The organism is Pseudomonas sp. MAG002Y (assembly GCF_019400845.1).
GTDB lineage: Bacteria > Pseudomonadota > Gammaproteobacteria > Pseudomonadales > Pseudomonadaceae > Chryseomonas > Chryseomonas luteola.
The window spans coordinates 1-111,212 of the sequence record NZ_WOEJ01000016.1; the positions used below are offsets into that span (position 1 = coordinate 1).

Consider the following 111,212-nt stretch of genomic DNA (forward strand, 5'->3'; position numbering starts at 1 on the left):
TAGCGACCTGTCATGTCTGCCTCCGCTTGCCACAACGGCATTAGGCTAACAAACGCGACTTTTCAGACAAACCCTAGTAAATGCTGGTAACCTCAGGCACTTACTTAACGTTTATCCAGCCGTCCAGGTAAACCATTATCCGAGATTAAGCGTAAGCCTTGCACTACAGGCTTACCTGTTAATAAGGTTATTAATTAATACAACTACTTATTAAAGAGTTGTCGTCAATTTAATAAATGCTACTTCTTGCGCCTCGCCGATGGTTTGATGTGTTATGCGGGTTTTCCCTTTGGCATCTCTGTAAATCTCAACAAACTCGTTGGATACGGAAATAGGCCCCAAGATACGTATAGTCTGCTCAGGCTCCAAGATCTCATGGTCTTCACAGGTTGCTACGATAAAAAGATCAGGATTCAGTTTTTCAAGTTCTTTGATAAGTTCGCTTACAGTCATGTCTGAATCCTCTTAAAAGTGAATACATTGCCTTAGGTTTGTGCGCTCAATAGTTCAAAACCTGTGGCAATATAGGAACTACGAATAATGTCGAAGTAAAAGATGCAGTCATAGGAGTTATCATGAAAAGCTAGATTGGCAGTGTCGAGCCCTTGGAGCGCACCTCTTGCATAAATATGGATTGTATTCTGGTAAAGAGGTTTCTTTTCAGGATGACCATTCGGCAGGTACAGCTACAAAGGAGCACACTTTATTCAAGGCGATTTTTTCGAGACTGACCCGCTAGAAGGGCCGTTGCTTTTGCATTCATTGGCTGCCTAGGCACTAGGTCCATAGCGGTGGAGACCTGAATATAGACGACTGTAGGTTTTTGATAAACCTACATACAAACTGTACAGGTATTGGTATGTTGTACAAAAGCAAAGTAATCGGCCTTTAGCAACGGTTAACCTGGCTGCGAATAAGTTATACAAACGAGCCGGCGGCACTATAAGTTAGACCTGTATATTGTTTTTGTTGCTGTCCGTTCGTCTGTATTGTGAAACTATTACAACTTCTTAATATCAGAATAGTGTGAGGGATGTTCTTATAATGCCTTTCGAAAAAGGGATGATAATAGAGGTTATTCCGCTACGGTTACGCTTTCGGTGAGTCTATACAAGCTTTTGGTTTTCCTGCCGTAAATTTATATCTTTTCTCAGGTGCTGCTTTATTTACGCAGATCATGATTTAAGTGCATGGTAAAAAACCATAGCAGAGGAATGGCTTTGCCTGAGAAAGAGGAGGCGAGACATTAATAATGTTGCATTACTATATTAAAGTGTGAAGGTCATTGAAGTATATTTTATGAGGGTTATCAGTATTTAAGAATAGCTGCATCTTTATGTGGCTATTTAAATAGGTTCGCGTCTCGCCAATTATTTATCTATGGATTCCTGCTAGTAGCCATGGAGGGTTGGAACACGATCTTCATGTATAAGCGGAGTACAGAATAATCATGCTGCATATTCATTTTGGTACGGGCCGGCTTGGGCTGGGTCTGGTCGCTCCTTTTTTTCAGGCTCCAGGCTCAGAACTTTATCTCTTCAACCGTGCCGTTTCTGGGGGTAGCGCAACAGGCTCTACGGCTGTTAGTCCCGAGCGCCGTAATGAGCTCCTTCTCACCCACTCTCGAAAAGAATATGTCATCGCGACACCAGAAGGCGAGATGAAGCCAAGAGAGCGAGTAACCTACAACGATTTCTTCACTTATGAAGATAAGAGTATTGAGAGGCCGATTCGGGATATTCTCGATCGTTCCGAGGGAAAGTCCAAGGGCGTCATTGTCACAGCGTCCGTATTGGCAGCAGAAAACTATAGCCCGGTTATCGAAGCACTCAATCTGATCTGCAAGGCAAAAACTGATGAAGAGGGCTCGATAGGCAATATTTATCTTATTGCCTGTGAAAACACCGTAAGTGCTTGCGAAGTGCTAGATCATGAAAGTCTACAGGGGATGATTTCCGACGATATTCGCCAGTGTGTTCGCTGTGTACCCGCTTTAGTGGATCGCGTGTGTGTCGAGCTGGAGGAGGCCGTACTCGATAATGAACCTACGCTGGTGGTACGAGCGGAAGAGTACGGCGCATTAAAAGTTGAACTATGTCCCCGTACCGAGCAGTTGCCCCAGATTCTCGAGGGTAGCCGGATACAGTTCAGTCGTTATCTGGATATCGAAAAGGAAATCAAAAATTCACTGCTCAATGGCTCCCATTGGCTTATCGCACTAACAGCCTTTCAGGAAACAGGTGGCAGGCCGGAAATCAAGCTCAACGAGTTCATTCAAGAGACCGATAACCATCGGCTTTACGCCTCGGAGGTCATCAATGAGATGCGCGATGGGGTTGAAGCGTTGCTGCGCTCCAAACCCAAGTATGCCGACTTTGTCCGGGATGTTGACGTGACGGCATATCTGGATGGGGCCGCCAAATCCATCCTGAGCCGTTTCGAGGCAAACTCTGACACGATCAATCGGATTCTGGCCCGCTTTCGCGCCCCGTGCCCTGATGAGGTAACAACGGTACAGAAGTTCATCGATCGTTTTCTGCATCGTATCGAAGAGCCGTTACAGGCGTATCAGGAGCAAAAGGGGCTACCTGCTAAAAGTGCATCACAAGGGCTGTTCAACCTGTTTCGTCTGCAAGCCTCGGGTACTTATATCGATTCCCACCCTGTCGAGCAGGACAAAGCCAGCTAGTCGAAGTCCAACCTTTTACCTGGGGCGCTTTGAAGCCTCGAACCAAACATGAAGAGGAGACTTAGCGGAATGAAATTTGAGGCGTTGATTTTTGATTGTGATGGAGTGCTGATCGATAGCGAAATATTGGTGTGCCGCATTGCGGCGGAGGAGCTGACCAAACTTGGCTATTCCATTACAACGGAGCAAGTCATTCAACGCTTCGCGGGTCGGCCTGACCACGAAATGCGAGCTGAGATCGAGCACGAATGGGGCAGGCCTATTCCAGAGGGCTACCGCGAAAGTGTCAATGCGCGGACGGTTGAGTCGTATGCAACAGAGCTCAAGATCATGCCGCGGCTTATGGAGGCCCTGGATCAGATCGATCTGCCAGTCTGTGTCGCTTCGAGCAGTTTTCCTGAAAAGCTCCGTTTAGGGTTGGAGACGGTTGGGCTGTATGAGCGGTTCATGCCCAATGTAGTCAGTGCAACCTTAGTTGCACGCGGAAAGCCGGAGCCGGATGTTTTTCTGTTTGCCGCCGGGTGGATGAAGACCAGCCCGAAGAAGTGTCTGCTTCTGGAAGATAGCGTAGCGGGTGTAACCGCTGGAGTACGTGCTGGAATGCATGTGCTCGGTTTTGCAGGCGGCGCTCATTGTGACGCAGGGCATCGACAGCGGTTGCTGGACGCGGGCGCTTCCGCTGTCTTTTGCGATATGAGCGAAATGCCATCCTTGATCAAAAAGTTAAACGCCCCGGTTTAATGCATGGCCCATGTGGGTAGGTTTACTACTTGAGTTCTCTTTAAAGGAGCGCCGTCAAGATAGATCTCTTGTGTTCCTATAGAAGCCACTACTACACAATTTAGATAGACAAGAGAGGTAACAATGGAGAAGCACGTTGTCGCAAGCCTGACCGAGTCCCGCTCGGCATTAGACGCGTTCATGCGGGATGAGCTTGCGGTTTCGGCCATTGCCCAGGCCGGGCAGCTCCTGGTTGATACGTTTACTAAGGGCGGCCGCGTCTTTAGTTGTGGCAATGGTGGTTCTATGTGTGATGCCATGCATTTTGCCGAAGAATTGTCAGGCCGCTATCGTGAAGATAGAAGAGGTCTGCCGGCAGTTTCAATCAGTGATCCTAGCCACCTGAGCTGCGTTGCAAATGATATGGGCTACAGCCAGGTCTTTTCGCGCTATCTGGAGGCACATGGACGAGCCGGAGACTGTCTGCTGGCTTTTAGTACGAGCGGAACAAGTGCCAACGTGGTAGCTGCGGCGGAATACGCCAAAGCAAACGGCATATTGCTGGTGGCTCTGACGGGGCGGCAAGGCTCACCACTAGGAGCGCTAGCCGATATAGAAATCTGTGCGCCTGGGGGGAGGTATGCTGACCGTGTTCAAGAGCTGCACATCAAAGTTGTTCATATCTTGATTGAACTAGTGGAACGGGGGCTGTTTCCTGACAATTATGCGTGAAGCACTACGCAGCTCATGCTTAATGGCATGTTGAGCATGCTATGCCGTGAGGTGCAATCCTACTCAAAGGCTTCTCTATGGTTTAAGCACAGCATCCCTTGCCTTACGTCAATGTATCCGTTCGTAAAGGTCACGTAAACGTTGCTTAATAGCAAAGTGCTATGGTTAGAATCAGCGTGTCTTAATTCAGTGAAGTAGTGAAATTAAGGAGCGCAGATGCCTACGGACAACGCCAGCGGAGCGGTTGGTGATGTGTTGGAAAAGACGGGTGATATGGAGCGTGCGGACTATCTGGTCTTTGCACGAAAGCTCCATGATGCTGCCGTAGACGCTGCCAGAACGCAGCTATATCAACTCGATGATGCAGACGCCTGTACACGAGAGCTGCATGAGTTGTATGAGCGCTTTCGCAAGCAATATCTGTGATGTATGAACCTGACAGATGAGGCGTCCGGGTTAGAACTTCTGCATTGCAGCCAGAAGAGTATTTAACCCTATACGTGTATTTAAGAAGGTGATGCTAAGGCCGTAAAGAACTGTTTGGCTGGTGTCCGTCGCTAGGATGGAACGACAGAGCCTGAGTACATCAGGCTCAGCAGTCCTAGTTGTTTCTTTGGCCCATCGAGTTGCCATGCAGGGGAATGGGCTGCTTGGAAGCCTGGGGCGTGCTGTCTTGCCCGACCATCTCTTCGTAGACTGCAGGCTGAACCAGGAACAGCTGAACGTCTCCCTTCAGATTAACCAGTATTTTTCGGCCTTCTTCGACCGAGGCGATATGCAGCGTTTCACCGTGATCGTTCACAACGGGATGGGATTCATTATTCATTAACGCATGTATGACGAAAGAGCCGCCCTCCATGGAAACGAAATGGATTTCCTTAACATCTCCGTCCTTCACATGCTTGGTCAATTCTGCCACTTTCATGAAGGTTCTCCAGTACTGGGGTTGTTGTTCAAATAAGCGTTTCGCTATCGTTCTTTGAAACGTGGTGGGTGGGCGAGTTCAATAGAGGAACGTCCGTCTTGTGATATCTGCACGGCCTTGTGGTGCCCATCATCTACCTTGCTACGATGAAAACGATGCGCGGCAACGTGACGCGCTGAAGGGGCGACATAAAACGTCTGTTCAGTAGTATGCTAATGAAATGACGATCCGCTGAGTCCTTCGGCTCGACTTTCAGAATCCTTCCTATTGCCGTGGCCATCCCTCCGCTCGTCAGACGTCGAATCTGCTACAGATTTTGTTTATTGCGAGGTTTCAAGTGCCCAGTTCTTTCCCTCTTTCTCGCCCACGCCGTCTTCGTCGTTCCGATCAGCTTCGCTCGATGTTTCAGGAAACTGAGCTGAGCCTCAATGATCTGGTACTGCCGATCTTCGTCGAGGAAGAAATCGATGATTTCGTCCCGATCAAAGCCATGCCGGGTGTCATGCGTATCCCCGAATCCAGGCTGGCCAGCGAAATCGAGCGTTATGCTCGCGCCGGTATCAAGTCGGTCATGACCTTTGGCGTGTCTCATCACCTGTCCCATGACGGAAGCGATACATGGCATGAGGACGGCCTGGTTTCACGTATGGCGCGTATCTGCAAGGACGCGGTACCGGAAATGATCGTCATGTCCGATACCTGTTTCTGCGAGTACACCACCCATGGTCATTGTGGCATCGTTCATGATGACCACATCGATAACGATGCCACGCTGATCAATCTGGGCAAGCAAGCCGTTGCTGCGGCTCAGGCCGGTGCAGACTTCATTGCGCCGTCGGCAGCCATGGATGGACAGGTGCATGCGATTCGCAGCGCTTTGGATGAGGCAGGCTTTATCAATACCTCGATCATGTCCTACTCCACCAAATTTGCATCGGCAATGTATGGCCCGTTCCGCGAGGCTGGTGGTAGCGCGCTCAAGGGCAATCGCAATGCCTATCAGATGAATCCCATGAACCGCCGCGAAGCGATCCGTGAATCTCTGATGGATGAGCAGGAAGGCGCGGATGCGCTGATGGTGAAGCCTGCTGGCGCCTACCTGGATATCATTCGAGACATTCGTGAGGCCTCCAGGCTACCGCTGGGCGCCTATCAGGTCAGCGGTGAATACGCCATGATCAAGTTTGCGGCCGCCGCCGGGGCGATTGACGAACACCGTGTGGTACGGGAAAGCCTGGGTTCAATCAAGCGTGCCGGTGCCGATCTGATCTTTACCTATTTCGCCATGGATCTGGCCAAAGACGGTATCTAACACTGCGAATAGCGAGCCGGCACTCCTTTCGCCGGCTCCGCTCAAGGCTACAGGTAGATCACCAGCGGATGGCCATGCACTGGGTGCTCCTGAATCAGGACATCCAGATCAAACACTGCCTTGAGGCGCTCGGGACATAAGACTTCTTCAGGGCTGCCCAAGCCCTCCATTTGACCATGCTTGAGCAGAAGCAGCCTGTCGCAGTAGCGGGCCGCCAGGTTCATGTCGTGCAGCACGACGGCTACGGCTAACCCTTGATTGGCCATCTGCCTGATCACCTTCAGGATGCTGTGCTGATGATGGGGATCGAGGGCTGATGTCGGCTCATCCAGTAAGAGCACCTTGTCAGAGGTGGCAGGCCATAGCTGCGCGAGTATGCGGGCCAAATGGGTTCGCTGGCGCTCCCCGCCGGACAGGGTCGTATAGTGACGTTGCGCAAGCTCGGTCAGGTCGCAAAGATCAAGTACCGTATCGACGATTCGGGTATCGGTATGGAGGCCTGTTGCATGGGGTAGTCTGCCGAAACCTGCAACTTGTCTTACCGTAAACGCAAAACTTAACGTCGAGGTTTGAGGCAGTACAGCCAGATTAAGAGCCCTCGCCTCGGGCGACCATGCTGCCAGGGGCGTTGCTCCAAGTATGATATCGCCTGAGGTCGGTCGTATGTCTCCACATAACGCGCCAAAGAGTGTGCTTTTCCCTGCGCCGTTGGGACCGATGACTCCCAGGATTTCGCCGCTGCGCAGCTCCAGATCGATGTCACGAATACGCCACCCGGTGGCATGCTGAACGCTTAATTCTGTTGCCTTGAGCATTACATGGCCCGTCGCAACAGCAGGAACAAAAAGAAGGGCGCCCCGATAAAAGCGGTCACGATCCCTATTGGCAATTCGGCGGGCGCCAGCAACAGGCGTGCAATGATATCGGCCAGAATCAACAGGCTGGCGCCGCCAAACAGTGCGCTGGGTAAGAGTACCCGATGGTCGGGCCCTGCAATCAAGCGGAGCAGGTGTGGCACGACCAGTCCTACGAAGCCGATCAGGCCTGCTGCTGCGACTGCGGCACCTACACCCAAGGCAGTACACAGGATCAGTTCGCCCTTGAGTCGCTCTACATCGATACCCAAGTGTCGTGCCTCGGACTCTCCAAGAAGCAACGCATTCAGGGCGTCGGCACGTCGGGGCAACCATAACGCTACGGCCAGGCCAATCCCCACCAGCGGCCATAGCCGGGCATAGCTGGCACCGTTCAGGCTTCCTAGGTTCCAGGACGTCAACAGGCGCAGCGTGGTGTCATCAGCCAGATAGGTGAGCAGACCTATGGCAGCGCCTGCCATGGCCGTTAACGCAATACCTGCCAGGAGCATGGTGGCGACGTGTGCCTGACCGTGCCGGCAACCCAGCCGGTAAACGATGGCAGTGATCACCAGGCCGCCCATGAAGGCAAACAATGACAGCAGATAAGGCTGGAGCCCAATCGGCAGGCTGAAGAGGTACTCGCCGCCGACAATTGCCAGGGCTGCGCCCAACGCCGCTCCACTGGACACCCCAATCAGGCCAGGGTCTGCGAGGGGATTGCGGAAAAGCCCCTGCATGGCAACGCCCGTCAATGCCAGCACCGCACCAACCATCAGGCCCATCAGGGTGCGAGGCAAACGAATCTGCCCAACTACCAGTAGAGCCTGGTCACTGGCGGTAACAGGTAGACCGGAAAGATGAGCCAGCGCGCGTAACGTTTCGCCCAGGGGGAGGCGAAGCGGCCCCAGCGCCAGTGATAGCCACAGGCTGAGCAGGGTCAAGCCGATCAGCCCTATAAGCAATAACCGAGGCGCCGCGCGCAGGCTCATGGTTGTCCGGCTGCCGGCTCTGGAAGATCTTGCAGGTAAAACTGTCCGGCTAGGTGCTCTGCTACTTCCGGCAGACGAGGTCCCAGTCCGCCTACCAGTACGGTGGCATCAATAGGCAGTAGGTGTCCTTCACGCACGGCCTGACTTTGCTCTAGGGCAGGATTCTGCTTTAACAGCGCCTGCGCAGCAGCAGCGCCCTCAAGGCGGCGGTCGGCAATAATGATATACGCCGGGTCAAGCCCAGCCAGCACTTCGCTGGAGAGCGCCTTGTATCCTGGCTGCGTCGCCAGGTTGATACCTCCTGCCTGCTTGATCAGCCAATCGCCGAGTGTATCGGGCCCTGCGATCAACGGCCGATCTCCCGTGCCTCCAATTAGTAGTAGCACGCCAGGGCTGGCGTGATGCGCCTGAGCTGCATGAATGCGGGATTCCAGGCTGTGCAACGTATCACTGTAGCGGGTAAATTGCCTTTGGGCCTCTTCCGGTTTCCCCAGCCAGGTACCCAGTGCTTCCAGGGTACGGTGCAGGGTGTCCAGACTGGCGTCGGCCGACAAGGTCTCTACTCGCACTCCTGTTCTGCGCAGTTGATCAAGCACGGGAGGCGGCCCCATCTCTTCGCTGCCTACCAGTATGTCTGGCCGCAAAGTAAGAATGCCTTCAGCGCTGAGCTGGCGTTGATAACCTATCCTGGGCAGCGTTTGAAGCGACTCGGGGTGCTGGCTTGTAGTGTCTACGCCAACCAGTCGGGATTGACCGCCCAGTACGGCGATCCATTCAGTCAGCGAGCCGCCTGCACTGACCCAGCGTTGGGGCTGCTCGGCAGATAAAACGATCACGGCGGTAGCCCAGAGCAGAAGTCCCATGGCAAGACGAATCTTTTTCACTGAGCAGACTCCGCCAGGGCTGTCCATTGTGCACGTTCGGGTTGGCCAGGTTTACGTGCGCCAAACATCTGCATGATCAGTTCTCCGTTGTGGTCATACGCCTCAAGGCTGGTAATGATGCCGTCCACACTCGGTTTACGCACGCGCCAAAGTGTATGGATACCCGACGTTTGCAGGTGCAGATTGAAGGCACTGTCCAATACATTGAACCAGGTGTCTACCCACTTGAGTGTTGTGAGGGTTCCGGTATGGATCTGGATACAGTGTTGGTTGCCCACAAATATCATGATGGGTAATTGCTGTGCCGCGGCAGCGTTCATGACCTGGGGCAGCGCGTCCACATTCAATGATTCAGCCCACTCCTTGCCCGCCAGTCGTAAGGCCTGGGTTCTGGCGATGCCCAGTCGCTGCAGGAGCGCATGGAAGTGGTGGGTATCCTTTAGCTCCGCCCACCCTGAGCGCAGGGCCTCGATATCAACCTTCTGATCGGAACAGGGCGGTACGCGCGCTTTCAACGGTACCCGTGTCAGTTCGCAGCTTTGCTCAGTTTCCTTAAAGCGTGTCTTCAGCGCTTCCCAGGCATCCTTATGACTGTTCTCAGTCAGATAGACTTTATGAATCGCCATTCCTTGTGCATCAAAGACCTGAAGGCTATGTAACAGGCCGCGCGAAGTCACTTCGTCTACCGCAAACGCAAATGTCCAGCCTGAGAGAAACAGCCGTAAATCGATGTCGGGCGAGACGACCAGCCCCATACGACCATTTCCTGATATGGCCAGTTCGCGGTACGGCCCCTGGCGCTCATGGACGCAGTATTCATTGCGCGTAAGCGCCATGACAGGTCCCAAGTTGGTAAGCTCTCCCAGTAGCGCTTTCCATTCAGGACGCAGGCGGATCACATCGTTCCCAATCCGACTGGCTACAAGCTCCGCCTCGCTGACCTTCAGCTGTTGGGCGGCATCACGTGCACGTATAGAGGGTTTTTCCAGGCGCAGACGTTGCCACTCCTTGAAGAGATCGCACGCAACGGCAGGCTCTAACGTAGACAGGCTCATAGGGGATTTCCTTGAAGGTTAGGGTAGAGCGGCATGGCTAGACATCCGTCTAGCGAACCAGTGCGAGTATATTAAAACGATAATCATTTACAATAAAGATGATATTAATTCTCATCTTTGGCTTTACAGATATCGTTCGGATAGTAATGATTATCAAATGCATTAAAAAACACCGAGCCCTCTATGAATATGTCTCCGCCGTTTCCGCTTCGCCCATGGATTGTCCTGTTGTGCCTGACACCTGGCTTTACAGCCGCCGCCGAAAGCGCCAGCGCTCTTCCAGTCACTACCATTACTGCAACCTTTACCGAACAGCCGATCACCGCCGTTCCCACTACCGTCACGGTCAAGGAACAGACGGATATAGACCGGGAAAATATCAATACCATCAGGGATCTGGTGCGGCATGAGCCGGGTGTCAGTGTAGGAGGTACAGGGCACGCAGCTGGCATTAACGGTTTCAATATCCGGGGGATCGACGGCAACCGAGTCTTGACCCAGATTGATGGCGTGACGGTACCGGACGCGTATGCGTTTGGTCCTTATGCCAATACCCGGCGAAATTATGTTGATCCCGACCTTGTCAAGCGGGTAGAGATTCTGCGTGGCCCGGCTTCTGCTCTGTATGGAAGTGATGCCATCGGTGGTGCTGTCAGCTACTTCACGCTTGATCCAGAAGATCTGCTCAGAGAGGGTAGGAACTATGGTGCCCGGTTCAAGACAGGATACAGCTCCGCTGATCGTAGTTGGTTGACCTCCGGTACAGTGGCAGGCCGGACCGGCGATTTCGATGCGCTGGTGCATTATGGCAAGCGCAGTGGGCACGAAACGGAGTCGTATGGGGGCCATCATGGACTCGGTAGCAGCCGTACCGCAGCCAACCCGGAGGATCACGACAGCTACAACGTGCTGGCGAAACTAGGCTATCACTACGGTGACGACAGCCGTTTGCAATTGACCTATGAGCATTATCGCTCACGTTTGGACGGTGATATCAAAAGTGCACCGACCCGTATTTTCGGCGTACAGACGCGCAGTTATCTGGGACGTAATGTCGTTGATGTAGAGGAACGAGAGCGCTTCAGTCTGGAAAACGCACTGAGCCTGACTACCGGCTTCGCTGATCGTTGGACCACGTTGCTCAGTTACCAAAACGGTGGGACGGATCAGCGCACTTACCAGCCCAATAGCAGCGCCAGCTATTACCGTAAGACCACGTATGAAGAGCATACTTCGGCATTCGATAACAAACTCGACAAGCATTTCGCCATGGGCGAGAGCGAGCATCTGGTGACTTATGGACTGCGTTATGAGCACCAGGAGGTCAACGGCTTGCGGACAGGGACATCCAACCGTGGTGTCGCTAATCTTTATGCCAGCGATTTTCCATCGCCTGCGGTGGACACCTGGGGAACGTTTGTTCAGGACCAGATCGATATAGGGGCCTGGACCTTTCTGCCAGCGTTACGCTATGACCATACGACGCTGAAGCCGGATGCCAATACAGCCTATCTCGCCGGGTTGGCCAGCGGTACGGCTTTCGATGATAGCGAAAAGAGCTGGCACCACGTTTCACCAAAACTAGGCGTGACCTATCGCTTCAATGATCACTACAGTGCCTTCGGCCAGTACGCCGAGGGCTTCCGCACACCAACACCCAAAGCGTTATATGGCAACTTCACCAATGAAAGCGCAGGTTACCAGGTGGTGGGCAATGCCGACCTTGATCCGGAAACCAGCCGTGGCGTTGAGTTGGGGTTTAGAGGACACTTCGATCAGGGCAATTTCAGTGTCGCGGTGTTCTATAACAAATATCGCGATTTTATTGAAGAGGATGCCCTGGGCGGAGGGGGCAGTTATGCTGTTTTCCAGTCCAGCAATATCAGTCATGCCACGATCAAAGGCGCCGAAGCCAAAGGGCATCTGGAACTGGACACCGTTGGCCTGCCTGAGGGCGCCTACAGCGAAGGCACCATCGCCTACGCCTGGGGCCGCAACGATGATACTGGTCAGCCGCTCAATAGCGTGAGTCCGCTGACAGGGGTCTTCAGCCTCGGATACGACGACCGCACAGGTCAATATGGCGGTCGTCTCGACTGGACACTGGTACAACGCAAGAAGCGTGTCGATGACGCGCGCTATCACGCTGCCGACGGCAGTATGCAGTTTCGCACGCCGGGGTTTGGCATACTGGATCTTACGGCCTACTACAAGCTCACCCGCGATCTCACGGTCAACGCTGGACTCTACAACCTCACCGACAAGAAATACTGGCTGTGGGATGACCTACGAGGTTATGACACAACCGGAGAAGGAGGAATGCTGGCGCCTGCCAATATCGACCGCCTGAGTCAACCTGGCCGCAATGTATCGATGAATATTGTCTGGGAAATTTGAGCATTTGGGGTAAGGGGCGTCAGTAAAACAGGAGCTGACCGCCTCTACCTTCGAATTGGAGGCGGGTCTACAAATATCTTTGGACATAAGTCTCACTTTAGGGAAAAATCCGCTCGCCTTGTTGCTTATGGCCTCGAAGTCCACTTTGGTGAGGAAGTCATTATGCGTTACTACGTTATTATCTGGCTGGGTATCGCCGCCTGCTTTGCCTTTATGCAAGCGGATCATGCGCTTCCTGCCGTTCTAAGTCTCATGGCCAGCTGGTTGGTTGCCTTGTTCTTCAAGCCAGCGCCGACACGAATGCGTGGATTCTCTCCCGTGATTGATACGACGCCCCCTCGTGCGGTTGCTGATACGCCGGCAGGGCAAGTCTGAGCGCCTATGACAAGCCTGACAGTGTTATCGGCTGGTAGCCTGTTTACAGAATAAGCCGCTTATCCAAGGTTAGGGGCAAGGTTCGAATCCGCTGTCCCGTTGCATGGAAAATGGCGTTGGCGACAGCAGCGGCTACGCCAACGACGGCAATCTCGCCAAGACCCTTGATGCCAAGGGGATGGCCGCGGCGGTCATCTTCTTCAATCATGATGATATCCAGATCCGGCACATCTGCCTGAGTGGGAATCAAAGCCTCGGAGAGGTCTGCATTCATCCAGCGGCCGTTGTGCCGGTCAAGACGCGTCTCTTCCATCAATGCCTGTCCCAGCCCCCATACCATTCCGCCCAAGAGCTGACTATGGGCAAGGGTTGGATTCACGATGCGACCACAGCCAAAGGCGCCTACCAGACGCTCAACCCTGAGAGTACCCAGTTGCGGATCTACCAGCACTTTGACGAACTGTGCGCCAAACGCGGCGCGTCCTACCTCGGGTGGATTGATCTGATCTGCGGTACCGGCCTCGGCTTCAAGGTAATCCAGTTGGTGACGCGTCAGTAACGATACGAATGACTCCTGGCGACCTGTCTGTGAAACAAGGCCGCTTTCCTGGAGCTTCAGTTCTGCCGGGTTTGTCCTATGAAGCGGCGAGGCGGGATCTGTACTGGCCAGCGTACCCAGCTTCAGGCGCAACGCATCGGCTGCGGCGTGAAGCGCTGCGCCAAGACTCAGGGTTGTCGACGAGCTGGCCGTCAATGAGCTGTAGGGCAGTCGTGTGTCTCCCCATTCCAGTGTGACACTGCCCAACGGCAGCCCCAGCGCTTCGGCGGCAAGTTGTGACAGGGCCGTGGCGCTGCCCTGACCGATCTCATGGGTTGACGAGGAGGCGACCGCTGTTCCGTCTGCCCTTATCCGCATACGGGCGCAAGCGGCCATCTGCGCGACATGGTAAATGGACGTCGCCATGCCGTAGCCGACCTTGAATCGGCCCTCCTGCTGTGCGCCCGGACGAGGATCGCGTAATTGCCAGCCAATACGTTCAGCCGCTGCCTGATAGCAGTCCTTGAGAGATTTGCTTGACCACTCATGACCGCTCTGCGGTTCCTGGTCAGCATAATTACGTAGGCGGGCCTCCAGAGGGTCAATACCCTGCTGATAGGCCCATTCATCCATAGCGCTTTCGATCGCGAACTGGCTTACCGCCACGCCAGGTGCACGCATCCAGCTGGGTGCATTAACGTCGAGCCGCGCGGTTTTATGCTGCGTGCGCAGATGCTTAGAGGCGTAGAGCTTGGGCGTCATTTCGCCAACGGGTTCGATGAAGTTGGATGTGGTGGAGTTCTGGATCAAGGCGTCCTGCATCAGTACCTGTAATCGACCATCCTTCCCGCCGCCCAGACGGACCCGCTGCCGTGTGGCCCCGCGATAGGGCATCATGGAAAAGGTCTGGCGTCGTGTCAGAGCAAGCTTGACGGGTCGCCCGGTCCGCTTTGCCGCCATGGCCGCCAGGAGTGGGTGGACGTTACCCTTTTTGCCTCCAAAGGCACCACCCACGAAAGGCACGATTATCCGGACCTTGTCGCGTAATGCCTCTTCAGGTGAGCCGGTTTTCATGACCTCCATGAAATCCTTTTGCAGGCCCATGTCAAAGGCCTGAGCCAAGCCATATGCATCGCCATAGGAATATTGCGTGCCGAGGTACAGTGTCAGGCGCCCATGGCTATCCCACGCAGCGATTGCGGCGCCAGGCTCCAGGGCGTTGTGATGGTGAGAAGCCGTCTCGTAGACCTGCTCGAATGTCTGCTCGGCCATTGCAAAGGCGGTATCAGGATCGCCTCGCTCCGTCGTGCCAGGCTCACCGGCCCCCACCATTTGTGGCCGTTCGGCCTTTTGTTCGTCCAAAACCAGTAAGGGCGGCTGCTCGGGGGCTGCATAACGTATTGTTACACAGGCAGCGGCGCGCTGTGCCTGCTCAGCAGTGTCAGCGATCACCAGCGCAACAGGCTGCCCGTTGTAATGCAGCCGGCTATCCTGGAGCGGCTGAAAACGCGTCAGCTCTCCACCTGGCAGGGTATGAACGGGTTTGAGTTTTGGCGCGTCCAGGTGCGTCATCACACAGTGCACCCCTTCCAGTGCGAGCGCGGCGGCCGTATCGATAGCCTCAATGCGTCCTGTTGTTTGCGTACTTTGAACCACGGCTGCATGAGCCAGTGGTCCGTCTCCCGGCCCATGGGCAAGATCCGCCGTGTAGCAGGCCTTGCCGGTGACTTTGTCATACGCTTCGAGACGGTGGGGCGCTTTCATTGCAGAAACCTCATAACAGAAACCAGCCTCTCTCTAATGGGGACACCATGGTCAAAAAGGCGGTTCCAGTAGGTGCCTTGTTCCTTTGCCTGACGAGTGGGGCAGTAGAGGTGGGATACACATGGTCCATCGTAATAACCGTGAGGGTATGGCCCTCATACATCTCAACTCACTCATAAGGAGACGATATGAGCAAGCTGGCAGGTAAAATCGCGGTTATAACCGGTGCTGATTCGGGTATGGGAAAGGCCATGGCAGCCGTGTTCGCGCGGGAAGGTGCTCATGTGGCGATTACGTATCACTCCGATCAGCAGGGTGCTCAGGACACCCTCGAGCAAGTCCGCAACGCAGGGGGCCGCGGTCTGGTAAGGCAAGTGGATGTCAGAGACGAACACAGTGTGTCGGCGCTGTTCAAGGCAGTGGACGAGGAGCTGGGGACACCCGATATTCTGGTTAATAACGCCGGTACGGGCAAAAGCAAACCCCTTACCGAACTGACTACTGAAGAATTCGACTTGGTGATCAAAACCGATTTATACGGGCCGTTTTTCTGTGCCCGTGAGTTCATCCGGCGCCGTCAGCAGGCCGGCGGGCAGGGAAAGATCATCAACATCACGTCTGTTCATGACTCAATTCCCAGCCCCAACAATGTGCCTTACGGCGCTGCCAAAGGTGGGCTTCTTACCATGACGCGCAGCCTTGCGCTGGAACTTGCGCCGCTCAAGATCAATGTGAACGCCATTGCGCCAGGGCTTATCCGAACCCCGATGACAGAGGCTCGAGTCGACGATCCGCAAAAGCGCGAGGAAGAGCTGCCCAATATTCCCTGGAAGCGTCCCGGGTATCCTGAGGAGATTGCCGAGCTGGCGCTATATCTGGTCAGCCCTCAGTCCGACTACGTCACCGGTCAGAACTTTACGATTGATGGCGGGCTGGAAATGAATTGGGGGCAGGGCGCTTAGTGGCGTACTTGGTGTTGGAATACCTACGGATCTGGTTGGCGATGCTGTACCAACCAGATCTGGTGTTATCTTGAAGACGCAAACGCTAGCCTCATACCTATTAGCTAGCGGCTTTCGTCAGTTACAAGCATTACCTGCTGAATAATGCGTCAGTGTCCAGCTCAGCGATCGGTTGAACATCGCGCCATGGCCTAGCCCCTCAAACTCACGGTATTGACCGCTCACCCCGGGGGTCTGAACCAGCCGCATAGTAAGTGCTTCTGCTGTGGAAGTGGTTACCCGAGATGCCGATTCCGCCAGCAGTCTGGACGGATAGGCGGGTTCGTCTTTACCACGCAAGACAAAGAGGCATACAGAGGTATCTGCGAGGCGTTTGTCAAAGCCGGCTTCTTCTTGCAAGAGCTGGCCGTTACCCCACCATAGTGAAGGACTGGCCGCATAGTAGGACCGGAAGTTGCCGGGACGCGTTAACAGGGCATGCAGTACCAAGAGCCCACCATACGAATGGCCCCAGATCGCTTTATGGTTGGGGTCAAGCATGATCCGCTTTGCCAGTTCAGGCGCCAGCGTAAGGTCCAGCCAGTCTAGAAAATGGTCAGCTCCGCCAGTTGGCGAGCCGGTTAGGCTATCTCGGGTCGGTCCAGTCGCCTGGGTAGGCAGAGTAAAATCGTAGCTCCGCGTATCCGGGTCGAATCGCAGAGGCGTGTCGTGTCCAATAATCACCAGAACAGGCGAACTACCTTCTGCCAGTTGCTTCAAGTTATCCTCGCTCAATGCTCCAAGGGCAGCATTACCGTCCAGTACAAACAGGGACGGATAGCCGGACGCGGGAACAGGCCGATGCGGCGTAGCGATCCAGATATGGTAGCCGCGCTTTCCATCCTGACTTCGTAGGTGGAAGTCGCTGAATCCGTAGGGAAGATCAGGCTGCGACAGGATATGGCTGTCCATGGGTTCTTCAAGATTAGGCCGGGCCAGTGAGGGCAGGCTGACAAGGCATGCCAGCACCGCCGCCAGTATGATTGGGATACGCATAAGGTCAATCCTGGCCCCGCTGCGGAGCTATTACGCGGCGGGGCTGACGGTCAGAACGAAACGGTTACGCTGGAGAAGAAGGTGCGGCCTGGCTCGTTATAGGTAGCAGCCCCTGCACCTGCAATGTTATTGACGCCTTGGGCATTACCCTCACGGAACAAGCGCTTGTCGAACAGATTCTCTATACCTGCCGTCACGCTGACGTTCTTTGTTAGCGCATAGGTGCCATTGAGACCTGCAAGGGCATAGGGCGAGAGCTGGTTGTTGGACGAGCCTGTTACGCGATTACCCTGATAATCGTACTTCTTGGGTTTTTGTTTGCCATACCAGGTCACGTTGAGCTGAAGTGAAAGGTCTTCCTGCACCTGCCAGTCCAAGGTGGAGTTAAGGGTGTACTTGGGTGTCACTGACAGTACGTCCCCGGTCTCCTTGTTTTTGGATCTCAGCATATAGGTGAAGTTATTACGCCAGGTCACGTCCTCGGACAGCGGCAGCGTAAGCGTACCTTCAAGGCCTTCTACCAATGCCTTAGGGATGTTTTCCCACTGATAAATATTAGAGTTGGCGTAGCTGCCGGTACCACCGTTCGCACGCCCTGTAGGGTTCAGGCCGGACTCGATTTTGTTTTTGTAGTCGTTACGAAAGTAGGTCAAACCGGCGACAACGCCGTCATGCTGGTATTCAAGTCCCAGCTCCTTGTTGATGCTGGTCTCGGCCTTAAGGTCTTGATTACCTTGTAGATAGCAGCTTGCGCTCTGTCCATAGCAACCCTGACCACGGCTATAGAGCAGGTAGTTGGGATTGAGCTGGTAGAGGTTCGGCGCCTTGTAGGCGCGGGCGATACCTGCCTTGAGCGTGACGGTATCCGTCAGTGTTTGTGAGAGGTTGAGTGCGGGACTCCAGTTGTCGCCAACTACATCATGATGATCGAAGCGCAGTCCGGGTGTCAGAATCGTGCCTGGCCTGAGTTCAATATTGTCCTCGGCGAACAGTGAGAAGATTTCTGCCGATGCGGTACTGTTGCGGTTGCTACCCGAAAGGCCGGGGACACTGCCACCTTCACTAACGCTCTGACTGGTGGATGTGGCGTCGTCAAGCTCCTGGCGGATCCATTCGCTGCCCAGCGTTAGCACATGATCGACCTCCGACGTCTGCAATGGCATATTCACCTCGGCATGGGCGGTGATATCTCGCAGCACGGAAGTGTTTACATTATTTCCGGAAAAGATACCTTCTGTACCGCCGGCCAGACCTTCCTGAATGCGGCTGTTACGGGTCTTGGCATATTGCAGAAAGGCCAGGCTGCTTCCAAAGTCCCAGTTACCCTTATGGGTAACAGCGTAGGTCTCACGGTAGAGCCGGTTGGTTTCGTGGCCCATCAGGTTTTTTACGTAACTGTTGCTGTTGGTATTTTGCGTGTCGCCCGTATAGATATTGCCTTGACGGCTGAATCCCGCCTCGAATTCCAGCGTCTGATCAGGTGTAAGCTGCCAGCTGAGCAGCCCATTGATATCCCTGTTGCGTACACCCTCTCGGCCTGCCGGTAGTGTGCCAACCTGGTTACCGGTACGGGTAGACTCATGGCCCGAATTGATGTCCCAATCATCCGAGTCCGTCTTGGCGACGTTACCATAGACGCGATAGCTCAACGTCTCGGTAAGAGGGCCGCTAAGACCAAAGTCGGCCCGTTCGGTTGCGCCCTCATCGCTGTGCTGGGGAAAGCTGTGGTAAAGCGTGGCTGAACCATGAGTCTCCTGGGTCGTGCCCTTGGTGATGATATTGACCACACCGCCGGCCGCACCATTGCCGTACCGTGCGGCAGCCGGTCCGCGAATGACCTCGATGCGCTCGACCTGATCCGCAGGCACCCAATTGGTGTCACCCCGAGTATCACGTTCGCCTCGCCATCCATAACGCACGGCGTTGCGGCTGGCGACAGGCTTACCGTCTACCAGGATCAACGTGTTTTCCGGGCCCATGCCCCGAATATCGATCTGGCGGTTGTTACCGCGCTGGCCGCTGCTGGAATTGCCGGTTAGGTTGACGCCTGGCATGGTTCGAATGATCTGTGAGAGGTCGTTGACGGGAGGGCGCTTTTTGATGTCCTCAGCGGTTATGATCGAAACCCCTGGCGCTTGCTTGAGCTCCTGTTCGGCGGTACCGAGGACCACCTCATCGTTTAACTGCGTGATATTTTCCTCAGCGTGAAGAGCGGTAACATGAGCGTACAGACAGCTCAGAACGGCTAGACCAAGGCGGGTTCGGCGGGCGGGAATCGAGGGCATACGCAAACTCCTGTAGAAACGACTTCCGTATCACGCCAGCAGCAAAATGCCTGCCCATTGGGCGTTTGGCGCTGATGGGATAAGAACGCAGTCGGTGTGTTTGCGCAAATGATAGTCATTGCTATTTGACAGTAAAGCGCATTAACAATCTAAACACTTTGCCCAGCAGGAAGGCGCAACGTCATGCGCAGGCCATGACCTGTGTTTCGGGCCCAAAGGTCGCCGCCTTGAAGACGAACGTTTCGCTGCGCGATGGCCAGCCCCAGGCCAAAGCCGCTACGTGAGGAATGTTCTTCTGCGAGCCGGTAAAAGGGTTGAAAGATGTTTTCCAGTTCATGTTCAGGAACGCCAGGTCCCTGATCATCAAGATGAATCAACCAGTAAGCGCCTTCACGTGCTCCGGTCAGTTGCACGCGTCCGCTCGAAGGGGAGTGCCGGATAGCATTACGCAAAAGGTTTTCCAGCGCTTGCATGATGCCATTGATATGTACACGGACTACACAGGTCGGGTCCACCGTGTACATCAAACGGTCTGGTGCCCAGCCGCTTTCAAAGCAGGCGTTTTCAACCAGCGCCTCCCAGATCCCGAGAAGCGATACGTCCTCCTGATGAAAGCGGGGGCGCTCGGTATCCAGCCAAGCGAGGTCAAGTGTGTCATCTACGAGTTGCTGCATATCTTGCACATCACTTTCGAGGCGACGTTTGAGTTGAGGCAAGGCTAGATGACTGTCGCTGGCCACCCGCAGGCGAGCCAGCGGCGTACGTAACTCGTGGGAAAGGTCGCGAAGCAGTCGGCGCTGCTGTTCTATCTGATCCAGTAGCCGGTGCGTCAGGTGATCGAAGGCGCGGGCCAACTCGCCCAATTCATCGTGCCGTCTGCTCAGCGGCGCACCTAATGGGACCTCAAGGTCATCTGCTTCAAGGGCTGCAGCACGCTCGCGCAATCTTGAGAGCGGTACGATTAGATGCCAATACAGAAGCAGGCCAAGAGCGAGCGCCAACACTACCGGCATTACACCGTGAGTCACGACATGGGTCCAAGGGGTGAGCCCTGTGGGCAAGAAGCGCTGCGGTAGTTGAAGAACCAGGCGACCCTGCTCGGGATGGAGAGGGAACTCGATGCTGACGTAGGGGAGCTCATCCTGCAGCCGGCGACTCATGGGCCAGTCCAGCTTGCGCATAAAGGTAAGGCGAGCATATTCCTGGGGTGTCAGTGGTGTCTTACCAAGTACTCGGAGGTCCGGCCCTATCACCCGTGCCCAGGTGTTTTCCTGAGTTTCGAGCTGACGTTGCCAGGTTTCTATCGCCTCGGCATTCTGATCTCGCAGCCATAGTTGCTCTGCCTCGGCAGCATAACGGGATAGCAGTGCCCGAGCGGAAGTGTCGAGAAAATAACTGCTTCGCTCAACCTGCAATCCCCACGTCCACACCAGCCATACCAATAGCAGGCAGAAGGCGGCCAGCATTAGACCCAGTTTCCAGAAAAGCGAATGACGCAGGCGCATCAGGGCTGTATCCGTGCCACGTAACCTTTTCCCCAGACAGACTGGATCACCACGCGCTGGCAATGGATACGCTGGAGTTTGCGGCGCAGGTTACAAACATGCACATCAAGTCCGCGATCAAGTCGGGTATAGCTGCGACTGAAGACCTCTTGGTAAAGATAGGCCTTGCTGAGTGTTTCATCTTGATGCCTTAGCAGCGTTGTAAACAGTCGGTATTCGGAATGTGTAAGCTCAGCCCATTGGCCCGCCAGACGGATATCCTGTCGCTGATCATCGGTGTGCGGCAGCCCGGGAGCCGCCACGGGTGGGTTAGTATTTCGCTGCCGCTCCAGGGAGACTCGGCGCAAAAGCGCATCTACACGGGCATCCAGCTCGGCAAGGCTGAACGGCTTGGGGAGGTAATCATCCGCACCCCGTGTAAAACCAGTGATTCGATCTTGTTCAGCGCCCAGTGCGGACATAAGTATGACCGGAGCAGCACTTTGAGTTCTAAGTCTCTCTAGCGCTGTTAGACCATTGAGCCCTGGCAGCAGGATATCCAGCAGTACCAGATCGAAGCGCTGTGTACAGGCCATGTCCAGACCATTGTCGCCACGGCTTTCGTGGACAAGGGTAAAGCCACGGGTCAGCAAGTGCTGCTGGATGCCTTCGGCCAGAACCGGGTCATCTTCAACCAGTAAAACGTGAGGCTGTGCAGACATAAATGCAGATGAGAGTCATTAACGGATACCTAGTATCCGAACGTCGACATCCGAAAGCAAATGCCGATTACCTCTACAGGTCTTTTGACTGCGGAATCAGCACGGCCTGTCCCTGATAGCGCCCCTCCGCATCATGGAGCTGCCAGAGCGTTGCGTTCTGTATCAGAAAGCATTGGCCGCTCTTCATGACCCGAACACCGCTATAACCGCTGGAATAACCGTCGCGCTTCACCTGATCGATGAAGCGCTGCCGCTCCTCGCGATCCTGTGGACTGGCAGATAGGCGTGAGGGGAGTTGGGTAATTTCCTCCCAGCTATAGCCAAAGCGCTGTTGCGCCGCCTGGTTAGCGTACATGAACACAGGGTCATTTTCGGCGTTATGGGCCAGGACGCAGAAAGGGGCGGAGTAGTACAACCAATCGGCCGCAGCTTGCCCGGCGAGCGGCACTGGTACAAGACGTTTGCCCACGTGCTGCTCGTAGGACGTAGCCAGTAACGTAAACAGCAGGACATCAGTCTTCATAGGAGTTGCTTCTTTCATAAAGGCGCCGTGCATGAACCATGAAGGGAGTGCCAACGTACAAAAGCCGCCCTCATGTGAAAAGAGCTAGTCCTGTCAATCTGCTCAATACCAGAAGGCTGCCTCTTTTTTCCGGGACATGATCACCTCCCTTGGGCGAGCCATACCGTGTATCGATGTTTAAGTTTGCTTACCGCTACCCAGCAGTACCTAAAACAGCAAGGCAGATATGTTCGTTTATCGAACATAAACTAACCAGTGAGTACAAAATAATTTATAAAAGGGGCACTATGAAGGTGAAAGCTATCCAGAGTTGATACCTATTACCGCTGTAGGCGCAAAGAAAACCGATCCGGGCAGCCGAGCGGCCTGGGTCCTACAATATGCCTGCCAAGAGGGTCTGATTATGCAGCGCTCGATTGCCACGGTTTCCTTGAGTGGAACCCTGCCTGAAAAACTGGAAGCCATTGCTGCCGCAGGCTTCGACGGTGTAGAGATATTTGAAAACGATCTGCTCACTTACGGCGGAACGCCGCGAGAAATCCGTCGATTATGCGCTGACCTGGGAATTGCCATCACATTGTTCCAACCTTTCCGCGATTTCGAGGGGTGTCCGCGTGACCGTTTGCCCCGTAACCTGGACCGGGCCGAGCGCAAGTTTGACCTGATGCAGGAGCTCGGTACGGATCTGATGCTGGTGTGCAGCAATGTAGCGGTCGACTCGATAGGCGAGGAGGCTATTCTGGTGGATGACCTTCGCCTGCTGGGTGAGCGGGCGGGTGCACGCGGCATGCGCATAGGATACGAAGCCCTCGCATGGGGGCGGCACGTCAAGACCTGGCATCAGGTCTGGTCGATTGTGCAACAGATCGATCACCCCCGCGTGGGCGTATTGCTGGACAGTTTTCATACCCTGTCATTGAAGGATGATCCTGCCGGTATCGCCAGTATTCCGGGTGACAAGATCTTTTTTGTGCAAATGGCTGATGCGCCGATTCTCAATATGGATGTACTGGAGTGGAGCCGGCACTTCCGTTGCTTCCCGGGGCAAGGCGAATTTGATCTGGCCGGTTTCCTGGCGCCGATCCTGCGCTCGGGGTATACCGGTCCGCTCTCACTTGAAGTATTCAACGATGGTTTTCGCGCAGCACCTCCACGGGCCAATGCGGCTGATGGTTTCCGTTCCTTGCTTTACCTGGAGGAACAAACCCGCAACCGCCTGGCCAATGAACCGCCTGCCGATCCGGTTGCGCCGGAGCTGTTGTTCGATCCGGTGCCGCCGCTCGAGTTTGACGGTATCGAATTTCTGGAGTTTGCCGTAGACGAGCCACTTCGTGCAGAGCTTACGCAATGGCTAACCCGTCTGGGTTTTGCTCAGGCCGGGCAGCATCGCTCTAAGAACGTTACCTTGCTCAGGCAAGGCAGCACCAATCTCGTACTCAATGCCGAGCCTTATTCGTTTGCCCATAACTTTTTCGAAGTTCATGGACCTTCGCTGTGTGCCAAGGCCCTGCGGGTCAGTGATAGCGCAAAGGCCATGGAACGTGCCTGCCAGTATGGTGCGCAGCCATATCGCGGCCTGGTAGGCCCAAACGAGCGTGAGATTCCTGCGGTACGTGCACCGGATGGAGGCCTGATCTACTTTGTGGCCTCTGGCGCTGATGGGCGTTCGATCTATGAAACAGACTTCAACCTGAGCGCAGCCTCGTCCACGGACGATGTGCTCAATACCATTGACCATGTGGCCATGGCTCTACCCGCAGACAGCCTCGACACCTGGGTACTGTTCTACAAGAGCCTGCTTAATTTCAAGGCTGACGATGAAGTTGTGCTGCCGGATCCCTATGGTCTGGTGAAAAGCCGTGCGCTGCGCAGTCCCTGCGGGTCGATACGGATGGCGCTCAATATCTCGGAAAACCGTAATACGGCCATCTCCCGAGCCTTGTCGAGCTACCGTGGATCAGGCGTCCACCATATCGCATTCGAATGTGATGACATCTTTGCGGCCGCTGCCCAGGCCAAGGAGGCCGGAGTGCCGTTATTGGAGATTCCGTATAACTACTACGACGACCTCTCAGCGCGGTACGGCTTTGACGATGACTACCTGAGCCGGTTGGCCTATTACAATGTGCTCTATGATCGGGACGCACAGGGAGGCGAGCTGTTCCATGTTTATACGGAGCCGTTCGCGGATCGCTTCTTTTTCGAAGTTCTACAACGCAAAAACAGTTACAGTGGCTATGGTGCTGCCAATACGCCGGTCCGCCTGGCGGCCATGGCTCAGGCGCGCACCCGAAAGACGGCCGGACGTCTTTGAAGGTAGGGCTGTGCCCTACGTGGCATAGCCCTACCTTAATCCAATAACAACAACTACCATAAGGTTTTTGAACCTGCCAATGACACAACCAATAATGGCTGCCGAATCCCTTAGCCCCGATGCTGTAAAAACGCAGTCTGTTCCCCGACTGCCACGAAAGAACAACCCCGAAGAAACCAAGCAGGAAATCCTCCTGGCGGCGGTTGCCGAGTTTGCGGAAAACGGCCTGAGCGGGGCGAGAGTCGATGCCATTGCCGAGCGCACCCGAACATCGAAGCGCATGATCTATTACTACTTCGAGAGCAAGGATCAGCTCTACTCTGCGGTGCTGGAAAAGCTCTACGGGGAGATCCGCTCGACCGAGTCCCAGATGCATCTGGATGCGCTCGAACCGGTAGAAGCGATTCGGCGACTGGTCGAGTTCACGTTTGACTACCACGATCTGAATGTCGATTTCGTTCGGATCGTGTGTATCGAGAATATCCATCAGGGAAATTACATTCGCCAGTCACAGGCCATTACCTCAGTCAACTCGTCGATTGTTCAGACCATCTCTAGGATTCTGGTGCGTGGCGTAGAACAGGGCGTTTTTCGGGAGGGGCTGGATCCGCTTGAGTTGCACATGATGATGAGCTCGTTCTGCTTCTATCGGGTGTCCAACCGCTATACCTTTTCATCGATCCACCAGATCGACCTGACGGATGCAGATAACCGGGAGCGGCACAAGGAACTCATTTGCGATGTGGTGCTGCGCTATGTCTGCAAATGACTGATTGGAACGTAAATACCGCTGCATCAATTCATGCAGCGGTATCGAGAGACGGGCTTACCGTGACTTCCGCGCTTTTTGTATTTCGTCATCCAGCATCTTGACCAGAGCGGGGTCGACATCCTTCGCCAGTTTTTCGATGACCGGCTTCGTTTTCTCCCGGAATCGATCCATCTCTTCCGGCGTAATTTCATTGACGGCCATGTGGCCTTTCAAGGTTTGATAGGCACTGTCCTGAGCCTGCCCGGAGACCATGCGCTGATAGGCCTGAGCCTCAGCGGCGGCCTCGGTAATGACCTTGCGCTCGTCCTCGTTCAGCTTGTTCCATGACTTTTCGCCTATGATGAACGATTGCGGGTTGTACACGTGGCGTGTCACCGACAGGTATTTCTGCACCTCGTAGAACTTGCTGCCCAGAATCACGGTATTAGGGTTTTCCTGCCCATCAACGGTTCTTTGCTCAAGGCCGGTATACACCTCGGGGAAGGGCATCGGTACGGGGTTGGCCCCCAATGTGGAAAACGTTTCCAGATAGCTGGGCGACTGAATGACGCGAATCTTCAAGCCTTGCAGATCCTCCCAGCGGGCGATGGACTTCCTGCTGTTGGTTATGTTGCGAAAGCCCAGGTCCCAATACCCCAGGGTATGTAGGCCCTTGCCTTCCAAGCGTGAGGCCAATGCCTGGCCCACCGGACCATCCATGACCTGCTGAGCCTCCTGAGCATCATTGAAGAGGAAGGGGAAATCCAGAATCGCGAAGTCCTTTACCTGGGCCGCCAGAATACCGGCATTGAGGACGGTCAGGTCCAGTGTGCCGCCCTGAATGGCCGATACGGTTTGCAGATCACCGCCGAGCGTGCCGCCTGGAAAGAGCCGCACCTTGATCTTGCCCTCGCTCTTTTCCTTCACCAGATCTGCAAATTTCTGTGCGCCCTGACCCTGAGGATGTTCCTTCACATTCTGGAAGGCAAACCGTAAGGTCTGGTTACGTACCTCGGCAGCTACCGTGCTGGCATACAACACACCGATTGCGCAGGCGGTAGCCAAAGCTGTTTTGATCATCGTCATCTTGAAAGCTCCATCTTGTTTTTGTTGTTTGCGAAACGGGGTGCAGTGACTTAGCCCGCCAGGAATTTCATTGGACCTGTCACTAGCACCGGGAAAATGACCAGCAGGAGCAGTACCAGCAACTGCGCCAGGAGAAACGGCCAGACACCGCGGATGATTTCATTCATCTGGATCCCGGAGACGCCACATACGACGTTCAGGACGGTTCCGACCGGAGGTGTGATGAGTCCGATGGCGGTATTGATCAAAAAGAGCACGCCAAAATACACAGGGTCGATACCCGCTTGAACAACGGTTGGCATCAGCACAGGCGTCAGGATCAGGATGGTGGGCGTCATGTCCATGACGGTGCCGACAATAATAATCAGCAGCATGATCATCAGCAGCAGTACGGTGGGGTTGTCCATGAACGGATCGAGCAGGTCAACCAGCTGGCCGGGGAGGTCGGCTATGGTCACCAACCAGGACGAAACCATGGCAGCAGCGACCAATAGCATGACGACCGAGGTGGTTTTTGCCGCGCTCAGGATGAGTTCATACAGGTCGCTGAGCTTCAGTTCCTTGTAGATCACCGTTGCCACGAATAGCGCATAGACCGCAGCAACCACGGCGGCCTCGGTCGGTGTAAAGACGCCGAACTTCAAGCCAAACACGATGATCAGGGGCAGACCCAATGCCCAGCTGCCTTCGATGAGCGCCTGCGCAATTTCCCGGCCGGAACGCTTGGGTGAGGTTTCCACGCCGTCCTTGCGAGCGATCCACCACCAGGCAACTGCCAGAGCCGCACCGAGCATGAGCCCCGGCACAATACCGGCCAGAAACAGCTTGGAAATGGAGACACCGGAGGCGACACCGAAAATGATGAAACCAATGCTAGGAGGAATGATGGGTGCAATGATGCCCCCTGCAGCGATTAGACCTGCCGACTGTTCGCGGCTGTGTCCAGCCGAGACCATCATCGGTACCAGAAGGGCGGCAAGGGCGGCGGCATCGGCGACGGCAGAACCGGACAGCGAAGCCAGAAGGCACGAGGCGATAATCGCCACGTAGCCAAGTCCACCTCGCTTGTGCCCTACCATGGACATCGCAATGTTCACGATCCGGCGAGACAGGCCACCTGCATTCATGATCTCGCCTGCGAGCATGAAAAACGGTACCGCCATCAATGGAAAACTGTCGGCACCGTTAAGCAGGTTTTGCGCAATGATCTGAGCGTCAAACAGATCCAGGTAATACATCATGGCGGCGCTTGCGACGAGCAGCGCAAAGGCGATCGGCATGCCGATGACCATACTGCCGACCAGAGAGCCCAGGAAAACGGAAAGAATCATCAGCTGCGCTCCCCTGAGGCTGTCTTGGGCGGGGTTACGAACGGTGTCTGCTTGTCCTTGGAGGAGGGCGAGGATACAGACGGCAGGGGAAGGAACAGTGCGGCATAGAGTTCGTACACCATGATGCCGACCGAGGTGATCCCAAAGACGAGCCCAGCCGAATAGAACACTGCCATGGACAGGCCCGATGCTGGCGCCAGTACGTCTTTATTGATGACCGCCTGTTGCCAGCTGCCCTGGATTATCAGCCACAGCATGTACAGCACGATCAGGTGAGAAAGGGTGAGACACAGGCGCTTGCAGCGGGCTGGCAGGGCTGCGAGCAGGCTACCCATGCCGATATGCGAGCGCTCCTTGAGGCCGAGGATAGCCCCAAGGAACACCATGAATACAAACAGCCAGCGCGACAGTTCTTCCGATACGCTGATGCCGGAATTGAAGGCGTATCTCAAGACAACGTTGCCGAACACCAGAGCCACCATGCCAAGCATGCACAGCACCAGTAGAAGTTTGATGAAGCGAAAGTACAGGTCGATTATTGTTTTCATGACCATGCCTTTAGGTTTCTCTGCGTGTGTTGTGTTTGTTATGAATCACGAGAAACAACGACAGCCAGGCCCCACGCGTCCCTGCGCCGGGCCTTTTAAAGTTCTATACGCTTCACCTCTCCTAAAATGAAGATGTACGAAAACGCACCGATTAGGGCAAGAACACCGATAAACAGCAGTGCTCCCACAAACGAACCCGTGGTGGCTACGATAAAGCCGACCACCAGCGGCGTAATGATGCCGGCCAGATTGGCCGCCAGATTGAAGATGCCGCCGGTAAGGCCCATGAACTTCTTGGGCGCGATGTCAGAAATGACTGCCCACCCCAGGCCCACCATGCCTTGTCCAAAGAAGGCGATGGAAAGAATCGCGATGACTAGGGTGTCATTGTCGACATAGTTCGCCGCGATGATGGTAGAAGCCAGCAATAGCCCACTGATGATGGGTAGCTTGCGGCCTACGCTGGCGTTACCGGTGCGCTTGATGATCCAGTCGGACAACCAGCCACCAAACATCACACCTACGGCTGCGGCAATGAACGGCAGTACCGCAAAGAACCCCATCTTTACCCAACCCATATGGCGCTCGGTGGCCAGATAGGTGGGGAACCAGGTCAGAAAGAAAACCAGGGTGGCGTTACCGGCAAACTGACCGATGCACGCTCCCCAGATCTGCCGATACTTGAGCAACTGGCTGACATTGCTCCATGTAAAGGGAACGCGCTCCTGCGAGGGGGCTGACAAGCCACCGCCAGCCTGGATGTGCTCCCGCTCCGCCTGATTCATGGTAGGGTCTTCATGGGGCTCACGGTAGCGCTTCCACCAGAGCAGGCCGAAGGCGATGCCAATGCCTCCGATGATCATGAACAGCGCGCGCCAGCCAAAGTTCGCGAGAATCATGAACAGTACCGGACTGAGAAAGGCCAAGCCGATGTATTCACCCACGGTATAAATACTCGTGGCACGGGCACGCTCTTGCTGAGGGAACCAGGTACTGACCACTCGGCTGTTGGTGGGAAAGCACGGTGCTTCGGCAAACCCCAGCATCAGGCGCAATCCCAGCAGGGTATAGAAGCCTGAAGCAAATCCGTGCAGCAGCGTAGCGAACGACCAGGAGGTGATCGAGGCAAAATAGGTGAATTTCGATCCGAACCGATCGAGAAACACGCCACCGGGTACCTGAGCCAGCACATACGTCCAGGAAAAAGCAGAGAAGATCAGACCCATGACCGCCGCATCAATCCCAAGCTCTTGGGTCATGACCGGCGCCGAGATACCCAGAATGGTCCGGTCCAGGTAATTGATCATGGTTCCGACCGCTAGCAGGGCAAGAATCACGAAGCGTGCCCGGGTTGGCTTTTGGGATGTGGTTCCAGCGTGAGAAGGGGCCTGCACTATCTGGCCTAGTTTACTATCGGCATGCATTGTTATTGTCCTGTGTCGCTTGGCACGAAATAGAAGGCTTGTCAGTCACCCAGGCTGGCGAAATGCGCCTGCATTCTCTGGGAATCAGCGTGCTGCCCGGTAAAGAGCTCAAACGCCTTCGCAGCCTGGAAGACCGCCATGCGGCTACCGTCCAGCGTCTGGCAACCGATCTCGCGGGCGTGCTTGAGCAGTTCAGTTTCCAGTGGAAAATAAATGATCTCAGCTACCCACACCTCGGGCCTGAGCAGTTCGGCCGGTAGCGGCATGCCTGGCAGCTTGGCCATACCCACCGGTGTCGTGTTGACCAGCCCTTGAGTCGCCTGCATGGCGGCGGTCAGGTCTGTTCCCACGCATGCACGATCAAGACCGAAAATAGCCTTGAGGTTGTCGACGAGCGCGTGGGCTTTGTCCTTATCGACATCAAAGACCGTCAATTCAGCTACCCCCTCGCGGAGTAAGGCATGAGCAACGGCTGCCCCGGCACCGCCAGCGCCCATCTGCACAACGCGCTCGCGTGAGACGTTTGGCAGCCCACGGCGAAATCCTTCCGCAAACCCGAGACAATCGGTGTTATGACCTATCCGCTTGCCCGCTTTGAACACTACGGTATTGACGGCGCCAATACCCAAGGCCTCCTCTGAAAGCTCATCCAGCAGTGGGATAATGGCCTGCTTGCAGGGAAAGGTGACATTCAGACCTGTGAATCCCATGCGCTCGGCTGCTGTGAGTAGTTCAGGCAGAGCGGACGCCTCAAGGCCAAGCGCATCAAGGTCGATCAGCCGATAGAGGTAACGAATGCCTTGCGCATCACCCTCATGCTCATGCATGGAAGGCGTACGGGAGGATTGAATACCTGAGCCAATCAGACCGGCCAGGACAGAAGGAGAAAATAGAGTGGACATAATGGTCACTTCTTGTTCGTGAAGACGTGAGCGAAGTACTCGATGGCCATGCGATAGCCCGCCACACCAAAGCCGCATAGGACCCCTACGGCAATGGGTGAGACAAAGGAGTGATGCCTGAAGGCTTCGCGCTGATGAACGTTGGAGAGATGGACTTCCACCACGGGCAGCGCTACCGCTGTCAGGGCATCTCGGATCGCAACGGAGGTATGAGTCCAGGCCGCGGGATTGATGATGATTCCAGCATGGGCGGTTCGCGCCTGGTGAATCCAGTCGATCAGCTCACCTTCGTGGTTGGTTTGGCGGAAATCGATCTGTAGGCCGAGCGTGTCGGCTGCTTCATGACAAAGCTGAGCGACATCGTTGAGGGTCTCGTAACCATAGATCTGTGGTTCACGGGTTCCCAGCAGGTTAAGGTTTGGGCCGTTGAGGATGAGAAGAGAGCAGGTCATCCAGAGCACTCCGTGTTGTTCTTATGATGTTTGGACACGCTGAATAACAAAGTGTACTAACTGGTTAATACAGTCAATCCGCCTAGAAGGTGCTTTTTATCTATTGCCTGGGGGAGTCGACTTACCAATGACAGCATCATCAAAAGAGGTCGGAAAAAAACCTGGAAGATCAAAAGGTTATTGATGGAACGCGAATTTCTCTGTCGAGAAGGAGATAGTGTGCTGAGATACAAAAACGTGCGGTTATCGTCCATGATGAGGAAAGAGAGAAGCCTGCCCTAGGCGCTTACCCAACGAACAAGCATCCCTATAACTCTAGGGAAGGAGGAGCGGATGGCAGAAGGCATCACTCAAGACACCTCCTGCCAGTTTGTCAGGTACGCTCCTCCACGGGATCAGCCTGAGGCGAACATTCCTGTATCCGATTACTCTGGTAGATCAGCGCCAGAGCGCCAAACAGCAGTGCGATAGCAACCAGTCGAGACACATCCAAGGGTCGCTCGGCATTCCCCAGCCAAGCAAAGTGATCGATGAGAAGACTCATCAGCAGCTGACCAGTAATGACGGCTACCGTAGCGGCAGCGGTGCCAACGCGAGGGATGGAAAACACCATCGCGAGCATGTACACAACGCCAAACAGCGCACCGATCAGCTGCCATTTTGGAGCAGTGAAAAGTGTCATGGGATGAGGGGGTTCGAAGAAAAACACCAGCAAAAATGTAAGCAGGGCACCGCTGGTAAAAGTCAGCCAGGCGCTTTCCAGCACGCCTACCTGCGCGCCAAGCCGGCCGTTGATAGAGGACTGGGCACTGAGTACGGCGCCACTACCCAATACGGCAAAAAGAACCAGAAACTGGAGCATAGGATATACCTCAGTGAATCAGCCAGAGAGCGACCAAGATCAATAGGAACGCCATTACGCGATACCGGTCGACGGGACGGCGTGTGCTGCCTAGCAGACCAAAATGATCGATAACCAGACTGGCTCCTACCTGGCCGCACAGGATGCCCACCATGGTCATCCCGACACCAATCAGCGGCGTGGCAATGGTCAGTACGACGACATAGATAGGACCCAGAATGCCGCCCACCAGCAGCCAGCGTGGCTGACTGAATAATTGGGCCATTTTCGGGCGCGCAAAAATCAGCGCAAATGTGAGCAGTGCGGCGCCAACGAGAAAAATCGACAAGGTAGCGGAGAAGTGACCTATTTCCCCTCCCAGCGGCCCTAACAGGCCCGCCTCCATCGACAGACCCATGCCGGCAATCAGCACAACTAACAGAATCAGAGCGTGTTGCATGTTCATCCTCAAGAAAAAACAATGCGCTACGCTAGTAAGTTGTCATAATTGGAACAATCGGCTTTCAGACAAATAACTATTGTTTTATGAGCAACTCGCCTTCCATGCTGGCCTTGCGGCTGTTCGTCAGGGTCGCGTCGGTCAAGAGCTTTACGCAGGCAGGTGCAGAGTTCAATTTGCCTGCCTCATCCGTTTCGCGCCATATCTCTGCGTTGGAGGCGACGTTGGGGCAGCGGCTCTTGTATCGCCACACTCGGGCAGTCCGATTGACCGAGGCAGGGGAGCGCTATTACCAGCATGTTCGGGACGCCCTGCTTCAGCTGGATATGGCGGCGGAGCAGATTGGTGGAGACACTTCAGAGCCACAGGGAACACTTCGGCTCAATGCTGCCGTCGCGCTGGGGCGTCTGCATCTGGTTCCATTGCTGGTAGAGTTTCAAAAGCGATATCCAAAAATAGACGTCGAGCTGACATTAACGGATGCGTTTATTGATCCTGTGCAGGAAGGGGCTGACATTACTTTCCGAGTAGGACGCCTGGAAAATTCCAGCCTGGTGGCGCGCAGTTTAGGAGAGCAACGGTTCGTGGTGTGTGCTGCGCCGGTGTATCTGGAGCGGCAGGGTATACCGCAAAGTCCCGGGGCGCTTGAGCATCACAACTGCCTGGTCTACAAGGGAATGCGCGGTGTGCGTCAGTGGTATTTCCGCTCTACAAGCCAGACACCCTTTCAGGCCTATCAGGCCAAAGGTAGCTTTAGAAGCAATAATGCCGAATGCCTGCTTGAGGCGGCGGTGCTTGGGGAGGGGATCGTACTGTTCCCGACATGGCTCGTGCATCAGGCGCTAAGCAGCGGTGCACTGGTGGCAGTGTTGACGGACTGGGAAGCGTCAGAGGATCTCGAAACCTATGCGGTGCATGTGATCTATCCGGAGAACCGCATGCGCTCAGCCAAGGTGAAGGTTTTTCTGGATTTCCTGTTTCATCACGTCGGTCAGCCACCCTACTGGGACAATGGCTTGCCCGTTCAGCGTTGAGAGCGCTTAATCCTCGATGCCTGTACCCGCACGACTGACTTTGGGATGCGCGTGAAAAGCTGGGCAGACGTCGGCTATGTGGGAGAACGCGATACTGTTAATCTGCTTCACGACTATTTACCGCTTCAGTCGCGTTACAAGTATCTGATCCTGTACCAGTAGTCTGATATAGACGCTCTACAACGCCCTTTCAGCCTAAAAGCCCGTTCGCAGGCGAACTCATTCATCTTTCGTCTTACCAAGCTTGTATCTGCATCTCGTTAAAGGCTTCAAGTAAGGTTTTCAAGATGAGCGAAGACGATATCGAGTTCATTGCTTCCTGGCTGGGACTCATTCTTTTTGCGCGGATTGTACTATTCAGTCTGGGCTATGGTTGATGGCCCTAACGCTAGGCGGAATGCGCCATGAAGACGCTTGCAGACGGACATAAAAAACGGCACCCGAAGGTGCCGTCTTAACCAAGGTAAACGAGCTGTTTAAAGCGCAGCCGTTTTTGCCTCAGTCGGCTGATTTTCTTCAGCCTTGTTTTCAGACGCTGCCTGCTGGGTAGCGGTAGCATCTTTAAGCTGGAGTACACCAGCTGTGTAGCTGCGGACTTCCTTGATCAGCGGAGCATTGTTATCCAGCGACTGACCGTAGGATGGAATGATTTCCTTAAGCTTGCTCTGCCATTCTGGCGTCGCAACCTTATCCTTGAATACTTTTTCCATCAGATGAAGCATGATGGGCGCAGCAGTCGAAGCACCTGGCGAGGCACCCAGCAGCGCAGCAACGGAACCGTCCTGTGCGGAAACCACTTCGGTACCAAACTGCAATATGCCATTGCCGTTCGCATCTTTCTTGATGATCTGTACGCGCTGGCCGGCGGTCCAGAGCTTCCAGTCTTCCTTGCGAGCGTTCGGGTAGTAGTCCTTCAGCGCAGCGAAGCGGTCTTCATCAGACTGCATCAACTGACCAACCAGGTATTTGACCAGATCGAAGTTGTCCATTCCCACCTGCATCATGGGCCAGGTGTTGTTGCTGGTCATGGAATGCATGAGGTCCATCAGCGAGCCGTTCTTCAGAAACTTGGTCGAGAAGGTTGCGAACGGTCCGAACAGAATAACGCGCTTGCCATCCAGCGTACGGCTATCAATGTGCGGCACGGACATGGGCGGCGCGCCCACAGATGCCAGGCCGTAGGCTTTTACCCCGTGACGTTTGGCGATTTCCTGATTTTCAGTTACCAGGAACTGGCCTCCAACCGGGAAACCAGCATAGCCATTGGCTTCAGGAATACCTGTTTTCTGCAGCAGCATCAGAGAAGCGCCGCCTGCACCAATGAAGACGAAGCGGGTGTTCACTGAGGTTTCCTTGCCGCCATTGGCCAGGTCTGCAACGGTTACTTTCCAGGTGTTATCGGGGTTGCGCTTGATATCGCGCACTTCGCTGTTCACTGAAAGCTTGAACTGCGAATGATTTTCCAGCGAACCTACCAGCTGGCGAGTGATTTCACCAAAGTTTACGTCAGTCCCTGCCGGCATCCAGGTCGCTGCCACTTTCTGTGCAGGGTCACGACCTTCCATGATCAGCGGTGCCCACTGCTTGATCTGGCTGTGGTCTTCCGAGTACTGCATGCCCGCATACAGCGCGTTTTTCTGCATGGTTTCATAACGCTTGTGCAGGTAGTTGACGTTGTCGTCACCCCAGACAAAGCTCATGTGCGGCGTGGTATTGATGAACGATCTGGGGTTCTTCAATACACCGTTCTTGACCTGGAAAGACCAGAACTGACGGGAAATCTCAAAGCCTTCAGTAATCTTCGGAGGCTTGGTGACATCGATGGTGCCGTCCTTGAGTTCGGGCGTATAGTTCATTTCCGCGAAGGCAGAATGGCCCGTTCCGGCATTGTTCCAGCCGTTGGAACTTTCTTCGGCTACCTTGTCCAGACGCTCGTACATGTTGATCGTCCAGGTGGGCTCAAGCTCTTCCAGGTAGGTAGCCAGGGTAGCGCTCATGATACCGCCGCCGATCAGTACAACATCGACAGGGGCATTATCGTCGGCCCAGCTGTGTCCGGACATCGCGAACATGCTGGAGCACAGAGCAGCGAGAACACGCTTTTTCATGCAGATTTTCTCTAGTTAGGCATACAAGCAAATGAAATCAGATAGCGCTGTCTTATCGGCCATCTACACATTTGCTTGAGTAGGCAAGGCACACTTCTTTTTGAATCTGTAACGCATCAAGTCGAATGAAAGGTCGGGTCGATTCGACATGAAACACGCGTACAGCCAAAAAAATTCAAGGTCCGGATCAAGAGGTGGCAGGACATCCACTCGAAAATGTCACTACATTGCGTTGGGTGTAGCGGATACATCATGAGAGGTTTATCTGGGCGCTCAGTGAAACGTGTCCAGTAGAATATCGCGAAAAAGCCGCGACGGAAAGTCACACCTTAAAGTTCCGGTCAATAAGACTAAAGTTTAATGTCTGGCAGGAAGTCGGCAGGACATTATCATCGACACGTGCAGGTCGTCCGGTATTGCTCTGCTCGTTCTGTCCTCCCTCCTGTACCAGCCTGCAATCAACACCTAGGCTTTTTATCCTTGCGTGGTAAGACGACTATGTTGTCTTTTGCAGGAGACGCTGACCGGTCAGTCATCACCTTTTCAGATTTGAAAAAATAAATTACTTGATCTGCTTATAAGCTTGCTGAGGTTGCATCTCCGCCAGGATTCGCTTTTTAGAGCCTATTTGGCGTAATTTTTCAATTCTATTAAAGTCTCAAGCTGGAAGCTGTAGCCTCCTTGACAAAATAGCGCTCAAGAAAAATACTGTGTCACGTGGTATGACGACATACCGGAAATTGCTCCAAAAAAAACAATAGTCATGGACAGCCTTCCTCTTATGAATATCTCCCGTGTCAGTGTCGATGTGTTTTCCTATCCCACTCGCCGTGCTGTCGATAGCGCAGGGCATTCCCATCCGGGAGATGAAGTCCAGGCCCGTATGGCATTGTTGAAGATCACCACGGAGGACGGTTGCGAAGGTTATGCCTTTGGCGCTCCGGAACTGCTTCGCCCATACATCATTGACAATTTTGTACGCAAGGTACTGGTTGGACAGAACGCGCTTGATCGTGAACGACTCTGGCAGGATCTGGCGCATTGGCAGCGGGGAAGTGCAGGTCAACTTACCGACCGCAGCCTGGCCTTGGTGGAGCAAGCGCTCTGGGATTGGGCTGGCCGCAAGTTCCAGGTCCCAGTCTACAAGCTGTTGGGTGGCTACCGAGACAAGGTCTTGGCCTATGGTTCTACCATGTGTGGCGATGATTTGCCGGATGGCCTGTCAACACCTGACGAATATGCGCGTTTTGCCGAAAAGCTCGTAGCCCGTGGTTACAAGGGTATCAAGCTGCATACTTGGATGCCGCCCATCTCCTTCGCACCCGATGCCAAGATGGACGTAAGAGCCTGTGCCGCCGTACGTGAGGCAGTAGGCCCGGATATTGCCCTGATGCTTGATGGCTACCACTGGTACAACCGTACTGATGCCCTCTACATCGGACGCGAAATCGAAAAGCTGGGTTTTGCCTGGTTTGAAGAGCCTATGATGGAGGAGTCCGCAGAGTCCTATGCCTGGCTGGCTGAAAACCTCACCATTCCTGTATTGGGGCCTGAAAGCCTGGGCGGCAAGTATCACAGCCGCGCGGGATGGGTGAGTGGAAAGTCCTGTGACATTCTACGCGCCGGGGTAGCTGGCGTAGGCGGTATTGGCCCATGCGTCAAAGTCGCTCACCTGGCTGAGGCGTTCGGATTGGATTGTGAAGTTCATGGTAATGGTGCACCCAATCTGGCTGTCGTGGGTGGAATCAAGAACTGCTCCTGGTACGAGCGCGGGCTATTGCATCCGTTCTTGGAGTATGACGACGTACCTGCCTATCTCAACAGTATCGTCGACCCCATGGACAAGGACGGTTACGTCCACCTGCCTGACCGTCCTGGCCTGGGTGAGGACATCAACTTTGCCTATATCGAAGCCCATATCGTGAGCCAGCACTGATCCACGGTTGTGCCAGGGCTAATCATGCCCAGGCAGGTCTTGAACAATTATAAAAAAGGACTGAGCTATGAACCTGAACACCTTTCGCCTCTCGCATGTCTTCTTCGAGTGCCTGGCCCGTATCTCCAGGCGAGTACCGGAACTGTATAACCTGGGGCTGGCTGGTACAGCGCACATTCATGCTCAGTCCTCCTCGTGCATCGCCTCGATACCCTGCCGTATCAACCGGCTACAGGCTTTCCGCTCCTGTTCTCTTGTTGCTCTGCCATTACCTCTGGCGATGACCGGCCGATGTAATGGTCGGCGCGGCCGGGCCAAAAGTCCTGCCTAAGCGCCGCTGGCAGGCCTGGCTTGCCGTTCGCGTGTTAACCATCTGAACCAATCGTGCCGCCGAATAGATCGGGAGCCGTACACCCCTGAATGCCGGGCTGTTACCGCTTAAGCCTATTCAATCTCTCTGTACGTTATTAACAAGAATAAGATCATGAAGATAACAATAAAGACGCTAGCTGTTGCGACCTCTCTGGGAATCACCGTTTTGGCAGGCAATGCTCAGGCTGCCGATTCGGGTTATATCAACTATCGGCACCAGTATCTGGAAGACTCGAAGCTTCACTCTGATCGCGTTCTGATCGGTATACGTCTGGACAATGGACTCGGTTTCGAAGGGGAACTGAAGTACAAGACCGGAGGCAGCCGTAAGGACGTCGCGTTTGATAACACCGTAGGGGATGGTCACGAATTTACGGCTGATTATCGATACTCCCTTACTCCCCAATGGACGATTGCACCCTTTATCAGCCTGGTTGCAGTAGAAAACGCAACGACGTATCGAACCGGCGCGCGTCTGGGGTACAAGGTAAACAACCAGTGGACGATCAGCGGGCGCTATCGCTACGAGGCTCGCAAGCTGGATCGCAACCAGATCGACGAGTCCGTGCCTGATAGAGCCAAGCGTGACCAGCACGTTCACCGCTTCGATGGGTGGCTGGGCTACGCTCCGGGCGGGAAATTATCGTACGAATATAACCTGGTCTATTTCAAGGCGGACTATACCCGTTACGACGGCAAGAAAACCGACTACGAACAAAACCTTGCCTTTAAATACAAGTGGGACAAGCGCTGGCAGCCCTTTGTTGAGTTGGGTGATGTGAAAGTTAATTCCACCGACAGTGATCGCCAGCTACGTATGCGCGTGGGTGTGCATTACAGTTTTTAACATGCAGTAAATATCCTGCAATGAAGTACAGATGAAGTTATTGGAAAGTACTTTATAAACTTTAAAGATTCTCACTTCATCTGTCTTCATTCTTGTTTCTGAAACAACAAGAACATCATTTCAGAACAACGAAGTCATGTTCTCTTTTATTCGGTGAATAATATGAGAATCATCAAGGTAAACATAACAGAGAGCACGCTTCGCTCTATCCCTAATACCTCAAAGTTCATACCAGAGACTTTCCATAGTTCTTTCCGATGGGCGCGAAACAGGTTGCTTTAACATTTTCTATATCCCTCTGATTTGTTTTCGGCCAGTGGCGCCAATATTGTGAGAGAACGCTATGAACATAGATATGTTGGTGGTGGCAGGCTATTTTTTGCTGATGATCATCATTAGCCTTGCCTTCAAGAAAATGGCGAATAAGTCGGCAAGCGACTATTTCCGGGGCGGCGGTCGTATGCTGTGGTGGATGGTAGGCGCTACTGCATTCATGACACAGTTTTCGGCCTGGACCTTTACCGGGGCGGCGGGCAAGGCGTTTAACGACGGTCTGGCGGTAACGTTTGTTTTCTTGGGAAATATCTTTGCCTATGCCATTTCCTATTGGTGGTTCAGCCACCGCTTTCGCCAGATGCGTGTTGATACGCCTACCGAGGGTATCAAGATGCGTTTCGGCAAGACGAACGAGCAGTTCTTTACCTGGGCCATTATTCCTTTAAGCGTGCTCAACGGTGGTGTGTGGCTAAATGGTCTGGCGATCTTTGTCGGAGCCGTGTTTGGCTATGACATGGCGACCACTATTTGGATCACCGGTATCTCCGTACTGCTTATCTCGCTCTTGAGCGGAGCATGGGGGGTGGTCGCCAGCGACTTCGTTCAAACGTTGGTCGTTGCCGTCATCTCTGTGGCCAGTGCCATTGTCGCCTTGGTCGCCGTTGGTGGGCCTTCTGAAATGATTGCCCGGTTCCCGACCAATTTCGTGATGGGACCCGATATGAACTACGGCCTGCTGTTAATAGGCTCGTTCCTGTTCTTTCTGGTCAAGCAGCTGCAAAGCATCAACAACATGCAGGACTCCTATCGTTTTCTCAATGCGAAAGATTCTGACAACGCACGCAAGGCGTCCCTGCTTGCTCTGGCATTAATGGTCGGGGGAACGCTGATCTGGTTCATTCCACCCTGGGCCACAGCCGTCCTGTATCCAGATGCTCCGCTGGCACATGCTGAATTGGGAAATAAGGCCAGTGATGCAGTTTATCTGGTCTTTGCAGAACGCTTGATGCCGGTAGGAACGATAGGACTCCTAGTTGCCGGGCTATTTGCTGCCACCATGTCGTCGATGGACTCTGCCCTGTGCCGTAACGCCGGTATTTTTGTACGCAGTTTCTGGGCGCCTGTAGTGTGCCGTAACAAGCCTCTCAGCGAGAAAAAGCTGCTGCACGTCAGCCAGATCGCCACGATCGTAAACGGTATTCTGGTTATCCTTATTGCTCAACTCTTTGCTCAACTCAAAGGTCTGAGCCTATTCGAGCTGATGATGCGGGTTGCCACCCTGCTTCAATCTCCCATTCTGGTGCCACTGTTCTTCGGCATGTTTATTCGTAAAACGCCAAAATGGGCGGCCTGGGGTACCGTTGCCTTTGGCATGTTTGTGTCCTGGTTGGTCATGAATGTATTCACTGCTCAATGGTGTGCCGGCTTGTTTGGAGTGACCCTGACCGCACGTGAACTTTCTGAGCTGACGACTACTATTACCGTGGCAGCTCATCTGGTGCTGACGGGCGGTTTCTTCTGCGCCACTACCTTGTTCTACAAGGAAGAGACATTTACTGCAGAGGAAAAACAGCAAACGGCCCAGTTCTTTAAGGACATCGAAACGCCTGTAATTGCTGAAGGTGATCAGGACGTGTATGACCGCCTACAGCGCAGCAAGCTAGGGCAGATTACCTTGATGATGGGGGCTGGCTTGATGTTGATGGTACTGGTACCCAACCCGCTCTGGGGACGGCTCCTGTTTGCAGCATGTGCCATCTCCATCCTACTCTGTGGCTACCTGCTCAAGCGCAGCGCTCATGTAGAAAAAAGTATAGAGACACTCCAGGCTCGATTGACTACCGAGCGTGCGTCCTGAGAAAGCGCTGAAAGATGCCGGCATCCGAAAGGGTGCCGGCTTACGCATGACCTGGCGTTTTCCAGACTGTTTGTTTCAGTATGCCTCAGCCCGCCTGCTTCAGCGTCACGTTGGCATAAGGCTCAAAGAATGACCTCACTCGATCTGTTGGTGGTTGCGGTATACCTCGTTTTTATCATTGTGGCAGCCTGGTGCTTTCGTCGTTACGCACAGAGCAGCAGTCAGTTCATCAATGGCGGTGGTTCCATGCCCTGGTGGATGGCCGGGGCGACTGCCTTTATGACGCAGTTCAGCGCTTGGACGTTTACCGGCGCCGCAGGAAAGGCCTTTACCGATGGCTTTCCCGTTCTGGTCCTGTTCTGGGGCAATGCTCTGGGATTTTTCATCGCCTGTCTGTTCTTTGCGGCACGTTACCGCAAGCTTCGGGTTGAAACCTCGATGCAGGTGATTGCCCAGCGTTTTGGCAAGCCGACCGAGCAATTCTTTACCTGGCTGCAGTTCCCGCTCTCAACCCTTACGGCCGCCATCTGGCTTAATGGATTAGCCTACATCCTCGCCTCGATGACCGGCTTTGGCATGGTACCGACCCTGCTCATCACCGGTACGGTCATTACCTTCATTTCCGCCAGTGGCGGTGCCTGGACAGTCAACGCAACCAACGTCATCCAGCTGGTTCTGATCTTGGCAATTACCCTGGTAACCGGCTGCTTTGCGCTATACACAGGCGGTGGGCCAGGCAACATCGTCGAGCGCTTTCCCGTGGATTTTTGGCAGGGGCACGACATGAATCTGTGGCAGATCCTGTTGTTCTGGATTGCCATGATCCTGATGCAGCAGGTGCTGTCGACCAACAACGCGATTACCTGCTATCGCTTTCTGGTTACTCGAAACGAGCATGAGGCTCGGCGGGCAGCCTTTCTGGCCGGGGTTCTTTTTGTGATCGGCCCTGTCCTATGGTTTATTCCGCCGTGGGTAGCCGCCACGCAAGGTGCAGATCTTGTGGGGCAGTACCCTCAACTGGGCGAGCAGGCAGGAAACGCGGCCTATCTCTACTTTGTTCAACAGGCAATGCCAGCCGGTACGGTCGGGCTTACATTAGCCGCGATGGTGGCTGCGACCATTGCTCCCATGAGCACTGCGCTCAATCGCAATGCGGGGATCTTTATTCGTAACGTTTATCAGCGTCCTGCCCATGGGGAGGCCCACTTGCTTGCCATGGGCCGCTGGGTGACGCTGCTCAATGGCGCCCTGGCCACCCTGACAGCGTGGTGGATGGCCGAGCAGGAAGGCATAGGGTTCTTCGAGCTGGCAATGATGGTCAGCTCCCTGTTTCTTCTGCCCCTTTCCATTCCTGCTCTGTTGGCCGTGGTCGTACGACAGACCCCGGATTGGGCGGGTTGGAGTACGGTGCTGGTCGGCGCAGCGGTATCGCTGATCTTTTATATTGGCTTCAACCCCGTGGCGCTTCCTGCGTGGTTGGGTGCGTATACGCTCACCGAACGTGAGGCGAGCGATCTGAAGTTTGGGGTGACGGTTCTGGCGCATGTGGTTTTCACGGGTGGTTTTTTTATCGGGACCCGCGTCTGGTATAGCCCTACCCGTAACACCGAGAGGCGGCAACAGCTCACGCTATTCTTTCGCAATATGTATCGTCCCCTGCAGCCCGATGAGATTGCCTGCGTCGATCCTTCCCAAGCCAGGAGGCTAGGCGCCCTGGTAACAGGTATGGGGCTGCTTTTACTTCCACTTCTTCTATTGGCTGAGGCTCCCCAAGGGCGCTGGTTGCATGCCGCTATTGTAGGAACGGTACTGATATCAGGATTAGCACTGCGACATTGGGCAGGCAGTAGTAGAACATAAGCAGTTAACGCTCAGAATTAAGACTTCGTTATCAATAGCGAAGAGGGCGAATCCATATTGTTGAGCAACTCATAAACAGTCCAATAGAACATCATTGAAAACAACAGAGGTGTGTTATGGCAAAGGGTTCCCATATTGAACTGGATTACCATACGTATAGTGATGAAGGTACTGGTGCTGAAGTAACACGCCTTACACCCACCGATACAGTGTGTCACCGAAACTATTTTTATCAGAAATGTTTTACCAATGATGGTACCAAGCTGTTATTTGCAGCCGAGTTTGATAATAACCGTAATTATTATCTACTCGATATTCAGAAAAAACAGGCGGTACAGCTAACGGAAGGCGCTAGTGATAATACTTTTGGCGGCTTTTTATCTCAAGATGACCGTTATCTCTATTATGTGAAAAACGAGCGTCAGTTACGCCGTGTGGAGTTGGCAACGCTGGAGGAAACAACGGTCTATCAGGTAGCCGATGATTGGGTTGGGTATGGTACATGGGTAGCGAACAGTGCCTGCACAAGCTTGGTTGGAATCGAGATCGCCCGCTCGGACTGGACGCCGCTGACCGACTGGGAAGTGTTCCGGACATTCTTTACCAGTAACCCCCATTGCCGACTGATTCGCGTCGATTTGGGCACAGGAGAGGCTCGTGTCGTTCACGAAAACACGATCTGGCTCGGGCATCCCATTTATCGCCCCTATCACGATCATACTGTTGCGTTCTGCCATGAAGGTCCTCATGACATGGTGGATGCCCGGATGTGGCTGGTCGATGAGGACGGCTCCAATGTACGCAAGGTGCGGGAGCAGAAGCCGGGGGAAAGTTGTACCCACGAGTTCTGGGTGCCGGATGGCTCCGCCATGATCTATGTCATCTATCCAAAGGGCCAGCAGGCGCGGCAGATCTGGCGATTTGATCCCGACACCGAAACCAATGAGATGCTGATGGAGATGCCGGCCTGCTCGCACCTGATGAGCAATGAAGACGGCACGATGCTGGTAGGTGACGGTTCCGGTACGCCTGTCGATGTAAAGGACACTCAGGGGTATACAATCGAGAACGACCCCTGGCTTTATGTCTTCGACGTGAAACGCCAGCAAACTGCGTGCCTGGCTGCGCACAATAGCTCCTGGCGGGTACTGGATGGCGACAGACAGGTGACCCATCCACATCCATCGTTCACGCCGGATAATCGCAAGGTGTTATTCAGCTCCGATTTCGAAGGCAAGCCCGCCGTGTATCTGGCAACGCTGCCCGACACGTTGTTTACCTGATTGACATGTCATGCCCAGCCAGTGGCTGGGCATGAGCGCCCTTACTCGTAAAGTGTATGGCGAGCCTCGTGAGCCTGATAGAGGCGTACACGACTGTTGCTTAAATGCAGGTACATGGCCGCCCGTGCCGAATCAGGGCTCTGCAGCGCAATGGCGCTATAGATCTTTTCATGTTCGCGATACACCAGATCAAGATACGCGACGCGATCCTTCTGAGCGGCATAGGCCGAATTCATCTTGGTACGTGGAATGAGCTTTGTACCCAGATGCTTCATGATGTCGAACATATAGGCGTTGCCGGATGCCTTGGCAATGCGCAGATGAAACTGTGAGTCCGCATGGATGGCAATGCCTGTTTTCGGGCCACTGTCTTTCATGGAAAGCAGGGCCAGCTCGATCTCCTTGAGCTCCTGCGGGCTGCGATTCTGCGCTGCCAGCCCAGCCGCCTCGACTTCCAGGCTCATGCGTAGCTCCAGCAGGCTCAACACATCCTGCAGCGTGGAAATGGTTTCCGGTCCCAATTGCAGAGTAGGCGGGGGCGGCATATCAACAATAAAGGTGCCGACACTGCGGCGTGTTTCGACCAGACCCGCCGCTTGCAGTCGCAGCAGCGCCTCTCGCACCACGCTGCGACTGAATCCTTCGCTACTGGAAATTTCCAGTTCCGAAGGCAATTTTTCTCCCCGCTTGAAAACCCCATCGCGAATGTACTGCGACAAACGGGCAACCAGTTCTTCAGCTAGACGTTTTGGCTTTTGGGAAGGCCTGTCGATCATAAAGGGCTCATTTGTTTTTCTGGGCTCGATGACTTCCGCAGCAAGCATACACATTTCGGCTAATCCGCTCAGAAGAAAAGCATGGCAAACCGAACACCTTTGTGTGCCGTTGTGCAAGGAAGATGGCTTTCGATGACATTGAGCTTTGATGCCTGAAACATGCCTGAAGGCACGTTGGTATCAGAGCGATCTGCGTCACATGAAAATTGACGGTCTCGGTTACTGACTGATCAGTCAGGCTGTTCGGACCGTAAGGCAGAGCAGGGTATAAACCTACCGGGTTGTTTTGTTATGGTCAGGTGCAAGCCATAGCCATAAGCGAGACAACAAGAATGAAACGTTCCGCCCTTGCCACCCTGGCGGTACTTGGAAGTCTGGTGGCAGTTGCCCAGGCCCAGGAGCACTCGGATATTCCCGCGCGCCAGGAGTTTTATGCCTATGCCTCCCAGACCCTGAGTGATACCCAGTTCCTTACCGGGCAGTCAGGCAGGCCTGTCACCTTAACTGCCGGATTGAGCCTGCCAGCTGGGGAGGGACCGTTTCCGGCGGTCATTCTCCAACATGGCTCCGGTGGTATTGGCGATAACATTGCCTATTGGCAGCGCACCCTTAACCAGCAGGGAATCGCCACGTTTGTGCTCGATGGATTCACCGGCCGCGAGCTGATCAGTACCGGTAAGGACCAAGCTCAGCTGGGACGGCTCAATTTCATTCTGGATGAATACCGAGCCTTGGCGCTGTTGGCCAGTCAGCCTCGTATCGATGCCTCCCGTATCGTATTGATGGGCTTCTCTCGAGGCGGCCAAGCGTCGCTTTATGCCAGTCTTGCTCGCTTCCAGAAGGAATGGATGGCGGGAGACGCCCGCTTCGCGGCCTATATTGCCTTCTATCCTGACTGCTCCATTTCCTTCAAGGATGAAGACAAGGTGGTAAACAAACCCATTCGGGTCTTTCATGGCGAGGCAGATGACTACGATCCCTTGTCCCGGTGCACTCCTTACCTGGATCGCCTGGCCAAGGCAGGCGCCGATGTAAAGGTGTTTCGCTATCCTGAGGCCCACCATGGTTTCGACAGTCCTGCCTCGCAGCCTGTACGTGTAGCACAAGGCAGTCAGACGGTACGGGCATGCCAGATTGTCGAGGGTGAGCAGGGCGCGCTGATCAATCAGGAAACGGGGGAGCCGTTCCGCTATACCGACGCCTGCGTCGCGCATGATCCCCATGTAGGGCCCAATGCCGATGCCACACGGCAAGCCACAGAGGATGTATTGGCGTTTCTGAAAAACGTATTGGATAAACCGTAAAACGAATTACCCAGCCTCTTGCCAAGGCTGGGTGACAGGATCAGGCGTGGCGACGCCGACGGAAGAACCAGATTGCGGCAACGATAGCCAGTAAGGTGGCGGCTATTCCTGCCAGCCATAGTCCGGCATGTGGCTGGGTTGCAAAAAGCCGTTGCACGAACTCTCCCACACCGTAGCCAATACTGACCATGATGGTTGCCCAGAGAAAGGCGCCAACGATATTCAGTGGTACGAAGCGTCTGGCAGGGATGCCGCTGGTGCCGATGATGATTGGGCCAATGGTTCTGAAGCCATACGCAAACCGCGTCCCGATCACCCATAGCGATGGATAGCGCTGAATCAGTTGGCGTGCTCGCTCGATTCGGTGCTGATGACGATGAAACTTCTTCAGGACGGGATCGCCATATCGCCTTCCGATGAAGAAGAGGAACTGATCACTGATCATTGCGCCAATGGCCGTCATCAGGATGGTCAGAAAAAAATTCAGATAACCATGGCGGGCAGCCACACCTGCCAATATGGCCAAGCCGTCGCCTTCGATAAGCGGCCCGACCATGACGGCCAGGTAGCCGTAGTGGGTTATCCATTCGTTCGGTTCAAGCATGTTGCGGTCCTGATAATCCAGGTATTGTCTCAAAAACAATACCGTCCAGGCGTTGGTCGCGCGTACCAGGCCTCGTTAAGATAGCGATCCGGGAATTTTGGCATAACCGCCTTTCGAAAGGGCAAATGAACCCTCTGCGTATCGCTATACGAACGGATTTCGCAAACGGATCGCCATTTTGCCAAGCTAGCTAGAGAGTTACTGGCACCTGATCAAGGGAAGCACCGTTGATGATCACTTAGCGAGATCCTTGATGGCTTACAGGTATGATTCACCGATACTGCCGATAGCGCCAAAGCGGTTCATTGAATAAACCGCTCTGGCGCTACGCTGTTGAGTTAGACTGCCCGCAGCACCACGAAATTGCGTACGCTGAAGTAGCCATCGTCACGGCTCCACGGAAGCGCCTGCAGGTTCGAAGCACCTTCTTCCCAATGAATATTGTCACTGAGTGCCTCAAAGCGGTGCTCCTGGTTGTAGTTGCAGAAGAACGTACGAAACCAGTGGGTGTTGCCTTTCAACGGCATGTTTTGAATGGTGGTATGAATCGACGGCACCAGATTCTCCGGCAGCTCGCTGGTGCTTCCTTTGGCTGCGCGGATTCCGAGGTTGCCTACATAGGCCCGGTAGCGGCGCTCATTGATCAGCCAGTTTTCAACCGAAACGTGTTCGGCTGCATCGACTTCCCAGAACGCTGCCAACAAGACATGCAATGAGTTGGCGATAAAGTTTTCGAAGGCATTTGCCAGCCCCTCATCACCCTCACCGATACCTGCAAAAATCTCTTCGACCAGCACGCCCTCTTCGACCATCACATGAATATCCAGGCGCCCGCTGCCTTCGCCGGGATACCAGCGGGCACGTATGGCCGGGAGCTGATTGTTGGGCGCTACCCAGCCATCATATACAGCACCGGTCAGGCCGTGTTTTTCCAGAATCAGTTTGAGTGCGTCGGTTGGGTTCAAGGTCGTCATAGGAGTAGCCGTCAGTAAATAAGGAAGAGCATGCCGAGTTTGCCGGGGCTCAGAACTGACGAGAGTCAATAGGCCGGGCCGCAGAGTAAAACCTGCCGGCGATCACGCGTGGCTCACAAAGGCGCGGATCATAGGCAGCGCAGCGGCAATGAGCAATCCAAATGCCTTTACATTATTGGATCTGAGTTCTCGCTCATCTTTTGAAACTTTCAAGTTCACCACACGGTGTGCGTGGTGAACTTTTTTGCACAGCGGCGTTAGCGCAACAGATTGGTACGTGCCAGCTCCAGGACTTCATCGCCACGGCCATTCATAACCGCCCGCAACAGATAAAGGCTGAAGCCTTTGGCCTGCTCGAGCTTGATGGCGGGCGGCATGGCAAGCTCCTGTGTAGCCGTCACGACATCGACCAGTACCGGGCCGTCATGGGCCAGGGCCTCCCGTAAGGCAGGCTCCAGCTGTTCGGCACTGTCGACACGAATTCCCTTGACGCCCATCGCATTGGCCGTCGCAGCAAAATCCGGGTTCTGCAACTGGGTACCAGTATCCAGATAACCGCTGGCTTTCATTTCCATGGCGACAAAGCCCAATGTGGCATTGTCATAAACCACCACTTTGACCGGTAGACCCAGTTGGGCCAGCGAGATGAAATCACCCATGAGCATGGCGAAACCACCGTCGCCGGACAGCGAGATAACCTGGCGCGTGGGATAAGCTGCCTGAGCCCCTATCGCCTGAGGCATGGCATTGGCCATGGAGCCATGATTGAACGAGCCGATCAGGCGGCGTTTGCCGTTCATTTTCAGATATCGGGCAGCCCATACCGTTGGGGTTCCGACGTCTGCCGTGAAAATGGCATCCTCATCCGCCAGCTCACTCAGGATCCGGGTCAGGTACTGCGGATGAATAGGTCGACCGGGTTGGGAGGGTTTGGCCAGATCATCCAGTCCCTCACGAGCCTTGGCATAGTGCTTGAGCGAATCTTCGAGGAAGTGCCGATCGGTACGACGCTCCAGTCGTGGCAAAAGCTCACGAATGGTTTCGCCTACATCGGCGGCGATTCCCAAGTCTAGGGCGGTTCGGCGGCCTAATGCCTGAGGGTTGATGTCGACCTGTACAATCCTGGCATTGGTTGGGTAGAACTGACGATAGGGAAAATCAGTGCCGAGCAAAATCAGCGTGTCACAGTTGAGCATCGCATGGTAGCCGGAACTGAAGCCGATCAGGCCCGTCATGCCAACGTCGAACGGGTTATCCCATTCGACATGCTCTTTACCCCGTAACGCATGAACGACAGGTGCACCGAGCGTATCGGCCAGCGCAACGACTTCGTCGTGGTAGCCCGCACAGCCGCTACCGCACATCAGTGTCACGGCTTTGCTATCCGCGAGCAGGGTGGCGAGTCTGTTGATATCCTGCTCCGATGGCATCAGGCGAGGCGGATTGAGAACCGGCCAGGCGGTCTTCCCGGCGTCCACTTCCAGCAGCGCCACATCGCCGGGAATCACGATGACCGCAACGCCGCGCTGGAGGATGGCGGCCCGCATGGCACGATGCAGGACTTCGGGCATTTGTGCCGGGTTACTGACGAGCTCAACGAAATGACTGCATTCCTTGAAAAGCTCCTGAGGATGGGTTTCCTGAAAGTAGGAAAGACCAATTTCCGATGAGGGAATGTGCGCAGCAATTGCCAGGACCGGTACGTGGTTTCGGTGGCAATCATAAAGTCCGTTGATCAGGTGCAGGTTGCCTGGCCCACAACTGCCTGCACATACCGCCAGCTTGCCCGTAGCTGCTGCTTCCGCCCCGGCCGCAAAGGCTGCGGTTTCCTCGTGGCGTACATGCATCCAGTCGACGGTTTCCATCTTGCGCAAGGCATCGTTCAGGCCATTCAGACTGTCTCCGGTGACGCCCCAGATACGCTGTACGCCTGCCTGCTCCAGTGTGGTAGCCAACTGCTGGGCAATGGTGATCTTAGCCATAACGATTCGTCCTTTGACAAAGTAAATGATCGATGGCTCAAGGCAGCATAGGACGTGGCTGGGTTCGGTTGAACGCCAGGGATTGCAGCCATCCAGATGATGAGATAGCGATGCTGCAAACAAGTACGCTCTAGATCAGCCTGCCATCGAAGCTCTTTCGAAGCAGGCGTTCCAGGCTAAGTTCAATCGATTTCTGGAGGAAGATAGGGCAGGACTAACCCTTGGCGGATTGAATGGCGTCCAGCAGGGCTTGGTCAGACGTCTTGTCAATCCATGCTTCAGGCAAGCTCACGCGTACTGACTGCTCACCACCACTAGGCGTACATACCACGGTAACGTTGCCTTCGGCATCTTTGGTAAGACTCTTGGCCGCTTTGGCCGTTTTCTGGCTTCCTCCCGAGAAAGCCTCTACACAGGTCCACGTGGTATTGCCTTCGTCCTGAACGGTGCGTTGTTTCATGGTGTCACTCTATCGACTGCCTGCACGGCGTTACGCTATAGACGTAGCGCGCATGGTTAGAGTTCTTGACCTCAACGCCTTGCAGGCTTTCGGCAATCCAGAGTCATACCCGACCCTCACTCTTCAAGCAGCTCCAGCAAGTCATCCGAGGGTGCCGTGGCGTTTTCAGGCTGACCTGATGAAGTGGGCGTGTCAGCCGACGCTGGCGAAGCGGCGGGCTCGGTTGTGGGAGAGGCTGGAGCGGCGGCTGGCGCAGTAAATTGCTCGAAGGCTGACGTGTCGATAGGTGTAATGGGCGGCGCTTGGGGCGGTAATGGTACGGGTACAGAAGAAAACCCCGCATCAGGATCCGGGCGTGTCTCAGGAGCAGGTGCCGCCGAGGCTGGCTTCGGTGCCAGCGCCTGTGCAGGTTGGCTGGGCTGTGCAGAAGAGGGCGTGCTGGCGAGTGGGCTCGGCGCGGGCGCTGCTTTTGTTTGATGTATTCCTTTGTTGGCCTTTTGGGCCTGAGCCGGCAAGAAGCTTTCTACCAGGGAAAAATAGCGGCTATAGAACTTGCCTGACGTAACCGTCTCGCTGGCGACCTTGACCATGGAGTCGTTTGTCGAGCCGATAGGCATCGAGACCGAGCCGAGCACACCTACTCCCAGGCTCGCCGAGTTATTGAGCTTTTTCAGCGCATAACGGTCCTGAAGCGCGTTGGCAAAAATGGTTGAACCATGATCGTTGGGGGTATTGGCCGTGCAGACAACATTAAAGCTGATTTCGAGGTGGTTCTCTCCGGTCTGCTGAAAGCTCTTACGGCCACTGACGAGCTTTGGATCATTGCTGGTAATGATATAGCCCTGACTGAGCAGCGCACGTCGAGCTGCTTCGCAGGCAGCGGTATCGTTTACCGGATAGCTACGCGAAAACGTACCCGAGTCATCGAAATTTTCGTGTTCGTACACGGCAGGCTTGTTGTTCGAGCAGCCAGCCAGGCCGGTCAGCATAGTGGCCAGTGCCAGTGTGCCGATACCAATCGATTTTGACATTGCAGATCCTGAAAACAGCCAACGCCAGACAAGAAGCGCATGGCGTACAACGGGCATGAAGAGAACGCATTAAACGGAATGCAATGCTACTACGGAAGGGTGAGGCTAAAAAGATATCAATTAGGCGCTAGGTGACCGGATGTGTCCTCTTATCAAGCCGGACTGACAGGCTGGCGTGACCGCTTGCCATTACCTGGTGCCGTCTTGGTTGAGGCCTTGCGCGGGGCCGCCTTGCGCTTCTTCTTGAACGGCGTGGACTTACGCCCCGCTGGAATAGCCGGCCCGCTAAAGGTCAGGTTCAACCCCATGCAACGCTCGACCTGCTTGCTCATCCAGGCGGATTGCTTGGTCACGAACTCTTCAAGGCTCATCTCACCGGTTTGAACCATATCCAGCGCTTGCTCCCAGATAGCGGTCGTACCGGGGTCGGCAATAGCCCGAGGCACAGCGTCGATCAGACTAAAGGCAGCAGGCGTAGAGAGCAGAGCCTTACCCTGCTTGGTCAGATAACCGCGGTCCAGCAGCCCTTGAATGATCCCGGCGCGTGTCGCCTCCGTCCCAATACCTGTGGTGTCCTTCAGTTTTTGCTTGAGCTTGGGGTCGTCCACCAGTTTGGCTACATTCTTCATGGCCTTGATCAGGTCACCTTCTGTGAAGGGCTTGGGCGGTTGTGTCCAAAGGTCTTTGAGCTGAACATCCACCACAGCGCATAACTGGCCTTTGGAAAGCATGGGCAGTGGCTGTGGTGCTGGCGCTTCCTTTCCCTTTGCTGGCGTAAGTGCTTCCGGCAGGGCTCGCTTCCAGCCTGGCTCGACGATGCGCTTGCCTACAGCTCTGAGCAACTGTCCTGCGCAGTCAAAATCGGCTTGAGTACGGTCGTACTCATGGTTTGGGAGAAATTGCGCCAGGTAGCGGGCGCGGATCAAGGTATAGACTGCCTTGTGCTTGCCCGTCAGCCGATCCAGGCTGCTGATAGCTGCGGTTGGAATGATGCCGTGGTGTGCGCTGACCTTTGCATCATTCCAAGCCCGCGAGCGGCGCCTCAGGTCCAGGTGCGCCTTGAGAGGCAGAAGGGAGGAGTCGGAGCGCTCAAGCGCCGCCATGATGGCTGGGGCTTCGCCATGCTGGCTCAAGGGAAGATAGCCGCAATCGCTGCGCGGATAGGTAATGACCTTATGGGTTTCGTATAGCGCCTGGGCAATATTCAGCGTTTCCTGGGCGCCCAGACCAAGCTTTTTCGAGCACACCTCTTGCAGCGTGCCCAGATCAAACGGCAATGGAGCAAGCTCACGCATGCGTTCGGTCTGTACCTTCATCACCTGAGCAGTGTCTGTCTGGCGCATCGCCTCTGCTGCACTCTGGGCGATATCCTGGCGCAGGCAGCGGCCCTGATCGTCGCAGACATCCTCAGGAGCCTTCCATTGGGCCGTAAACTGATGGCCCTCGGCAGACAACAACACATCGATTGCCCAGAACGGTACAGGCACAAAGTTGGCAATGCTGCGATCACGGTCGACTACCAGTCGCAGGGTAGGGGTTTGCACACGTCCTACGGGCAGGACGCCCTGATACCCTGACCGTTGGCCCAGTAATGTAAACAGACGGCTCATGTTCATGCCGATCAGCCAGTCGGCACGCGAGCGACCCAACGCCGAATGATAGAGGCTGAAGGTATCAGCGCCGGGTTTTAGCGTAGCCAGCGCTTTACGAATGGAAGCATCATCCAGCGCCGACAACCACAGACGCTGGATAGGCCCCTTGTAGCGACAATGTTCGACCAGTTCGCGGGCAATCATCTCGCCTTCGCGATCAGCGTCCGTTGCAATGATCAATTCCCGGGCTTCGCCAAGCAGCCTTTTGACCGCCTTGAACTGGCTTGCGGTCTTGGGTTTGACGAGCATTTTCCACTTTTCCGGGATGATAGGCAGATCTTGCAGATTCCACCGCTTATACCGATCGTCATAGGCATCTGGCGGGGCTGTTTCAAGCAGGTGGCCAATGCACCAGGTTACAGTGGCCTGTGGGCCTGTCCAGCAGCCTTCGCCACGGCGAGTAGCGCCCAGGACCTTGGCAATGTCTTTGGCTTGGGAAGGTTTTTCGCACAGGAAGAGCCGCATAGCTATCGTCATTCAAATCAACAATAGCGTAAGCATGCTTAAACCGCAGCACAGAGGCAATCGAAATCTGTATATGCATACAGATAATGCACGCTGCCAGCTTTATTTGGCGAATCGATAAAATACGAAGTGGGCCGTCGATCATACTGTCATTCGGCCCAACCGGTTCTGCATTAGAACTTCAAGAGATCCACCATGTTAAGAATGGCAGTAGAGAACATCAGGGTAAAAAGGCATACCAGCGAGAGTTTAAGCTTTTTCAAGCCTGACTCCTGACGCTGGCGCTTGGCCTTTGTTAACGCCTTGATGGCTGCAGAGGGGCGAATACCGTTGTTCAGCATCCAACCCAGAATTTCATTTTCAGGCCGTCCTCTCATTACCGCTGAGGTAGCCAGTCGCGTTAGCCCTTCTGAGCACGCTTCGTCACGCATGAGTTAATCCAGTGATTTCGACCCTCTGAGCGTAATGCGATATGCATGACGATTCAATGATGGCCGTATTACAAAAACGCATATTTATCGCTTACTTCGTCGGAAGTTGAGCCAGGTCAACCCGGCAAGTCAGCAGTCCCTTGGATCTACCTTGAAGGTAATCGACTCATGTGACCAGAACTTGACGACTATGTTGCAAGGCAGGGTGATATTCCTGGCTGAATGTAAACGCTATATGCACCTTGACGATCCGACCCCTGGCAGTAGACTCTAAAATGAAACGTCGTTTCACAATGGCGAAACCTTTGATAATCACAACAATGAAAGGATCCCTATGAAAGCTCTCATGATCGAACAGGAGTTGCAGTGCTGCTTCCATGAGGTCGAGGCCATCGAGCCAGGGCCTGGAGAGGTTCAGGTAGCGGTTCGCCATATAGGACTCTGCGGTAGCGATCTCAACACCTATAAAGGGTTGAATCCGTTAGTGGCACTGCCTCGTATTCCTGGTCATGAGATCGGTGGAGAGATCATCAAGGCAGGACCGGGCGTACCGCTGGACTATCGTGCAGGGCGGCGCGTCATTGTGGTGCCCTACACTGCATGTGGTCACTGCACCTCGTGCCGTCAGGGACGCGTGAATGCCTGCAAGACGAACCGGACACTCGGCGTTCAGCAGAACGGCGGGTTGGCCGAGCAGATCGTACTGCCCTACGAGAAGCTCATCCTGAACGATACCTTGCCAGCACGGCACCTGGCGCTGGTTGAACCCCTATCGGTAGGTTTCCATGCCGCGAGACGCGGGCGGGTTGCCAAGGGGGACAGAGTGGTGGTCATTGGCTGTGGAATGATAGGCATGGGCGCCGTGGCCGGAGCTGTGTCACGGGGTGCAACAGTCATCGCGATGGATGTCTCCGAGACCAAGACCGAAATGGCGCGTAAATACGGTGCTTCACATACTATCGTGGCCTCGTCTGGTCATGTGGACAAGCAGATCGAAGCACTGACTGACGGTGACGGGGCTGATGTCGTCATCGAATGTGTGGGCCTGCCGGCCACGTTTACCCAGGCGATCGATATCGTGTCCTTTTCTGGACGTGTGGTGTACGTGGGGTACGCCAAGGAGCCGGTTTCCTACAAGACGCAACTGTTCAACCTGAAGGAGCTGGACATCATGGGCTCCCGTAATGCAACAGCCGAAGACTTTACAGCCGTCGTTCGCTATCTGGAGACCTTGGATCACTCTCCAGATGATCTGATTTCCAAGGTGTTTCCCTTCGAGGATGCCGAGCAGGCCCTGCCGTACTGGGATGCGGAGCGCGCTTCAACCTTGAAGATTTTGATCGAGCGATAACCTTTCCGATACCACGACGCCGTATCGCTTCTGCTTTACGGCCTCGCTTGCGCCTGCGTCAATTATTCATCCGGCGGTGGTATATGTTTCTAGAATTTAAATCGATTACACTAACGCACCAGCCATAGGCTGTTTTTGATTCATTTATCGTGCTGACAAGTAGGTCGGCTCAACATACGCTAGGGAAAGCATATGCGTCGTGTCTTATTCATAACGGGTCTTTCGTTTTCGCTTTTTCTTACGGGCTGCCAGGTAGTCAATACAACCAGTGGCGGAGCAGTAGGGGTCGAGCGTAAGCAATACATGTTCAGCATGCTGTCTGCCCAGCAGGTTGATCAGATGTACGCAGAGTCGTATTCCAGTTCAGTTAACAAGGCCAAATCATCCGGTGCGCTCGCCAACGAGACAGCAGAGGGCAAGCGTGTCCGTACGATTGCCAAGCGGCTGATCGATAGGGTTAGCTACTTCCGTCCCGATGCTGCTGCCTGGGATTGGCAGGTCAACCTGGTCAAAAATGATGAACTCAATGCCAACTGCGGTCCGGGCGGCAAGATCTTTGTTTATACCGGTCTGATCCAACAGCTAAAACTTACCGATGATGAGCTTGCAGCGGTAATGGGGCATGAAATTGCTCATGCGCTCCGTGAGCACAGCAGGGAAAAAATGTCTCGGGCGTATGCATTGCAACTAGGCCAAAGCCTTGGTGGCGCCTTGCTGGGCCTTAACCAATCGTCAATGCAAATTGCGAATAAGGTAACGGAAGTTGGTTTATCTCTCCCGTTCAGTCGATCAAATGAAAACGAAGCAGATCTGATTGGCCTGGAGTTGGCTGCCCGGGCGGGCTATAACCCCAATGCGGCGTTGAGCCTCTGGCAGAAATTTGCACAAGCCTCAGCCAGGATGGGCAATAAGACACCTGAGCTTCTGAGCACGCATCCCTCTGATGAGAGCCGCATGGCCTCGATTCAAGCAGCCGTCCCCAAGGTGATGCCCTTGTACCAAGCCAGCCGCAAGTCTTGAGTTCGATCTTTATCCATGGCTTATATGGATAAGGATATGCACTGCGATATCCTTATCCAGGCGATTTTAAGACATTAATTAAGATCCGCCCGGGTATCTTAACGAGCAGCAATACCCTTCTTCTGCTTTCGAGTTAACATCAGTGTTAACACCTGTCTACGTGAAAAAAGCCTCGGACGGGTACTTTTGAAACCCTTTGGCTGTTCCCCAAACGCTATGAATTCCTTTGTTTCCCTGCTCAATATTCTTGTCGTTGAAGACGATCCGGTGTTGGGTATGCACCTGCAGGCTCAGCTATCGGCGAGGGGATATGCGGTAGTGCTATGCAGTGATGCCTGTCGAGTCGCCACACTGTTGAAAGAGCAGGTGTTCGATCTGGTAGTACTGGATATTCTGTTACCCAATGGCAATGGGCTTCACCTACTGGAGCAGATTCGTTCGTATAGTGCCGTACCGGTTATCCTGGTCTCGGCGCTGGGTAGCGAGTCTGATCGTATCGTCGGCTTTCAAAAGGGAGCAGATGATTATCTACCCAAGCCCTTTAGCATGGCGGAGCTGGATGTGCGAATCGGAGCGCTGCTCCGGCGCATTGCGTTTGAGCGCTCGGCCATGGAGACAGCGCCAACCGTGCAGGGAGAGCTGTACTTCGATCTTATCCGGACCGATGTGGTTTATAAGGGGCAATGGGCGGAACTGACCACAACGGAATTTCGTATTCTCGAGCTATTGAACCGGCACGCTGGAGAGGTACTCAGCAAACCAGTGTTGTATCAGGAAGCTCTGCAACGTGCCTACTCACGCTACGATCGTAGTCTTGACATGCATGTCAGCCATATTCGCCGCAAGCTCCAGAGCATTGATTACTCGGCTTGCGAAGTTCGTACAGCCTGGGGGAAAGGCTACGTGCTGGTGTGTTCATCTTCATGATACGACTCCCGTATCGGCATTCCCTGTTCTGGAAGCTGTCTGGTCTTACCATCGCCGCCTGTCTGGTCATCGTCTGGCTGAGCTTAAGCTGGGGACGCAGCATGGAGCACAGTCATTACGAACTGGCACAAGCCGATAAAGAGGAACTGCTGAATTATGCTGCTTCCGTTGAGCAGGCATGGAGGACACAAGGCAAGGAGGGTGTTGAAACTGCATTACGACGTATCCGAGAGGGAGAACAGGTTTGGGCTGTAGCAGTTGATCGTCTTTATCAGCCGTTAGGTCAGCGCGCCCTGACGCCTGGTGATGCCGATCGGTTCAGCTTTATGCGCCGTCTGGATTGGCCGTTGAGTGGCCGTGCTACCGAATTGCCTGTAATGGATATTCCATTTCCTCAACATCCTGAAGCGGGCCGTTTGGCAATGGAATTGCCCGAGCGCATGTGGTCCGGCAAGCCTTCCGTTCTGGGCCGTCTGGTGATCCATGGGCTGTTTCCCATGGCTACCATGTTTCTGTTATGTATTCTGCTCTATCGTCAGCTCATGGTGCCTTTGAGATGGCTCCAAGAGCAGGCATCCTCTGCTTGTCGCTCAGGCAGAAAGCCTACAATCGGCGTAAGCGCTCGCAGCGATGAGCTGGGTGAGCTGGGACGCGCCTTTGATCACATGGCGGAGCGGCTGGAAGGTCATGTCGACTACCAGCAACGACTTCTGCGAGATATGTCCCATGAGCTGCGCACACCGCTGTCACGGCTGCGTGTGCTGTGCGAGTCCTCCGAGGATGCGAATACGTTGCGTGCCCGCCTTGAGCGTGAGTTAGCCGGTATGCAGGAGCTGGTCGAGACCACACTGGAGCTGGCCTGGCTGGATACGGATAGACCCTCGCTGCTATGCGAGCCGATCAGCATGCAGTCGCTCTGGAATATCCTCATTGAGGATGCCTGTTTCGAGACGGGTTGGTCACGAGACGCTTTTGTATATCGCTTACCAGACAATTGCTGTGTACAAGCTCATTTGAATAGTCTGGCCCGTGCCCTGGAAAACCTCTTGCGCAACGCGATTCGTTACTCACCGGAAGGAGGATATGTGATTCTGGGGGGGCATTATGAGGGCAGCGAGTGGTTGCTGTGGATACAAGACCAAGGTCCGGGGGTTGCAGAAGGTGCGCTCGACTACATCTTCGAGCCGTTTACCCGGCTCAATGGTGCCCGGCCTGGCGGTGACGGATTCGGCCTGGGTCTTTCCATCGCCCGATCGGCACTAATGATCCAGGGCGGCGCTATCTGGGCTGAAAACTGCAATCCAGGGCTTCGTGTGACCGTGCGCTTGCCTGCTGCTGAAATTGTATAGATTGTAAAAAAGCTTTCTTCTCAAATGGGAATGAATAGCATTTGCGCCAACTTTGGAGCGGTCTCGTTTCGAGATTTGTAAAACAGGAGTTGGTCATGCTGCGTATTCCTCATTCATCCACGCGACTGAGCATCGTACTGTGTGGGGCTCTTGCCAGTCATTCCGGCCTTGCGCTTGCCCAGTATGGCTCCAGCGAGCCGGTTGAGATGGAAGCTACCACGGTTATGGGTACCGCCGAGGAAGAGGCCAGGCAGGCCTTGGGTTCCTCAGTGATTACTGCAGAGGATATTGCCAGGCAACCACCGGCCAATGATCTGTCGGAGATTATTCGGCGCCAGCCCGGTGTCAATCTCACAGGCAACAGTGCCAGTGGCGCGCGCGGTAACAATCGGCAAATCGACTTGCGAGGTATGGGGCCTGAGAACACGCTGATTCTGATCGATGGCCTGCCCAGTACCTCCCGAAATGCCGTCCGCTATGGTTGGGACGGTGACCGTGATACGCGGGGTGAGACGAACTGGGTTCCAGCTGAAGAAGTCGAGCGTATCGAAATCCTGCGTGGCCCGGCGGCGGCCCGTTATGGCTCCGGTGCCATGGGTGGGGTCATCAACATCATTACCAAGCGTCCTACGGAGCAATGGCATGGCTCGATGACGTTTTATGCCCTGGAACCCGAAAGCGGCGATGAAGGCAACGGACGCCGTGCCAATTTCAACCTGAGCGGTCCGCTGACGGAAGCTCTGGCATTTCGAGTCTATGGCAATATCGCCAGGACTGATGCAGATGCTTTGAGCATCAATGAAGGACATCAGACCTCGGAAGGCAGTGTCACGGCGGGTCGGGAAGGCGTACGCAACAAGGACATCAATGCGCTACTCAGTTGGCAACTTGATCCGCAGCAAGTCCTCGATTTTGAAACTTCCTACAGCCGCCAGGGCAACATTTATGCCGGCGACACGATGCTCAATAACTCTGGCGGCAACGATGCCTTTGTTCGAAGTCTGTACGGCCATGAAACCAATGTATTGCAGCGCTCCAGCTTTACGTTGAAGCATAAGGGAACGTGGGATTGGGGTAATTCCACACTGGGCCTTTCCTATGATTACACCCGCAACTGGCGTCTGAACGAGGGACTTTCAGGCCGTACAGAGGGTGGGCCAAGTGAAGGGGATGGCGCGTTTATGTCGCGCCTGCGCAATACCCGCGCCTTTGGCAATCTTGATCTGCCTATCGACAGCGCAATGCCTCAGGTCTTAACCATTGGCGCCGAGTATTTACACGAGTCGCTAAGTGACCCTGGTTCTCTGCGTGCTCAGTCTTCTGATCCTGAGCCTGGCCAGATAGCAGGTTTTGATCGCACCCAGACCAAGACGACAGCCAACAGCTACGCCTTTTATGTTGAAGATAATGTGCAGGTTACAGACCGGACGGTGCTGACCCCTGGACTACGCTTCGATGACCATCAGACCTATGGTGATAATTGGAGCCCAAGTCTTAACTTGTCCCATGAGATCACGGACCGACTGACGTTCAAGGGTGGGATTGCGCGTGCTTACAAAACACCGAATCTGTATCAGAGCAATCCAAACTATCTTCTGTACAGCCGTGGTAACGGCTGTACAGCGATTACGTCTGGAAACGGAGGCTGCTATCTGGTCGGTAACGAAAACTTAAAGCCTGAAATCAGCATCAACAAGGAGCTGGGTCTGGCTTATGATGTCGGAACATGGAGAGCCAGTGCGACCTATTTCCGTAACGATTACAAAAACAAAATCGTGGGCGGAAACGAATTTATCTATCGATTGGGCGACACCGGGCCTCGTGTACTGGAGTGGGAGAACACCGGTAAGGCGGTTGTCCAAGGGGTTGAAGGCAACCTGTTCATTCCGCTGACTGATACCGTGGATTGGAACACCAACTTTACCTATATGATCGAATCCAAGGACAAGCAGACAGGCGATCCTTTAAGCATTATTCCCAAATACACCATCAACAGTACGCTGGACTGGTACGTCACTGAAAAACTCTCTGCACAGCTTAATGTTACCCATTATGGAAAGCAGGAGGCTCCTTCATACTCTCGGCGTACCAATACGGATTATGAGGCTGCTGCCCAGAAGGACATTGATCCGTATACGTTGGTAGGCGTCAGCAGTGGTTATGAGTTTAACGAGCATTACAAAGTGCGTTTTGGTGTGAATAATCTGTTCGACAAGCGCATCTATCGAGAGGGCAACGCTTCGAGCGCCGGTGCGGTTACATACAACGAGCCGGGTCGTGCGTATTTTGCTTCCTTTACCGCCTCGTTTTAATGTTATTAAATCGGGCCGCCTGGCTAACCCGCTGCCCGTGCCGTATTTCTATTGTGGAGTTGTGTCATGAAGCGTGTTGATTCCAGTATTTTCCGTCTTAGTGTTCTTTTGTGCAGTCTCGTGCTAACTACCACAGCAGGTTCGGCTTTGGCGGCTACTGTTTCCACTGCCCACGGCGAGCTGAAAACCCCGGATACACCTAAGCGGGTCGTGGTGCTGGATGAGGCGGCTATGGATACCGCGCTGGCAGTAGGTATTAAACCAGTCGCTACGCTGGCGAGTCGTGGTGGCACCAGCGTATCAAACTATCTGCAGGATCAGGCGGGGCAGCCCGCTATCGTGGGTACGGCTCGTGAAATTAATCTGGAAGCAGTTTTCAACCAGAAGCCGGACCTTATCCTGGCGCGACAGGATTTACCGCAAGAACAATATGCCAAACTTAGCCTGATTGCTCCGACGGTAGTACCAAAAGGAGGGGAGTCGTTAGCTGACTGGCGAGCCAACGCAGAGCTTTATGCCCAGGCGCTCAACCGTAGTGATGAATTGAAAAAGCAGTTCGATCAGATAGACCAGCGTGTTGCCAAATTGAAGACGCAAGTCAAACCAGGGCAAGTGTTGTCGGTTGTTCGCTGGAATCCTCAGGGACCGATGGTCATGTCGAGCCATCTCTTTGCAGGCCAGTTACTGGAGCAACTAGGCTTTGCCAGTACGCAACTGGCCTCAGAGCTCAAAGATCGTCCTCATAGCGATATCTTGAGCCTTGAGAACCTGTCAAGCGCTGATGGAGACTGGATTTTCCTGGCTACCTTGAATGAGAAGGGTGACGAGGCCTTGGAGGCTGCTCGCAAGCAGCCTGCCTTTACTCGCTTGAAGGCCGTTCAGGCGAAGCAGGTGGCCACGGTTGATGGGCAGGTGTGGAGCAGCGGGTCAGGTCCGCTGGCTGCTGAGCATGTACTGGATGACGTGGAGCGTATCGTTCTCAAATGAAGGTGTCCGCTTCGCCTCGTTTGGGTGTTCCGTTCATTGCCTGTTGTCTAACGCTGCTGGTGATTCTGCTCACCAGCTTGCTGCTTGGTGCTGGGGAAGTTTCCGTGCTCCGTAGCATCAATGTCTTGCTTGGGGGTGGGGACGATGAAGCTCGCTTTGTTGTCCTCGAGCTGCGTGGGGCGCGCACGTTACTGGGACTTCTGGTGGGTATGGCCCTTGGCGTTGGTGGAGCCGTTTTGCAAACGGCAACCCGCAATCCGCTTGCGGAGCCCGGACTCCTGGGTGTTAGCGCTGGTGCATCCTTTGCCATGGTGGTTGCCATTGCGCTCGGCGCCAGCGCAGCTACTGTCAATCTTGGCATGGCCATTACTGGAGCCATGCTTGGATGCCTGCTCGTTGTGGCGGTGACTCAAGTGCGCGGATTTGACGCCGACCCTGTTCGCTTGATCCTGGCGGGAATGGCGCTCACAGGAATTCTGGGCGCCGCCAGTACCTTACTGCTCCTGTATGACCAGCGTACTGCCGATGAAATTCGGTTTTGGGTCATTGGCGCCTTGGCAGGCAGGCCCGCAGATACCCTGTCTTGGGCGCTGCCGGGCACACTGGCAGGCCTGTTGGTCGTGGCCCCTTTGGTCAGACCCCTGGCCGCCTTGAGCTTGGGAGAGCGTATGGCCATTGGATTAGGGCATCACCCTCAATTGACCCGATTGATCGCACTACTAGGCGTTGCCATTTTAGTAGGGACTGCCACTGCAGTAGCTGGGCCTATTGGCTTTGTCGGATTGGTTGTGCCGTTCTTGGCGCGGCGAATGGTCGGGCCTGATGTCCGCCGTGTCCTTCCATTATCACTAGTCCTGGGGCCCGCGGTGCTGCTATTGGCTGATATCTTGTCGCGCCTTTTGGTCAAACCTTACGAGCTTCCCATTGGTGTTGTGACTGCCTTTATCGGTGCGCCAATCCTGATGATAGTCGTCCGTCAACATCGCCTGCCTTCATTATGATTAGACCTTTTTCATCTCCGGTAACAGCTCGGTTTTGGTGGCTACAGGCAGGCCGTCAGGTGAGTGTACTAGTATCGCGGAGAGGCAGTGTCGTTGCGCTGTGCCTGACAGTGCTGTTGATCCTCATGAGCGGTATCAGCTTGGCGTATGGCGTAACCGGGCTTAATCCCTGGCTGGCGCTGAAGGCTGTCATCGGGCACGGCGATCCCATGCATTTATTTTTGATTCAAGAGCTTCGCTTTCCCCGGCTCTTGGCTGGACTTTTGACAGGGGCCGCATTCGGGTTGGGAGGGTGCATGTTACAAACCCTGGCACGTAATCGGCTTGCAACGCCCGGGGTTATTGGTATCGACAATGGTGCAACGGCCTTTGCTGTCGCTTCCATCGTTGCTGTCTCGACAAGCCTTGCGCCATCAGCCCTTGCCTTGAGTGGTGCGGCAACCGCAGCGGCCCTGGCGTTTGCCTTGGGTGGTGGTGCAGGCGCACGTGGGTATCGCTTCATTGTTGTTGGAATCGGAATTGGTGCATTGTTTGGCGCCTTGACCAATCTGATGCTGGCACGTTCGTCCATCGATGCGGCCAACCAGGCCTATCCCTGGACGGTTGGCAGTCTTAACGCGCGCTCTCCAGCCTCGATTCAATTGTTGGCTATTGGTTTGCTGATAGGTTTACCGCTAGCCAAGATCCTGGGGCGCACCTTAGCGGTTCTTAGATTTTCCGATTCGGTCGCCATCGGGCTGGGCGTGCGTATACGCCTGGCCCGGGTACAGATTCTTATGCTAACTGTTCTGCTCACGGCGTTAGCGGTCGCGGTTGCCGGTCCTGTTGGGCTTATCGCCTTGCTGGCACCCGAAGCGGCCCGCTATCTGGTCGGACAACGCGGTGTCCCTATCGTGACCTCTGCATTAGCAGGAGCCCTTCTGATGATCCTGGCAGACTGGGTGGGAAGAACCTGGTTTGCTCCTATCGAAATTCCAGTAGGTGTAGTGACTGCTGTCATCGGCGGACCTTACCTGCTCTGGATTTTATTGCGTCAACCTGTCCGGAAGTCGTTATGAGTAGTACTGTTTCACCGTTGCTGATGGCGACTAACGAGCATTCGGTTATTTTGGAGACCCGTCTTCTCGAGCTTGCTCATGGTCAGACGACCATTATCAATGGGCTTAATCTTAGAATCCAGCCGGGGCGGGTCACCGCTATTGTAGGGCCCAATGGATGCGGGAAGTCTACGCTTCTGGCGGGTCTTGCTCGACTGCTCAAGCCGCGTGCGGGTGCGGTTCTACTCGATGGGAAGGTCATTGGTGAGCTGCCTTCCCGGCAGGTCGCCCGACAGCTTGCACTGCTGCCCCAGGATGCCAGCGCACCGGATGGATTGACCGTATCTGACCTCATCCGCTTTGGCCGGCAGCCTCATCAGGGCTTGCTAAGGCAATGGTCTACAGATGACGAAGCTGTTGTTGATGCGGCATTAAAAGCAGCGGATCTGATTGAACTGGCCGAGCGGCCGCTTGATTCGATGTCGGGTGGGCAGCGCCAGCGTGCCTGGATTGCCATGGCCATTGCTCAGCAGACACCGCTACTCCTGCTTGATGAGCCAACCTCTGCACTGGATCTTGGGCATCAACTGGAGGTATTTGAGCTGATTCGCATGCTGGCCAATGCGGGCAAGACGGTGGTCATGGTGGTGCATGACCTCTCTCAGGCCTGCCGCTACGCCGATCATCTGGTCGCCATGCAGTCTGGTCGTATTATTGCTGAAGGTGTCCCGGCCGACATTGTCACCCCTGAGCTTGTTGAGACCTTATATGGCGTCCGCTGTGTTCTATTGAAGGATCCGGTTAGCGGAACACCCTTGATCGCCGGGGTCAGCCAGCGCTAATGGGACGCTCAATAGTCGTTTCTTTTCCTGAAGGCCCAGCGCCCTGCCAATAAGGTAAAGCTGGCAACCAGGATGACCAATATCCAGAAGCCGTGAGGCGCATCGGCGAGGGGGATGCCGCCCACGTTCATTCCAAAGAAACCTGCCACGATATTGATTGGCAAGGCCAGCACCGTGACCAGTGTCAGGGTGAAAAGGGTGCGGCTGGTTTGTTCGTTGATCTGTGCGGCGATTTCTTCCTGAATGAGTTTGATCCGCTCAATCAGCACGGCCAAGTCGCTGATAACCAGTGAAAACTCGTCGGTCGCTGCCCGTAGCTCCCTTACATCCTCCTCCATGAGAAAGCGCGGCGGGCGATTGAGCAGCCGCATCAGGGAGTTGGGTTCTAGGGCCAACAGGCGTTGGATACGCACCAGGGTACGACGCATGTTGCCAAGCTCGGCGCGGTTGTCGGCAAGGCGGGTAGAAAGTAGGCGGTCTTCGATACGATCAACACTCAGGTTGGTTTCTCGAACGATCTGGGTAAGTACCTCTTCTTGGTCACGCAGCAGGTGGATCAGGAGTTCCAGCGGGGAGCGAAAACCCTCACCCTTCTTGACCGCCGCGCGCAGGCGGTCCACCGAGCGAAGCGGTTGATGCCGTACGCTGATCAGCATGCGCCGGTTGGCACAGACATACAGCGTGGCTACATCATAGGAAGCCTGTCCGAAGTTCAGGACGACATCGTTGACAACCGCGAGCAGGGTTGCATCGACATGTTCAAGACGAGTAGAGCGTGACCCTTCACTCAGGATTTCAAAAAAGTAGTCGGGCAGATCCAGGTGGGTCATCATCCAGCGTTTGCAAGCGGCATGGGCCAGGTTCAGATGCAACCAGACAAACTCGTCTCGCTCCTCTAGTCGCTCAAGTGCCTCCGTTACTCGAAGTGTGTCGATCTGTTCGCCAGGCTCGCCGGGGCGGAATATGAATCCATACAGGATTCCGGAAAGGTCAGAGTATTGCACGCCTGAAAGCAGCGATTGATCCATGCCAGCCCAAAACGGAGGAGTAATAAATCGCTGAGTAAAGCCAAAGAATATGACAAAAGGATGACGGGTGAGCGGACGTGGAACATCCTGTTGTTCGAGGGCTGGGAGAGCATGGGCTGCTCTCCCAGATCTGGCTCAGGTGACGACACGGTAGCAGGGTACATAGGGCGCGCCACCGGGCAGCTTCATCCGATGCTGGTCCACAAAGGCCTGCAACAGATGATCCAGCGGTTTCATGATGGCCGGGTCACCATGAATTGTGTAGGGACCGTATTGCTCGATCAGCCGGATACCCTTGTCCTTGACGTTACCTGCCACAATGCCTGAGAACGCCCGACGCAGATTGGCGGCCAGCTCATGGGGCGGTATCTCGCGGCTCAAGGTGAGGCTCGCCATATTTTCATGGGTTGGATCGAAGGGGCGCTGGAAGCCCTCTTCAATCTTGAGCATCCAGTTGAAGTGAAAGGCATCGTTACGCTCGCGACGGAACTGTTTGACGGCTTTGAGACCTTTGGCCATTTCACGCGCCACTTCAGAGGGATCATCGATGATGATCTTGTAATGCTTTTGCGCCGCTTCGCCCAATGTGGCGCCAATGAAGGCATGTAGCTGTTCCAGGTACGGTGCAGCGCTGCTTGGGCCGGTCAGGATCACCGGAAATGGTAGGCCAGCATTTTCGGGATGCATGAGAATCCCGAGCAGGTAGAGAAACTCTTCCGCCGTGCCTGCTCCACCTGGAAAGATGATGATGCCGTGGCCAACCCGTACGAAAGCCTCCAGACGCTTTTCAATGTCCGGCAGGATCACGAGTTCGTTAACGATCGGATTGGGGGCTTCGGCGGCAATGATGCCTGGCTCGGTCAGACCCAGATAGCGACCGCCCGAGATCCGCTGCTTGGCATGGGCAATCGTGGCGCCTTTCATTGGGCCTTTCATCACGCCCGGGCCGCAACCGGTACAGATATCGAGGCTGCGTAGGCCCAATTCATGACCGACCCGCTTGGTGTACTTATATTCCTCGGTGCTGATTGAATGGCCGCCCCAACAAACAACCATCTTGGGCTCCACACCGGGCCGCAGGGTGCGGGCATTACGTAGCAGGTGAAATACGTAATCGGTAATGCCCTGCGAGGTATTCAGGTCGATCCGAACACTTTCCAGCTCGCTTTCGGTGTAGACGATATCCCGTAGCGCACTGAACAGCATCTCACGAGTGCTGGCAATCATTTCGCCGTCGACGAAGGCATCTGCCGGTGCGTTGATCAGCTCCAGCCGTACGCCTCGATCCTGCTGATGGATGCGAACCTCAAAATCCTGATAAGCCTCAAGAATGGTCTTGGCGTTATCGCTATGGGCGCCTGTGTTGAGGATCGCCAAGGCGCATTGGCGGAACAGGGTGTAGACGCTTCCTGAACCGGCAGCACTCAGTTGTTGTACTTCGCGTTGCGAAAGTGTTTCCAGGCTCCCCTTGGGGCTGACGGAGGCATTGATAACGTGTCTTGGAGCCATGCTTGATTCCTTATGACGAATACCACCACGCTAACGCGTGTAACATCAGGATGATGATCGCCGAGGCGATCGTGTAGTGCAGGGTGTTCTCTTCGGTACTGACCACCGACGAGCTATGAAATCACAGCAATTTGTATCATTGGCTTCTCCCTGACGCGAAAAGATTCCCAACGCAAGTGGCGCATGTATCCCACTCTATCCCTTGTTCACGTGAGTTACCAATACAGGCATGACGCGGCAACTGGGTAGAATGCGGCGGTTAGTACTGAGGAAGTAGCGGTGGATCTACAACAGGGTTTCGTCCTGACCCGCCATTGGCGTGATACAGCGGCCGGTACGGAGGTAGAGTTCTGGTTGGCGACCGATCAGGGACCACGGCGGGTACGCCTGGCCATGCAGCGTTCCGTGGCATTTGTGCCGCTGGAACAGGTTGAGCCGATTCGTCGACTGATTGAGCACGAGCGGGAGGTGGAACTACGCCCGCTGGCGCTGTCCGATTTTCGTCATCGGCCAGTCCTGGGGCTTTATTGCCACCAGCATCGACAGCTGATCCAGCTTGCCAGACAGATCAAGGACGCCGGGCTGGATATCTACGAAGCGGACATCCGGCCACCCGAGCGATATCTGATGGAGCGCTTCATTACAGCACCTGTCTGGTTCACCGGTACTCCTGACGCGCACGGCGCAGTCCTGCAGGCCCAGCTCAAGCCCGCGCCTGACTACCGACCGCATTTAAAACTGGTCTCCCTGGATATCGAAACCAACGAACGAGGCGATCTGTATTGCATAGGTCTGCACGGGTGTGGCCAGCGGCAGGTCTATATGCTCGGACCCGCCAACGGTGACACCGAGGCCGTTGATTTCTGTCTGGAATACTGCCAGACACGTGCCGAGCTGATTGAGCGGCTCAATGGCTGGCTCACCTTGCATGATCCCGACGCCATTATTGGGTGGAACCTCGTACAGTTCGACCTACGCATCCTGCGAGAACATGCGCAACGCTTCGGAATGCCACTCATGCTGGGGCGTGGCAACGAGGCCGTCGAATGGAGGGAGCAGGGGAGCGAGCATAGACACTATTTCGTATCAGCACCGGGACGGTTGATACTCGATGGAATTGAAGCGTTGCGTTCAGCTACGTGGTCCTTTTCCTCATTCAGCCTGGAGAATGTTGCCCAGAGCCTCTTGGGCGAAGGCAAGGCCATCGATAATCCCTATCAACGGATGGCATCGATCAATCGCATGTTCGCGCAGGATAAACCTTCGCTTGCACGCTACAACCTCAAGGACTGCGAGCTGGTTACCCGCATCTTTGAAAAGACGGAGCTTCTGCCTTTCCTGTTGGAGCGAGCAAGCGTAACGGGCCTGCCGGTAGACCGTAGCGGGGGTTCGGTGGCAGCCTTTACGCACCTTTACCTGCCACTCATGCACCGGCAGGGTTTCGTGGCGCCCAATCTGGGCGAAAAGGTGCCGGAGGCGAGCCCGGGAGGGTTCGTCATGAACTCGCGGCCCGGGCTGTATGATTCTGTGCTCGTACTGGATTATAAAAGCCTGTATCCGTCGATTATTCGGACCTTTCTGATTGACCCGGTGGGGCTGATCGAGGGGCTGCGCCAACCCGGCGATGATTACGCTGTTCCTGGTTTCAAGGGGGCGCACTTTTCCCGCACCCGGCATTGTCTGCCCGCGATGGTGGAGCGTGTGTGGGAAGGGCGTGAGGCTGCCAAGCGGGAACAGAACAAGGCGCTTTCCCAAGCGCTAAAGATCATCATGAATGCGTTTTACGGTGTATTGGGATCAAGCGGCTGTCGATTCTTCGATACCCGCCTTGCGTCATCAATCACGATGCGCGGGCATGAAATCATGCACCAGACGCGCGAGCTGATCGAGGCCCAGGGGTATACCGTCATCTACGGCGATACCGATTCGACCTTTGTCTGGCTCGGTCGTCCCCATGCCGAGGCCGAGGCTCAGCAGATAGGCCGGTCTCTTGTCCAACTCATCAATCGTTGGTGGCGCGAGCATCTACAGGAGACCTACGGCCTGGCCAGCGCCCTTGAGCTGCAGTTCGAGTCGCACTTCCATCGGTTTCTCATGCCCACCATTCGCGGTGCTGAAGAGGGCAGTAAAAAACGCTATGCGGGGTTGGTAAAAGGCGCTGACGGTACGGACGAGATGGTCTTTAAAGGGCTCGAAACGGTACGCACCGACTGGTCGCCATTGGCCCAGCGCTTTCAGCGGGAGCTTTATCTACGCATCTTCAATGCCGAGCCCTACCAGGATTACGTCCAGCGCTATGTCAGCCAGACCCTCTCAGGCGAACTGGACGAGCTGCTGGTCTATCGTAAGCGCCTGCGCCGTCGCCTGGATGACTACCAGCGCAATGTGCCACCGCATGTACGAGCGGCCCGCATGGCAGATGCTTACAACGACGAAAAAGGTCGACCGAGGCAGTACCAGAACGGCGGATGGATCAGTTACCTGATGACGAAAGCCGGCCCGGAACCGCTCGAAGCGCGTCGATCGCCGGTGGATTATGACCATTACATCGAGCGCCAGCTCAAGCCCATCGCTGACGCTATCCTGCCTTTCGTGAATGACCGGTTCGCCAGGTTGATCGATGTTCAGCTGGATCTCTTTTGATAGTAGACGCATCCATAAGCGCTCTTTCAGGCTACCGATATGGCAAGAGGCCATAAGGTGTTTATATGAAGAGGTGAAGTGATAGGCTTGTGGTCCCGCCGCTTAACTGATCCGATAAGGAAGCATGTGATGACTGCTCAGGCACCAACGCTCTATGTGATCCGGCATGGAGAGACCGACTGGAACGTTGAGAGTCGCATGCAGGGCCGCCGAGACATACCGCTCAACGCCAAGGGTCGAGAGCAGGCACAGGCGGTGGGGGTTCTGCTCGATTGGCTGTTACCCAGTCCTGGTGCGCTGGACTTCGCTTCAAGTCCTCTGATTCGCGCCCGTGAAACAATGGAGATCGTTCGGGCCCAGCTCACGTTGCCACCCGAGCAGTATCGTGCCGACGAACGCCTTGCTGAGATTTCGTTTGGTACATGGGAGGGGCTTCGTTGGGATGAGATTGAGGGCCGCTATCCTGAGGCCTTTACCCACTGGAGAAAGGACGCCTTTAACTTCCAGTTCGAAGAGGGCGAAAGTTATGCCCAGGCCCTGCTTCGACTGGCTTATTTCCGAGAAGATCTGAAGCAAGACACCGTGCTGGTTGCCCATGCAGGCATTATCCGAACGTTGATGGCGCTATATGGGTGTATTCCATACGAACAGGCGCCACACCTGCTGATTCCGCAAGGGCAGGTACTCATGCTTCGCCCTGAATCCTTCTGCTGGCTAAAGGGAAGTCAGGCTCCCAGCGGCAACTGAGCTCTGCCATCTGCCAATGCTGAGACTAGGGGTTTTAGAACCGTGTCAGCCTATTTCCCGCTCGGTATAGCAAAAGGCTTACACGCTGTGTGCAGGGTTGGCGCTATGGCGTTCCTGTATTGCTCTGTATTCTATGCGCATCACTTGAGCACAGGATGTGCTGCATCAGATCACGGATGATTGATTAGCCAGGATGGCTGCTCTGCAGGATGCAGAGAGAGTGAGTAAAAAACCCCGCTTCGGCGGGGTTTTTGTTTTTGCGCTGAAAACATCTAGTTTTCATCAGGGCAGGCCGCCTGTAGCAGACCGCCCTGTGTGAGTGATTTAGATAAACAAGGCGAACAGGACTGCGCCAAGCACGAGGCGATAGATCACAAATGGAAGCATGCCGATTTTGTCGAGGGCCTTCAGGAACAGCTTGATGCACAGCAATGCTGAGATGAACGACAGCCCGACACCCCAGGCAATATCGACCCATTGTGCATCGGTGCCCGTCTGGATCAGTTCAACGGTCTTAAGTCCCCCGGCAGCCAGGATGAGCGGAATCGACAGTAGGAAGGAAAAACGGGCTGCTGCCTGACGCGTAAAACCAAGCAGTAGCGCTGCGGTCATGGTGATACCGGAGCGTGATGTGCCGGGGATCAGCGCTAGTGCTTGCGCCAGACCAATCACCAGGGCTGATTGCCAACTCAGGCTATCCATGTCCCGGGTACGGCTGCCTTTGGCGTCCGCCCACCACAGGATCAAGCCGAAAACGATGGTGGAGGTCGCGATTACCAAGGCTGCACGGGCATAGCTTTCGATGTAATGCTCCAGCATGAGGCCTGCCAGTGCTGCTGGAATAGTACCGATAATGATCGCCCAGCCAAGCCGGCTTTCCGGGCTCGACTGGCGCGTTACAACTTGGCGGGTCCAGCCCATGGCTGTCGCCAGAACCTCATGACGAAAGGCCAGAACCACCGCAAGAAGGGTTCCTACATGTACGGCCACATCAAAGGCGAGCCCCTGGTCCGGCCAGCCAAAGAGCTGGGAGGGTAGAATCAGGTGTGCGGAGGAGGAGACAGGTAGAAACTCGGTAATCCCTTGAATGAGTGAAAGGATTAATACGTGGAACCATTCCATTAGGTGTCCTTACTGCATAGCGGTAACTGAGTTAAAGCTGGACACTGCTAGCCCTGCAATGCAAACACAGCAGGCAGTTGCCCAAACATGAATTGCATTGGGGGGCAAAAATGGGGTTAGTTCCTTTTAAAGCCAATAAGCTTTTGAGAGTGTGATTCCTTTCACTTAAAAAGATCCCATTTTCAGGATTATTTACAAAGACTAAACATTTTTTTCACGTAATTTTTACAAGCGATCTAGTAAGGAAGTATTGCCGATTGGGTTGGCAATGGTGACGGTACTGGCTGTATCAGTCGGATAAAGAAGACATACACAGGGTGAGATGGCTGTTGAAACTGGCTATGGTTCGGGCTGACAGGCAGGCGTTATTCCGGCCCCTCGATACTTGAGACGCGCCGCGACTCATATCAGGTATTGAATATGCAGTCTTCCGTGATAGGCGGAGGGGGCTACCTCTGCTCTGACGCCATACACCGAATGGATAAGCTCTGCCGTAAGCACCTCTTGCGGCCGTCCCGAGGCAATGCAGCGGCCTTCGTGTAGAACGGCCAGCGTATCGCAAAACATAGCCGCCAGGTTCAGATCATGGATGGCCAGGACGCAGGTCAGTGGAAGGCGGTGAATCAGTGAAAGCAGCTCGAGCTGATGCTGGATATCCAGATGGTTGGTCGGCTCGTCCAGCAACAGTTCGGTTGGCTCCTGGGCCAGGGCGCGCGCAATCTGTACCCGCTGGCGCTCACCACCGGAAAGCGTGTGCCAACGCTGATGCCGGCTGTTGTGCATGCCAACATGCTGTAGCGCTTGCTCCACCACTTGGTCATCCCTGGCTGTCCAGGGCGAGAGTACCGTTCGGTGAGGCGTTCTGCCCAGACGTACCGTTTCCAGGACCGATAGGTCAGCCTCGGTCGAAGCGTGCTGCTCGACCATAGCGATTCGCCGCGCCACCGTACGGCGAGGCAGGCGGCTTACCGGGTCGTTATCCAGCGTGACACTGCCGTCCGTAGGGGTGCGCAAGCCTGCCAGCAACCGGAGCAGCGAAGATTTTCCCGACCCATTAGGGCCGATCAGACCTATGACGCCTCCCTTGGGAATTTCCAGCGTTACGCCATCCACCAGCAGGCGACGACTCACCGACCAGGAGACGCGATGTGCAGCCAGGGTCATGGTGATGTCCTCGTACGATACAGGATCAGCGCAAAGGCCGGCGCACCTACCAGCGCGGTCACGACCCCGATAGGCAGGACCTGATGGGGAACCAGTATGCGAGAGACGATATCCGCCAGCACGAGAAAATTGGCACCCAGCAAAATGGATGCGGGCAGAAGTCGAGTGTGCGACGGACCTACCAGAAAGCGTGCGGCATGGGGAATGACCAGGCCTACAAACCCTACCGCGCCTACAAGGCTGACCATCGTAGCGGTAATCAGTGCTGTCAGCGCAAAAAGAATCAGGCGCACGGCGATTACCGGAACACCCAGAGAGGCTGCGGTTTCTTCACCAAACGAGAACGCATCCAGCGTACGGGCAAAAAACAGACAGGCTACCAGGCCAATGCCGACCGCACCCACGGCTAGGGTGACGTCCGGCCAGCGGATACCGCCCAGACTCCCCAGGAGCCAGAACATCACGCTTCGAGCCTGCTCGGCGTTGGCGGACGTTGACACGATATACGCCGTCAGGGCGTTGAAAAGCTGGGAGCCTGCCACGCCTGCCAGCAAAATGCGGGTCGGTCCACTGTTGAGCTTTGCTGCCAGAAGCAGAACCAGTACGAAGGCCAGCACTGCACCTAGGAATGCACCAACTGAGAGACTTAGGGTGCCGGCACCTATGCCCAGCAACATAACGACAACCGCTCCGGTAGACGCACCCGCCGAAATGCCCAGCACGTAGGGTTCGGCCAGCGCATTGCGTAGGAGAGCTTGCAGAATCGCACCGCATAATGCCAATCCGGCACCGCAAGATGCAGCGACCAGAGCGCGGCTCAGTCGATATTCCCAGACAATGCCCTGCTGAATTGGGTTAAGTGCATAGTCTCCCCAGCCCAGCCCATTGAGGATGGCCTTCAGCGTAATATCGAAGGGAATCTGTATTTCTCCCAGCGATGCCGCCATTAATATCGAAACGCCCAGCGAAACCATTGACAGCAACGCAAACAGCAGGCGCCAGGGCCTGCCGCGATCATTGGACAGCGGTTGTATCATTGGACTGGCCTGGAGTGAGACGTTTCCAGAGCATTGGAAATCGCCTCGATACCGTCCAGAACGCGCATCGAAGGATTAAGTGACTGCGCATCCACAACGATAATCTGATTATTCCGGACGGCCTTGAGCTGACGTGTTACGGGATCGCTGCGAAGAAAGGCAAGTTTTTTCTCCACATCGTCTGCCGGATAGAGGCGTCTCTCCATCCGCGTGATGACAAGCAGATCCGGATCCTGGGCGGCAATCTGCTCCCAGCTGACGCTGGGCCATTCATCGTTGCTCTGGATAACGTTATTCAGGCCGAGCACCTCTGAAATATACGCCGGGACACCCTGCTGACCGGCTACCCATGGATCACCTTCCAGGCGTGAGCTGGAAAACCAGTACACGACCGACTGAGGCATATGCGTGTGTTGCCCGGCTTGGGCAATAGCCTGCTTCAAGCGCTCATCCAACTGATGGGCCAGGGCATCGCCGCGCGCCTGGACATCAAAAATACGTGCAAGCTCGTGGATTTCCTGGGTTATCAGATCGAGCGTGAACGGTTTGGTGCGGCTACCGTCGGCATTGGACGTAGCCGTTACCTCTTTCCCCTCGCAATCGCTCGGCGCTATATAGGCAGGGATACCCAGTGACGCCAGCTGTTCGAACGTGGCCACTTCGCCATTCGGACCAACATGGTAGGTGTATTGCGCAGCGACGAAATCCGGCGATGTGTTGGCGACCGCTTCAAAGCTGGGTGCGTTATCAGCAAGCCGAGGAATCTTATCGTTATCGGCCTTGAGGGTGGGCTGAATCGGACCGAACCAGATGCCTGTTCCCACCATACGATCAGCCAGGCCCAGTGAGAGCAACAACTCTGTACTGGCCTGTCCCAGCGTAACGGCTCGCTTGGGCGAATCCGCAAAGGTCAGTGTATGTCCGCAATTGTTCATGGTAAGCGGATAGGTCGTATGGTTTTCAGCCAAGGCAACGCTGGTAAATGAGGTGACTGATACCAGAAGTAATCCCAGCAGTGGAATGAGTCGACGAGCAGGCATCGCCGATTTAACGCAAGCAAACCGCATGATATTCCTTGTAAGGGATGACACGTCCCATTAAACGCCCATGATAACCCTCAAGCCGCTATCCATGCTTGAGCCTGAATAACGTAAAGGGTTTAAGGCAGGTTCTACACACAGGCACAACGGTGCGACCAAGTAATGCTCGGCATGAAAGAGCGAAGCACGCTTCTACAATCTACTGTGGTGTCCGATCAGTTGGTTGCCTGATCGTCTGTCCAGTCCCCAAAAGGATCGGGCCAAGTACGCCAGACGTGCGACCCTAGTGCAAACTCCTGATCGGTTAGCAGGCAACGGTCCAGCTCATTCTTCAATAGATTGAAGTCCACATTCTGACCGATAAACACGAGTTCCTGGCGGCAGTCGCCTACCTCCGGGTTCCAGCAAGCCATGATGCTCTCCAGGCCTTCGTCATCCTGAGGCCAGGACGTCTTAGGGACGAAGCGCCACCATTGGCCCGCCGGGCCATGTCGCATGAGCCCTCCCGCCTGAGACCAGCTACCGGCTTCTTCTGGCTTGGAGGCCAGCCAGAAGTATCCTTTGGAGCGAAGCAGTCGCCCGTTATGCCAATCCTGGTTCAGAAAGTCGAAGAAACGTTGGGGATGAAAGGGGCGGCGTGCCTTATAGGACGTAGAGGCAATGCCATACTCCTGCGTTTCAGGAATATGCTCGCCACGCATTTCCTTGAGCCAGCCCGGCGCATGTGCGGCGCGTTCAAAATCGAAAAGGCCGGTGTTGAGAATCATGTCCAGTGGGACGTCACCCATTACCATTGAATGAATACGGGCATGGGTATTGAGTCGCTTCAGAATCGCAACGAGTTCTTCACGTTCGGCCTGGCTGATCAGGTCTATCTTGCTGATCAGAATGACGTCTGCAAACTCTACCTGCTCAATCAGCAAGTCGGTAATGGAGCGCTCATCATCGTCACCCAACGTCTCACCGCGCGAAGCCAGGCTGTCGGCATTCTGGTAATCCTGCAGAAAGTTGACACCATCTACAACGGTGACCAATGTGTCGAGTCGTGCGAGATCGGCAAGACTGGTACCCTGTTCGTCTCGGAAGGTAAACGTCTCGGCAACCGGAAGCGGCTCGGAAATGCCAGTCGACTCGATGAGCAGGTAGTCGAAGCGGCCTTCACGTGCCAAGCGGCTGACTTCTTCAAGCAGGTCTTCACGCAGCGTGCAACAGATGCAGCCGTTGCTCATTTCGATCAGTTTTTCTTCCGCGCGATTGAGGCTGACGTCACGTTGCACTTCGCTTCCGTCGATATTGACTTCGCTCATGTCGTTAACGATGACCGCAACCCGCCGGTTTTCACGGTTTTTAAGGATATGGTTCAGCAAGGTGCTCTTGCCGGCACCCAGAAAGCCGGACAGTACCGTTACAGGCAATGAAGAAAGAGAAGGGGAGGGATCAATCCTGGCGGACATGGCGTTCACGTTGTTCCTGTCGTTGCTTGGCTTCGATACAAAGGGTGGCCGTCGGGCGTAGCAGGAGTCGGCCAAGGCCTATAGGCTCACCCGTTTCCTCGCACCAGCCGTAGGTACCTTGAGCCAAGCGATCGAGAGCGGCGTCGATCTTGTCGATCAGCTTTTTCTGGCGCTCCAGTTGGCGTAGCTGCCATTGCTGCTGCTCTTCCCGGGTGGCGATGTCCGCGGCATCTGCAGAATACTCAAGCGTTCGTAGGGCCTGGAATTCAGCATCGATCTGGCGAGACAACTCTTTCCGTTCGGTCTCCAGCCGCTGTTTGAAAAAAGCCTGTTGGGCTTCACTCATATAGGCTTCTACAGGTTGTGCCATGAGCTCATGCTCGTTCATAAGAAATAACCTATAAATGTTATAACATAACAATACAGGATCGTTTAGGACGAATCAATGCCTCTCCAGCTGTGCCTTTTACGGTAGCGAGATCAGTTAGGCCGAGCTACGCAGCCAGTCTATAAGTGTAACCACGCATCTGAAGGGGATTAAAAGTCAACGTGCCCCAACCGATCCGTTGGGGCAGTGAGAGATTCAGTTGAAATGAACAGGCTTTGTGTCTGCCTGAGGCTCCTCAGGCGCCCATAGTTCGGTAGCCCATTGAGCGCATATCTGACGGGTGAATGGCTGAGGGTGGGAGACGGCATAACCCTGTACATAATCTACGCCGAGCACTTTCAAGGCCTCGATAACGGCGGAAGTCTCTGCAAATTCGGCAATGGTGCGTTTGCCGGTGAGATGACCCAAACGATTGATCACATCAACAGTGGCTCGATCGACCGGATCTTCCAGCAGGTTTTTCACAAAGCTGCCATCAATCTTGAGATAGTCCACCGGTAAATGTTTGAGGTATGTGAACGAAGACATCCCTGCGCCAAAATCATCCAGAGAGAAGCGAAAACCCAACTCTCTTAGGGTCTCGATAAACGTACGTGCGGCATTGAGATTGGCTATGGCGTGGGTTTCGGTAATCTCAAAGCAGATCCGGTTGGGCGCAACTGCGTGCAGGGCCAAACGATCCTGGATGTAATCGATCAGGGACATATCGCCCAATGACGAGCCTGACAGGTTAATGGCGCATACGCTTAACAGCTCCGGTGGCAAGGTGGCGCAGATAGCAAAGGCCTCGTTGATGACCCAGCGATCCAGTAGTCCCATGAGGCCGTAGCGTTCGGCAGCAGGAATGAACGCGAACGGGCCTATCAGCGTGCCTTGTTCGTCGTGAAGCCGGAGCAGGACCTCGACATGGCGATCATGTGCAGTCTGTGGGCCAACTCCATAGATAGGCTGGGCGTACAGACAGAAGCGATCCTCGTCCAGCGCCTTGTGAATTCGCTGCACCCAGGTCATTTCGCCCTGACGCTGGGTCATTTCCTTATCATCATAGGTGTAGACCTGGATCCGGTTGCGGCCTTTGTCCTTGGCGGCATAGCAGGCAAGATCCGCCATGCGTAGGGCATCTTCACTACTGAGTTCCCGGCCACCCAGATGGACGATACCGATGCTCAGGCCCACCTTGAAGGATTGGCCTGCTGCCTGGAAGTCCTGACTGCGGGCCAGCAGCCGCAAGCGCTCGGCAAGGGACTCGGCAGCCTCAGGGGTGCAGTTTTCCAGCAATACACCAAACTCATCACCTCCCAGTCTTGCCAACGTGTCGTTGGCATCCAAGAGGCTTTGAAGAGAGGTGCAGAGCTGCAGCAGCAGGCGGTCGCCCTGAAAGTGGCCGGTGGTGTCATTGACGATCTTGAACTGGTCTACATCGAAAAAAAGCAGAGACGCGTGCTTGTCCTGTGTGTTTTCCAGCAGCAGTGTTAGCCGCCGCTCGAACTCGCGTCGGTTAAGCAACCCTGTCAAAGGATCGTGAGCGGCCTGCCATGCCAGCTGATCAAGGTATTCCCGTTCGCGAGTCCGGTCATGCAACACCAGGACAGCGCCCGCCTGTCCATTCACCTGTCCCAATGGAGCGCTGGCAAGGGCAACGGGAAGTGACTTGCCGTTACTGCTGCGCAAGGTGTAGTGCGTGGTTACGTCGCTGGATTGCCATTCGCCTGCAAATAGCCGAGTGCTGACAGGCGCTGGGACTAAGGAGCCACTGTCTTCAGTCTGGATATCCAGTAGCGCATCGACAGGCTTTCCTACAGCCGCTTCCGCTGTATGACCAATCAGGCGCGCCGCGGCCGGATTGAGATATTCCAGACGCCCATTGGCATTGACTGCCATAACGGCATCGACGATAGAGGCGAGGATAATCTGTGCCCGTTCTTTCTCTTTTTGAAGTGCCCGCTCGAACGCGCGGCGCTGCATGACTAGCGTATGCATCCGCCAGGTCGTCAGGCCCACCAGCAGCAGAGCAGTTCCCAAATTGATGAGAAGCAGGACGTGAATGAAGTGACGTGAGGCTTCCCCTAGCACACGAGAAAAAGCAATGGTTTCCGGCAGCATACGGTTATGCAGCATGAGCAATTGTTGCTTCCAGTGCTCACGGTCTCGCAGCGACGCGTCCGCTGAGCGGGCGTATACCGTTTGAGCCAAAGCCTGAAGCTCATCCATATGAGGATCGGTCACATGCCAATGATTGATAACTTGCCGAAGTGGATCGACAGTATGAGCCCAGCGAAACAGGCGGATCATACCCGGCATGTCAGCAGGGTGATTGCCCGCCGCAACCAGCAGTCTATAAGCCTCTTCAGGATTGCCACGTGCCGCTAGCAGGTCACGCGCCTGCCGATCGAGCTGATTGACCTTGAAGTAGTCCAGAAACATCTGGTAGTGGCTCGGCTCGCCCGTATCGATGTAAGTGTTCAACGCCAGCATGGCGTTGCCCAGGCTTTTGCTCCATAAGCTCTCAGCCGTCACATAGCCTCTGACAGTCGACAGCAGATTCAGACTGGCAACAGCCACCAGCGCCTGCAGGCAGACGATAAAGATGAAGGGCCATACGACTCGATGAGTACGTTGGCTGGTGGCTTTCGAACGTTTGAACATGAAACCTTTCCAGCAATGCCATAAGTGGCAGTTTGATGAAAAGGTATCGGCGGAAGGTGCGTTTAACTGTTGCCGGATTTACGGGTTTTTACAAAAAAAAGCGAACCGCTGGAGGACGGCTCGCTAAAGAAAACAGCAGGAACAGGTGTGTCAGTTCAATACACGTTGCCGCGGTGCAAACAGACGGCCACCAAACACATTGACTGCTAGGCCCCCCATGACCAGCAGGGCACCGACCAGCTGGAAGGACGTGAGCTGCTCATCCAGAAATACAGCTGCCGAAGCGATACCGATAATCGGCACCAGCAGCGAAAACGGTGCAACCTGGCTTGCCGGATAACGCGAGAGCAGACGGCTCCACAGGCAGTAGCCCAGCAAGGTTGCAATGAAGGCCAGATAAATGACGGCCAGAATCGATGATGTGCTGATCCCTTGTAGGGCGCTGACTATCCGGTCAGGACCTTCAAGCCAGTACGACAGTAGGTAAAAGGGGATCGGTGGAACAATGCTGCCCCATACGACCAGCCCCAGCATATCGACCTGACCGATACGCTTGGTGACGATATTTCCCATCCCCCACATGGCGGCCGCGCAGAGGGTGAGGACAAATCCCAATACGCTCAGGTTACCGCCACTTTCCATCCCAATGAAAATCAGTCCACCTGCAGCAATGATAAGGCCGATGAGGTTCTGGGGGCGGAAGCGCTCGCCCAGAAACAGAACGGCCATCAGCAACGTAAAAAATGCCTGGGCTTGAAGTACCAGAGAGGCAAGACCTGCGGGCATACCCACATACATGGCCGAAAACAGAAAGGAAAACTGGCCCAATGAAATGGTGGCGCCGTAGGCCAGCAACCATTTCCATGAAATGGCGGGTCGCTTGACGAAGAAAACTGCCGGTAAGGCAGCCAGGGTAAAGCGCAGCGCGCCAAGCAGCATGGGAGGTACGCCATGCAGTCCGATCTTGATAACCACGAAATTAAGACCCCACGCCACAATGACGACCAGGGCTAGAAGCAGATCCTTAGGGGACATGTGCAACCCGTTATCCAGATGAGGCAGCCGCAGGCTGCGAAATAAAGCCGGTCTGGCATCCCTGACTGGCCCCATGGTTTGTACCTTAGGTGGTAACACCTTGTAACTATAGATACAGCTGGATGAATTTCAGGGCGAACAGTAAGGGGAGAGCGCCTGGTATTCGTGTCGTTGCACGCCGTGCTCTGGCTGATTGCGTCCAATACCCGTTTCGTTTTATTGGTGTGTTCGACACGCTGCGCATGGCTAGGCGAAACTTTGACCCTGCGAGCTGCGTATGCCTACACCTTCCCGCATTATTTGCTTTGAGCTTATCTGATTTAAAAACCGGGTAGCGGCGCTAAGCGAGACTTGATAACTACTTCTAGGGCATTAGAAGTCAATAATACCAGCCTATTTAAGAGTGCTACTGACCAAGACAGTATCGGTGCTAAAAACAGGTAATCAGCTTTAAGGATAGTGTCTGATGTGGCCCGCCGTTTGGGCGGGCCATTTTCTTTCTATCGTATAACGGTACTGGATTGACTGCTCGCAGCGTTGGATGTCTGCAGCAGACCTTGAGGCACCTTGAACGGATTGCCATAAGCCGTGATGTATTTGCGCCCAATGAGTGAGGAGCCGACCGTGTTCAAGTGGTCCCCATCCATATAGAGCGGTACATTCTCGAGCGACGAGTAGCAGCGTTCGGTATCACAGATCACCCTTTTCGGGTCGATCACAACAATGCCTGGATGTACCTTGTTCAGGTTATCAATAATCGTGTCGAAGTCCTTTTGCCGCTCATTCACCGCAACGACTGGAATAGAGCAGTCGCCATCCAGTTCGAAGGCCAGCTTCTTGATATCGCAGCGGTGCAGGTCTTCGCCCATTTCTGGAACGTCCTCAATAATGACAGGCGTAGCACCAGACGCCACAATCTTGGCCACTGCGTTTTGAAGACCGGTCTGCAGCGTGTTCATGGCGATAAAGTCGTCACTAGGCGCGTCGGGGCGGATACGGTAGAAATCCGTCATCCCCGGCTCGTTCAAGCCATACAGATACATGGCCCAGCGCCCGGACAGAATGACGTACTTGAACTGACTCTTTTCAATCAGGTTACTGATGACTGGGGAGGTCAGCTCAATCGACTTGTCGACATGGTTACGGCGTGGGTTCACATGAACACCCGCCACATCTGGCAGATAAATAGTGTTGGAGCGGGTGATGTCGTATCCACGGAGGTTGGCCTCCTTGAGCATGACATCGATCATGCCGGTAATTGCCCCGGCGTGCGAATCACCTACCAGCCGAACATCTACTTCTTTCTTGTCCTGAACACCGAGTTTGCACTGATCTGCAGATAATGGATTCAACAGGTCCGCGCCGTTGAAACAGCCTGCCCTTAGCTTGGGGAAGACTTCCTTGACGTTTTTATCCATTGTCAGCAGCGTACTGTCGTACCTGGACGCAAAGCCTTCCAGCTTGGCAGCTACCACCAGAAAGGACGTGGTCATCAGTACCGGCAAGAGATAAAGAAACGCGAAGGTATTTTGCGGCTTGAATTTGATCTGAGTACGGAAAGGCTGCTCTACGAAGCGCCAGCTGAGGTATGCCAGCGCAAGGGAAATGCTGACCAGCATGATCTGATCTGTCGCCGTAATCTTTCCATGAACATAGTTATGAAAAGCGATCAGCGGCCAGTGCCATAGGTACAAGGAATAGGAAATCAGGCCAATGAATACCAGCGGCCGCAACGACAACAACTGAGACGCTACGGTACGATGGTGACCGCCGGACCAGATAAGCAGTGCTGCTCCAAGGCATGGCCAGAGTGCATTCAGCCCTGGGAAAGGGCTTGCCTTGTCCAGTACCAACGCCGGTATCAGGATCAGAGCAAGACCTGCCAGACCTGCAAGGGTAGACAAGTGTTTGCCGGGACTACCCAGTGTTCTCCAGTGCATGGCCAAAGCGCTTCCAATCAGCAGCTCAAAGGCCCGTGTCGGCAAGAGATAGTAGGCGGACAATGGTTTGTATAGCGCGCCTAGCTCGGAGATGACAATGGCAACGACCAGTACGGCAAGGATCGCCCAGTTGAACAGTCGTTTACCTAATAGACGGTAGCCGAGCAGAAAAAGTAAAGGCCAGACGAAGTAGTATTGCTCTTCAACCGCCAGTGACCAGGTATGTAGCAAAGGGACTTCATGGCTACTGGATGAAAAATAGCCATCCGTATCCTTCCAGAAGTAAAAATTCGAAAGTCCGAAGTAGGAAAACAGTGCACTTCGGCTAAAACCAATCAAATCATTTGGTAATAAAACAAAAAAAGCGGCAATGCTTGTGCAGAAAATGACTACTGTCAGTGCAGGCATTAAACGCTTGATGCGGTTTAAATAAAAACGGGTAAAGCTGAAGCTGCTCCTTTCAGCCTGAGCGGCAATGTTTTGTGTAATCAGAAAACCTGAAATCACAAAAAAGACATCGACCCCTATAAATCCACCCCCAAAACCAGAAACCCCAACGTGGTTAAGTAATACAAGCAATACCGCTATCGCTCTTAAACCATCTATGTCACTTCTATAGTCCCTTTCCATGAATAAGCACGCTCCGATGAGATGAGAACTTTCACGGCTGCTAAGTTAGTTCATAGCAAAAAAAGAGTAGAAGTTTTTTTGAGAATTAGATCAATTATTCGACATGTACTATGTGGTTAATTTATAAAGTAAACTACAAATAATGTGCGCTTAATATCTAGAACTATGTGATGTCAATATGGGTTGCAACGATTTTAATGAGGTATCAGATTGCCACCATGTAAGGCGCAGCAGCTGATTGGTTCGCGTTGGTTTGGCTTTTAAAAAAGAGTAAGAGGATAGGGTAAGGGAGCGGGCTGCTTTATCTTTGCGGCATATAAGATGTATGGGTCAAATGGCTATCATTGTTTAAGCAGGGTGAGTTTCTTTACGATAAAGGGCTCTATCGCACTGCTTTCATGGCGCGCGTCTGGTTAAAACTGAAGTCAGATGAGCCGTAGTGGCTGTCATGGCGTTTATCTGACCGATCATAAATGGAATTATTGAAAGAGAACTCAACCAAATGACGATGACCTTTGGAATTATATCGCTGTATATAATTTCGCTCTTCGTACTTGACCATGTCTTCAGCAAGACCGCTATCCTGTCAAGTCAAGCGCTTTCACGATCTTCTCCGCTGGATGCACTCAGGGGCTTGCTGGCGACATCGGTCGTATGTTCCCACTTTTTTGTTACCTATAACTGGAAGGCAACGGGAGAGTGGGGCAGGTCTGATAATACCATCATGAACAATATGGGCGCGGTTCCCGTATCTATGTTCTTTATGATCACCGGATTCCTGTTTTTCGGAAAAATTTATAACAAAAGTAGTATTGACTGGAAAAGGGTTTTTAGCTCTCGAGTCAAAAGAATAATGCCTTTGTACGTTTTTGCTGTTCTAGTCGTAGCGGCTGTCAGTTTTTGTCAGACTCAGTTTCACTTGGTCAGTTTGCCTCAACTGGTGAAAGAAATAATACGATGGGGAATATTCAAGGGATCCTCCTTTAATGGATTTGAAGACAGCTGGTTGATCACGGCAGGTGTTCAATGGACACTAAAATACGAGTGGTTTTTCTATTTACTGTTACCGGTATTGGCAGCTCTTTTGAATCGCCAAGGCTATGGTTGGTATCTGGCTGGTTCTCTGCTTGTCGCCCTTGCTGTAATACCTGCACATTATTTTCACTTTATTGATGCTTCATTAGGCATTCTGTTTCTGGCCGGTTTCCTACCGGTGCTTGTTAAAAACCACCGTCCTCATTGGATTTCCAAGCTCAGGAGCAAACCTGCGGCGGTGCTTGCCGTGGTATTGATTGGTATCAGCATGGGGTTGGATGACTATTTTTCGTTGTTGCAAGTAAGCATGTTGGGCATAGTTTTCCTGATCATGGCGTTGGGAAACGATCTGTTTGGCCTGCTTAGTCGGCGCGGCCTCAAGACCTTGGGCGAGATCAGCTACAGCATCTATCTGCTGCATGGCATCGTTCTGTACGTTGTCTTTACGCTGTGCAATGGCTTTGCCGTAACCGGCGGAAGCGTTACCAGCTACCTTGCGTTTTTACCTTTTATCCTGTTGCTGGTGTGCGGTATTTCGACGATCACGTTTCTTATGATTGAAAAACCATTTATCCTCAAGCCCAAACAAGGCATTGAAGCATTGGCACCGCCTCCTTGATGAGTTTTTAGTCGCTACGCGGCCTTGTGGGAGGTTGCTTTTTTGCGATCGGATCACAGCATAAAAAAACCAGGGCATGCCCTGGTTTTTTTATGTCAGAAGAGCAGCCGCAAGGGCTGCCCGAATAGTCTTAGAAGTATTTTTCTATGTATTGAACACGCGGGCTGCTTTGAGCCTTCGACCATTGTTCGAGAAGCGTGCGGTACATACGTGACATGAACGTCTCGTCAGCTGCAGCGGTCTTGCCAACATAGCCTTTACCACGATGATAGGTCTTGAAGCGAACCTTCATGTTCGGTTTTTCCTTCTCGAAGGCTTCCGGGTCGACGTTTGCCGGAAGCCGGTCGATATGCACCTTGCCGGATGAGCAAATCCACAGGATGTGGTGATCATTTTTGTCCTTGCAGGAGGCATAAAGTTGTTTCAAGTCATCAAGGGTTGGGTTGTTGAGATCCATGATTGGGCTCCTCGTGAGACAGCTTCCGGTGGCACTCGGAAGGAAACGGTAAACAAGTCACTTACGGTAAAACCGGCCCGGGTGGGCCGGAATAACGTTACTCGTCAATGGAACTGGTTCATGGTGTTGTCCTTGCCGCTCGCCTTGAGGGCTGCCTCGCCTGCGAAATATTCCTTGTGATCGTCCCCGATATCGGAGCCGGCCATGTTCTGGTGCTTCACACAGGCGATTCCCTGGCGAATCTCCTGGCGCTGAACGCCTTTTACATAGGCCAGCATGCCTTCATCAGCGAAGTAACCCTTCGCCAGGTTATCCGTCGACAGCGCCGCCGTGTGGTAGGTTGGCAAGGTAATGAGGTGATGGAATATCCCTGCTTCCCGGGAGCCGTCCCGCTGGAAGGTCCGAATTTTCTCATCGGCGATACGGGCCAGTTCGGTCTCGTCGTACTCTGCGCTCATCAACTTGGTACGGTCATAAGCCGATACGTCCTTGCCTTCGGCTTGCAGACTGTCAAAGACCTGCTGTCTGAAGTTCAGCGTCCAGTTGAAGGAAGGACTGTTGTTGTAGACCAGCTTGGCATTTGGAACGACCTCGCGGATGCGGTCAACCATGCTTTTGATCTGGCCAACGTGGGGCTTTTCCGTTTCAATCCATAGCAGGTCTGCCCCATTTTGCAGCGATGTGATGCAGTCCAGTACAACGCGATCCTGCCCGCTGCCCTGACGGAACTGGAACAGGCCGCTTGCCAGACGTTTGGGACGCAGCAGCTTTCCATCACGGTTGAGAATGACGTCTCCGTTCTTCAGTTCGGCAGGGCTGATCTCTTCACAATCGAGAAAACTGTTGTATTGATCGCCCAGGTCGCCCGGTTGCTTGCTGACGGCAATCTGCTTGGTCAGCCCGGCGCCCAGGGAGTCTGTGCGAGCGACGATAACGCCGTCATCTACTCCCAACTCGAGGAATGCGTAGCGAACCGCATTGATCTTGGCCAGAAAATCTTCGTGGGGTACCGTGACCTTTCCATCCTGGTGACCGCACTGCTTTTCATCCGAGACCTGGTTTTCCAGCTGGATACAGCAGGCTCCGGCCTCGATCATCTTTTTGGCCAGCAAATAGGTGGCTTCCGCATTACCAAAGCCCGCATCGATATCGGCAATGATCGGTACGATATGGGTTTCATAGCTGTCGATCTGTTGCTGGATTGCTGCAGCCTTGGCGTTTTCATCGGCTGCACGGGCAGCATCCAGCTCACGGAACAGGCCACCCAGCTCGCGTGCATCTGCCTGACGCAAAAAGGTATACAGCTCCTCGATCAAAGCCGGAACAGCCGTCTTCTCGTGCATGGACTGGTCCGGTAGTGGGCCGAACTCCGAGCGCAACGCCGCAATCATCCAGCCTGACAGATACAGGTAGCGCTTGTTGGTGGTCTTCAGATGCTTCTTGATGGAGATAAGCTTCTGCTGGCCGATAAAGCCGTGCCAGCAGCCCAGGGACTGGGTATATGCCGAGGAGTCGGCATCGTACTCAGCCATATCCTTGCGCATGATGGCCGCGGTATAGCGCGCAATATCCAGTCCGGTCCTGAAGCGGTTTTGTATCCGCATCCGGGCGGCATATTCGGGGTTGATAGCGTTCCAACTCTTGCCTGCTGTTTCTCTCAAGGCTGCGATGGCATTGATTTCATTTTGATAAACGGACATGGGGTCAATCCTTCTCGGCTGAAAATGACTTTCGAACAGTTTTTCCTACCGTGACCTGCGTGCCGCGTATAAGCGCAGCACTGGGCTCAACGTCGAGCGCGACTGAAGGAAGCGAAACAGCAGACAAGACATCTCTAGTGATACACCCTGCAGGGATACCGCTAAAGACGAATACCTTGGATCAGGTCGTTCACCTGATACTGACCGAACCGCTGGGGTCATCTAACCGTTTCCGTACAGTTACAACTCTATGTAGTGCTTTATGGGCAGTTACTACAAAGGATGGCCCGAGGGTTACCCGGAGCGCAGCCAGAAGGCCTTTTTGGCCTCTTTCTAGCGAAAGCAGGGTCAGATTGCATGACCTTAAAAGGGTCGTCAATGCTTTTTTGTAGTGAAATTATATTTGTACTACAAAAGTAGTAGTGATCAGACGATGTGGCTACAACCCAGCGTTCATGCACCTTTTAGGGTGAAGGGGCATCCTGCTTTTGACTGATAAGTCACCTGGAAGCATGGAGTTTTGTGCCGCTGAAGGAGAAAACGAAGAGGGAGTGGCTCTAGGGTGAGGGCGGGCACTTTACAAGTAACGCCGCAGGCGATGGTCTAGTTTGCTCATTTCAACCCTTGCAACATGGTGACCGAGGTTGTCTGCCGTCCTTTGATTCAGTGGACGATGCTATCGGAACGATGTCAGGGCAAAGCAGTTCTTAACGTCATACCTTTGAACACTGCTGGAGCGTTCACTATGCAAGAGGTTGCAGTCACTCATCACAAGAGGCGTGCAAATGGCATTCTCCAGCATTATGTGGATGCCGGTAGCGGGGCGCCCGTCGTGCTGTTGCACGGCTTTCCTGAAACTTCCTACGCTTGGCGCCAACAGATCCCGGTGCTGGCGCAGCACTATCGCGTTATTGCTCCTGATCTAAGAGGTTATGGTGAGACTGAAAAGCCGTCGACAGGCTATGACAAGCGCACCATGGCCAATGACCTGTGTGCCCTGTTGGATAGTCTTGGGATAGAGCGTATAGCTCTGGTAGCCATGACCGCGGTGCACGTGTTGCTACGCGCTTTGCCAAGGATCATCCGCAGCGGCTCGAACGTCTGGTCGTTATGGACAATGTTCCAACACGAACGGTTTCCACCCAGATGAATGCAATCATTGCAAAGCACTATTGGTTCTTCATGTTTCATCTGGTGCCTGATCTTCCAGAACGTCTCATTTCAGGCAAGGAGGACATATGGCTTCGATATTTCTTTTCCGATTGGTGCTACGACCCCACGACGATTACGGGCGAAGCCTTTGACCATTATGTCCGGGCTTATCAAATGCCAAGTGCGGTCCGAGGTGCCATGGCCGATTACCGTGCTAATGCTGAAGACCTGGCGCAGGATAATGAAGATGCGGACGTGAAAATCAGCTGTCCGACATTGTCACTCTGGGGCGCTAATTTCGAAGCAGTAGGCAAGTTGTTCGATATGCCGTCCGTATGGGCAGAGCTGGCCACAGACCTAAAGACCGTTGCCATCGACCAGTGTGGTCATTTACCCCATGAGGAGAGACCCGAGCGCGTTAATGAGCTATTGCTGGAATTCCTGAAGCCTTGGAAGGGCTAGCCCTGATGACCTCATGAGAAAGGTTAGACTGCGAACCGCCTTGAAAAAAGGCACCTCGTCTCATTTCTTCCAAAACGTTCCGCACATGGCGCCTGTGACTGCCTGCACATGGGCTAAATAAAGTTTCTGGCATGAACTAAATAGCATTGATTTGTCTACATGGCACATTGATGCTATTTCGTGAAGTAGATCTTCGTAACGAGGTATTGCATCTGCTGACGCAGGCGTGCCGTTACAAGGCGCTTCATCATCCCCATGGAGAAGGATCATATCTGAACAAGAGGAGGCTCGACGTAAAGCCCAGCAGTAGTACCTGCATGGTAAGGAAGAAATCTGGCAGTTAAAGAAGTCGCTGGAATGCAGCGTGGGATAGGCATACGCAACTTAAAAGGATTAAGGCGATGCAGGAAACAATCGTACAACCTGAGTCATTTGTTCAGGGATTAAGTGATTACGTCAGCAAAGAAGACGCAGTCAATACCCAGAAGACCATTCATCAAGACGCCTTTATCCGGGGACTTAAAGAGCGGCTACCCGCCGAGACGCGGGACACCTTTACCGCCGAGCAACTGGCCTCATTGAAGCTGGCCTTCGGTACTCGCCCTTGGAGCAAACACCCGGTCGATGTCCGGACTACGTTCAAGTTCTTTCGTAGTCGTTACTACTTTGTAATGGTGGCTGGCAAAGGCCACGCAGACGAGCAGAAAAGAACATCAGAGCTTTCGTTATTTGCCAAGGCCTTTGTCAAAGGCTCGTTGATGCTGATCTGGTTCACCGTCGCCTCCACTCTGCTGACTTTCTGCTTGTACATTCTCAAGTCAGCTCTGAATATCGACTTTTTCCCGGACTTTTCCTTTGGTATCTGGGACTGGTTTCAAAGTCTGTTTGATCGTTGAGCCCGGGGCCCGAAAGCCCACGAATCGCCTGCTCGTGCTACAGAGCAGGCGAAGGGTCATTGCCTAACGAAAATCGGAAGGGGATTTCCGGACGATCTTAATGGAGTGGGTAAACGTCGGCTTGCGGGTTACGCTGATTGGGCGCCGCGTCACGACATCAAGCGTAATGTTCCAGAAGCCTGTGCTTGGAACCTTGATCTTGGCGGGGAACCGGTCAAACGCGCCGCCGTGATAGGTATGCCGACCGCCGTTTTTGAAACTGCGAAAGTTGGCGTCGTTCATGAGGCGAATATTGCAGGTCTGCGAGCAGTCGATAACGACCATATCACCTTCGTTAAGGTGCTCGCGCTGGTGTACGAATTTCATTGCAGCTCCACAGCGCTGTCTTTCAAAGGTGAACGATACCATAGCCCGGGCGTGGCTATCCCATGTGATTGGTCGCGTGCTGAGTCAGTAGTCGGTCTCACCTCGTCAACACAGGTGCCTATCTCCCGATCATCCGTGCGCGTGCAGTGCACTTACCCTTGCGTTGCTCTCTAATGCATCCACAGGCGGGCCATTTAGTGGCGAACGTTAAGGGGATGAGGGTTTAATGACTATACGCTCGAAGATATCGTTTCTGCTTCTAGCCGGCCTGCTGGCTTGCGGCTCTGCATCAGCCATGTCCAGTTCGGTACCAACCGGCACGACGTTTTATGATCCCGAAAAGGCGTATGGCAGCTTTGTGCTGTTTGATGGTAGCGACCAGCGTACCCACTTGATCGATATGAATGGCAATGAGGTAAAACAGTGGCGTTATCCTGGCTTTCCGTCGATTGCGCTGACGCCGGAGCAGGCTGGTGGAGAAAAAGGGCACGTACTTGTGCAGTTGGGAAACCTGGACAAACCGGTTTCCCTGGCATCATCAGGGAATGGACTCTACAACCAGGTAGTAGGGGAAGTGAGCTGGGATGGACAGGTGCGCTGGCAGTGGGGAAGCCGTGAAGCCCCAGCCTATCAACATCATGACATACGCCGTCTGGCGAATGGCGATACCTTGATGCTGACCAGTGAACTGACCCCGTTGGCCGGTTTTTCGGCGCCGCAAGTGATTGATAATCTGATCCGACAAATTGATCAAACTGGAAAACAGGTCTGGCAATGGCGGGTATCGGATCACCTGGATGAGCTGGGATTTACACCCGAGCAGCTCTCGCTGATTCGTGAGTCGGATGATCCGGATTTTCTGCATCTCAATACGGCAGCACCCCTTGGCGCCAACCATTGGCACCAGCAGGGCGATTCTCGCTTTGCGCCTGACAACATCATGGTTAGCGCTCGCAACGCCAATGTGGTCTTTATCGTAGAGCGCAAGACCGGCAAGGTCGTATGGCGGCTTGGGCCTGATTATCCTGAAGTAAAGCTGGCCGGTCCGGTGCCACGACCTGTAGACCAGATCGTAGGCCAGCACGACACCCACCTCATTCCTGAAGGTTTGCCTGGTGCTGGCAACCTCCTGCTGTTCGATAATCAGGGCAGTGCCGGTTTTCCTCCTGCACGCAAGGGCATTTTTTCAGCGTCCCGTATTCTCGAGATCGATCCCGTGACCCGCAAAATCGTATGGCAATATACAGCCGTACAGTCTGGCCGCGCACCCTGGACCTTTTTCAGTGCATTTATCAGTAATGCCCGCCGCCTGCCTAACGGCAACACTCTTATCAATGAAGGTCAGAATGGCCGTCTCTTCCAGATCACGCCCGCGGGGGAGATCGTCTGGGAATATAGCAGCCCGTACACTGGCAAGTCGGCCCCAACGGATCGCTATGTGACCAACCGCGTGTACCGGGCAGAGGCGGTAAACTACGACTGGGCCCCATCTGGCACTCCGCATAAGGAAAATGCCGTAATGCCTGATTGCGAGTTATATCCAATGGCACCCCAATGCGTAAAAGTCGAGGTGGATTCGGGGCAATAGCCTGGAAGGAAACAAGTGCCAGCGTAGTCCGGTTGCAACGTGAAACAATGGGACCATCCCTATTAATGAACGATAAGGCGTTTCATGGTGATCGATGAGGAGCTGACTCTGAAGAAGCTGGAAATCTTTCTGGCATTCATGCGCAGCGGCAACCTGGGGCGGGCCGCAGCCGAGCTCGGAACGAGCAATGTCAGTGTCCACCGGGCTATCCACTCGCTGGAGAGTGCGCTGCGCTGCCCGCTGTTCAAGCATGAAGGGCGCAACCTCACGCCACTGGATGGGGCCTTCGTTTTGGAAGCACGGGCACAACAGCTCATGCAGGATCTGACCGAGACCATACGGCTGACGCGTCTGGCAGCCGGTTTCTCATCCGACCGTTTCCGCCTGGGTGCGTTGTATTCGCTTACAGTCAAGACCGTGCCCCAGCTGATCATGGGGCTCAAGCTTCGACGTAGCGAACTCAATATTGACCTGATTCTGGGCTCCAATGCCGACCTGACCTACCAGCTCAGGAACATGAAGCTGGATGCGATGCTCATCGCGCTGGATGACGGAATGGCTGATCCCGATTGCGAGAGCGTTGAACTCTTTCGCGATGACATCTATTTGGCCGCGCCTGCAGACTCACCGTTCACTCATCAGGATATGGTCGACCTGCGTGATCTGCATGGAGTGCCTTTCGTAACGTTGACCGAAGGCTTTGCCACCTTCAGGGATGGACGCCAAGTGTTTCACCAAGCCGGGTTCGAGCCGGAGGTCATCATGCAGGTCAACGATATCTTCTCGCTCATGAGTATGGTCAGTTCGGGCGTGGGCTACGCGTTACTGCCGGGGCGGGTCGAGGCGGTGTATGAAAACCGCATTCGTCTGGTGCCGCTAGCCCCTCAGTACCGCTTGCAGCAACGAATTGGCGTAGTGTTCTTGCGTAGCAAGGAGCGTGACCCAAACCTGCTGGCATTTCTTGCCGAATGCCGGATGTATGCACGCAAGATGAATGCGGAGCCATAAGGCTCCGCATCACGCTCAGCCGAAGATTGCACGTGTGACGAGAAAGAGTAGCGAAGGTCCGAGCAGGCAACCGATCGCTGTATAAAATGCGGCCGTCAAACAGCCATAGGGCACAAGTTTCGGGTCGGTTGCAGCCAGTCCCCCAGCCACGCCGCTAGACGTTCCGACAAGCCCACCAAAGATGACAGCCGTGCGTGGGTTGTCCAGGCCAATATAGCGCGCCACAAATGGAGTCGCGACCATGGCCACGATGGCCTTGACCAGGCCTGCCGCAATGGAGAGCGCCATGACTTCCGAGCTGGCACCAATAGCGGCTCCGGTGACAGGGCCAACGATATAGGTGACGGCACCGGCGCCAATTGTGGTCAGGCTTACGGCGTCGGTATAGCCAAAGGCAAGCGCCACGGCAACCCCTGCAATGAACGACGTCCCCACCCCTACAAACAGTGACAGCACGCCGGCAAGACCCGCCTCCTTGAGCTCGTCCACGTTAACGCCGAAGGCGGTGGCGGCAATGGCAAAATCCCTGAGCATGGCGCCGCCCAGTATGCCCAGGCCGGAAAGCAGCGGAATATCTACCAGTCCCTTCTGGCCGCCCGTCGTGACCCCACCGATATAAGCCAATAGCAGTCCAAAAAAGATTGCAATGGCGGAGCCGTGCAGGCGGCCCTTGGTCAGCTTGGCGCTGAGCCAATAAGAAACCCACATGGTAACGCCTATCAGGGCAAAGGCGCTGATCATGCCGTACGCCTGGGTGACCTTGGTCAGTGATTCAATAATCATGTCAGTCACCGTTGTACGCTGGCCAGCTGATCAAGGGCAGGTGCTACCGTTTTTTTTCGGCCCACTTTGTTCAGTACTGGCACTAGGGCAAACGCGATGGCAATGGCTAGAAAGCCGGCAAGAATAGCCGCCGGGCCGCCCTTGAGTGCACCAGCCACATTTTGCTGGGCCGCCATGGCCACGACGATGGGAATGTAGATCGCGCTCCAGAACTCTACGCCTTGTTCGGTCTTGGGATGAAACTTGCCGTGCTTGCCGATCCAGCTACTTAGAAAGATGAGCATCAGCATGGCGATGCCAACACCGCCCACGTTTGCAGGGACACCGATTAGTTTGCCGAGCACTTCACCGATAAAGATGCCGGTCAGCGTGCAGATGGAGAGTAGAGCCACACCGTAGATAATCATTGTTATTGTCCTCTGGGTCGAAGTTCTTGTTCTTGTGCTTCGAAACGCTAGGCGATCTCTCTATCGGTCGCGATTGGCCTCCTCGCGCAGCAGCGCAGTAATGGTGTCGGTCCGTGTACCTTGAAACGCCACCGCAGTTCCGGGGTTGATGACGCGTTTGGCAAGCGTGGTCAGCACCGTACCGGGCACCAACTCAACGGTAAGTTGCACGCCGCGTTCCTGAGCATTGCGTAAGGTCGCGTGCCACTCCACGGTGCGGCACATATTGAAGGCCAGATCATCGGCAAGACGCGCCGGGTCCATGATGAGCCGGGCGGAGCTACTGCTCAGGTAGCGTATCTGAGGGCGGTGCAAGGTTATCGACTGGAACGTGGCGGCGAGCCGATTGGCCGGCTCGGTCAATAAAGCGCAATGGGAGGGTACGCTGACGGCCAGGCGGCGTGTAACGCCGGTACCGCCTGAGCGAACCTTTTCGGCCAGGGCTGCCAGCGCAACGTCCGAGCCGGACGCGATAAACTGTTGTTCGGCATTGCTGTTGGCCAGGAAAACAGGCGCATTGGTAGTCGAGGTAGCCTCTATCAGGTATTCAGCCTCATGACGTTGTAGCCCCAGCATCGCCAGCATTCCATACCCGTTGGGAAACGCCTCTTGCATCAGCTTGCCGCGCAGATCCACCAGCCTTAACGCATCGGTATAGTCGAGCGCGTTTGCTGTCACGGCGGCTGGGTAGGCGCCAATGGAAAGGCCGGCGACATAGTCCGGGGCAGGGGCCTGTTCCAACAACAGACGTGCACTGGCAACGCCTGCAATCAACAAGCAGAGCTGAACGGCATGTGTCGATTGCAAGGCGTCAGCGGTATCCAGCATGTCTAGCGACACGTTGAGGATTGCTTCAGCTTCCTGTAAGGCATCTCGCACAACCGGCTCGTCTGGCAGCGCGTGTAGCATGCCTGACTGCTGCGCGCCTTGGCCGGGGAACAGGAAAAGGCTGCTCACGCAGCGATCTCCGCCAAGTGCCAGGGATCAGTGACCAGACAGGCTCCGCTGGCTCGCTTGAGCAGGACGCGGCTGCTTGACTGCGCCCACTCACGCAAGGCAACGCCTCCCTGGGGGGTTTCCAGTTGAATGTCCAGGCGGCACGGTGCCTTGTCCAGCTTATTCAGCAGGGCTAATGCCTGTGACCGGGAAAGAGGTGCGGGTGCACGTATGAGCAGATCGAGATCGCTTTCGGCGTGTAACGTACGGATACCCGTCGCAAGCTGGAAACCCGCACTGCCAGTAACCCCCCAGGCCAGACCGGTAGCATCCAGGGAGGGTTTGGCCCATACCAGGGCTGTCAGGGCAGCTGGATCAATCGGGTGGCTGCTGATGGCCGCAACCAGTTGTTCGGGTGACCGGCTACGAACGACATGGTCCAAAGCCATCCAGGTACCGAAGCGTTCTTCGCGCCCACGACCTCGTATGCCTACGGCCACAACGTCGGGTTTGCCCTCGGCACGCCGGACAACGACCGGCTCCCCAGCCGCGACTGCTGTGAAGGCCCATTGCGGTGCTGTGGCAGGCAGCTGTTCCGGGGTAAATCCCCAAAGCAGATCATGTGGGCGAGGGGCTTGCGTCATATGGCCTCCGTGATCATTTAAAGTCACCATTGCTCCAGTAGCTTTTCTCTTACCCGTCGCGACGCGCTGCGGTTTGGAGCGTCCAGGCGGCCACGTAGATCATGTGATCCTGCCGCAATATCGGCCACGGCCTGTTGCAGGCATTCGCTTACCCGGTTGATATCGCCTTCGGTAGGACGTTCGATGCGCTCGACCGATAGCGTCTCCCACAAAAGGCCCAGCGAGGCATAGTTATCGAGGTCGTATGCCATGGGAGGAATATTTGCCGCCAGCGCTTCCAGCTCGTCGACGCTGCGCAGGGTGATGCGTGCTGCTGATGCCTTGCCCATTGCATGCACCTCAACACCGGGATCGCGCAGCGCAATAAGGCGGTTGGCCTGATAGCCATGGGCAAGAAACGCACCGGACATCGCCTTGCCCACAATCAGACCCACCACCGGATGGCCTGCGAGCCGAGCGCGTGCATACGCATCCACTGCACCTGCTAGTGCCTGGTGGATACCCAGTGCTTCCTCACGGCGGCCATACGCCTGGCTTGGTATGTCAATGATGGCGACCAGTGCGCGTTTGGTGACGTGATCGCAATCGGCCTCTATAACTTCATCAATGATCCGGCCCAGGCCCCAGCCTTCGAGCAACCCCACCTCACCTCGGCGAGCGCGGGGAAAGGGGTTTTGCTCATCAGGGACCACTGCAATCACGCGAGCCGGTAAGCTACCTAGTGTTGTATCGCAGACCTTTAGCGAGGCGGGCAAACCCTCAAAGGGTTTCGCATTAGGTGAAAGTGCGTTGAACCAGATCAGTCCACGTGTAGAGAGGTTCATTTCACACCTCCTTCATCGCCCGCGGCATATAGGTTGCGGACGGTTACCGCATCGATGGGTTGTTCGGGTTCAAGACGGCCGAGGCGGTCAAGAAACCAGGCGTACCGCCGGCTACGCTCGAGCGCAGGCTTACCTTGTCTAAAACAAGTACGAATCTGCGCATGAATCGTCTCGGTATCATCGGGCACATAGGCGTCGACAAGACCCGTCCCGTGGCGCTGCTCACCCCCGGTCAGGCTCCAGATGAAGGGGCGATCCCGAGAGTCATATTCTTCGATTCCCGCTTCCTGCTCGATGACTTGAGGACCATTAAGGCCCAGCCGTGCCTCTTGCGTCACGATCAGATAGCTGCACAGTCCGGCAGCGATGGACATACCACCAAAACAACCAACGGGGCCGGCGATAACGGCCACGACCGGTTGATACTCTCGGAGATCGACGATAGCCGCCTGGATTTCAGCAATAGCGGCCAGTCCCAGGTTGGCTTCCTGCAGACGTACGCCACCGGTCTCCAGCAAAAGCACGGCGCGGGTTGGGATACCGTTACGGTTGTCTTCAGCCGCCAGTTCCAGGGCTCCGGCAATCTTGGCCCCGCCCACTTCACCCATGCTTCCACCCTGGAAAGCGCCTTCAATGGCAGCAATTACAGCAGGCTGGCCGTCAATCGTACCCTTGGCAATGACTACGCCATCATCCGCTTGCGTCACGATGCCCTGCTTGGGTAACCAAGGCGACATCATGCGTTCAAACGGGCCGATCAATTCCCGAAAGCTGCCCTCATCAAGCAGGGTGCGAGCCCGCTGCCGGGCACCCAATTCAATGAAACTACGAGGTTGGAGTAGGCGTGCGGTATCAGTCATGGCGCGCTCCTTCCAACTGTAATTCTTCCAGCCCTTGTTCCAGGCGTAAACGCACAACGCCGGGCGTCGCACCAAAGTCGTGGATTTCGATATTTAACGCCGGTGGCGTCTGCTCACGAAACATCCGCTCGAACAGGTTTTGCCAACGTGCCGCACTGCCATTTACCGATGTCACGACATTCAACGTGAGCGTGCCAGCCTCACCGGGCTCCAGCAGCACCTCCAGGTCTCCCGAGCCAACACAGCCCACCAGGGCTTTACCCTGAGAGGGCTGGCCGGCCGGAAATTCAAACGTTAAGGTTTCCATGAGATAGCGCTCCTCTGCAGGCGGAATTCCAGGCGATCAAGAAACAGTGTGGTGGCCAGCAGATCGGCCGCGCCACCTGGGGACGCATTCAGGCGTAGTAACGCGTCGTCCAGTTGGCGCAACGCGCGTCTGCCCGCCAGGGTTGCGCTGCCACCCTGCGCAAGGACTGCCTGCGCGCCGTGCTGAAGCGTATCCAGGCCTTCAAGACCCGCCCGATGCAGGACGCAGGTATCCGGTAAAACGGCCATGATGGCGATAAGCGCATCCAACCTTGCATGTTGCTCTCCGGCGCCTTTCGCCCGGCTCTTCAACAACTGTGGCAAACCGTGCCCTACCACAGCGGGAAAGCCCGCTTGCGCCTGTTCACGGGCGCCGGGAAGACCGTATCGGGCGCAGGCTCTGAGACCATGACTGTTCTGTGCCTTAGGCGCAAACCGATCAGGCAGCCGCGCCAGCAGGGCGGCGCGGTGAGCCACCTCAGCAGAAGAACAGTGTTCCGGCTTAAACGCCGCAGCAGCAGTCAGCAGGCCCAGGGCCCAGATCGCGCCGCGGTGCGTATTGACTCCGCCAGTGGTTTCCAGCATGACACTTTCGCCTTTGCGGCCCAGCTGACCCAGCGTCTCGCGCAAGGACTGGTCCAAGTCCTTCGCAGCACTGGCGGCTTCCGCCATGTCTTGAAAGGTTTGCCGCAATGCATAGGCCGAGCTGTGCATCAACCCCAGGCTCAGGTCTGTATGGGCACCATTGCTGCGTCGATCAACCAGACCGGGCTTGGGCGATAGGTCTGCCTCGTCGATAAGGACGTGCACCGCCAGATCCGCCAGCTGCCCGGCGATAGAAGAAGGAAGGGGTACCGCGATCAAGGCTCGCATTACCAACTCCTGAATTTGGCTGGAGGGTTGTAGAGGCCGCCTGACCACTCGACAAGATCGGCAATACTCTTGGCTGCCAGGAGTTCACGTGTAGCGTCGGTACGGCGAATACCCAAGTCTTCCGGCAGAGCCAGCAGGCCGTCACGGCGCATCTGCTCGGTTCGTTTAGGATCGTGGCGTAAACCGATATCAGTCACGCCCGCAACCGCTGCAATCAATGCCCGACGCTCCTCTTGAGAGCGGGCCTTGTAGAGGTAGGCAATACCTTCCTCCGTCAACAGGTGAGTAACGTCGTCACCGTAGATCATCACCGGTGCCAGCGGCATGCCGCTTTTTTTGGCAACATCGACGGCATCGAGCGTATCGACGAACGTGGGTTTGCCACCCTCCTGGAAAGTCTCGACCATCTGCACCACCAGCTTACGGCCACGCTCAAGCATGGCGGTCGGACCTTCTTCTACCCGCATATCGAGCCATGCAGGAGTACCGTGGCGGCGGCCATGTGGGTCATGCCCCATGTTGGGTGCGCCCCCAAAACCGGCCAAACGTCCACGTGTTACGGTGGAGGAGTGTCCATCACCATCCACTTGCAGCGTTGCGCCAATGAACAGGTCGACGGCGTATTGCCCTGCCAGTTGGCACATCATTCGATTGGAGCGCATGGAGCCATCGCGCCCGGTGAAAAACACGTCCGGTCGGGCTGCGATGTAGTTTTCCATGCCCAGTTCGGTGCCGAAGCAATGCACGCTTTCTACCCAGCCGCTTTCAATCGCCGGAATCAGCGTGGGATGCGGATTGAGCGTCCAGTTACGACAGATCTTACCCTTGAGACCCAGGCGCTCACCGTATGTAGGCAGGATCAGTTCAATCGCAGCCGTATTGAAGCCAATCCCGTGATTGAGCGATTGCACGTTGTGCTTCTCGTAGATTCCACGGATTGCCATCATTGCCATGAGCACATGGACGGGCTTGATATGGCGAGGGTCTCGGGTAAACAGAGGTTCGATGTAAAAGGGCTTGTCCGCCACCACTACAAAGTCGACCCACGAGGCAGGGATATCCACGCGGGGCAGATCACTTGTGTCGTCCACCAATTCGTTGACCTGAACGATGACGATGCCATCGCTAAAGGCACCTGCCTCGATAAGGGCGGGCGTGTCCTCGGTGCTGGCGCCGGTATAAATATTCCCGTGGCGATCTGCCTTGAAGCCAGCGGACAACACAACGTTGGGAATCAAGTCCACCAACAGCCGTGAGTAGAGCTCGATATAGGTATGGATAGCACCAACTTCCAGCAGTCCGTCTTCGAGCAGCTGACTGATACGCAGACTCTGTGTGCCAGCAAAGGAGAAGTCCAGTTTATGGGCGATACCGCGCTCAAACAGATCCAGGTGTTCGGCGCGCCCTACGCTTGGCATGATCATGTGCAGATCATGGAGCTTGCCAGGATCGGCCTTTACCAATGAGCGAGACAGAAAGTCAGCCTGTTTCTGATTGTTGCCTTCCAGCACCACGCGATCACCGGGAGCAATCAGCGCTTCAAGGGCTTCAACGATCCGATCGGTTCGGATGACCGCGCCTTCGGCATAGGCACTTGCCTTGGCGACTCGCCGCTGCTTTTCGGTGCGCCGCCGCGACCATTGAGGTGGAGGAGAGGTTATTGTCATGATGACTCCACGAAGTCCGCTGTCGTGGTCTCACGCTAGACCTCCTCAGGCGGACCTTCAATCAACCTCACCGTCAGATCGTTAACCTGAGCGTAACGATTTGAGGCGTGAGCCATGTGGTGATGGTGCCCATACCGAACGCTGAGCAGTGATTACTTTCCTCGCGATGCGCAGGCTGCTAAAACATACATACCTGATTTCGGCTAAATCCCTGACTGGCTATTGCGCAGGAGAACCGCGAGATGACGAACCTTGCAAGCGAGTACGCTGAAGCGTTGGACTCTATGACGTCCCGTCGCGTTGAGCTGGTCCGTATCGTTGAGCGCTTTGCTCCTGACTTTGGTGTCCATCCAACTGCCATTCAGCCACTGCATCTGATTCGTAGCGATCAGCCGACACAAACCATCCATACTGTTCATAAGCCGGGTCTTTGCATCATTGTGCAAGGAGCAAAAGAAGTTCAGCTGGCGGAAGAATGCTACCGCTACGATCCGCTTCACTATCTCGTGGTTTCCGTTACCCTGCCGCTGGCAGGCAAGGTGATCGAAGCGACCAGTGATAAACCGTATCTGTGTCTTCGTCTCGATCTCGACCCTTGCGAAATCGCTCAGCTGGTTTCAGATGCCAGTCCGATCGGCGTCCCTGATCGCCCGGCGGAGCGCGGGTTGTTTCTGGACCAGATTGATCCGTCTATTCTGGACACCATGCTGCGCCTGTTGCGGTTGCTGGAGTCTCCAGATGACATTCCCATGCTTGCGCCCATGGCGATAAAGGAAGTCTACTATCGATTGCTTAAAGGTAAGCACGGGCATCGCCTGTATGAAGTGGCGTTTGGGGATAGCCAGGCCCAGCGGGTGGCGCGTGCGATTGATTGGTTGAATAACCACTTTTGCGAGCCGCTCAGTATCGATGCCTTAGCCAAGCACGTAAATCTCAGTACATCTGCGTTTCACCATCGTTTCAAGGCGGTTACCGCCATGAGTCCCTTGCAGTATCAGAAGCAGTTACGCTTGAACGAGGCGCATCGGCTGATGATGTCCGAAGGACTGGATGTGACCAGCACCTGTCACAGAGTGGGCTATGAGAGTCCCTCGCAGTTCAGCCGGGAATACAGCCGCTTTTTTGGCGTATCGCCGGCCAAGCACATTGGGCAATTCAGGCGAAAGGCATAATCCGCTTTGGTATCAATATGATGCTATCCCGACTAGGGACTTTTAGGCCTGGAAAGCCAGTTAAACGTTTCGGCATCATGCTCTGAAGGAAGTTAATGACTTCAGAGCATGATCCCTTTTTAATAGTGATTACTTGCCCCATTCAGGCCCACCATCGGTGGCGGTTTGTCCTCCATCCACAGGTAGCGTTACGCCTGTAATGTAAGCGGCCTCTTCGCTGGCCAGGAAGGCAATGGCGGCGGCAATTTCTTCCGGTTTCGCTGCACGGCGCAAGGGAATACGCTCCCACGCCTTTTCAAGCAAGGCCTCGTCATCCATGATCTTTTCTACCATGCCGGTAAGGGTAAGACCGGGACACACCGTGTTAGCCCGGACTCCATATTTGCCATAATCACAGGCGATGGAGCGTGTAAGGTTGGCTACGGCTGCTTTGGCTGCACAGTAGGCAGCATGCGACCAGCCGCCACCCAATGAAGAAACGGACCCAACATTGATGATGACCCCCTTTGCACGAGCCAGATGTGGCACTGCACGACGGCTGATATAAAACACGCTATCCAGATCCGTGCCCATACAGGCTCGCCAATGATGATCACTGGTTTCGCTGATGCTGCCGACCAGATTCATACCTGCCGCATTAATAACTGCGTCTAGCTGACCAAACCGTTCCACAGTATGATCGACCAGCCGGTCGCATGCTTCGCGTTGCGACACATCTGCCACCTCGGTCATCACCCGGTCAGAAGAAAATCCGTCGGCTACCGCTTCAAGGCGTTCAGCGTTTCGTCCAGAGAGAACAACCGAAGCGCCCTCTGAAAGAAAGCGGCGGGCCGCTGCTTCGCCGATGCCAGAGCCTCCGCCTGTAATAACAATGACTTTTTTGTCAAATCGATTCATGGCTCATTCCTCGCAAGGTGAACAAACAAAAGGTCATTTATCAGCCGGGATAGTCGGCACCGCGCGAAACGGCTTCCCAGTCTCCAAAATCTCGGGCAAGTTCATCTAACTTGCCCAAGGCGCACTCGAATGCGCTATTGCCCAGCAGTAGGCGTGCCGGTTTTTCCTGGCTTTCAACTGCGTTAAAAATGGCTGCGGCGGCTCGGGCGGGATCGCCAGGTTGCCTGCCAATCGACTGGTGATAGGCTTCGATAGCTGCACCGGCTGTCGGTGTATAGTCTTCATGGGTGTGCGGCGTTTCATGCGCTGACCCTGCCCACTCCGTACGAAACGCACTGGGCTCTACCGTCATGACATGAATGCCTAACGGCGCCACTTCCTGGCGGAGTGTTTCTGATAATCCCTCAACGGCGAATTTGCTGGCGCAGTAGTATCCTACCGCAGGAAAGCCGCAGAGCCCGCCGATGGAGGTCAGATTGACGATGATGCCCTGCCGCCGTTGGCGCATACCAGGCAAAGCGGCTTGAAGCATATTCGCAACTCCATAAAAGTTAACATCCATCATCTGGCGTACCTGGTTGAGATCGCTTTCCTCCACTGAGGCGAAATACCCAACGCCGGCATTGTTCACCAGCACATCTACAGCGCCGAAAGCAGCTTCGGCTGACTCGATGGCGATCTTTGCCTGACGCGGGTCTGTAACATCCAGCGGCAGTACCAGCGCCTCACCTTTATTCTGAAGGTCCTTTAACTGCTCGGGCTTGCGTGCCGTTACCACTACGCGGTAACCCTGCGCCAGTACGTATTCCGCAATGTGACGGCCAAAGCCAGTGGAGCAGCCTGTCACAAACCATACGGGGGAGTGTGCTGTCTGATTCATAGGATCTCTCCTGTCATGTTGATAACGGGGTCATGCAGGCTCCAGATCGATCAACTGAAAAGCCCGCATGTCAATCTCACCGTCCATAAGTGCTGGGAGCTGCGCCAGAAAGGCTTTTACATAAGGCCGCTCAAGGTGAGCGGCGAGGTCTTCTGGAGAGCGCCAGACCTCGTGGATAAACCACTCGTTCGGCTCGTCGCGACCTTGATGAACCGTATAGCCGAGGCAACCCGGTTCATGGCGTGAGGGTGCTATTAATGACATCAGCTGCTGGCCCAGCACCTCTGTCTTACCCGACCGGGCGCGAATGAAGGCGATATTAGTAAACTGAGACATAGGGAGGTCTCCGTAGTCATCCGGGTCCTGCTGCCCTGATAGAGCAGCAGGTGTACGAAAGGACTCAAACGGTGGTGTAGCCACCGTCTGCCATGACAACCGAGCCGGTCATGAAGCTGGCGCGATCGGAGGCCACAAAGGCAATTACTTCAGCGATTTCTCTCGGCTGGGCAACACGGCCAATCGGGGCGTTAGTGGCATGTTCACGCAGGAAGGCGCGGCCATCAGGCATGATGTCATCGAGGATGCCAGTCTCCACATCGCCAGGGGCTACGACGTTGGCCCGAATGTTATGCGGCGCGCCTTCAAGCGCGAGAACCTTGGTGAGCTGAGCAACCGCACCTTTCGACGCGGCATAGGCGCCAATGGTAGGAAACGCTACCTGACAGGCATAGGAGCCTACATTGACGATAGCGCCGCGCTTGTTACCGACCATAACGCGCATCGCTTCACGGGAATGCAGAAACATGCCCCGCGCATTGATATTCATGACCTTGTCCCACTGCTCGATGGACATATCGGTCACATTTACATTGAGAATGACCGCAGCATTGTTGACCAGAATATCAACCCTGCCAAAACGCTCCATGGCAAGGGCAACCGCACGCTGCGCGGTGGATTCTTCGGCTACGTCGCCTACCAGCGCAGCGATGCGCTCTGATTTTTTTTCAAGCTCGACAACGGATGGCTTGATATCTTCAGCGACGACATACGCGCCACGCTCGGCAAACAGTGTGGCCACAGCTTCGCCAATCCCACCGGCTGCACCGGTCACAATGGCAACTTTACCTTCAAGTTCTTGAATGGGAGTGGTAGTCATCATGTCTCTCCTCAAATGTTCAAATGCCGCAGGCGGCTGTTGTTGAAGTCGAGATCACGATATCGAGTTTGCCCGGCATGATAATCGCCGCGTTTCTTCATGCCTTATGAAGGAGGGCTAAATAATCGAGAGGTAGATAGGGCAGGGATGAAAGGGACGTATGGACGGCCGCTTCTACGGCAGACATAACAAGTGTTAGTGTCGGTTAGCTAAATCCAAATGCTGATAAGGGCTTTACTGGCCGCGAATTATCATATGTTGGCTCGTCAACGGCTGCGCGCGGAGTCTTTTTTCAGAAAATCGATAAATGCCCGTAGCGAGGCCAGCTGTTGGCGCTGACGAGGGTAGCTCAGATAAAAGCCATCAAACGGCGCGCACCATTCCTGCAGTAGCGGGACCAATGTTCCAGCTTGGATAAAGGGCTCCATCTGGTCTTCCAACCAAAAGGCAATGCCCACGCCGTTGACTGCAGCCTCAATGGCTACACGCTGATCATTGACGATGAGAGGGCCTTTGACGGCTATCGCGAACCACTCAGTGTCACGCTTGAATTCCCAGCGATACGGATGGATCTGGCCTGGCCAGCGCCAGTTGATACAGCGGTGATTTTCCAGGTCATACGGCGTTTCCGGATACCCGTACCGCTCAAGATAACTCGGCGAGGCGGCTGGAATCTGCCGGAGTTCTGGCCCCAGCTTGATGCCAACCATGTCCTGCTCAATAAGCTCTCCCAGGCGCAGAGTGGCATCGAACCCTTCCGCAACAATATCCACGGGCCTATCATCTAATACGACATCCAGCTCTATCTCGGGATAGGCCTCGGAGAAAGGCTGGAAGATTGGCTCAAGAAAAACACGTGAGGCCAACCGAAGGGCATGCACACGTAATCGACCGGAAGGCTTCTCACCAAATAAACAGGCGTTCTCTACAGCGTTTGCCACCTCCTGTAGAGCGGGTCTAAGCCGCTCAAGCAGGTGCTCGCCGGCAATGGTCAGACTTACGCTGCGTGTCGTGCGATTGAAGAGGCGCACCCCCATACGTTCTTCCAGACTACGTATCGTCTGGCTAAGTGCAGAAGGGGATACCTGCAACTCTTCAGCAGCCCGAACGAAACTGCCACGTTCAGCAATCGCCACGAATGCCTGGAGCTCCGCATAATTCTGACCACGCATGGTAAGCATCCTGTCTGTTAGGTCTGCCTGAAAAGCACAGCGTACGGAAGCACTATGAACGCAAAGGCTCTTTAATCAGCACTGATCACCTCAAAACCCGGTATGGGAGCCTCAAGTGCAAGTGCAGCTCTGACCGGATCAAAGTACTCGCGAATGAATGCAATCTTTCCATCCTTCACGCGAACGAACAGCACATAGTCCTGACGATACGTCCTACCCGTTGCCGTAATAATACCTTCCGCCTTTACTTCCGCACTCGCTTCATCGGGACTATCCGAGGCATGAATTCTAAGGTCATAAAAGCGGAACTGCTCTACCGCACCCACGAACCAGCCTACGTGATGAAGCACCGCTTCACGCCCCGCCAGTTGTGCGGGATGCCCTAGTGACGGGGCAAAGGGAAGCTCCCATAAAAGATCATCCGCAATCAAGGTTTGCCATTGGGGCTGATTGGCTACGAATGTCTCGAAGTGTTGTTGCAGCAGTTCGGTTGCAGTGCGCATTGCGGTCTCCTGATTATGTAAGTGAAGAACAAAAGCGCTGCTCAGCCGAACAGCTTGATAGCGGTTCTTGCCGTTAATTCACCCTGGTGCCGCGCACCCTCAAGCTCTGTTTCGCTCGGCAGACGTGAGCCGTCTCCCGCTGTGATGGTAGTAGCGCCATATGGTGCGCCACCTACCACCTCTGTAACACCCATTTGCCCTTGATGGCTGTAGGGGAGTCCCACAATCGTCATGCCGAAGTGCAACAAGTTGGTGATGATGGAGAAAAGGGTCGTTTCCTGGCCGCCGTGCTGTGTAGCTGAGGCCGTAAAGGCACCGCCCACTTTGCCATTTAATACACCGCGTGCCCATAAGCCGCCTGCTTGATCCAGAAACGCGGCCATCTGGCTGCTCATCCGGCCAAAGCGGGTCCCTGTGCCCACAATGATCGCATCGTAATGCTCAAGATCGGCAATGGTCGCTACCGGTGCTGCTTGGCCAAGCTTGAAATGCGCACTCCTGGCGATCTCTTCCGGTACCGTTTCAGGGACACGTTTGATATCTACGTCAGCGCCTGCCGCACGCGCGCCTTCTGCTACGGCTTCAGCCATGGTCTCGATATGACCGTAAGAGGAGTAATACAGAACCAGAACCTTAGCCATGTGACGTCTCCTGAGTGGAATAAGCGGCCAGTGCCGCAGTGGAGAAACTTTCGCATGGCTCAAGATTCGAAAATAGCCAACTAATATCGACCAGTTCGTTCGATAAAATAGAACAGTGGCAATCAGAGGTTTTGTGCGGCCTGTGCCTTGAAGCGCTCAATTAACCATGTGGCAGCAGGGCCAGGCGGTGAATCGGTACGATAAATCACGGTAAAGTCGTACGTGCCACCAGGGCAATCTGGCAAATCCAGTAATACCAGCTTATTTTCGGCAATATCACTCTCTACCATGGGCTGCGGCATATTTCCCCAGCCAATACCTTCCTTGAGTAGCATGTGTTTGGAACCCAGGTCAGCCAGACGCCAGGTGCGGGCGCTCATAACGGCGTATTCCTGCCCCTCGGTCAGTGTGGAGCGGTCCGTCAGGACCAGCTGAACATGCTCTCGGGTAGCGCCAGGAGCGTTGGCGCTGGCTGAAGCTAACGGATGGCTGGGTGCTGCAACCGGCACCAGGTCAACGCTGCCCACTGCAATCCGCTCCAGACCGTCAAGGTTAGTAATCAAAGGACCGCTGACACCCAACGCGGCGCCTCGATTCAGTACCCGTTGCGTGACGGCGCCTAATGCTTCTATATGAAGGTGGAGAGAAACCGTGGGAAAGGTTTCTCGAAATACCTTCAAAGCATCTACTACCCGCGCACTGGGCAACATGACATCCAGCACCAGATGGATCTCGGCTTCAAGACCTTGCAGGAGTCCCTTTACCTTGGCACGCAGTCCATTGATGCCGCTATATACCATGCGCGCTTCGGCTAATACCGTTCGCCCCGCGTCTGTCAGCTGAGGTTTACGAGTAGTTTTGCGATCAAAAAGAGTCACGCCCAACTGCATCTCAAGGTTAGCAATGGTATAGCTGATAACAGACGTAGCCCGGTGTAGCTTACGAGCAGCCCCGGCAAAACTCCCCACCTCAACAACAGTAAGAAAGACACGCAACTGGTCCAGCGTAGGCGTACCGGGATCAGACATCATTTCGAATTCCTCGAACGTTTTAATGCATATTATCTGGATTTTGCTGAACGCCCATCTGCTTTAGGCTGGCCTGGTAGTCACTTCCGAGTGAAGTCTTTTGCCTGCAATCCGCCGATTGCACCTATGCCCTGCGAGGCCCGCAACCATGACGTTATCGAATTCTGCATCCGCTATTGAGCATCTCATCCTGCCAGCCGTAAGAGACTTGGGTGATGGCTTTAAAGTACGCCGCGCCTTACCTTCTGCACAGCGACGTACCGTGGGTCCCTTCATTTTTCTGGACAGCTTTGGGCCAACCGTTTTCAAGGCAGGCGAGGGACTTGATACACGGCCCCATCCACATATTGGTTTGTCGACCATGACTTACCTGCTGGACGGCGAGATGCTGCATCGCGACAGCGAGCACTATGTCCAGACCATACGGCCGGGCGAAATCAACCTGATGACGGCAGGTAAAGGGATCGTCCACTCAGAGCGCAGCACCGACGTGGTCCGTCAAACAGGCAGTACGGTATTTGGCTTTCAGTCATGGCTAGCGCTACCGGTTGCCCATGAAGAAGCCGACCCAGGTTTTCAACATGTCAGCGCAGGAGAGATTCCTGTAATAGAGGACGAAGGCGTTACCGTCAGGGTACTAGCTGGCGCGTTGCATGATAAACAGGCACCTACACGCACGTTTTCTGATCTGTTCTATGCCAACGTGGTACTGGAAGCCGGAGCGCGCTATCGCATCCATAAAGAACATGTCGAAAGGGCCATCTACGTCGTAAGCGGTGAGGTTACGGTGAGTGGGCAGGATGGTCGCTTCGGCCGGGACCAGCTAGTTATCTTCAAGCCAGAAACCGAGATTGTACTAAGTGCAACGGGACTGACTCGGTTGATCTTGCTGGGAGGGGAGCCGCTTCCTGAAAAGAGACATATCTTCTGGAATTTTGTATCGAGCCGCCGTGAGCGCATCGAGCAAGCTGCCGAAGACTGGCGTTTACAGCGTTTTCCAGGCGTACCTGGAGAGCATGAGTTCATCCCGTTACCGGAAACACGAATCCGTTTAAAAGCCACTGTGTAAACATCATCGCGTTATCCTGATGCCCGCCCGGATGCCATTCGGAGCGGGCATTGTCTTTTCTGCGCCTACCCAGAGACTACTAGCCGCCGCTAGCTCCTGAGCTTCACACCTTGAAGCTCAGGAGAGTTAAGCCTACAGATTATGTTCGATTAAATCGAATCTAATGGTCTAAATTAGTCGGCTATTGCGAATAGCAAACCACAGGCAGACTTCTCCCCATCGAGACACATCATGGTGATGCGTCCTAAATGAGGATCTACTCATGTCACAGTCAGCCAACCTTGTTCAAACTACTTCCCATACATCCGTTTCCAATGCTTCAGCAGCTACAACTGCATTGCTGGGCCGGATATTGATCAGCGCAATCTTCATCCTTTCAGGCATTTCCAAAATTACTGCGCCCGCCATGATCATGGGTTATATCGAGTCGGTCGGTTTGCCGTTTCCTGCCGTCGCCCTCGGAGTTGCCGTGTTGGTTGAAGTGGTAGGCGGTATTGCGTTGGTCCTCGGCTATCAGACACGAGCAGTGGCTGCGTTCCTGGCCTTGTTTAGCGTAGTGACCGCACTGGCCTTCCATAACAATCTGGCTGATCAAAATCAGTTCATTCATTTCTTCAAGAATATCGCCATGGCCGGTGGGCTTCTTCAAGTAGTGGTTCTTGGGGCTGGCCAGTACAGCCTGGACGCCCGTCGTAGCTGATGGCAGATGCCAGGCTAGCGGCCTGGCATAACTTGCAACCCTTCGCTAGAGAAATCATCATGAAAGCCATACGTGCACAGCAATATGGGAACCCCGACGTACTCCGCCTTGAAGAAGTAGCCGATCTGACGCCGGGTAAAGGGCAAGTATTGATCCAAGTGGCCGGCAGCGGAATAAATCCAATCGACTGGAAAGTCCTCTCCGGTGCCATGAAGCAGTTTATCCCCTTACCGTTACCCTATACGCCAGGGGTTGAAGTCGCAGGAGCGGTTATCGCATTAGGTGAGGGCGTAGACACATTCAGCCTGGGCGACGAGGTTTTTGGCTTCATCGGTATTACAGGTGGGTACGCCACCCAGGCAGTAGCGGATGCCGACAGGTTGGTCTTAAAGCCCAACAGCCTTTCATTGCTAGAGGCAAGCGGTGTGCCGGCGGCAGCCTTGACGGCTTGGCAAGCCTTGCATGAGCATGCTGCCATTCAGACAGGCCAACGTGTCCTGATCCAGGGGGCGGCGGGCGGGGTTGGCAGCATGGCCGTACAGTTGGCTCGTATAGCTGGCGCTGAAGTCATCGCGACGGCATCTGCCCATAATCATGATTACCTACATGCACTAGGCGCTACACAACTCATTGATTACCGCCATGAAGCCTTTGAGAAAGTTGTTTCGGATGTAGATATCGTAATCGACCTTGTAGGCGGCGAAACTCAAGCCCGCTCCTGGTCAGTGTTAAAAAAGGGCGGTGTGCTGGTGTCACCCGTCAGCGCGCCGAGTGAAGAAGCTGCTCGTAGCATAGGGGCAACAGGTAAACGCTTCGCTACCCGTTCAGATGGCAAGCAACTAGCACAGATTGTCGACTTATTTAACCGGGGAGCACTTAAGGTCGAAGTAGAAACCATGCCCTTGTCCAAGGCAGCTGATGCGCTACAGAGAAGCCTGGCAGGCCATACGCGAGGCAAGATTGTGCTGGATGCTCGGGAATAGCAAGATTCCAAATGTTAAACTGATGAATACTTAATGGCCGGTTCTCTAAAACCGGTCATTTAATTTGGCCAATTTTTGGAAGGTATTTTTTCCATATCTCTAATACTGAAGTTTATAAATAAAGATTAAGATGGAGATATAAAAAATACCCCTTTGAGAGTGGTTGATGGCTGTGTTTTAGGAATTAGTAGGTAAGCATTTGCGTCGGTAAGATAGAATATATCTTTATAAGGGTTTGGAAAGTCAGAGGAGTAAATTTGTAGCGCAACATTGTAGTTTTTGGCAATGTATTTTTCTAGGGACAGTTGTTTTGGGGTTTCGCTTGTTATCATGGAGCAAACTACAAAATCATCCACCTCAAAATGCTCGTCAACAATTTTGGTGTATGTCTCAGGTATAGTATATGTCTCCGATTTTATAAGTTCTGCTTCTAGGTCTTCGCTATATATTACTTGGGTGTATCCACTGCTAATAAACTGTAAATCTTCAACGCTGCCAGAGGTGCTTATCAAATCTAGAAAGTATTCGCTTGGGTGATAGGTTGAGAAAATATAGATTATTCCATTATTTGGAATAGTGCCCGGTAAGAAATAAAGTCTAGCTAGAGAGCAATTTATACTCATAACCAATGTAAGCGGTAAGTCATCAGGATTTTTTGGCCAGGCCTCTACTTTCGCTTGGCTACCACCAAACGTGATACCACAATGTTTATTTAAGTCTGAAGTTGGGACAATTCTCTTTACTGTCTTGATTTTACTCATTTGCAGTCTATATAAATTTTATAAAAAAGCGAAGGCTTAACTATTTAATTATATACATTTTCTAGCTGAGACTTTAGCTATTTTATATTATAAATCAACCAGAGGATATTTATTTTATAGGTTGCCTCATAAATAACTCTTTATGATCAATGGGAATGGGCTAACAATACCCTATCGAAAGTAGTTTGTTTTCTTGCCCACCCCAGCTATCACTTATAGTATAATGTGGAATAAATTCACAAGAGCCAGGCACGAATGTGAATTTATAATATATTTCTTCGCCCTCCAGTCCTTCGCAAATCTCATAGTATACTCTGTAAAGTCCTTCCTCTAGGTCTACATCTATTTTAAATGCTTCGCTCACAGAAGAAATTTCGACCTTATCTCTATTTTGAATGAAAAAAGGGAAAACGATAATGCGCTCAGCAGTCGGATCAGGAGTAAAAATTTTTGAAACTTCTAAGATGACATTTGCTCCAAATGGCTCGTCAATGATTGGATCAAAGACGGCAATGTCTTTATGAATTACTGCTCCTTGCTCTAAGTTTTTCTTACCCCATTGACACAGAGTATAGTTAAACTCGCGAGCCCATAACTATATTTGTCTATGGGAAATTAATAGGTCAATTTTTTGCATTAAAACTCTTAAATTTAAGCGGAACTATATCTGCCTAATTTAACATATTGAAGAGTAAACTTAACGGATAGTTACCGCCTAACAAGCCGATATTTAGAACCGCTAACAAAACCTCCCCAATGACCGCAGACAGATGATGCTACACGCCAGCGATAACAGGGCTCGGTGAGTA

The 111,212-nt window shown here is 54.4% G+C and carries 100 protein-coding genes and 1 pseudogene; 39 read left to right on the top strand and 62 right to left on the bottom strand.

The genetic code is table 11. The annotated features are described in order from the left end of the window. Positions 1 to 210 precede the first annotated feature (210 nt). Positions 211 to 453, bottom strand: coding sequence for a hypothetical protein (locus GM154_RS19835; protein WP_219653137.1), 243 nt, complete (start codon positions 451 to 453; stop codon positions 211 to 213). Between the two features lie 997 nt (positions 454 to 1,450). Here GM154_RS19835 and GM154_RS19840 point away from each other — a divergent pair. From GM154_RS19840 to GM154_RS19855, 4 genes are all read left to right on the top strand, one after another. Continuing rightward, positions 1,451 to 2,689: a hypothetical protein gene (locus GM154_RS19840; RefSeq protein ID WP_219653138.1), complete on the top strand. Its 1,239-nt coding sequence runs from the start codon at positions 1,451 to 1,453 to the stop codon at positions 2,687 to 2,689. Positions 2,690 to 2,758: 69 nt separating this feature from the next. Further along, positions 2,759 to 3,430 carry an HAD family phosphatase gene (locus tag GM154_RS19845; protein WP_219653139.1) on the top strand — a complete coding sequence of 224 codons (672 nt, stop codon included), beginning with the start codon at positions 2,759 to 2,761 and terminating at the stop codon, positions 3,428 to 3,430. Positions 3,431 to 3,553: 123 nt separating this feature from the next. Further along, positions 3,554 to 4,141 (top strand): SIS domain-containing protein, encoded by a 588-nt coding sequence (locus GM154_RS19850; RefSeq protein ID WP_019364226.1) that lies wholly within the window; start codon positions 3,554 to 3,556, stop codon positions 4,139 to 4,141. A gap of 216 nt (positions 4,142 to 4,357) precedes the next feature. Then, on the top strand, positions 4,358 to 4,567 hold the full coding sequence (locus GM154_RS19855; protein WP_219653140.1) for a hypothetical protein: 210 nt from the start codon (positions 4,358 to 4,360) through the stop codon (positions 4,565 to 4,567). Between the two features lie 175 nt (positions 4,568 to 4,742). On the opposite strand, the gene GM154_RS19860 is transcribed toward GM154_RS19855, so the two are convergent. Then, complete coding sequence (locus GM154_RS19860) at positions 4,743 to 5,066, bottom strand: DUF6482 family protein (RefSeq protein WP_219653141.1); 324 nt, start codon at positions 5,064 to 5,066, stop codon at positions 4,743 to 4,745. A gap of 337 nt (positions 5,067 to 5,403) precedes the next feature. Between GM154_RS19860 and hemB the strand changes: the two genes are divergently transcribed. Then, positions 5,404 to 6,378 carry a porphobilinogen synthase gene (hemB, locus tag GM154_RS19865; RefSeq protein ID WP_122043891.1) on the top strand — a complete coding sequence of 325 codons (975 nt, stop codon included), beginning with the start codon at positions 5,404 to 5,406 and terminating at the stop codon, positions 6,376 to 6,378. Between the two features lie 47 nt (positions 6,379 to 6,425). Here the strand turns inward: hemB and GM154_RS19870 are convergent, their stop codons facing one another. From GM154_RS19870 to GM154_RS19885, 4 genes are read right to left on the bottom strand one after another with little or no spacing between them, the layout of a single operon-like run. Further along, positions 6,426 to 7,193 carry a heme ABC transporter ATP-binding protein gene (locus GM154_RS19870; RefSeq protein WP_150346221.1) on the bottom strand — a complete coding sequence of 256 codons (768 nt, stop codon included), beginning with the start codon at positions 7,191 to 7,193 and terminating at the stop codon, positions 6,426 to 6,428. Next, positions 7,193 to 8,170, bottom strand: a complete 978-nt coding sequence (locus tag GM154_RS19875) for an iron ABC transporter permease (RefSeq protein WP_219653187.1) — start codon at positions 8,168 to 8,170, stop codon at positions 7,193 to 7,195. The genes GM154_RS19870 and GM154_RS19875 overlap by 1 nt, the downstream gene beginning before the upstream one ends. A 50-nt stretch (positions 8,171 to 8,220) precedes the next feature. Further along, entirely contained in the window at positions 8,221 to 9,135 is a 915-nt protein-coding gene (locus tag GM154_RS19880; protein ID WP_374940330.1) for a hemin ABC transporter substrate-binding protein, read from the bottom strand. Beyond that, entirely contained in the window at positions 9,105 to 10,163 is a 1,059-nt protein-coding gene (locus tag GM154_RS19885) for a hemin-degrading factor (protein ID WP_219653142.1), read from the bottom strand. Before GM154_RS19885 ends, GM154_RS19880 begins: the two co-directional genes overlap by 31 nt. Before the next feature lie 183 nt (positions 10,164 to 10,346). Here GM154_RS19885 and GM154_RS19890 point away from each other — a divergent pair, with 183 nt between their 5' ends. Together GM154_RS19890 and GM154_RS19895 are read left to right on the top strand one after the other, a co-directional pair. Further along, the gene (locus GM154_RS19890; protein ID WP_219653143.1) at positions 10,347 to 12,560 is read left to right on the top strand and encodes a TonB-dependent hemoglobin/transferrin/lactoferrin family receptor; all 2,214 of its coding nucleotides are present in this window, start codon (positions 10,347 to 10,349) and stop codon (positions 12,558 to 12,560) included. A 162-nt stretch (positions 12,561 to 12,722) separates the two neighbouring features. Next, positions 12,723 to 12,935: a hypothetical protein gene (locus GM154_RS19895; RefSeq protein ID WP_150346216.1), complete on the top strand. Its 213-nt coding sequence runs from the start codon at positions 12,723 to 12,725 to the stop codon at positions 12,933 to 12,935. 43 nt (positions 12,936 to 12,978) lie between these two features. On the opposite strand, the gene GM154_RS19900 is transcribed toward GM154_RS19895, so the two are convergent. Further along, a complete protein-coding gene (locus GM154_RS19900) occupies positions 12,979 to 15,237 on the bottom strand; it encodes a xanthine dehydrogenase family protein molybdopterin-binding subunit (protein ID WP_219653144.1) in 2,259 nt (752 codons plus the stop codon). 188 nt (positions 15,238 to 15,425) lie between these two features. Between GM154_RS19900 and GM154_RS19905 the strand changes: the two genes are divergently transcribed. After that, entirely contained in the window at positions 15,426 to 16,199 is a 774-nt protein-coding gene (locus tag GM154_RS19905; protein WP_125888865.1) for an SDR family NAD(P)-dependent oxidoreductase, read from the top strand. 117 nt (positions 16,200 to 16,316) lie between these two features. On the opposite strand, the gene GM154_RS19910 is transcribed toward GM154_RS19905, so the two are convergent. The 5 genes from GM154_RS19910 to GM154_RS19930 all read right to left on the bottom strand — a co-directional run bounded on the left by GM154_RS19910 (position 16,317) and on the right by GM154_RS19930 (position 22,266). After that, positions 16,317 to 17,234, bottom strand: a complete 918-nt coding sequence (locus GM154_RS19910; protein WP_219653145.1) for an alpha/beta hydrolase — start codon at positions 17,232 to 17,234, stop codon at positions 16,317 to 16,319. A gap of 50 nt (positions 17,235 to 17,284) precedes the next feature. Further along, on the bottom strand, positions 17,285 to 19,519 hold the full coding sequence (locus tag GM154_RS19915) for a TonB-dependent siderophore receptor (RefSeq protein WP_219653146.1): 2,235 nt from the start codon (positions 19,517 to 19,519) through the stop codon (positions 17,285 to 17,287). A 149-nt stretch (positions 19,520 to 19,668) separates the two neighbouring features. Beyond that, the gene (locus GM154_RS19920) at positions 19,669 to 21,024 is read right to left on the bottom strand and encodes a sensor histidine kinase (protein ID WP_219653147.1); all 1,356 of its coding nucleotides are present in this window, start codon (positions 21,022 to 21,024) and stop codon (positions 19,669 to 19,671) included. Next, positions 21,024 to 21,725: a response regulator transcription factor gene (locus GM154_RS19925; protein ID WP_219653148.1), complete on the bottom strand. Its 702-nt coding sequence runs from the start codon at positions 21,723 to 21,725 to the stop codon at positions 21,024 to 21,026. The genes GM154_RS19920 and GM154_RS19925 overlap by 1 nt, the downstream gene beginning before the upstream one ends. A gap of 73 nt (positions 21,726 to 21,798) precedes the next feature. Continuing rightward, positions 21,799 to 22,266 (bottom strand): MEKHLA domain-containing protein, encoded by a 468-nt coding sequence (locus GM154_RS19930; protein ID WP_258019944.1) that lies wholly within the window; start codon positions 22,264 to 22,266, stop codon positions 21,799 to 21,801. A 385-nt stretch (positions 22,267 to 22,651) separates the two neighbouring features. On the opposite strand from GM154_RS19930, the gene quiC reads away from it, so the two are divergent. Continuing rightward, positions 22,652 to 24,562: a 3-dehydroshikimate dehydratase QuiC gene (gene quiC / locus GM154_RS19935; RefSeq protein ID WP_219653149.1), complete on the top strand. Its 1,911-nt coding sequence runs from the start codon at positions 22,652 to 22,654 to the stop codon at positions 24,560 to 24,562. Positions 24,563 to 24,656: 94 nt separating this feature from the next. Next, positions 24,657 to 25,331 (top strand): TetR/AcrR family transcriptional regulator, encoded by a 675-nt coding sequence (locus tag GM154_RS19940; protein ID WP_019364568.1) that lies wholly within the window; start codon positions 24,657 to 24,659, stop codon positions 25,329 to 25,331. Between the two features lie 57 nt (positions 25,332 to 25,388). Here the strand turns inward: GM154_RS19940 and GM154_RS19945 are convergent, their stop codons facing one another. The 8 genes from GM154_RS19945 to GM154_RS19980 form a co-directional block, all read right to left on the bottom strand. Further along, entirely contained in the window at positions 25,389 to 26,399 is a 1,011-nt protein-coding gene (locus GM154_RS19945) for a TRAP transporter substrate-binding protein (protein WP_219653150.1), read from the bottom strand. 50 nt (positions 26,400 to 26,449) lie between these two features. Further along, complete coding sequence (locus GM154_RS19950) at positions 26,450 to 27,730, bottom strand: TRAP transporter large permease subunit (RefSeq protein WP_219653151.1); 1,281 nt, start codon at positions 27,728 to 27,730, stop codon at positions 26,450 to 26,452. Next, positions 27,730 to 28,278 (bottom strand): TRAP transporter small permease, encoded by a 549-nt coding sequence (locus tag GM154_RS19955; protein WP_219653152.1) that lies wholly within the window; start codon positions 28,276 to 28,278, stop codon positions 27,730 to 27,732. Before GM154_RS19955 ends, GM154_RS19950 begins: the two co-directional genes overlap by 1 nt. 95 nt (positions 28,279 to 28,373) lie before the next feature. After that, the gene (locus GM154_RS19960) at positions 28,374 to 29,702 is read right to left on the bottom strand and encodes an MFS transporter (RefSeq protein ID WP_258019945.1); all 1,329 of its coding nucleotides are present in this window, start codon (positions 29,700 to 29,702) and stop codon (positions 28,374 to 28,376) included. A gap of 41 nt (positions 29,703 to 29,743) precedes the next feature. Then, a complete protein-coding gene (locus GM154_RS19965; RefSeq protein ID WP_074828386.1) occupies positions 29,744 to 30,604 on the bottom strand; it encodes a shikimate dehydrogenase in 861 nt (286 codons plus the stop codon). Between the two features lie 5 nt (positions 30,605 to 30,609). Then, a complete protein-coding gene (gene aroQ / locus GM154_RS19970; RefSeq protein ID WP_010798918.1) occupies positions 30,610 to 31,056 on the bottom strand; it encodes a type II 3-dehydroquinate dehydratase in 447 nt (148 codons plus the stop codon). 373 nt (positions 31,057 to 31,429) lie between these two features. Beyond that, a complete protein-coding gene (locus GM154_RS19975) occupies positions 31,430 to 31,918 on the bottom strand; it encodes a DMT family transporter (RefSeq protein WP_074828382.1) in 489 nt (162 codons plus the stop codon). A 10-nt stretch (positions 31,919 to 31,928) separates the two neighbouring features. Further along, positions 31,929 to 32,357, bottom strand: a complete 429-nt coding sequence (locus GM154_RS19980) for a DMT family transporter (RefSeq protein WP_074828379.1) — start codon at positions 32,355 to 32,357, stop codon at positions 31,929 to 31,931. Between the two features lie 86 nt (positions 32,358 to 32,443). On the opposite strand from GM154_RS19980, the gene GM154_RS19985 reads away from it, so the two are divergent. Beyond that, positions 32,444 to 33,391, top strand: coding sequence for a LysR family transcriptional regulator (locus GM154_RS19985; protein WP_219653153.1), 948 nt, complete (start codon positions 32,444 to 32,446; stop codon positions 33,389 to 33,391). Positions 33,392 to 33,867: 476 nt separating this feature from the next. Here the strand turns inward: GM154_RS19985 and mqo are convergent, their stop codons facing one another. Further along, entirely contained in the window at positions 33,868 to 35,499 is a 1,632-nt protein-coding gene (mqo, locus tag GM154_RS19990) for a malate dehydrogenase (quinone) (protein WP_074828373.1), read from the bottom strand. A 781-nt stretch (positions 35,500 to 36,280) separates the two neighbouring features. On the opposite strand from mqo, the gene GM154_RS19995 reads away from it, so the two are divergent. The 6 genes from GM154_RS19995 (at position 36,281) to GM154_RS20020 (ending at position 43,931) form a co-directional block, all read left to right on the top strand. Continuing rightward, positions 36,281 to 37,435 (top strand): mandelate racemase family protein, encoded by a 1,155-nt coding sequence (locus GM154_RS19995; protein WP_219653154.1) that lies wholly within the window; start codon positions 36,281 to 36,283, stop codon positions 37,433 to 37,435. A 67-nt stretch (positions 37,436 to 37,502) separates the two neighbouring features. After that, positions 37,503 to 37,766: a hypothetical protein gene (locus tag GM154_RS20000; protein ID WP_074828370.1), complete on the top strand. Its 264-nt coding sequence runs from the start codon at positions 37,503 to 37,505 to the stop codon at positions 37,764 to 37,766. A 153-nt stretch (positions 37,767 to 37,919) separates the two neighbouring features. Next, positions 37,920 to 38,654: an oligogalacturonate-specific porin KdgM family protein gene (locus GM154_RS20005; protein WP_150346201.1), complete on the top strand. Its 735-nt coding sequence runs from the start codon at positions 37,920 to 37,922 to the stop codon at positions 38,652 to 38,654. Between the two features lie 343 nt (positions 38,655 to 38,997). Then, on the top strand, positions 38,998 to 40,788 hold the full coding sequence (locus GM154_RS20010; protein ID WP_219653155.1) for a sodium:solute symporter family protein: 1,791 nt from the start codon (positions 38,998 to 39,000) through the stop codon (positions 40,786 to 40,788). A 129-nt stretch (positions 40,789 to 40,917) separates the two neighbouring features. After that, positions 40,918 to 42,648 carry a transporter gene (locus GM154_RS20015; RefSeq protein WP_219653156.1) on the top strand — a complete coding sequence of 577 codons (1,731 nt, stop codon included), beginning with the start codon at positions 40,918 to 40,920 and terminating at the stop codon, positions 42,646 to 42,648. A gap of 116 nt (positions 42,649 to 42,764) precedes the next feature. Beyond that, the gene (locus GM154_RS20020; RefSeq protein WP_219653157.1) at positions 42,765 to 43,931 is read left to right on the top strand and encodes an oligogalacturonate lyase family protein; all 1,167 of its coding nucleotides are present in this window, start codon (positions 42,765 to 42,767) and stop codon (positions 43,929 to 43,931) included. Between the two features lie 41 nt (positions 43,932 to 43,972). Here GM154_RS20020 and GM154_RS20025 read toward each other — a convergent pair whose 3' ends face one another. Then, positions 43,973 to 44,707 (bottom strand): FadR/GntR family transcriptional regulator, encoded by a 735-nt coding sequence (locus GM154_RS20025; RefSeq protein WP_019364554.1) that lies wholly within the window; start codon positions 44,705 to 44,707, stop codon positions 43,973 to 43,975. 332 nt (positions 44,708 to 45,039) lie between these two features. Between GM154_RS20025 and GM154_RS20030 the strand changes: the two genes are divergently transcribed. After that, complete coding sequence (locus GM154_RS20030) at positions 45,040 to 46,011, top strand: dienelactone hydrolase family protein (protein WP_122043876.1); 972 nt, start codon at positions 45,040 to 45,042, stop codon at positions 46,009 to 46,011. Between the two features lie 40 nt (positions 46,012 to 46,051). On the opposite strand, the gene GM154_RS20035 is transcribed toward GM154_RS20030, so the two are convergent. The 7 genes from GM154_RS20035 to GM154_RS20065 form a co-directional block, all read right to left on the bottom strand. Further along, positions 46,052 to 46,615, bottom strand: coding sequence for a DedA family protein (locus GM154_RS20035; RefSeq protein WP_019364552.1), 564 nt, complete (start codon positions 46,613 to 46,615; stop codon positions 46,052 to 46,054). Positions 46,616 to 46,953: 338 nt separating this feature from the next. Then, a complete protein-coding gene (locus tag GM154_RS20040; RefSeq protein WP_010798933.1) occupies positions 46,954 to 47,589 on the bottom strand; it encodes a DUF6348 family protein in 636 nt (211 codons plus the stop codon). 257 nt (positions 47,590 to 47,846) lie between these two features. Further along, complete coding sequence (poxB, locus tag GM154_RS20045; protein ID WP_219653158.1) at positions 47,847 to 49,571, bottom strand: ubiquinone-dependent pyruvate dehydrogenase; 1,725 nt, start codon at positions 49,569 to 49,571, stop codon at positions 47,847 to 47,849. 214 nt (positions 49,572 to 49,785) lie between these two features. Further along, positions 49,786 to 50,031, bottom strand: a complete 246-nt coding sequence (locus tag GM154_RS20050) for a hypothetical protein (RefSeq protein ID WP_010798935.1) — start codon at positions 50,029 to 50,031, stop codon at positions 49,786 to 49,788. Positions 50,032 to 50,147: 116 nt separating this feature from the next. Continuing rightward, complete coding sequence (locus GM154_RS20055; RefSeq protein ID WP_219653159.1) at positions 50,148 to 51,062, bottom strand: DUF2242 domain-containing protein; 915 nt, start codon at positions 51,060 to 51,062, stop codon at positions 50,148 to 50,150. Between the two features lie 152 nt (positions 51,063 to 51,214). Continuing rightward, positions 51,215 to 53,179 (bottom strand): DNA topoisomerase III, encoded by a 1,965-nt coding sequence (locus GM154_RS20060; RefSeq protein WP_219653191.1) that lies wholly within the window; start codon positions 53,177 to 53,179, stop codon positions 51,215 to 51,217. Positions 53,180 to 53,352: 173 nt separating this feature from the next. Next, the gene (locus GM154_RS20065; protein ID WP_010798938.1) at positions 53,353 to 53,610 is read right to left on the bottom strand and encodes a hypothetical protein; all 258 of its coding nucleotides are present in this window, start codon (positions 53,608 to 53,610) and stop codon (positions 53,353 to 53,355) included. A gap of 334 nt (positions 53,611 to 53,944) precedes the next feature. Between GM154_RS20065 and GM154_RS20070 the strand changes: the two genes are divergently transcribed. The 9 genes from GM154_RS20070 (at position 53,945) to GM154_RS20110 (ending at position 64,436) form a co-directional block, all read left to right on the top strand. Further along, positions 53,945 to 54,961, top strand: coding sequence for a zinc-binding alcohol dehydrogenase family protein (locus GM154_RS20070; RefSeq protein ID WP_219653160.1), 1,017 nt, complete (start codon positions 53,945 to 53,947; stop codon positions 54,959 to 54,961). Positions 54,962 to 55,153: 192 nt separating this feature from the next. Next, positions 55,154 to 55,981, top strand: a complete 828-nt coding sequence (locus GM154_RS20075; protein ID WP_010798940.1) for a M48 family metallopeptidase — start codon at positions 55,154 to 55,156, stop codon at positions 55,979 to 55,981. Positions 55,982 to 56,197: 216 nt separating this feature from the next. Then, positions 56,198 to 56,908 carry a response regulator transcription factor gene (locus GM154_RS20080; protein ID WP_074828338.1) on the top strand — a complete coding sequence of 237 codons (711 nt, stop codon included), beginning with the start codon at positions 56,198 to 56,200 and terminating at the stop codon, positions 56,906 to 56,908. Next, entirely contained in the window at positions 56,905 to 58,257 is a 1,353-nt protein-coding gene (locus GM154_RS20085) for a sensor histidine kinase (RefSeq protein WP_219653161.1), read from the top strand. Before GM154_RS20080 ends, GM154_RS20085 begins: the two co-directional genes overlap by 4 nt. Positions 58,258 to 58,352: 95 nt before the next feature. After that, entirely contained in the window at positions 58,353 to 60,569 is a 2,217-nt protein-coding gene (locus tag GM154_RS20090; protein ID WP_219653162.1) for a TonB-dependent siderophore receptor, read from the top strand. 66 nt (positions 60,570 to 60,635) lie between these two features. Next, entirely contained in the window at positions 60,636 to 61,556 is a 921-nt protein-coding gene (locus tag GM154_RS20095) for an ABC transporter substrate-binding protein (RefSeq protein WP_019364542.1), read from the top strand. Beyond that, complete coding sequence (locus GM154_RS20100) at positions 61,553 to 62,557, top strand: iron ABC transporter permease (RefSeq protein WP_010798945.1); 1,005 nt, start codon at positions 61,553 to 61,555, stop codon at positions 62,555 to 62,557. Before GM154_RS20095 ends, GM154_RS20100 begins: the two co-directional genes overlap by 4 nt. Next, on the top strand, positions 62,554 to 63,615 hold the full coding sequence (locus GM154_RS20105) for an iron chelate uptake ABC transporter family permease subunit (RefSeq protein WP_125888843.1): 1,062 nt from the start codon (positions 62,554 to 62,556) through the stop codon (positions 63,613 to 63,615). Before GM154_RS20100 ends, GM154_RS20105 begins: the two co-directional genes overlap by 4 nt. Continuing rightward, positions 63,612 to 64,436, top strand: coding sequence for an ABC transporter ATP-binding protein (locus tag GM154_RS20110; protein WP_308460626.1), 825 nt, complete (start codon positions 63,612 to 63,614; stop codon positions 64,434 to 64,436). The genes GM154_RS20105 and GM154_RS20110 overlap by 4 nt, the downstream gene beginning before the upstream one ends. A gap of 8 nt (positions 64,437 to 64,444) precedes the next feature. On the opposite strand, the gene GM154_RS20115 is transcribed toward GM154_RS20110, so the two are convergent. Both GM154_RS20115 and ppnN read right to left on the bottom strand, forming a co-directional pair. Further along, positions 64,445 to 65,464: a transporter gene (locus GM154_RS20115; RefSeq protein WP_010798948.1), complete on the bottom strand. Its 1,020-nt coding sequence runs from the start codon at positions 65,462 to 65,464 to the stop codon at positions 64,445 to 64,447. Between the two features lie 135 nt (positions 65,465 to 65,599). Continuing rightward, entirely contained in the window at positions 65,600 to 66,973 is a 1,374-nt protein-coding gene (ppnN, locus tag GM154_RS20120; protein ID WP_010798949.1) for a nucleotide 5'-monophosphate nucleosidase PpnN, read from the bottom strand. Between the two features lie 279 nt (positions 66,974 to 67,252). Between ppnN and GM154_RS20125 the strand changes: the two genes are divergently transcribed. Together GM154_RS20125 and GM154_RS20130 are read left to right on the top strand one after the other, a co-directional pair. Then, positions 67,253 to 69,616: a DNA polymerase II gene (locus tag GM154_RS20125; RefSeq protein ID WP_219653163.1), complete on the top strand. Its 2,364-nt coding sequence runs from the start codon at positions 67,253 to 67,255 to the stop codon at positions 69,614 to 69,616. 129 nt (positions 69,617 to 69,745) lie between these two features. Then, positions 69,746 to 70,363 carry a histidine phosphatase family protein gene (locus GM154_RS20130; protein ID WP_010798951.1) on the top strand — a complete coding sequence of 206 codons (618 nt, stop codon included), beginning with the start codon at positions 69,746 to 69,748 and terminating at the stop codon, positions 70,361 to 70,363. A 324-nt stretch (positions 70,364 to 70,687) separates the two neighbouring features. Here GM154_RS20130 and GM154_RS20135 read toward each other — a convergent pair whose 3' ends face one another. The 9 genes from GM154_RS20135 to GM154_RS20175 form a co-directional block, all read right to left on the bottom strand. Next, positions 70,688 to 71,485, bottom strand: a complete 798-nt coding sequence (locus GM154_RS20135) for an undecaprenyl-diphosphate phosphatase (protein ID WP_074828313.1) — start codon at positions 71,483 to 71,485, stop codon at positions 70,688 to 70,690. Between the two features lie 402 nt (positions 71,486 to 71,887). Then, the gene (locus tag GM154_RS20140) at positions 71,888 to 72,649 is read right to left on the bottom strand and encodes an ABC transporter ATP-binding protein (RefSeq protein WP_219653164.1); all 762 of its coding nucleotides are present in this window, start codon (positions 72,647 to 72,649) and stop codon (positions 71,888 to 71,890) included. After that, entirely contained in the window at positions 72,646 to 73,686 is a 1,041-nt protein-coding gene (locus GM154_RS20145) for an iron ABC transporter permease (protein WP_219653165.1), read from the bottom strand. The genes GM154_RS20140 and GM154_RS20145 overlap by 4 nt, the downstream gene beginning before the upstream one ends. After that, positions 73,683 to 74,753, bottom strand: coding sequence for an ABC transporter substrate-binding protein (locus GM154_RS20150; protein WP_010798955.1), 1,071 nt, complete (start codon positions 74,751 to 74,753; stop codon positions 73,683 to 73,685). The genes GM154_RS20145 and GM154_RS20150 overlap by 4 nt, the downstream gene beginning before the upstream one ends. 188 nt (positions 74,754 to 74,941) lie before the next feature. Then, entirely contained in the window at positions 74,942 to 76,180 is a 1,239-nt protein-coding gene (zigA, locus tag GM154_RS20155) for a zinc metallochaperone GTPase ZigA (protein ID WP_219653166.1), read from the bottom strand. Then, complete coding sequence (gene dksA / locus GM154_RS20160) at positions 76,164 to 76,568, bottom strand: RNA polymerase-binding protein DksA (protein ID WP_074828302.1); 405 nt, start codon at positions 76,566 to 76,568, stop codon at positions 76,164 to 76,166. Before dksA ends, zigA begins: the two co-directional genes overlap by 17 nt. A gap of 195 nt (positions 76,569 to 76,763) precedes the next feature. Next, on the bottom strand, positions 76,764 to 79,214 hold the full coding sequence (locus GM154_RS20165) for an EAL domain-containing protein (protein WP_219653167.1): 2,451 nt from the start codon (positions 79,212 to 79,214) through the stop codon (positions 76,764 to 76,766). Positions 79,215 to 79,364: 150 nt separating this feature from the next. Beyond that, positions 79,365 to 80,249, bottom strand: a complete 885-nt coding sequence (locus GM154_RS20170) for an EamA family transporter (RefSeq protein ID WP_074828577.1) — start codon at positions 80,247 to 80,249, stop codon at positions 79,365 to 79,367. A gap of 500 nt (positions 80,250 to 80,749) precedes the next feature. Further along, on the bottom strand, positions 80,750 to 82,819 hold the full coding sequence (locus GM154_RS20175; protein WP_258019946.1) for an acyltransferase family protein: 2,070 nt from the start codon (positions 82,817 to 82,819) through the stop codon (positions 80,750 to 80,752). A gap of 502 nt (positions 82,820 to 83,321) precedes the next feature. On the opposite strand from GM154_RS20175, the gene GM154_RS20180 reads away from it, so the two are divergent. Then, entirely contained in the window at positions 83,322 to 84,473 is a 1,152-nt protein-coding gene (locus GM154_RS20180; protein ID WP_219653169.1) for an acyltransferase, read from the top strand. A gap of 130 nt (positions 84,474 to 84,603) precedes the next feature. On the opposite strand, the gene GM154_RS20185 is transcribed toward GM154_RS20180, so the two are convergent. Both GM154_RS20185 and GM154_RS20190 read right to left on the bottom strand, forming a co-directional pair. Further along, positions 84,604 to 84,930, bottom strand: a complete 327-nt coding sequence (locus GM154_RS20185) for a hypothetical protein (RefSeq protein WP_010798964.1) — start codon at positions 84,928 to 84,930, stop codon at positions 84,604 to 84,606. 104 nt (positions 84,931 to 85,034) lie between these two features. Further along, a complete protein-coding gene (locus GM154_RS20190; RefSeq protein ID WP_010798965.1) occupies positions 85,035 to 86,630 on the bottom strand; it encodes an isocitrate lyase in 1,596 nt (531 codons plus the stop codon). Between the two features lie 745 nt (positions 86,631 to 87,375). On the opposite strand from GM154_RS20190, the gene GM154_RS25705 reads away from it, so the two are divergent. The 3 genes from GM154_RS25705 (at position 87,376) to GM154_RS20200 (ending at position 89,140) form a co-directional block, all read left to right on the top strand. Then, positions 87,376 to 87,780 (top strand): alpha/beta fold hydrolase, encoded by a 405-nt coding sequence (locus GM154_RS25705; protein ID WP_258019947.1) that lies wholly within the window; start codon positions 87,376 to 87,378, stop codon positions 87,778 to 87,780. Next, positions 87,741 to 88,244 carry an alpha/beta fold hydrolase gene (locus GM154_RS25710; protein ID WP_258019948.1) on the top strand — a complete coding sequence of 168 codons (504 nt, stop codon included), beginning with the start codon at positions 87,741 to 87,743 and terminating at the stop codon, positions 88,242 to 88,244. Before GM154_RS25705 ends, GM154_RS25710 begins: the two co-directional genes overlap by 40 nt. 401 nt (positions 88,245 to 88,645) lie before the next feature. Further along, positions 88,646 to 89,140, top strand: a complete 495-nt coding sequence (locus tag GM154_RS20200; RefSeq protein ID WP_219653170.1) for a 3-phosphoshikimate 1-carboxyvinyltransferase — start codon at positions 88,646 to 88,648, stop codon at positions 89,138 to 89,140. A gap of 63 nt (positions 89,141 to 89,203) precedes the next feature. Here GM154_RS20200 and GM154_RS20205 read toward each other — a convergent pair whose 3' ends face one another. Further along, the gene (locus GM154_RS20205) at positions 89,204 to 89,548 is read right to left on the bottom strand and encodes a DUF1883 domain-containing protein (RefSeq protein WP_173869118.1); all 345 of its coding nucleotides are present in this window, start codon (positions 89,546 to 89,548) and stop codon (positions 89,204 to 89,206) included. Positions 89,549 to 89,732: 184 nt separating this feature from the next. On the opposite strand from GM154_RS20205, the gene GM154_RS20210 reads away from it, so the two are divergent. Together GM154_RS20210 and GM154_RS20215 are read left to right on the top strand one after the other, a co-directional pair. After that, positions 89,733 to 91,094: an aryl-sulfate sulfotransferase gene (locus GM154_RS20210; RefSeq protein WP_219653171.1), complete on the top strand. Its 1,362-nt coding sequence runs from the start codon at positions 89,733 to 89,735 to the stop codon at positions 91,092 to 91,094. 84 nt (positions 91,095 to 91,178) lie between these two features. Then, complete coding sequence (locus GM154_RS20215; RefSeq protein ID WP_219653172.1) at positions 91,179 to 92,102, top strand: LysR substrate-binding domain-containing protein; 924 nt, start codon at positions 91,179 to 91,181, stop codon at positions 92,100 to 92,102. Between the two features lie 15 nt (positions 92,103 to 92,117). Here GM154_RS20215 and madM read toward each other — a convergent pair whose 3' ends face one another. From madM to mdcA, 9 genes are read right to left on the bottom strand one after another with little or no spacing between them, the layout of a single operon-like run. Continuing rightward, positions 92,118 to 92,882, bottom strand: a complete 765-nt coding sequence (gene madM / locus GM154_RS20220) for a malonate transporter subunit MadM (RefSeq protein WP_026003682.1) — start codon at positions 92,880 to 92,882, stop codon at positions 92,118 to 92,120. Between the two features lie 8 nt (positions 92,883 to 92,890). Beyond that, complete coding sequence (gene madL / locus GM154_RS20225) at positions 92,891 to 93,292, bottom strand: malonate transporter subunit MadL (RefSeq protein ID WP_010798972.1); 402 nt, start codon at positions 93,290 to 93,292, stop codon at positions 92,891 to 92,893. A gap of 60 nt (positions 93,293 to 93,352) precedes the next feature. Continuing rightward, positions 93,353 to 94,288: a malonate decarboxylase subunit epsilon gene (gene mdcH, locus GM154_RS20230; protein ID WP_219653173.1), complete on the bottom strand. Its 936-nt coding sequence runs from the start codon at positions 94,286 to 94,288 to the stop codon at positions 93,353 to 93,355. Further along, positions 94,285 to 94,911 (bottom strand): malonate decarboxylase holo-ACP synthase, encoded by a 627-nt coding sequence (locus GM154_RS20235; protein ID WP_219653174.1) that lies wholly within the window; start codon positions 94,909 to 94,911, stop codon positions 94,285 to 94,287. Before GM154_RS20235 ends, mdcH begins: the two co-directional genes overlap by 4 nt. A 23-nt stretch (positions 94,912 to 94,934) precedes the next feature. Further along, complete coding sequence (gene mdcE / locus GM154_RS20240) at positions 94,935 to 95,735, bottom strand: biotin-independent malonate decarboxylase subunit gamma (RefSeq protein WP_219653175.1); 801 nt, start codon at positions 95,733 to 95,735, stop codon at positions 94,935 to 94,937. Then, on the bottom strand, positions 95,732 to 96,595 hold the full coding sequence (locus GM154_RS20245; RefSeq protein WP_219653176.1) for a biotin-independent malonate decarboxylase subunit beta: 864 nt from the start codon (positions 96,593 to 96,595) through the stop codon (positions 95,732 to 95,734). Before GM154_RS20245 ends, mdcE begins: the two co-directional genes overlap by 4 nt. Next, a complete protein-coding gene (locus GM154_RS20250; RefSeq protein WP_010798977.1) occupies positions 96,588 to 96,902 on the bottom strand; it encodes a malonate decarboxylase subunit delta in 315 nt (104 codons plus the stop codon). Before GM154_RS20250 ends, GM154_RS20245 begins: the two co-directional genes overlap by 8 nt. Further along, positions 96,890 to 97,774 carry a triphosphoribosyl-dephospho-CoA synthase gene (locus GM154_RS20255; RefSeq protein WP_219653177.1) on the bottom strand — a complete coding sequence of 295 codons (885 nt, stop codon included), beginning with the start codon at positions 97,772 to 97,774 and terminating at the stop codon, positions 96,890 to 96,892. Before GM154_RS20255 ends, GM154_RS20250 begins: the two co-directional genes overlap by 13 nt. Further along, positions 97,774 to 99,444, bottom strand: a complete 1,671-nt coding sequence (gene mdcA, locus GM154_RS20260; RefSeq protein ID WP_219653193.1) for a malonate decarboxylase subunit alpha — start codon at positions 99,442 to 99,444, stop codon at positions 97,774 to 97,776. The genes GM154_RS20255 and mdcA overlap by 1 nt, the downstream gene beginning before the upstream one ends. A gap of 239 nt (positions 99,445 to 99,683) precedes the next feature. Between mdcA and GM154_RS20265 the strand changes: the two genes are divergently transcribed. Continuing rightward, entirely contained in the window at positions 99,684 to 100,613 is a 930-nt protein-coding gene (locus GM154_RS20265; RefSeq protein WP_219653178.1) for an AraC family transcriptional regulator, read from the top strand. 129 nt (positions 100,614 to 100,742) lie between these two features. Here GM154_RS20265 and GM154_RS20270 read toward each other — a convergent pair whose 3' ends face one another. The 8 genes from GM154_RS20270 to GM154_RS20305 all read right to left on the bottom strand — a co-directional run bounded on the left by GM154_RS20270 (position 100,743) and on the right by GM154_RS20305 (position 106,893). After that, complete coding sequence (locus GM154_RS20270; protein WP_010798981.1) at positions 100,743 to 101,510, bottom strand: SDR family NAD(P)-dependent oxidoreductase; 768 nt, start codon at positions 101,508 to 101,510, stop codon at positions 100,743 to 100,745. Between the two features lie 40 nt (positions 101,511 to 101,550). Further along, positions 101,551 to 102,390, bottom strand: a complete 840-nt coding sequence (locus GM154_RS20275) for an oxidoreductase (RefSeq protein WP_219653179.1) — start codon at positions 102,388 to 102,390, stop codon at positions 101,551 to 101,553. 30 nt (positions 102,391 to 102,420) lie between these two features. Continuing rightward, a complete protein-coding gene (locus tag GM154_RS20280) occupies positions 102,421 to 102,726 on the bottom strand; it encodes a putative quinol monooxygenase (protein WP_219653180.1) in 306 nt (101 codons plus the stop codon). A gap of 64 nt (positions 102,727 to 102,790) precedes the next feature. Then, on the bottom strand, positions 102,791 to 103,549 hold the full coding sequence (locus GM154_RS20285; protein ID WP_374940331.1) for an SDR family NAD(P)-dependent oxidoreductase: 759 nt from the start codon (positions 103,547 to 103,549) through the stop codon (positions 102,791 to 102,793). Between the two features lie 263 nt (positions 103,550 to 103,812). After that, on the bottom strand, positions 103,813 to 104,718 hold the full coding sequence (locus GM154_RS20290; protein ID WP_219653181.1) for a LysR family transcriptional regulator: 906 nt from the start codon (positions 104,716 to 104,718) through the stop codon (positions 103,813 to 103,815). A 71-nt stretch (positions 104,719 to 104,789) separates the two neighbouring features. Continuing rightward, the gene (locus tag GM154_RS20295) at positions 104,790 to 105,221 is read right to left on the bottom strand and encodes a nuclear transport factor 2 family protein (protein ID WP_010798986.1); all 432 of its coding nucleotides are present in this window, start codon (positions 105,219 to 105,221) and stop codon (positions 104,790 to 104,792) included. A 41-nt stretch (positions 105,222 to 105,262) separates the two neighbouring features. Continuing rightward, entirely contained in the window at positions 105,263 to 105,862 is a 600-nt protein-coding gene (wrbA, locus tag GM154_RS20300; RefSeq protein WP_074828235.1) for an NAD(P)H:quinone oxidoreductase, read from the bottom strand. 122 nt (positions 105,863 to 105,984) lie between these two features. Further along, entirely contained in the window at positions 105,985 to 106,893 is a 909-nt protein-coding gene (locus tag GM154_RS20305; RefSeq protein WP_219653182.1) for a LysR family transcriptional regulator, read from the bottom strand. Positions 106,894 to 107,038: 145 nt separating this feature from the next. Between GM154_RS20305 and GM154_RS20310 the strand changes: the two genes are divergently transcribed. From GM154_RS20310 to GM154_RS20320, 3 genes are all read left to right on the top strand, one after another. Continuing rightward, on the top strand, positions 107,039 to 107,959 hold the full coding sequence (locus tag GM154_RS20310) for a pirin family protein (protein ID WP_219653183.1): 921 nt from the start codon (positions 107,039 to 107,041) through the stop codon (positions 107,957 to 107,959). A 262-nt stretch (positions 107,960 to 108,221) separates the two neighbouring features. Continuing rightward, complete coding sequence (locus GM154_RS20315; RefSeq protein ID WP_219653184.1) at positions 108,222 to 108,659, top strand: DoxX family protein; 438 nt, start codon at positions 108,222 to 108,224, stop codon at positions 108,657 to 108,659. A gap of 59 nt (positions 108,660 to 108,718) precedes the next feature. Further along, positions 108,719 to 109,642 (top strand): NADP-dependent oxidoreductase, encoded by a 924-nt coding sequence (locus GM154_RS20320; RefSeq protein WP_219653185.1) that lies wholly within the window; start codon positions 108,719 to 108,721, stop codon positions 109,640 to 109,642. Between the two features lie 125 nt (positions 109,643 to 109,767). On the opposite strand, the gene GM154_RS20325 is transcribed toward GM154_RS20320, so the two are convergent. Both GM154_RS20325 and comJ read right to left on the bottom strand, forming a co-directional pair. Further along, positions 109,768 to 110,403, bottom strand: coding sequence for a DUF1963 domain-containing protein (locus GM154_RS20325; protein ID WP_219653186.1), 636 nt, complete (start codon positions 110,401 to 110,403; stop codon positions 109,768 to 109,770). A 160-nt stretch (positions 110,404 to 110,563) separates the two neighbouring features. After that, positions 110,564 to 110,980, bottom strand: a pseudogene (gene comJ / locus GM154_RS26040) (competence protein ComJ); the annotation flags it as partial. Positions 110,981 to 111,212: the final 232 nt, after the last annotated feature.

Coding starts and splice junctions, on each gene's coding strand:
- GM154_RS19835 (WP_219653137.1), bottom strand. CDS start 453: ATGACTGTAAGCGAACTTATCAAAGAACTTGAAAAACTGAATCCTGAT.
- GM154_RS19840 (WP_219653138.1), top strand. CDS start 1,451: ATGCTGCATATTCATTTTGGTACGGGCCGGCTTGGGCTGGGTCTGGTC.
- GM154_RS19845 (WP_219653139.1), top strand. CDS start 2,759: ATGAAATTTGAGGCGTTGATTTTTGATTGTGATGGAGTGCTGATCGAT.
- GM154_RS19850 (WP_019364226.1), top strand. CDS start 3,554: ATGGAGAAGCACGTTGTCGCAAGCCTGACCGAGTCCCGCTCGGCATTA.
- GM154_RS19855 (WP_219653140.1), top strand. CDS start 4,358: ATGCCTACGGACAACGCCAGCGGAGCGGTTGGTGATGTGTTGGAAAAG.
- GM154_RS19860 (WP_219653141.1), bottom strand. CDS start 5,066: ATGAAAGTGGCAGAATTGACCAAGCATGTGAAGGACGGAGATGTTAAG.
- GM154_RS19870 (WP_150346221.1), bottom strand. CDS start 7,193: ATGCTCAAGGCAACAGAATTAAGCGTTCAGCATGCCACCGGGTGGCGT.
- GM154_RS19880 (WP_374940330.1), bottom strand. CDS start 9,135: ATGGACAGCCCTGGCGGAGTCTGCTCAGTGAAAAAGATTCGTCTTGCC.
- GM154_RS19885 (WP_219653142.1), bottom strand. CDS start 10,163: ATGAGCCTGTCTACGTTAGAGCCTGCCGTTGCGTGCGATCTCTTCAAG.
- GM154_RS19890 (WP_219653143.1), top strand. CDS start 10,347: ATGAATATGTCTCCGCCGTTTCCGCTTCGCCCATGGATTGTCCTGTTG.
- GM154_RS19895 (WP_150346216.1), top strand. CDS start 12,723: ATGCGTTACTACGTTATTATCTGGCTGGGTATCGCCGCCTGCTTTGCC.
- GM154_RS19900 (WP_219653144.1), bottom strand. CDS start 15,237: ATGAAAGCGCCCCACCGTCTCGAAGCGTATGACAAAGTCACCGGCAAG.
- GM154_RS19905 (WP_125888865.1), top strand. CDS start 15,426: ATGAGCAAGCTGGCAGGTAAAATCGCGGTTATAACCGGTGCTGATTCG.
- GM154_RS19910 (WP_219653145.1), bottom strand. CDS start 17,234: ATGCGTATCCCAATCATACTGGCGGCGGTGCTGGCATGCCTTGTCAGC.
- GM154_RS19915 (WP_219653146.1), bottom strand. CDS start 19,519: ATGCCCTCGATTCCCGCCCGCCGAACCCGCCTTGGTCTAGCCGTTCTG.
- GM154_RS19920 (WP_219653147.1), bottom strand. CDS start 21,024: ATGCGCCTGCGTCATTCGCTTTTCTGGAAACTGGGTCTAATGCTGGCC.
- GM154_RS19925 (WP_219653148.1), bottom strand. CDS start 21,725: ATGTCTGCACAGCCTCACGTTTTACTGGTTGAAGATGACCCGGTTCTG.
- GM154_RS19930 (WP_258019944.1), bottom strand. CDS start 22,266: ATGAAAGAAGCAACTCCTATGAAGACTGATGTCCTGCTGTTTACGTTA.
- quiC (WP_219653149.1), top strand. CDS start 22,652: ATGCAGCGCTCGATTGCCACGGTTTCCTTGAGTGGAACCCTGCCTGAA.
- GM154_RS19940 (WP_019364568.1), top strand. CDS start 24,657: ATGGCTGCCGAATCCCTTAGCCCCGATGCTGTAAAAACGCAGTCTGTT.
- GM154_RS19945 (WP_219653150.1), bottom strand. CDS start 26,399: ATGACGATGATCAAAACAGCTTTGGCTACCGCCTGCGCAATCGGTGTG.
- GM154_RS19950 (WP_219653151.1), bottom strand. CDS start 27,730: ATGATTCTTTCCGTTTTCCTGGGCTCTCTGGTCGGCAGTATGGTCATC.
- GM154_RS19955 (WP_219653152.1), bottom strand. CDS start 28,278: ATGAAAACAATAATCGACCTGTACTTTCGCTTCATCAAACTTCTACTG.
- GM154_RS19960 (WP_258019945.1), bottom strand. CDS start 29,702: ATGCATGCCGATAGTAAACTAGGCCAGATAGTGCAGGCCCCTTCTCAC.
- GM154_RS19965 (WP_074828386.1), bottom strand. CDS start 30,604: ATGTCCACTCTATTTTCTCCTTCTGTCCTGGCCGGTCTGATTGGCTCA.
- aroQ (WP_010798918.1), bottom strand. CDS start 31,056: ATGACCTGCTCTCTTCTCATCCTCAACGGCCCAAACCTTAACCTGCTG.
- GM154_RS19975 (WP_074828382.1), bottom strand. CDS start 31,918: ATGCTCCAGTTTCTGGTTCTTTTTGCCGTATTGGGTAGTGGCGCCGTA.
- GM154_RS19980 (WP_074828379.1), bottom strand. CDS start 32,357: ATGCAACACGCTCTGATTCTGTTAGTTGTGCTGATTGCCGGCATGGGT.
- GM154_RS19985 (WP_219653153.1), top strand. CDS start 32,444: ATGAGCAACTCGCCTTCCATGCTGGCCTTGCGGCTGTTCGTCAGGGTC.
- mqo (WP_074828373.1), bottom strand. CDS start 35,499: ATGAAAAAGCGTGTTCTCGCTGCTCTGTGCTCCAGCATGTTCGCGATG.
- GM154_RS19995 (WP_219653154.1), top strand. CDS start 36,281: ATGAATATCTCCCGTGTCAGTGTCGATGTGTTTTCCTATCCCACTCGC.
- GM154_RS20000 (WP_074828370.1), top strand. CDS start 37,503: ATGAACCTGAACACCTTTCGCCTCTCGCATGTCTTCTTCGAGTGCCTG.
- GM154_RS20005 (WP_150346201.1), top strand. CDS start 37,920: ATGAAGATAACAATAAAGACGCTAGCTGTTGCGACCTCTCTGGGAATC.
- GM154_RS20010 (WP_219653155.1), top strand. CDS start 38,998: ATGAACATAGATATGTTGGTGGTGGCAGGCTATTTTTTGCTGATGATC.
- GM154_RS20015 (WP_219653156.1), top strand. CDS start 40,918: ATGACCTCACTCGATCTGTTGGTGGTTGCGGTATACCTCGTTTTTATC.
- GM154_RS20020 (WP_219653157.1), top strand. CDS start 42,765: ATGGCAAAGGGTTCCCATATTGAACTGGATTACCATACGTATAGTGAT.
- GM154_RS20025 (WP_019364554.1), bottom strand. CDS start 44,707: ATGATCGACAGGCCTTCCCAAAAGCCAAAACGTCTAGCTGAAGAACTG.
- GM154_RS20030 (WP_122043876.1), top strand. CDS start 45,040: ATGAAACGTTCCGCCCTTGCCACCCTGGCGGTACTTGGAAGTCTGGTG.
- GM154_RS20035 (WP_019364552.1), bottom strand. CDS start 46,615: ATGCTTGAACCGAACGAATGGATAACCCACTACGGCTACCTGGCCGTC.
- GM154_RS20040 (WP_010798933.1), bottom strand. CDS start 47,589: ATGACGACCTTGAACCCAACCGACGCACTCAAACTGATTCTGGAAAAA.
- poxB (WP_219653158.1), bottom strand. CDS start 49,571: ATGGCTAAGATCACCATTGCCCAGCAGTTGGCTACCACACTGGAGCAG.
- GM154_RS20050 (WP_010798935.1), bottom strand. CDS start 50,031: ATGAAACAACGCACCGTTCAGGACGAAGGCAATACCACGTGGACCTGT.
- GM154_RS20055 (WP_219653159.1), bottom strand. CDS start 51,062: ATGTCAAAATCGATTGGTATCGGCACACTGGCACTGGCCACTATGCTG.
- GM154_RS20060 (WP_219653191.1), bottom strand. CDS start 53,179: ATGCGGCTCTTCCTGTGCGAAAAACCTTCCCAAGCCAAAGACATTGCC.
- GM154_RS20065 (WP_010798938.1), bottom strand. CDS start 53,610: ATGCGTGACGAAGCGTGCTCAGAAGGGCTAACGCGACTGGCTACCTCA.
- GM154_RS20070 (WP_219653160.1), top strand. CDS start 53,945: ATGAAAGCTCTCATGATCGAACAGGAGTTGCAGTGCTGCTTCCATGAG.
- GM154_RS20075 (WP_010798940.1), top strand. CDS start 55,154: ATGCGTCGTGTCTTATTCATAACGGGTCTTTCGTTTTCGCTTTTTCTT.
- GM154_RS20080 (WP_074828338.1), top strand. CDS start 56,198: ATGAATTCCTTTGTTTCCCTGCTCAATATTCTTGTCGTTGAAGACGAT.
- GM154_RS20085 (WP_219653161.1), top strand. CDS start 56,905: ATGATACGACTCCCGTATCGGCATTCCCTGTTCTGGAAGCTGTCTGGT.
- GM154_RS20090 (WP_219653162.1), top strand. CDS start 58,353: ATGCTGCGTATTCCTCATTCATCCACGCGACTGAGCATCGTACTGTGT.
- GM154_RS20095 (WP_019364542.1), top strand. CDS start 60,636: ATGAAGCGTGTTGATTCCAGTATTTTCCGTCTTAGTGTTCTTTTGTGC.
- GM154_RS20100 (WP_010798945.1), top strand. CDS start 61,553: ATGAAGGTGTCCGCTTCGCCTCGTTTGGGTGTTCCGTTCATTGCCTGT.
- GM154_RS20105 (WP_125888843.1), top strand. CDS start 62,554: ATGATTAGACCTTTTTCATCTCCGGTAACAGCTCGGTTTTGGTGGCTA.
- GM154_RS20110 (WP_308460626.1), top strand. CDS start 63,612: ATGAGTAGTACTGTTTCACCGTTGCTGATGGCGACTAACGAGCATTCG.
- GM154_RS20115 (WP_010798948.1), bottom strand. CDS start 65,464: ATGGATCAATCGCTGCTTTCAGGCGTGCAATACTCTGACCTTTCCGGA.
- ppnN (WP_010798949.1), bottom strand. CDS start 66,973: ATGGCTCCAAGACACGTTATCAATGCCTCCGTCAGCCCCAAGGGGAGC.
- GM154_RS20130 (WP_010798951.1), top strand. CDS start 69,746: ATGACTGCTCAGGCACCAACGCTCTATGTGATCCGGCATGGAGAGACC.
- GM154_RS20135 (WP_074828313.1), bottom strand. CDS start 71,485: ATGGAATGGTTCCACGTATTAATCCTTTCACTCATTCAAGGGATTACC.
- GM154_RS20140 (WP_219653164.1), bottom strand. CDS start 72,649: ATGACCCTGGCTGCACATCGCGTCTCCTGGTCGGTGAGTCGTCGCCTG.
- GM154_RS20145 (WP_219653165.1), bottom strand. CDS start 73,686: ATGATACAACCGCTGTCCAATGATCGCGGCAGGCCCTGGCGCCTGCTG.
- GM154_RS20150 (WP_010798955.1), bottom strand. CDS start 74,753: ATGCGGTTTGCTTGCGTTAAATCGGCGATGCCTGCTCGTCGACTCATT.
- zigA (WP_219653166.1), bottom strand. CDS start 76,180: ATGTCCGCCAGGATTGATCCCTCCCCTTCTCTTTCTTCATTGCCTGTA.
- dksA (WP_074828302.1), bottom strand. CDS start 76,568: ATGAACGAGCATGAGCTCATGGCACAACCTGTAGAAGCCTATATGAGT.
- GM154_RS20165 (WP_219653167.1), bottom strand. CDS start 79,214: ATGTTCAAACGTTCGAAAGCCACCAGCCAACGTACTCATCGAGTCGTA.
- GM154_RS20170 (WP_074828577.1), bottom strand. CDS start 80,249: ATGTCCCCTAAGGATCTGCTTCTAGCCCTGGTCGTCATTGTGGCGTGG.
- GM154_RS20175 (WP_258019946.1), bottom strand. CDS start 82,819: ATGGAAAGGGACTATAGAAGTGACATAGATGGTTTAAGAGCGATAGCG.
- GM154_RS20180 (WP_219653169.1), top strand. CDS start 83,322: ATGACGATGACCTTTGGAATTATATCGCTGTATATAATTTCGCTCTTC.
- GM154_RS20185 (WP_010798964.1), bottom strand. CDS start 84,930: ATGGATCTCAACAACCCAACCCTTGATGACTTGAAACAACTTTATGCC.
- GM154_RS20190 (WP_010798965.1), bottom strand. CDS start 86,630: ATGTCCGTTTATCAAAATGAAATCAATGCCATCGCAGCCTTGAGAGAA.
- GM154_RS25705 (WP_258019947.1), top strand. CDS start 87,376: ATGCAAGAGGTTGCAGTCACTCATCACAAGAGGCGTGCAAATGGCATT.
- GM154_RS25710 (WP_258019948.1), top strand. CDS start 87,741: ATGGACAATGTTCCAACACGAACGGTTTCCACCCAGATGAATGCAATC.
- GM154_RS20200 (WP_219653170.1), top strand. CDS start 88,646: ATGCAGGAAACAATCGTACAACCTGAGTCATTTGTTCAGGGATTAAGT.
- GM154_RS20205 (WP_173869118.1), bottom strand. CDS start 89,548: ATGGTATCGTTCACCTTTGAAAGACAGCGCTGTGGAGCTGCAATGAAA.
- GM154_RS20210 (WP_219653171.1), top strand. CDS start 89,733: ATGACTATACGCTCGAAGATATCGTTTCTGCTTCTAGCCGGCCTGCTG.
- GM154_RS20215 (WP_219653172.1), top strand. CDS start 91,179: ATGGTGATCGATGAGGAGCTGACTCTGAAGAAGCTGGAAATCTTTCTG.
- madL (WP_010798972.1), bottom strand. CDS start 93,292: ATGATTATCTACGGTGTGGCTCTACTCTCCATCTGCACGCTGACCGGC.
- GM154_RS20235 (WP_219653174.1), bottom strand. CDS start 94,911: ATGACGCAAGCCCCTCGCCCACATGATCTGCTTTGGGGATTTACCCCG.
- mdcE (WP_219653175.1), bottom strand. CDS start 95,735: ATGAACCTCTCTACACGTGGACTGATCTGGTTCAACGCACTTTCACCT.
- GM154_RS20245 (WP_219653176.1), bottom strand. CDS start 96,595: ATGACTGATACCGCACGCCTACTCCAACCTCGTAGTTTCATTGAATTG.
- GM154_RS20250 (WP_010798977.1), bottom strand. CDS start 96,902: ATGGAAACCTTAACGTTTGAATTTCCGGCCGGCCAGCCCTCTCAGGGT.
- GM154_RS20255 (WP_219653177.1), bottom strand. CDS start 97,774: ATGCGAGCCTTGATCGCGGTACCCCTTCCTTCTTCTATCGCCGGGCAG.
- GM154_RS20265 (WP_219653178.1), top strand. CDS start 99,684: ATGACGAACCTTGCAAGCGAGTACGCTGAAGCGTTGGACTCTATGACG.
- GM154_RS20270 (WP_010798981.1), bottom strand. CDS start 101,510: ATGAATCGATTTGACAAAAAAGTCATTGTTATTACAGGCGGAGGCTCT.
- GM154_RS20275 (WP_219653179.1), bottom strand. CDS start 102,390: ATGAATCAGACAGCACACTCCCCCGTATGGTTTGTGACAGGCTGCTCC.
- GM154_RS20280 (WP_219653180.1), bottom strand. CDS start 102,726: ATGTCTCAGTTTACTAATATCGCCTTCATTCGCGCCCGGTCGGGTAAG.
- GM154_RS20285 (WP_374940331.1), bottom strand. CDS start 103,549: ATGATGACTACCACTCCCATTCAAGAACTTGAAGGTAAAGTTGCCATT.
- GM154_RS20290 (WP_219653181.1), bottom strand. CDS start 104,718: ATGCGTGGTCAGAATTATGCGGAGCTCCAGGCATTCGTGGCGATTGCT.
- GM154_RS20295 (WP_010798986.1), bottom strand. CDS start 105,221: ATGCGCACTGCAACCGAACTGCTGCAACAACACTTCGAGACATTCGTA.
- wrbA (WP_074828235.1), bottom strand. CDS start 105,862: ATGGCTAAGGTTCTGGTTCTGTATTACTCCTCTTACGGTCATATCGAG.
- GM154_RS20305 (WP_219653182.1), bottom strand. CDS start 106,893: ATGATGTCTGATCCCGGTACGCCTACGCTGGACCAGTTGCGTGTCTTT.
- GM154_RS20310 (WP_219653183.1), top strand. CDS start 107,039: ATGACGTTATCGAATTCTGCATCCGCTATTGAGCATCTCATCCTGCCA.
- GM154_RS20315 (WP_219653184.1), top strand. CDS start 108,222: ATGTCACAGTCAGCCAACCTTGTTCAAACTACTTCCCATACATCCGTT.
- GM154_RS20320 (WP_219653185.1), top strand. CDS start 108,719: ATGAAAGCCATACGTGCACAGCAATATGGGAACCCCGACGTACTCCGC.
- GM154_RS20325 (WP_219653186.1), bottom strand. CDS start 110,403: ATGAGTAAAATCAAGACAGTAAAGAGAATTGTCCCAACTTCAGACTTA.